This window comes from Haloarcula argentinensis DSM 12282, from assembly GCA_000336895.1.
Taxonomy (GTDB): domain Archaea; phylum Halobacteriota; class Halobacteria; order Halobacteriales; family Haloarculaceae; genus Haloarcula; species Haloarcula argentinensis.
Window position 1 is genome coordinate 1 of record AOLX01000017.1, and the last position, 109,933, is coordinate 109,933.

General features: G+C 62.5%; 119 protein-coding genes, 1 tRNA gene and 3 pseudogenes (1 of these 123 cut by a window edge). 65 read left to right on the forward strand and 58 right to left on the reverse strand.

Features of this window, described 5'->3' with window-relative positions; genetic code table 11:
* Positions 1–91: 91 nt before the first annotated feature.
* From C443_RS08930 to C443_RS08990, 13 genes are all read left to right on the forward strand, one after another.
* A complete protein-coding gene (locus C443_RS08930) occupies positions 92–637 on the forward strand; it encodes a DUF4040 domain-containing protein (protein ID WP_005535731.1) in 546 nt (181 codons plus the stop codon).
* The gene (locus C443_RS08935; RefSeq protein ID WP_005535732.1) at positions 634–1,107 is read left to right on the forward strand and encodes a Na(+)/H(+) antiporter subunit B; all 474 of its coding nucleotides are present in this window, start codon (positions 634–636) and stop codon (positions 1,105–1,107) included. Before C443_RS08930 ends, C443_RS08935 begins: the two co-directional genes overlap by 4 nt.
* Positions 1,107–1,463 (forward strand): cation:proton antiporter subunit C, encoded by a 357-nt coding sequence (locus tag C443_RS08940; RefSeq protein WP_004963545.1) that lies wholly within the window; start codon positions 1,107–1,109, stop codon positions 1,461–1,463. Before C443_RS08935 ends, C443_RS08940 begins: the two co-directional genes overlap by 1 nt.
* The gene (locus C443_RS08945) at positions 1,456–2,949 is read left to right on the forward strand and encodes a monovalent cation/H+ antiporter subunit D family protein (RefSeq protein WP_005535733.1); all 1,494 of its coding nucleotides are present in this window, start codon (positions 1,456–1,458) and stop codon (positions 2,947–2,949) included. The genes C443_RS08940 and C443_RS08945 overlap by 8 nt, the downstream gene beginning before the upstream one ends.
* A complete protein-coding gene (locus tag C443_RS08950; protein WP_005535734.1) occupies positions 2,946–4,631 on the forward strand; it encodes a cation:proton antiporter in 1,686 nt (561 codons plus the stop codon). The genes C443_RS08945 and C443_RS08950 overlap by 4 nt, the downstream gene beginning before the upstream one ends.
* Positions 4,631–6,412, forward strand: a complete 1,782-nt coding sequence (locus C443_RS08955; protein WP_005535735.1) for a Na(+)/H(+) antiporter subunit D — start codon at positions 4,631–4,633, stop codon at positions 6,410–6,412. Before C443_RS08950 ends, C443_RS08955 begins: the two co-directional genes overlap by 1 nt.
* A gap of 194 nt (positions 6,413–6,606) precedes the next feature.
* The gene (locus C443_RS08960) at positions 6,607–7,074 is read left to right on the forward strand and encodes a type IV pilin (protein WP_005535736.1); all 468 of its coding nucleotides are present in this window, start codon (positions 6,607–6,609) and stop codon (positions 7,072–7,074) included.
* A gap of 113 nt (positions 7,075–7,187) precedes the next feature.
* Positions 7,188–7,766: a DUF7344 domain-containing protein gene (locus C443_RS08965; protein ID WP_005535737.1), complete on the forward strand. Its 579-nt coding sequence runs from the start codon at positions 7,188–7,190 to the stop codon at positions 7,764–7,766.
* 265 nt (positions 7,767–8,031) lie between these two features.
* A complete protein-coding gene (locus C443_RS08970) occupies positions 8,032–8,508 on the forward strand; it encodes a type IV pilin (RefSeq protein WP_005535738.1) in 477 nt (158 codons plus the stop codon).
* A gap of 154 nt (positions 8,509–8,662) precedes the next feature.
* Positions 8,663–9,151 (forward strand): hypothetical protein, encoded by a 489-nt coding sequence (locus C443_RS08975; protein WP_005535740.1) that lies wholly within the window; start codon positions 8,663–8,665, stop codon positions 9,149–9,151.
* Entirely contained in the window at positions 9,148–11,052 is a 1,905-nt protein-coding gene (locus C443_RS08980; RefSeq protein ID WP_005535741.1) for a hypothetical protein, read from the forward strand. The genes C443_RS08975 and C443_RS08980 overlap by 4 nt, the downstream gene beginning before the upstream one ends.
* Before the next feature lie 44 nt (positions 11,053–11,096).
* On the forward strand, positions 11,097–11,666 hold the full coding sequence (hpt, locus tag C443_RS08985; RefSeq protein ID WP_004518711.1) for a hypoxanthine/guanine phosphoribosyltransferase: 570 nt from the start codon (positions 11,097–11,099) through the stop codon (positions 11,664–11,666).
* Between the two features lie 93 nt (positions 11,667–11,759).
* Entirely contained in the window at positions 11,760–12,230 is a 471-nt protein-coding gene (locus tag C443_RS08990; RefSeq protein ID WP_049943981.1) for a hypothetical protein, read from the forward strand.
* 293 nt (positions 12,231–12,523) lie between these two features.
* Here the strand turns inward: C443_RS08990 and C443_RS08995 are convergent.
* The 3 genes from C443_RS08995 to C443_RS09005 all read right to left on the reverse strand — a co-directional run bounded on the left by C443_RS08995 (position 12,524) and on the right by C443_RS09005 (position 13,922).
* A tRNA-Met gene (locus tag C443_RS08995) sits at positions 12,524–12,598 on the reverse strand.
* A gap of 74 nt (positions 12,599–12,672) precedes the next feature.
* Complete coding sequence (locus tag C443_RS09000; protein ID WP_049943982.1) at positions 12,673–13,155, reverse strand: GtrA family protein; 483 nt, start codon at positions 13,153–13,155, stop codon at positions 12,673–12,675.
* Positions 13,155–13,922, reverse strand: a complete 768-nt coding sequence (locus C443_RS09005) for a glycosyltransferase (RefSeq protein WP_049943983.1) — start codon at positions 13,920–13,922, stop codon at positions 13,155–13,157. The genes C443_RS09000 and C443_RS09005 overlap by 1 nt, the downstream gene beginning before the upstream one ends.
* Before the next feature lie 117 nt (positions 13,923–14,039).
* Here C443_RS09005 and C443_RS09010 point away from each other — a divergent pair, with 117 nt between their 5' ends.
* On the forward strand, positions 14,040–16,358 hold the full coding sequence (locus C443_RS09010) for a DUF2298 domain-containing protein (protein WP_005535752.1): 2,319 nt from the start codon (positions 14,040–14,042) through the stop codon (positions 16,356–16,358).
* A gap of 56 nt (positions 16,359–16,414) precedes the next feature.
* Here the strand turns inward: C443_RS09010 and C443_RS09015 are convergent, their stop codons facing one another.
* Positions 16,415–16,687 (reverse strand): HAH_0734 family protein, encoded by a 273-nt coding sequence (locus C443_RS09015; RefSeq protein WP_004963583.1) that lies wholly within the window; start codon positions 16,685–16,687, stop codon positions 16,415–16,417.
* 185 nt (positions 16,688–16,872) lie between these two features.
* Here C443_RS09015 and C443_RS09020 point away from each other — a divergent pair, with 185 nt between their 5' ends.
* The 7 genes from C443_RS09020 to C443_RS09050 all read left to right on the forward strand — a co-directional run bounded on the left by C443_RS09020 (position 16,873) and on the right by C443_RS09050 (position 20,275).
* Positions 16,873–17,136 (forward strand): hypothetical protein, encoded by a 264-nt coding sequence (locus C443_RS09020; protein ID WP_005535755.1) that lies wholly within the window; start codon positions 16,873–16,875, stop codon positions 17,134–17,136.
* A 139-nt stretch (positions 17,137–17,275) separates the two neighbouring features.
* The gene (locus C443_RS09025; RefSeq protein WP_004593654.1) at positions 17,276–17,554 is read left to right on the forward strand and encodes a 50S ribosomal protein L44e; all 279 of its coding nucleotides are present in this window, start codon (positions 17,276–17,278) and stop codon (positions 17,552–17,554) included.
* Between the two features lie 2 nt (positions 17,555–17,556).
* Positions 17,557–17,730 (forward strand): 30S ribosomal protein S27e, encoded by a 174-nt coding sequence (locus C443_RS09030; protein WP_004963588.1) that lies wholly within the window; start codon positions 17,557–17,559, stop codon positions 17,728–17,730.
* Position 17,731: 1 nt separating this feature from the next.
* Entirely contained in the window at positions 17,732–18,532 is an 801-nt protein-coding gene (locus tag C443_RS09035; protein WP_005535756.1) for a translation initiation factor IF-2 subunit alpha, read from the forward strand.
* Positions 18,533–18,562: 30 nt separating this feature from the next.
* A complete protein-coding gene (locus tag C443_RS09040) occupies positions 18,563–18,745 on the forward strand; it encodes an RNA-protein complex protein Nop10 (protein WP_005535757.1) in 183 nt (60 codons plus the stop codon).
* Between the two features lie 5 nt (positions 18,746–18,750).
* The gene (locus C443_RS09045; RefSeq protein ID WP_005535758.1) at positions 18,751–19,509 is read left to right on the forward strand and encodes a proteasome assembly chaperone family protein; all 759 of its coding nucleotides are present in this window, start codon (positions 18,751–18,753) and stop codon (positions 19,507–19,509) included.
* Between the two features lie 142 nt (positions 19,510–19,651).
* Positions 19,652–20,275: a J domain-containing protein gene (locus tag C443_RS09050; protein WP_005535760.1), complete on the forward strand. Its 624-nt coding sequence runs from the start codon at positions 19,652–19,654 to the stop codon at positions 20,273–20,275.
* Positions 20,276–20,293: 18 nt separating this feature from the next.
* Here the strand turns inward: C443_RS09050 and C443_RS09055 are convergent, their stop codons facing one another.
* Positions 20,294–21,184, reverse strand: coding sequence for a universal stress protein (locus tag C443_RS09055; RefSeq protein WP_005535761.1), 891 nt, complete (start codon positions 21,182–21,184; stop codon positions 20,294–20,296).
* A gap of 240 nt (positions 21,185–21,424) precedes the next feature.
* On the opposite strand from C443_RS09055, the gene C443_RS09060 reads away from it, so the two are divergent.
* Positions 21,425–21,844 (forward strand): universal stress protein, encoded by a 420-nt coding sequence (locus C443_RS09060; protein WP_005535763.1) that lies wholly within the window; start codon positions 21,425–21,427, stop codon positions 21,842–21,844.
* Positions 21,845–21,892: 48 nt separating this feature from the next.
* Here C443_RS09060 and C443_RS09065 read toward each other — a convergent pair whose 3' ends face one another.
* Together C443_RS09065 and C443_RS09070 are read right to left on the reverse strand one after the other, a co-directional pair.
* On the reverse strand, positions 21,893–22,906 hold the full coding sequence (locus tag C443_RS09065; protein ID WP_005535764.1) for an alcohol dehydrogenase catalytic domain-containing protein: 1,014 nt from the start codon (positions 22,904–22,906) through the stop codon (positions 21,893–21,895).
* A 105-nt stretch (positions 22,907–23,011) separates the two neighbouring features.
* Positions 23,012–24,184 (reverse strand): threonine synthase, encoded by a 1,173-nt coding sequence (locus tag C443_RS09070; protein ID WP_005535766.1) that lies wholly within the window; start codon positions 24,182–24,184, stop codon positions 23,012–23,014.
* An 83-nt stretch (positions 24,185–24,267) separates the two neighbouring features.
* Between C443_RS09070 and C443_RS09075 the strand changes: the two genes are divergently transcribed.
* Complete coding sequence (locus tag C443_RS09075) at positions 24,268–25,521, forward strand: NAD(P)/FAD-dependent oxidoreductase (protein ID WP_005535768.1); 1,254 nt, start codon at positions 24,268–24,270, stop codon at positions 25,519–25,521.
* 38 nt (positions 25,522–25,559) lie between these two features.
* Here C443_RS09075 and C443_RS21675 read toward each other — a convergent pair whose 3' ends face one another.
* Entirely contained in the window at positions 25,560–25,715 is a 156-nt protein-coding gene (locus C443_RS21675; RefSeq protein WP_004593663.1) for a hypothetical protein, read from the reverse strand.
* A 37-nt stretch (positions 25,716–25,752) separates the two neighbouring features.
* A complete protein-coding gene (locus tag C443_RS09080; protein ID WP_005535771.1) occupies positions 25,753–26,433 on the reverse strand; it encodes a metallophosphoesterase in 681 nt (226 codons plus the stop codon).
* 137 nt (positions 26,434–26,570) lie between these two features.
* On the opposite strand from C443_RS09080, the gene C443_RS09085 reads away from it, so the two are divergent.
* From C443_RS09085 to C443_RS09090, 3 genes are read left to right on the forward strand one after another with little or no spacing between them, the layout of a single operon-like run.
* Complete coding sequence (locus C443_RS09085) at positions 26,571–27,338, forward strand: DUF7839 domain-containing protein (RefSeq protein ID WP_005535772.1); 768 nt, start codon at positions 26,571–26,573, stop codon at positions 27,336–27,338.
* Positions 27,339–27,384: 46 nt separating this feature from the next.
* Entirely contained in the window at positions 27,385–27,540 is a 156-nt protein-coding gene (locus C443_RS21680; protein WP_005535773.1) for a hypothetical protein, read from the forward strand.
* Positions 27,541–27,595: 55 nt separating this feature from the next.
* Complete coding sequence (locus C443_RS09090) at positions 27,596–28,759, forward strand: thiolase family protein (protein ID WP_005535774.1); 1,164 nt, start codon at positions 27,596–27,598, stop codon at positions 28,757–28,759.
* Between the two features lie 148 nt (positions 28,760–28,907).
* Here the strand turns inward: C443_RS09090 and C443_RS09095 are convergent, their stop codons facing one another.
* The gene (locus C443_RS09095; RefSeq protein ID WP_311241273.1) at positions 28,908–30,524 is read right to left on the reverse strand and encodes a S8 family serine peptidase; all 1,617 of its coding nucleotides are present in this window, start codon (positions 30,522–30,524) and stop codon (positions 28,908–28,910) included.
* Positions 30,525–30,991: 467 nt separating this feature from the next.
* Between C443_RS09095 and C443_RS09100 the strand changes: the two genes are divergently transcribed.
* The 5 genes from C443_RS09100 to C443_RS09120 all read left to right on the forward strand — a co-directional run bounded on the left by C443_RS09100 (position 30,992) and on the right by C443_RS09120 (position 34,454).
* Positions 30,992–32,113: a pyridoxal phosphate-dependent aminotransferase gene (locus tag C443_RS09100; RefSeq protein ID WP_005535776.1), complete on the forward strand. Its 1,122-nt coding sequence runs from the start codon at positions 30,992–30,994 to the stop codon at positions 32,111–32,113.
* A gap of 202 nt (positions 32,114–32,315) precedes the next feature.
* Positions 32,316–32,594: an ArsR/SmtB family transcription factor gene (locus tag C443_RS09105; RefSeq protein WP_004593670.1), complete on the forward strand. Its 279-nt coding sequence runs from the start codon at positions 32,316–32,318 to the stop codon at positions 32,592–32,594.
* Positions 32,595–32,646: 52 nt separating this feature from the next.
* Positions 32,647–32,943, forward strand: coding sequence for a hypothetical protein (locus C443_RS09110; RefSeq protein ID WP_005535777.1), 297 nt, complete (start codon positions 32,647–32,649; stop codon positions 32,941–32,943).
* 115 nt (positions 32,944–33,058) lie between these two features.
* Positions 33,059–33,292, forward strand: a complete 234-nt coding sequence (locus tag C443_RS09115) for a DUF2249 domain-containing protein (RefSeq protein WP_005535778.1) — start codon at positions 33,059–33,061, stop codon at positions 33,290–33,292.
* Between the two features lies 1 nt (position 33,293).
* Positions 33,294–34,454: a hypothetical protein gene (locus C443_RS09120; RefSeq protein WP_005535779.1), complete on the forward strand. Its 1,161-nt coding sequence runs from the start codon at positions 33,294–33,296 to the stop codon at positions 34,452–34,454.
* A gap of 18 nt (positions 34,455–34,472) precedes the next feature.
* On the opposite strand, the gene C443_RS09125 is transcribed toward C443_RS09120, so the two are convergent.
* The 4 genes from C443_RS09125 to C443_RS09140 all read right to left on the reverse strand — a co-directional run bounded on the left by C443_RS09125 (position 34,473) and on the right by C443_RS09140 (position 37,092).
* Positions 34,473–35,120, reverse strand: coding sequence for a helix-turn-helix domain-containing protein (locus C443_RS09125; RefSeq protein WP_005535781.1), 648 nt, complete (start codon positions 35,118–35,120; stop codon positions 34,473–34,475).
* A 65-nt stretch (positions 35,121–35,185) separates the two neighbouring features.
* Positions 35,186–36,259 (reverse strand): radical SAM protein, encoded by a 1,074-nt coding sequence (locus C443_RS09130; RefSeq protein ID WP_005535783.1) that lies wholly within the window; start codon positions 36,257–36,259, stop codon positions 35,186–35,188.
* Positions 36,260–36,565: a CGCGG family putative rSAM-modified RiPP protein gene (locus tag C443_RS09135; RefSeq protein ID WP_005535784.1), complete on the reverse strand. Its 306-nt coding sequence runs from the start codon at positions 36,563–36,565 to the stop codon at positions 36,260–36,262. It abuts the gene before it with no gap.
* Between the two features lie 113 nt (positions 36,566–36,678).
* Positions 36,679–37,092: an SRPBCC family protein gene (locus tag C443_RS09140; RefSeq protein ID WP_188851752.1), complete on the reverse strand. Its 414-nt coding sequence runs from the start codon at positions 37,090–37,092 to the stop codon at positions 36,679–36,681.
* A gap of 193 nt (positions 37,093–37,285) precedes the next feature.
* On the opposite strand from C443_RS09140, the gene C443_RS09145 reads away from it, so the two are divergent.
* The 3 genes from C443_RS09145 to C443_RS09155 all read left to right on the forward strand — a co-directional run bounded on the left by C443_RS09145 (position 37,286) and on the right by C443_RS09155 (position 39,323).
* On the forward strand, positions 37,286–37,921 hold the full coding sequence (locus C443_RS09145; protein ID WP_005535787.1) for a helix-turn-helix domain-containing protein: 636 nt from the start codon (positions 37,286–37,288) through the stop codon (positions 37,919–37,921).
* Between the two features lie 47 nt (positions 37,922–37,968).
* Positions 37,969–38,532, forward strand: a complete 564-nt coding sequence (locus C443_RS09150; protein ID WP_005535789.1) for an NUDIX hydrolase — start codon at positions 37,969–37,971, stop codon at positions 38,530–38,532.
* Positions 38,533–38,624: 92 nt separating this feature from the next.
* On the forward strand, positions 38,625–39,323 hold the full coding sequence (locus C443_RS09155; protein ID WP_005535791.1) for an SDR family NAD(P)-dependent oxidoreductase: 699 nt from the start codon (positions 38,625–38,627) through the stop codon (positions 39,321–39,323).
* Positions 39,324–39,332: 9 nt separating this feature from the next.
* Here C443_RS09155 and C443_RS09160 read toward each other — a convergent pair whose 3' ends face one another.
* A complete protein-coding gene (locus C443_RS09160) occupies positions 39,333–41,072 on the reverse strand; it encodes a histidine kinase N-terminal 7TM domain-containing protein (RefSeq protein WP_049943984.1) in 1,740 nt (579 codons plus the stop codon).
* 42 nt (positions 41,073–41,114) lie between these two features.
* Complete coding sequence (locus tag C443_RS09165; RefSeq protein WP_005535796.1) at positions 41,115–41,435, reverse strand: hypothetical protein; 321 nt, start codon at positions 41,433–41,435, stop codon at positions 41,115–41,117.
* 405 nt (positions 41,436–41,840) lie between these two features.
* Between C443_RS09165 and C443_RS09170 the strand changes: the two genes are divergently transcribed.
* The 4 genes and pseudogenes from C443_RS09170 (at position 41,841) to C443_RS20780 (ending at position 45,018) form a co-directional block, all read left to right on the forward strand.
* Entirely contained in the window at positions 41,841–42,818 is a 978-nt protein-coding gene (locus C443_RS09170) for a molybdopterin-binding protein (RefSeq protein ID WP_005535798.1), read from the forward strand.
* A gap of 206 nt (positions 42,819–43,024) precedes the next feature.
* Positions 43,025–43,441: pseudogene (locus C443_RS09175) on the forward strand (hypothetical protein); the annotation flags it as partial.
* A 48-nt stretch (positions 43,442–43,489) separates the two neighbouring features.
* Positions 43,490–43,999, forward strand: a complete 510-nt coding sequence (locus C443_RS09180; RefSeq protein ID WP_005535801.1) for a hypothetical protein — start codon at positions 43,490–43,492, stop codon at positions 43,997–43,999.
* Positions 43,996–45,018 carry a tyrosine-type recombinase/integrase gene (locus tag C443_RS20780; protein ID WP_005535802.1) on the forward strand — a complete coding sequence of 341 codons (1,023 nt, stop codon included), beginning with the start codon at positions 43,996–43,998 and terminating at the stop codon, positions 45,016–45,018. Before C443_RS09180 ends, C443_RS20780 begins: the two co-directional genes overlap by 4 nt.
* A gap of 97 nt (positions 45,019–45,115) precedes the next feature.
* Here C443_RS20780 and C443_RS21190 read toward each other — a convergent pair whose 3' ends face one another.
* Entirely contained in the window at positions 45,116–45,538 is a 423-nt protein-coding gene (locus tag C443_RS21190; RefSeq protein ID WP_152423030.1) for a hypothetical protein, read from the reverse strand.
* Between the two features lie 631 nt (positions 45,539–46,169).
* On the opposite strand from C443_RS21190, the pseudogene C443_RS09185 reads away from it, so the two are divergent.
* Positions 46,170–46,745: pseudogene (locus tag C443_RS09185) on the forward strand (WD40/YVTN/BNR-like repeat-containing protein); the annotation flags it as partial.
* Positions 46,746–46,849: 104 nt separating this feature from the next.
* Here the strand turns inward: C443_RS09185 and C443_RS09190 are convergent.
* Positions 46,850–47,359 carry a hypothetical protein gene (locus C443_RS09190; RefSeq protein ID WP_005535805.1) on the reverse strand — a complete coding sequence of 170 codons (510 nt, stop codon included), beginning with the start codon at positions 47,357–47,359 and terminating at the stop codon, positions 46,850–46,852.
* 253 nt (positions 47,360–47,612) lie between these two features.
* On the opposite strand from C443_RS09190, the gene C443_RS09195 reads away from it, so the two are divergent.
* The gene (locus C443_RS09195; protein ID WP_005535807.1) at positions 47,613–48,437 is read left to right on the forward strand and encodes an aldo/keto reductase; all 825 of its coding nucleotides are present in this window, start codon (positions 47,613–47,615) and stop codon (positions 48,435–48,437) included.
* Between the two features lie 77 nt (positions 48,438–48,514).
* Positions 48,515–49,189 carry an MBL fold metallo-hydrolase gene (locus C443_RS09200; RefSeq protein ID WP_005535809.1) on the forward strand — a complete coding sequence of 225 codons (675 nt, stop codon included), beginning with the start codon at positions 48,515–48,517 and terminating at the stop codon, positions 49,187–49,189.
* A 27-nt stretch (positions 49,190–49,216) separates the two neighbouring features.
* On the opposite strand, the gene C443_RS09205 is transcribed toward C443_RS09200, so the two are convergent.
* The 6 genes from C443_RS09205 to C443_RS09225 form a co-directional block, all read right to left on the reverse strand.
* Positions 49,217–49,528 (reverse strand): DUF7126 family protein, encoded by a 312-nt coding sequence (locus C443_RS09205; RefSeq protein ID WP_005535810.1) that lies wholly within the window; start codon positions 49,526–49,528, stop codon positions 49,217–49,219.
* A complete protein-coding gene (guaA, locus tag C443_RS09210) occupies positions 49,525–50,442 on the reverse strand; it encodes a glutamine-hydrolyzing GMP synthase (RefSeq protein WP_005535811.1) in 918 nt (305 codons plus the stop codon). The genes C443_RS09205 and guaA overlap by 4 nt, the downstream gene beginning before the upstream one ends.
* The gene (locus C443_RS09215) at positions 50,442–52,103 is read right to left on the reverse strand and encodes a CTP synthase (protein WP_005535812.1); all 1,662 of its coding nucleotides are present in this window, start codon (positions 52,101–52,103) and stop codon (positions 50,442–50,444) included. The genes guaA and C443_RS09215 overlap by 1 nt, the downstream gene beginning before the upstream one ends.
* 77 nt (positions 52,104–52,180) lie before the next feature.
* Positions 52,181–52,372: a hypothetical protein gene (locus C443_RS09220; RefSeq protein ID WP_005535813.1), complete on the reverse strand. Its 192-nt coding sequence runs from the start codon at positions 52,370–52,372 to the stop codon at positions 52,181–52,183.
* A gap of 48 nt (positions 52,373–52,420) precedes the next feature.
* Positions 52,421–52,594 carry a hypothetical protein gene (locus C443_RS21685; protein WP_005535814.1) on the reverse strand — a complete coding sequence of 58 codons (174 nt, stop codon included), beginning with the start codon at positions 52,592–52,594 and terminating at the stop codon, positions 52,421–52,423.
* Positions 52,595–52,729: 135 nt separating this feature from the next.
* Positions 52,730–53,323, reverse strand: a complete 594-nt coding sequence (locus C443_RS09225; protein WP_005535815.1) for a dienelactone hydrolase family protein — start codon at positions 53,321–53,323, stop codon at positions 52,730–52,732.
* 60 nt (positions 53,324–53,383) lie between these two features.
* On the opposite strand from C443_RS09225, the gene C443_RS09230 reads away from it, so the two are divergent.
* Positions 53,384–54,226 (forward strand): PspA/IM30 family protein, encoded by an 843-nt coding sequence (locus tag C443_RS09230; RefSeq protein ID WP_004593696.1) that lies wholly within the window; start codon positions 53,384–53,386, stop codon positions 54,224–54,226.
* An 18-nt stretch (positions 54,227–54,244) separates the two neighbouring features.
* Here C443_RS09230 and C443_RS09235 read toward each other — a convergent pair whose 3' ends face one another.
* The 5 genes from C443_RS09235 to C443_RS09255 form a co-directional block, all read right to left on the reverse strand.
* On the reverse strand, positions 54,245–56,173 hold the full coding sequence (locus C443_RS09235; protein ID WP_005535816.1) for an SLC13 family permease: 1,929 nt from the start codon (positions 56,171–56,173) through the stop codon (positions 54,245–54,247).
* Positions 56,174–56,278: 105 nt separating this feature from the next.
* The gene (locus C443_RS09240) at positions 56,279–57,181 is read right to left on the reverse strand and encodes a diacylglycerol/lipid kinase family protein (RefSeq protein ID WP_005535817.1); all 903 of its coding nucleotides are present in this window, start codon (positions 57,179–57,181) and stop codon (positions 56,279–56,281) included.
* A gap of 48 nt (positions 57,182–57,229) precedes the next feature.
* Complete coding sequence (locus C443_RS09245) at positions 57,230–58,270, reverse strand: hypothetical protein (protein ID WP_005535818.1); 1,041 nt, start codon at positions 58,268–58,270, stop codon at positions 57,230–57,232.
* Between the two features lie 94 nt (positions 58,271–58,364).
* Entirely contained in the window at positions 58,365–60,293 is a 1,929-nt protein-coding gene (gene thrS / locus C443_RS09250) for a threonine--tRNA ligase (RefSeq protein WP_005535819.1), read from the reverse strand.
* Positions 60,294–60,351: 58 nt separating this feature from the next.
* Complete coding sequence (locus tag C443_RS09255) at positions 60,352–60,918, reverse strand: HTH domain-containing protein (RefSeq protein ID WP_005535821.1); 567 nt, start codon at positions 60,916–60,918, stop codon at positions 60,352–60,354.
* Positions 60,919–61,100: 182 nt separating this feature from the next.
* Here C443_RS09255 and C443_RS09260 point away from each other — a divergent pair, with 182 nt between their 5' ends.
* The 4 genes from C443_RS09260 to C443_RS09275 all read left to right on the forward strand — a co-directional run bounded on the left by C443_RS09260 (position 61,101) and on the right by C443_RS09275 (position 64,713).
* A complete protein-coding gene (locus C443_RS09260; RefSeq protein ID WP_005535823.1) occupies positions 61,101–61,532 on the forward strand; it encodes a universal stress protein in 432 nt (143 codons plus the stop codon).
* A 109-nt stretch (positions 61,533–61,641) separates the two neighbouring features.
* Positions 61,642–62,154, forward strand: coding sequence for a gamma carbonic anhydrase family protein (locus C443_RS09265; RefSeq protein ID WP_005535825.1), 513 nt, complete (start codon positions 61,642–61,644; stop codon positions 62,152–62,154).
* Positions 62,155–62,211: 57 nt separating this feature from the next.
* Complete coding sequence (locus C443_RS09270) at positions 62,212–64,158, forward strand: hypothetical protein (RefSeq protein WP_005535827.1); 1,947 nt, start codon at positions 62,212–62,214, stop codon at positions 64,156–64,158.
* An 81-nt stretch (positions 64,159–64,239) separates the two neighbouring features.
* The gene (locus tag C443_RS09275; protein WP_005535829.1) at positions 64,240–64,713 is read left to right on the forward strand and encodes a peroxiredoxin; all 474 of its coding nucleotides are present in this window, start codon (positions 64,240–64,242) and stop codon (positions 64,711–64,713) included.
* A gap of 43 nt (positions 64,714–64,756) precedes the next feature.
* Here C443_RS09275 and C443_RS09280 read toward each other — a convergent pair whose 3' ends face one another.
* From C443_RS09280 to C443_RS09300, 5 genes are all read right to left on the reverse strand, one after another.
* On the reverse strand, positions 64,757–65,794 hold the full coding sequence (locus C443_RS09280; RefSeq protein WP_005535830.1) for a dipeptide epimerase: 1,038 nt from the start codon (positions 65,792–65,794) through the stop codon (positions 64,757–64,759).
* Positions 65,791–66,801, reverse strand: coding sequence for a DUF1611 domain-containing protein (locus C443_RS09285; RefSeq protein ID WP_005535831.1), 1,011 nt, complete (start codon positions 66,799–66,801; stop codon positions 65,791–65,793). The genes C443_RS09280 and C443_RS09285 overlap by 4 nt, the downstream gene beginning before the upstream one ends.
* Positions 66,802–66,876: 75 nt before the next feature.
* Entirely contained in the window at positions 66,877–67,767 is an 891-nt protein-coding gene (locus tag C443_RS09290; protein WP_005535833.1) for a Vms1/Ankzf1 family peptidyl-tRNA hydrolase, read from the reverse strand.
* 71 nt (positions 67,768–67,838) lie between these two features.
* Positions 67,839–68,504 (reverse strand): helix-turn-helix domain-containing protein, encoded by a 666-nt coding sequence (locus C443_RS09295; protein WP_005535835.1) that lies wholly within the window; start codon positions 68,502–68,504, stop codon positions 67,839–67,841.
* Positions 68,505–69,012: 508 nt separating this feature from the next.
* Positions 69,013–69,378, reverse strand: a complete 366-nt coding sequence (locus C443_RS09300) for a DUF5802 family protein (protein WP_049944012.1) — start codon at positions 69,376–69,378, stop codon at positions 69,013–69,015.
* A 149-nt stretch (positions 69,379–69,527) separates the two neighbouring features.
* On the opposite strand from C443_RS09300, the gene C443_RS09305 reads away from it, so the two are divergent.
* From C443_RS09305 to C443_RS09315, 3 genes are all read left to right on the forward strand, one after another.
* Positions 69,528–70,190 (forward strand): DUF1405 domain-containing protein, encoded by a 663-nt coding sequence (locus C443_RS09305; RefSeq protein WP_005535839.1) that lies wholly within the window; start codon positions 69,528–69,530, stop codon positions 70,188–70,190.
* Between the two features lie 96 nt (positions 70,191–70,286).
* Complete coding sequence (locus tag C443_RS09310; RefSeq protein ID WP_005535841.1) at positions 70,287–71,495, forward strand: DUF7096 domain-containing protein; 1,209 nt, start codon at positions 70,287–70,289, stop codon at positions 71,493–71,495.
* 71 nt (positions 71,496–71,566) lie between these two features.
* The gene (locus C443_RS09315; protein WP_005535842.1) at positions 71,567–72,214 is read left to right on the forward strand and encodes an ArsR/SmtB family transcription factor; all 648 of its coding nucleotides are present in this window, start codon (positions 71,567–71,569) and stop codon (positions 72,212–72,214) included.
* Between the two features lie 32 nt (positions 72,215–72,246).
* On the opposite strand, the gene C443_RS09320 is transcribed toward C443_RS09315, so the two are convergent.
* From C443_RS09320 to C443_RS09330, 3 genes are all read right to left on the reverse strand, one after another.
* On the reverse strand, positions 72,247–73,812 hold the full coding sequence (locus C443_RS09320) for a Na+/H+ antiporter NhaC family protein (RefSeq protein WP_005535843.1): 1,566 nt from the start codon (positions 73,810–73,812) through the stop codon (positions 72,247–72,249).
* A 348-nt stretch (positions 73,813–74,160) separates the two neighbouring features.
* Entirely contained in the window at positions 74,161–74,670 is a 510-nt protein-coding gene (locus tag C443_RS09325) for a hypothetical protein (protein WP_005535844.1), read from the reverse strand.
* Positions 74,671–74,743: 73 nt separating this feature from the next.
* Positions 74,744–75,343 carry a DUF5789 family protein gene (locus tag C443_RS09330; protein ID WP_005535845.1) on the reverse strand — a complete coding sequence of 200 codons (600 nt, stop codon included), beginning with the start codon at positions 75,341–75,343 and terminating at the stop codon, positions 74,744–74,746.
* Between the two features lie 220 nt (positions 75,344–75,563).
* On the opposite strand from C443_RS09330, the gene gatD reads away from it, so the two are divergent.
* Both gatD and C443_RS09340 read left to right on the forward strand, forming a co-directional pair.
* On the forward strand, positions 75,564–76,811 hold the full coding sequence (gene gatD / locus C443_RS09335; protein WP_005535846.1) for a Glu-tRNA(Gln) amidotransferase subunit GatD: 1,248 nt from the start codon (positions 75,564–75,566) through the stop codon (positions 76,809–76,811).
* A gap of 93 nt (positions 76,812–76,904) precedes the next feature.
* Positions 76,905–77,801, forward strand: a complete 897-nt coding sequence (locus C443_RS09340) for a GNAT family N-acetyltransferase (RefSeq protein ID WP_005535847.1) — start codon at positions 76,905–76,907, stop codon at positions 77,799–77,801.
* Between the two features lie 254 nt (positions 77,802–78,055).
* Here C443_RS09340 and C443_RS21470 read toward each other — a convergent pair whose 3' ends face one another.
* The 4 genes from C443_RS21470 to C443_RS21475 form a co-directional block, all read right to left on the reverse strand.
* Positions 78,056–78,364 (reverse strand): VOC family protein, encoded by a 309-nt coding sequence (locus C443_RS21470; RefSeq protein WP_160163350.1) that lies wholly within the window; start codon positions 78,362–78,364, stop codon positions 78,056–78,058.
* A 221-nt stretch (positions 78,365–78,585) separates the two neighbouring features.
* Positions 78,586–78,873, reverse strand: coding sequence for a tyrosine-type recombinase/integrase (locus C443_RS22385; protein ID WP_394295051.1), 288 nt, complete (start codon positions 78,871–78,873; stop codon positions 78,586–78,588).
* 587 nt (positions 78,874–79,460) lie between these two features.
* Positions 79,461–80,609: a glycosyltransferase gene (locus C443_RS09350; RefSeq protein WP_005535849.1), complete on the reverse strand. Its 1,149-nt coding sequence runs from the start codon at positions 80,607–80,609 to the stop codon at positions 79,461–79,463.
* Positions 80,606–81,643 (reverse strand): hypothetical protein, encoded by a 1,038-nt coding sequence (locus C443_RS21475; protein ID WP_005535850.1) that lies wholly within the window; start codon positions 81,641–81,643, stop codon positions 80,606–80,608. Before C443_RS21475 ends, C443_RS09350 begins: the two co-directional genes overlap by 4 nt.
* A gap of 382 nt (positions 81,644–82,025) precedes the next feature.
* Between C443_RS21475 and C443_RS09360 the strand changes: the two genes are divergently transcribed.
* Positions 82,026–83,681, forward strand: a complete 1,656-nt coding sequence (locus tag C443_RS09360; protein WP_080505472.1) for a histidine kinase N-terminal 7TM domain-containing protein — start codon at positions 82,026–82,028, stop codon at positions 83,679–83,681.
* An 18-nt stretch (positions 83,682–83,699) separates the two neighbouring features.
* Here C443_RS09360 and C443_RS09365 read toward each other — a convergent pair whose 3' ends face one another.
* The 3 genes from C443_RS09365 to C443_RS09375 all read right to left on the reverse strand — a co-directional run bounded on the left by C443_RS09365 (position 83,700) and on the right by C443_RS09375 (position 87,167).
* A complete protein-coding gene (locus C443_RS09365; RefSeq protein ID WP_005535852.1) occupies positions 83,700–83,978 on the reverse strand; it encodes a ubiquitin-like small modifier protein 1 in 279 nt (92 codons plus the stop codon).
* A gap of 121 nt (positions 83,979–84,099) precedes the next feature.
* Entirely contained in the window at positions 84,100–85,890 is a 1,791-nt protein-coding gene (locus tag C443_RS09370) for a TrkA C-terminal domain-containing protein (protein ID WP_005535854.1), read from the reverse strand.
* Positions 85,887–87,167, reverse strand: coding sequence for a potassium channel family protein (locus C443_RS09375; protein WP_049943985.1), 1,281 nt, complete (start codon positions 87,165–87,167; stop codon positions 85,887–85,889). The genes C443_RS09370 and C443_RS09375 overlap by 4 nt, the downstream gene beginning before the upstream one ends.
* 29 nt (positions 87,168–87,196) lie before the next feature.
* Here C443_RS09375 and C443_RS09380 point away from each other — a divergent pair, with 29 nt between their 5' ends.
* Positions 87,197–88,405, forward strand: a complete 1,209-nt coding sequence (locus C443_RS09380; protein WP_005535858.1) for an NAD-binding protein — start codon at positions 87,197–87,199, stop codon at positions 88,403–88,405.
* Here the strand turns inward: C443_RS09380 and C443_RS09385 are convergent.
* The gene (locus C443_RS09385; protein WP_005535860.1) at positions 88,402–89,916 is read right to left on the reverse strand and encodes an HPP family protein; all 1,515 of its coding nucleotides are present in this window, start codon (positions 89,914–89,916) and stop codon (positions 88,402–88,404) included. The genes C443_RS09380 and C443_RS09385 overlap by 4 nt on opposite strands.
* Positions 89,917–90,031: 115 nt before the next feature.
* Positions 90,032–90,757, reverse strand: a complete 726-nt coding sequence (locus tag C443_RS09390; RefSeq protein ID WP_004518634.1) for a nucleoside phosphorylase — start codon at positions 90,755–90,757, stop codon at positions 90,032–90,034.
* Between the two features lie 86 nt (positions 90,758–90,843).
* Here C443_RS09390 and C443_RS09395 point away from each other — a divergent pair, with 86 nt between their 5' ends.
* Positions 90,844–91,065: a hypothetical protein gene (locus tag C443_RS09395; protein WP_005535862.1), complete on the forward strand. Its 222-nt coding sequence runs from the start codon at positions 90,844–90,846 to the stop codon at positions 91,063–91,065.
* A gap of 1 nt (position 91,066) precedes the next feature.
* Here the strand turns inward: C443_RS09395 and C443_RS09400 are convergent, their stop codons facing one another.
* Entirely contained in the window at positions 91,067–91,576 is a 510-nt protein-coding gene (locus C443_RS09400; protein WP_005535864.1) for a hypothetical protein, read from the reverse strand.
* Positions 91,577–91,821: 245 nt separating this feature from the next.
* On the opposite strand from C443_RS09400, the gene C443_RS09405 reads away from it, so the two are divergent.
* Positions 91,822–92,235, forward strand: coding sequence for a hypothetical protein (locus C443_RS09405; protein WP_005535866.1), 414 nt, complete (start codon positions 91,822–91,824; stop codon positions 92,233–92,235).
* A 6-nt stretch (positions 92,236–92,241) separates the two neighbouring features.
* On the opposite strand, the gene C443_RS09410 is transcribed toward C443_RS09405, so the two are convergent.
* Positions 92,242–93,078, reverse strand: coding sequence for a DUF63 family protein (locus C443_RS09410; RefSeq protein WP_005535867.1), 837 nt, complete (start codon positions 93,076–93,078; stop codon positions 92,242–92,244).
* Between the two features lie 153 nt (positions 93,079–93,231).
* Here C443_RS09410 and deoC point away from each other — a divergent pair, with 153 nt between their 5' ends.
* Both deoC and C443_RS09420 read left to right on the forward strand, forming a co-directional pair.
* Complete coding sequence (gene deoC, locus C443_RS09415; protein ID WP_005535869.1) at positions 93,232–93,927, forward strand: deoxyribose-phosphate aldolase; 696 nt, start codon at positions 93,232–93,234, stop codon at positions 93,925–93,927.
* Positions 93,928–93,977: 50 nt separating this feature from the next.
* On the forward strand, positions 93,978–95,261 hold the full coding sequence (locus tag C443_RS09420) for a tRNA (N(6)-L-threonylcarbamoyladenosine(37)-C(2))-methylthiotransferase (RefSeq protein WP_005535871.1): 1,284 nt from the start codon (positions 93,978–93,980) through the stop codon (positions 95,259–95,261).
* 41 nt (positions 95,262–95,302) lie between these two features.
* Here C443_RS09420 and C443_RS09425 read toward each other — a convergent pair whose 3' ends face one another.
* From C443_RS09425 to C443_RS09440, 4 genes are all read right to left on the reverse strand, one after another.
* Positions 95,303–95,689: a DoxX family protein gene (locus C443_RS09425; protein ID WP_005535873.1), complete on the reverse strand. Its 387-nt coding sequence runs from the start codon at positions 95,687–95,689 to the stop codon at positions 95,303–95,305.
* A 33-nt stretch (positions 95,690–95,722) separates the two neighbouring features.
* A complete protein-coding gene (locus C443_RS09430) occupies positions 95,723–96,637 on the reverse strand; it encodes a cation diffusion facilitator family transporter (RefSeq protein WP_005535875.1) in 915 nt (304 codons plus the stop codon).
* A 46-nt stretch (positions 96,638–96,683) separates the two neighbouring features.
* Positions 96,684–97,571 (reverse strand): Rieske 2Fe-2S domain-containing protein, encoded by an 888-nt coding sequence (locus tag C443_RS09435; RefSeq protein ID WP_005535876.1) that lies wholly within the window; start codon positions 97,569–97,571, stop codon positions 96,684–96,686.
* A gap of 130 nt (positions 97,572–97,701) precedes the next feature.
* A complete protein-coding gene (locus C443_RS09440) occupies positions 97,702–98,238 on the reverse strand; it encodes an HIT family protein (protein ID WP_005535877.1) in 537 nt (178 codons plus the stop codon).
* A gap of 243 nt (positions 98,239–98,481) precedes the next feature.
* Here C443_RS09440 and C443_RS22455 point away from each other — a divergent pair.
* Positions 98,482–98,790: pseudogene (locus C443_RS22455) on the forward strand (DUF7835 family putative zinc beta-ribbon protein).
* A 210-nt stretch (positions 98,791–99,000) separates the two neighbouring features.
* Here C443_RS22455 and map read toward each other — a convergent pair.
* Both map and C443_RS09455 read right to left on the reverse strand, forming a co-directional pair.
* Positions 99,001–99,897: a type II methionyl aminopeptidase gene (gene map, locus C443_RS09450; RefSeq protein ID WP_005535878.1), complete on the reverse strand. Its 897-nt coding sequence runs from the start codon at positions 99,895–99,897 to the stop codon at positions 99,001–99,003.
* Between the two features lie 43 nt (positions 99,898–99,940).
* Entirely contained in the window at positions 99,941–100,783 is an 843-nt protein-coding gene (locus C443_RS09455; protein ID WP_005535879.1) for an isoaspartyl peptidase/L-asparaginase, read from the reverse strand.
* Positions 100,784–100,933: 150 nt separating this feature from the next.
* Between C443_RS09455 and icd the strand changes: the two genes are divergently transcribed.
* The gene (gene icd / locus C443_RS09460) at positions 100,934–102,196 is read left to right on the forward strand and encodes an isocitrate dehydrogenase (NADP(+)) (protein ID WP_005535880.1); all 1,263 of its coding nucleotides are present in this window, start codon (positions 100,934–100,936) and stop codon (positions 102,194–102,196) included.
* Between the two features lie 203 nt (positions 102,197–102,399).
* Here the strand turns inward: icd and C443_RS09465 are convergent, their stop codons facing one another.
* Positions 102,400–102,627 carry a DUF7860 family protein gene (locus C443_RS09465; RefSeq protein ID WP_005535881.1) on the reverse strand — a complete coding sequence of 76 codons (228 nt, stop codon included), beginning with the start codon at positions 102,625–102,627 and terminating at the stop codon, positions 102,400–102,402.
* 81 nt (positions 102,628–102,708) lie between these two features.
* Here C443_RS09465 and C443_RS09470 point away from each other — a divergent pair, with 81 nt between their 5' ends.
* Positions 102,709–102,933 carry a hypothetical protein gene (locus C443_RS09470; RefSeq protein WP_005535883.1) on the forward strand — a complete coding sequence of 75 codons (225 nt, stop codon included), beginning with the start codon at positions 102,709–102,711 and terminating at the stop codon, positions 102,931–102,933.
* Between the two features lie 21 nt (positions 102,934–102,954).
* On the opposite strand, the gene C443_RS09475 is transcribed toward C443_RS09470, so the two are convergent.
* Entirely contained in the window at positions 102,955–103,752 is a 798-nt protein-coding gene (locus tag C443_RS09475; protein ID WP_005535884.1) for a hypothetical protein, read from the reverse strand.
* Positions 103,753–103,789: 37 nt separating this feature from the next.
* Positions 103,790–104,128, reverse strand: a complete 339-nt coding sequence (locus tag C443_RS09480) for a cupin domain-containing protein (RefSeq protein WP_005535886.1) — start codon at positions 104,126–104,128, stop codon at positions 103,790–103,792.
* A 92-nt stretch (positions 104,129–104,220) separates the two neighbouring features.
* On the opposite strand from C443_RS09480, the gene C443_RS09485 reads away from it, so the two are divergent.
* Together C443_RS09485 and C443_RS09490 are read left to right on the forward strand one after the other, a co-directional pair.
* Positions 104,221–104,745 (forward strand): DUF5817 domain-containing protein, encoded by a 525-nt coding sequence (locus C443_RS09485; RefSeq protein ID WP_005535888.1) that lies wholly within the window; start codon positions 104,221–104,223, stop codon positions 104,743–104,745.
* Entirely contained in the window at positions 104,742–105,095 is a 354-nt protein-coding gene (locus tag C443_RS09490) for a hypothetical protein (protein WP_005535890.1), read from the forward strand. The genes C443_RS09485 and C443_RS09490 overlap by 4 nt, the downstream gene beginning before the upstream one ends.
* Positions 105,096–105,116: 21 nt before the next feature.
* Here C443_RS09490 and hmgA read toward each other — a convergent pair whose 3' ends face one another.
* A complete protein-coding gene (gene hmgA / locus C443_RS09495) occupies positions 105,117–106,334 on the reverse strand; it encodes a hydroxymethylglutaryl-CoA reductase (NADPH) (protein WP_005535891.1) in 1,218 nt (405 codons plus the stop codon).
* Between the two features lie 81 nt (positions 106,335–106,415).
* Here hmgA and C443_RS09500 point away from each other — a divergent pair, with 81 nt between their 5' ends.
* The 3 genes from C443_RS09500 to C443_RS09510 form a co-directional block, all read left to right on the forward strand.
* Entirely contained in the window at positions 106,416–107,912 is a 1,497-nt protein-coding gene (locus C443_RS09500) for an amidohydrolase (RefSeq protein ID WP_005535893.1), read from the forward strand.
* A gap of 299 nt (positions 107,913–108,211) precedes the next feature.
* Positions 108,212–109,339: a quinolinate synthase NadA gene (gene nadA / locus C443_RS09505; RefSeq protein ID WP_188852164.1), complete on the forward strand. Its 1,128-nt coding sequence runs from the start codon at positions 108,212–108,214 to the stop codon at positions 109,337–109,339.
* A gap of 2 nt (positions 109,340–109,341) precedes the next feature.
* A protein-coding gene (locus C443_RS09510; protein WP_005535896.1) for an L-aspartate oxidase crosses the window boundary here: on the forward strand, positions 109,342–109,933 show its 5' end (the start). Its footprint extends 932 nt past the window's final position; 592 of the gene's 1,524 nt are visible here — the first part of the coding sequence; the start codon lies at positions 109,342–109,344; its stop codon lies beyond the right edge, outside the window.

Genomic DNA, 109,933 nt, shown 5'->3' on the forward strand with positions numbered 1-109,933 from the left:
GCCTTGCCAGCCCGCTCAGAGATGTGTATAAGAGACAGGCACAGGACCAGGGTATCGAGCCGTGGACTGCCGGCGATGAGGAGGGCGAGTCATGACGCTCTCGCTCATCGAGGGACTGTTGCTGGTGTTCGTGCTGGGCTGTGCTATCGGCGCGGCCGTACTCCGTGACGTGCTGGCGTCGCTCATGGCGTTTGCCGCCTACAGCCTCGGCATCTCCATCATCTGGGTGATGCTCGAAGCCCCTGACGTGGGGCTGACCGAGGCGGCTGTCGGGGCCGGCATCATGACGATCCTGTTCATCCTGGCGCTGGCAAACACCGTTCGCCCACAGGAGAACGGCCTGTTCGAGTCGCTCAGCGTTCGGACCGTCGTGCTGGTCGGTGCGTTCGTCGTCGTCATGGTTGCGACCGTTCCGTCGCTGCCCGCGATTGGGGCGGATGGCGCGGCAAACCCTGTCGTCAGCGGCGAAGTAACGCAGCACTACATCGACAATGCATACGCGGACACGGAGGTCAAGAATGCGGTGACGGCCGTGCTCGCAGCCTACCGTGGGTTCGACACGCTGGGTGAGGCGGTCGTGGTGTTCTCGGCCGGGGTCGCAGCACTGACCGTCCTCAGGCAGGAGGTGTTCGCATGAGTAGCGACGAGCGAACCGGACTCTACGTCGAGAGCACCATCATCATGACGACGGTCCGCGTCGTCGCGCCGTTCGTGCTCACCTTTGCCCTGTTCGTGATGTTCCACGGGGCGAACTCCCCCGGCGGGGGATTCCAGGGCGGGGTCATCGCCGGCTCAGTCGTGATGATGCTCGCCTTCGCCTACGGTATTGACGCGGCCCGGGAGTGGCTGGACGTCCGTGTCGTCGCCGCACTCGCTTCCGGTGGTGTGCTCACGTTCGCAGCCATCGGTCTGGGAACGATAGTTCTGGGGGGGAACTTCCTCGAATACCACCTGTACGAGCAGTTCATCTCCCATGTGGTCGCCTACGCCATCGAGCTCGTCGAACTGGCCATTGGTGGCATCGTCGCGAGCGTTGCCATCGGCCTCTTCTTCCTGCTTGCGGCCGGGTTCGGCCACGCCGTCGACGCACCGGAGGATGAGAGCTAATGTTTGAACTGCTGAACTCACACTACAACTACTTCGCGGTGATGCTGCTGCTGGGTATCGGCCTGTATATGCTCATCGAGTCCCGGAACCTCGTGAAGAAAGTCATCGGGATGAACATTTTCCAGACGGGCATCTTCCTGTTTTTCATCACGCTCGCGTTCCGGACTGGCGGGAACCCGCCGATCATCAAGGAGGGCGGGGGCCCCTACGTCAGCCCGCTGCCACACGTCCTCATCCTGACCGCTATCGTCGTCGGGGTGAGCCTGACCGCCGTGGCGCTGGCGCTTATTATCCGCATCTACACCGAGTACGGCACGCTGGACGAAGACAAACTCAAACAGCTCTACTATGATTGAACAGATCCCTGTGTTGTTGGTGGTCCTGCCGATCGTCGGCGGCGCGATACCGCTGGTCGCCAGTCTCGTCAGCGACCGTGCCGGGTGGCCCGTCGCGACACTGACGCTCGTCGGCCAGACCGGACTGGCCGGACTGCTCGCGTGGACCGTCAGCACGAGCGGGACCGTTTCCTACGCGGTCGGTGGTTTCGCCGCCCCGTACGGCATCGAACTCGTCGTCGACGGGCTCTCGGGGGCCGTCGCGCTGCTCGTCGCCGTCATCTCTCTCGGCGTGCTCGCGTACGCCCGGAAGGCCGGCCCGCACTCAGGCCCCTTCTACGGCCTGTACCTGCTGTTGGTCGCCGGTCTGACCGGCATGACAGTCACCGGCGACGTGTTCAACCTCTACGTGTTCCTCGAAATCACGGGGCTCGCGGCATACGGCCTCGTGGCCAGTGGTCGGGACGCCAGCGCTGCCGTCGCGGCACTGAAATACCTCATCATCGGGACCGTCGGAGCCTCGTTGTATCTGCTCGGCGTGGGCTACCTGCTCGCGGCGACAGGGACGCTCAACATGGCCGACCTGGCGACTAAAATCGGGGAGATGGCGGCCTACGACTCGACGCTCGTCCTGACCGCGTTCGGGCTGATGGTCGGCGGGCTGACGGTGAAAGTCGCTCTGTTCCCCTTGCACACCTGGCAGCCCGACGCCTACGCGAACGCCCCGGATACGGTGAGCGCGTTCATTTCTGCGCTCGTCTCGACGGTCTCGGCGTACGCGCTTGCTCGGCTGCTGTTTTCCGTGTTCACGGTGGAGTTCCTGACCGCTGTGCCTGTCGCGCGCTGGGCGCTGGTCGGTCTGGCGTGCGTGAGTATCGTCGCGGGAAGTGCGCTCGCCGTCTCGCAAGACAGTGTCCAGCGGATGCTCGCGTACTCCTCGGTGTCACAGTTCGGCCTCGTCGTCGCCGGATTCGCTATCGCAACCCCGCTGGCCGTCGTCGGCGCGACCGTCCACCTGCTCGGCCACGCAGTGATGAAAGGCGGGCTGTTCGCCGCAACGGGGGTCATCGAGCGCAAGACGGGCGCGACGACGGTGAACGGCTACGCCGGGATGGGGAGCCGCGTCCCGGTTTCGGCGTTTGCCTTCGCCGTACTCTCGCTGGCGATGGTCGGCGTTCCGCCGGCTGTCGGCTTCGTCGGCAAGTGGTACATCGTGCTTGGCGCGGTCAACGCCGAGAACTGGGCTGTCGTGGCCGTGTTGCTCGCGAGTACGCTGCTGACGCTCGCGTACTTCGCCCGCCTCGTCGAGCGGCTCTACTTCGCCGAGGCGACCATCCACTCGAAGCCTGACGAAGCTCCCGTAACAGACGGGAGCGGACAGGCGGTCTCGTTCGGGATGATCGCCGTCGTCGTCATCGCAGCCGCGCTCGCGGTCGCGCTGACCGCAGCCGTACCGGAGTTACAAGCAATGCTTGAGGACACGCTCCCACCCCTTCTAAACCAATGACTGAGTCGCTACGCCCAATCCTGGCAATCCTCGTCTCCACAGTGGCCATCCCCGTGATTCTCTCGCTCAAGCGCCGCCCGAACGTGCGGGAGGGGGTGACCCTGACTGTCGCGTTCGCAAAGTTCGCTATCATCGCGAGCATGGTCCCCGGCGTCCTATCAGGGACACAATACGAATTCGTTCTCGGGCAGTTCGCCACTGGGATCGAACTGGCATTCAACGTCGACCCACTCGGGCTGCTGTTTGGCCTGCTCGCGAGCCTGCTGTGGATCGTCACCAGTTTCTACAGTATCGGCTACATGCGCGGTCTGGACGAACACGCACAGACGCGCTATTTCGCCTCCTTCGCCGCCAGCCTCGCGTCGGCTGTCGGCGTCGCCTTCGCGTCGAACTTGCTGACGCTGTTCGTCTGTTACGAACTGCTGACAGTGTCGACGTATCCGCTCGTTACCCACGACGAGACTGACGAGGCCCGCGCAGCCGGCCGGAAGTACCTCGCGTACACCTTCGGCGGTGGGGTCGCCGTGCTAGGTGGCACAGTTCTGGTGTTCGTCCTCGCTGGGACGACCGCGTTTACCCCCGACGGGATCGAAGCGCTCGCGACGGCCGACCCGACGCTGGCACGAGCGGCGTTCGCCCTGCTTGCTGCCGGCTTCGGCGTCAAGGCCGCGCTGATGCCGATGCACTCCTGGCTTCCGGATGCCATGGTCGCGCCGACGCCGGTATCGGGCCTGCTGCACGCCGTCGCGGTCGTCAAAAGCGGCGTGTTCGGCATCGCAAGAGTTGTCCTCGACGTATACGGCCCTGTGACGATGAAGGAACTCGGCGTCGCCCTCCCGCTGGCCGCGATTGCGGCCTTCACCCTGCTGACCGCGAGTATCATTGCGCTCAGACAGGACAATCTCAAGCGGCGGTTGGCGTATTCGACGATAAGCCAACTCTCCTATATCGTGCTCGGGCTGGCACTGCTCAAAGAGAACGCTCTAACCGGCGGTCTGCTCCACATCCCCGCCCACGCGTTCATGAAACTCACCCTGTTCTTCTGTGCCGGCGCGATCCACGTCGAAACTCACACCGACGACATCAGCGACATGGCCGGCATCGGGAAACGGATGCCGCTGACGATGGCCGCCTTCGCCGTCGCCGCGGCCGGGATGGCCGGGATTCCGCTGGTCGCCGGGTTTGTCAGTAAGTGGTATCTCGTTATCGGCGCACTGAACCTCGAAAGCGGCGGGCTCGTATTCGCCGCCGCGTTGCTAGTCTCCGGCGTCCTCAACATTGCGTACTTCTGGCCTATCGTCTACCAGGCGTACTTCGAATCGCCAGAGGGCCACGACGAGAAACCACTCATTGAGGGGCCATTCGGCGGCCGGAGTGAATTGCGTGCTGACGGTGGTGACAGTGACGAGACACACGCCGCCAGCGACGAGGGCGAGGTGCCGGAGCCTGAGCACGTCGACCACCTCGGGAAACACGATGAGGAGCACGAGCACCACGGCGGCCCGCCCGCAGGAGGCTGGGACGACCGCGGCTGGCGCGGCGGCGAAAGCACGTGGTTCATGCTCGGGCCGATACTCACCGCGGCTACGCTGTCGCTCCTGCTAGGGACGGTGCCGTACACGGCCGTCTTCCTGCGTATCGTCGATACCATCGTCAGCAATCTCCCGGGGGTGATGGCCTGATGTCGACGCTAACGATGGTCCCGCCAGTCGTCGTACTGCTCGCGCTGGCAATCGTCGTCTCGCGGCTCCCGCGGCGTGCCGGACACGCGGTCGGTGTGCTCGTACCTGCTCTCGCGGTACCGTGGGCCGTCATGGTGCCCGAAGGCGCACATCTCCAGACCCAGTTCCTCGGGTTCGACGCCGTCCTGCTGAACGTCGACCCGTTCTCGCGACTGATGGGTATCATCTTCGGGCTCATCGCCGCGGTCGCCGTGCTCTATTCCTACGCCAGCGAGGCCGACACGACACAGACCGGATACGCTCTCTCATACGTCGCGACCAGCTTCGGGGCTGTGTTCGCCGGTGACTGGCTGACGCTCATCTTCTTCTGGGAGCTGATGGCCGTTACCAGCACGCTGCTTGTGTGGCACTACGGCGGCAAGGCGGTCCGGGCTGGCTTCCGGTACGCCCTGCTCCACGGACTGGGCGGCACGCTGTTGATGGCCGCCATCCTCCGGCACTACGTCGAGGTGGGAACGTTCCTGTTCTCGTCAGTTCCGGGCGGTCCGGAAACGGCTGGAATCACGCCCGGACTGGCCGCCGCCCTGGCCGCTATCGGAATCGGCGTCAACGTCGGCTTCATCGGCCTGCACGCGTGGCTGCCAGACACTTATCCGCGCCCACACATCGCAGCCAGCGTCTTCCTCTGTGTGTTCACGACCAAGACCGGGGTCTACGGGATGTACCGCGCATTCCCCAACGGTCACGAGGCCATCGCGTACATGGGCGGCGGGATGGCAGTCTTCGGCGCGCTGTTCGCGTTGTTCCAGAACGATATGCGGCGGCTCCTCTCCTATCACATCCAGTCACAGGTCGGGTACATGGTCGCCGGCGTCGGTATCGGGAGCGCCCTCTCACAGGCTGGCGCGTTCGCCCACGTGTTCAACCACATCCTCTACAAGGGCCTGCTGTTCATGACCGCCGGTGTCGTCATCTACCGGACTGGGACGGAGAGTCTGAAGAAACTCGGCGGTCTCTGGCGGGAGATGCCGATCACGGCGGGGGCGTTCTCCGTCGCTGCGCTGTCTATCGCCGGTTTCCCCGGCTTCAACGGGTTCGTCAGCAAGGGGATCATCATCTCCGGGAGCCACTATACCTTCGGCAAGGGGCCGCTCCCGCTGGGTGAGTTCTATACGCTCGAGTGGCTGCTGCTACTGGGCGGTGTCGGCACGTTCATGTCGTTCATCAAGTTCGGCTACTACGCGTTCTTCCACGGCGAGTACGACAGCAGTGTGCCGGACGCGAACCGTCTGCAGAGCGTGGCAATGGTGTCCGTAGCCGCGCTCTGTGTCATCTACGGTGTGTACGACACGGCGCTGTTCGCCATCCTTCCGTTCGACGTTACGAGCGAGGCTGTCGTCCACCACGTCTACAAGACCTACACCATCCCCCACCTCATCGAGGGAGTCGTCCTCGCCGTCCTCGGACTGATCGGCTTCGCGGTAACGAAGAAGCCCCTCTCGAAGCTCGGCCGCGTTCCCGACATCGATTCGGTGTACAACCCCGCTGTCTTCTATGGCTTCCGCGGGCTCGTTGTCGGTGTGACCGAACTGTACGCCGCCGTCGACCGCGCAGTGGTTCAGGCCACGGGCATCGTCACGCGGACGGTGACGTCCCCGAACGACGTGATTGCGCGGCTCCGCGACGACGACACCCTCGTACATCCGATGCGGGCCGGCATCGGACTCAGTATCCTCATCCTCGCGGTCTTCGTTACGGTAGCACTGCTGGCCCTTTCATGATGTTCTAAAAACATCTTCTGTGATAATCGCGGACCAGGTCGGCTAGATCTGGTTTCAAGCACCCCAGAATAGCTGTTAACAAATAGGGTGATTACAGGCTCTGATAATACAGGTGCAGACTTATATATCTCCATAGCCACGATTCGATAAGCACGGCATAACAGGGGGACCTGTTGATGCGTGCGGACACAACAATGGAACTCAAACGATTCTTCAACGACGACGATGCTGTGTCGCCGGTCATCGGGGTCATCCTGATGGTCGCAATCACGGTCATCCTCGCAGCCGTTATCGCAACATTCGTCCTCGGACTGGGCGATCAGGTCAGTAACACGGCTCCGCAGGCTAGCTTTAGCACAGACTATGATAGCACCGCAGGAGCAACTGGACAGGTGGCGGTCACCCATGATGGTGGCGACTCGATTAAGGCGAGCAATCTCTACTTCAGAGGGTCTGATCTTAATCTCGGTGATGGAGATATCGTCGCATCAGATCCAGTGTGGCCGAATTCTGAAGCCACCGGAAGCAACAGTAAGGTTGTCGCTGGCAACTCCGTAGATGTCGGAGTTGACGGGGGCAGCTTTACGTTAAACGTTGTCTTCCAGTCGGCCAATGGTGACACTTCCGCAACGCTCGCGACTGCATCCGGACCAGACGCGTAAAATCGCATACGTCTTGTTTTTTCCGACGGTAAAATCCGTGAGTTTATAACTGATGAACACCCTGATATCTGCTGTATTCCCTGCGATGGGTGGTGGGGATTGGAGAATATAATATGAGTAAGCAGGTAGAACGGTCGGACTCCACTACGGACGATGGCCTCTCAAAAGGCGAGATATTCGACGTTCTGCAGAACGAACGGCGTCGGTACACGCTGCAGTATCTACGGGAACACGACGGGCCAGTACAGCTCGGCGATCTCGCGTCACACGTCGCAGCACAGGAGTATGACTGCCCGAACACTGCAGTCACGAGCGCACAACGGAAGCGCGTCTACACCACGTTACAGCAGTCTCATCTCCCGCGCATGGATGAGACGGGTATCATCGACTACGATGACGAGAACGGGACGATTTCCAAGACTGCACACACAGAGGAACTCACTATCTATCTCGAAATCGTGCCGGGAAGCGAGTTCCCCTGGCGTGAGTACTACCTCTCGCTCGGTGCGGTCAGCCTGGCAATCGTGACCATCCTTTGGGTCGGCGTCTATCCGTTCACGGCGATTCCCCCGCTGGTCTGGGCCACGCTGATCGCGGTTGTACTCAGCGTCTCCGCGGGCTATCATACCTACGCCGGTCGTGAGATGACACTGACCGAGTATGTGGCGCAGGAAGCCGGCTCCGACGACTGAAGTACACAATTTGTTTCACGGCCTTGCGCTGTTTCGTTTGTCTCGTTTACCGTTGAACTATCCAAATACCGCTATATCGAATTCCGGCGGTACAGCCAGCCTTGAAGGCTTTCAAGGCGACATTGAACGTCTAAAACGTGCTGTGAGTATAAGTGGGCACATCCCATGTGGTTGAGTCAGCACACCCCGCGAGCCGGTAAGGAAGTCCTTCGACCTATAGGGGGTTCCTACTCGGGTCACACTCGCGGTGTGCGTCGAACAAACCATGGATATCAAACAACTCATCCACGACGACGATGCAGTGTCGCCGGTCATCGGGGTCATCCTGATGGTCGCAATCACGGTCATTCTGGCCGCAGTAATCGCCTCCTTTGTGCTCGGTCTCGGGGACCAGGCACAACAAGCAACGCCCCAGGCTAGCTTCAGTTTCGAATACAGTGAGTCAGCGAATACACTCGATATTACGCATGACGGTGGAGACTCTATCCAAGCAAATGAACTCCACGTCCGGGGATCAACTACATCCAATTCCGGTGACGGTATCGATGAAACTTGGGCAGCTGTGGCAGGCTCAAGCGTAGCGGGCACAAATGATGTGACTGCTGGCAACAGTATCACAATTGACAGTAGTACCTCAAGTGCTTCAGCTCCGAATGGTGAATACGACATCCGGGTCGTGTACGAGCCAATCGAAGGCGATACCTCTGCAACGCTCGCTCAGGACACTGGACCGGAAGCATAAGCGGAGTTCATTTTTTTTTTTCGTTTTTATGCAGTGAGCGGAAGCGTCATTATGTTGAAATATTTATCTTTTCCGCTATTTTTGTATGTTGCAGAATCAAACATGAGAAGTTGCCACGACACTTTTATTACCAGATATATACTGACTGGTAACAATGGAAAGAACGCGGGCCGTTACCACCAGTGTTATCGCCATCATACTCGGCGTCACACTGCTTTCTGGCCCGCTGTTCCCCGGCGTGACACTGGCAACGGAACCAGAGCCGGTTGCACTCGAAACGGGCAATGTCACAGTGTCCGCAGTCGAACTGTCGGAGGACGTAACGCTTGAGAAGGGGTCCTACGGCGCGGCGAGCTACTACCTCGATACACCGCCGGTCCGCGTACAGTTCGCGAATCGTACCGGGCGGCCGACGCTCGTCTACGAACTTACAATCGAGGAGTTGGGCTACACACGGACGACGAATCACTTTCTAGACGACTCAACCGGAGACGAGTACACGCTAACGCTGGCGTCCGATACGTTCACCGACGAGGAAATAGAGCGCAAGCAGTACAGCGGCACAGTGACGGTGAGCAAGCGCGACGGGTCGGGCCACGGCGTGGTGGCGACGCGCAACGTCACGATATCGGTGGTCGAATGACAGCGACGGAGTTCGTCGGGCGTCTCCGACGTCGGACGCCCGTACTGTCGAACACCCGTGAGACGGTGTACGCGGTGTTGTTTGGCGACCGGCTCGGCCTGACCGTGTTTCTCGCGACAGTCGTGCTGTTCGGGTTGCTGTGGCGGATGGCGTTCGTTCTCAACGATTCCTACACGCTGGCAAATGGGTTGTACAGCCTTTCGAACGGACAGCTGGCCATGACCGAGGCTGCCTACGGTCCCGGGTTAGAGACGCCGGGGGCGAGCAGGTATGGCGGCCAGTGGTACGCGCGCAACTACGGTGTCATTGTCCTCTCGCTGCCGCTCGTGTTCGTGCTTGACCTGCTCACCGCCGTTGTCGAACTCCGCATTGCACTGGTCGCGCTCTGGTCGTTGGCGCTGTTAGCGCTGGTGGTGGAGTGCGGTTACTACACCGACGGCGACTGGGTCCTCTATGGCGGTGCCGTCGCAGTCCTAGGGCTGTTCGGGCTGAATGTGACACTGGCACAGCCACTCGACGCCGGCCGAACCCATCTGTACGCGCTGCAGCTGACGCATCTCCTCATTGCGGCGTTTACCCCGGTGGTTCTCTATCGGCTCCTCAGTCGGGTGCACACACGTCGGCTAGGACTCCTGAGCGCTATTGTGCTCACAGCTGGGACACCGCTGGCTTTCTGGGCGACGGTGCCAAAGCGCCACGCTGTCACCGGGACGGTGGTCGTCTGCGTCGCGTACTGCCTCTATCGGAGCCGCAAGCCAGCAGACGGGGCAGTTGTCACGCACCGGACGACCTTCAGGGCACTCGCCTACGCGCTGGTGGGATTGTACGCGTGGGTACACGCTCCGGAAGCACTCCTGCTCTGTGTCGCCCTGGCACTCGTCGATATCCCGACGGCTCCGAACAACAGCCCACGGACGCTCGCTCGTATCGGCGTCGTCTTCGCCCTCTCCCTGCTGCCGTTCATTATCACTAATCTCGCCATCTCCGGCTCCCCGATTAAACCGCCGAGACTGGTTTCCGGCGGCGGCTCCCTCGGTAGCAATGCTGCGAGCAGTGCCGGGGGTAGTGGCGGTAGTGGCGGTGGTGGCGCGTCCGGAGGAGTGCTCACGTCGCTGGCACCTCTGCTCGGGACCATCAAGAGCGGAATGCAGCCACTGCTGCTGCTTGGCGGCGAACTCGTTGCGGGATTCAAAACACTCCAGCAGCAACCAAATGACGTGTATCACGCGTTCGTGCGGTCGGGAAGCGCGAGCGGTGCGCTCAATAACGCCGGTGAAGAATCCGTCAATCTCTCACTGCTCGAATCCGCGCCGGTTCTCGTCGGCATGGTCGGTGCACTCCCAATCATCCGACGATTACGGTTGCCATCGTCGATGGCTGACCGGACACTCAACGCCGACCGCGTCGTGGACGCGTTCGCCATAACGACTTTCGTCGGCGTTGTCCTGCTGTACAACAGCCGCTTGCCACTGCACGCACAGGTGACTGCCCGGTATCTGTTTCCGCTCTATCCGCTCGGCGTGTATCTGTTCGTGCGGCTCCCGGCGGTACGCAAGAGCCTCACGGATCACTGGCGCCTGTTCCTCTGGACAGTTGCGGGGACAGTGTTGATCGGCGGGCAAGTGACCGTGGTGCTCGTCGCGGTGACAGTAAACGGCATCGGCGAAGCGTTCCAGTTGCACGCGCTGCTCGCGCTTGGGAGCGCTGTTCCACTCGGCATCTGGGCACTGAGTGGGCGCTCCAAAGGCCGAGCCGGGCAGATCGGTACAGTGCTTCTCGGTGCTGCAACGGGCGTGGCGGCTGTGTTTCTGCTGCTGACGACCGTCGAGTACTACGCACTGGGTGATGCACACCTCCTGCCCATGATGCGAGCACTCGGTGAGTTGCTGACGCTCTACTGAGTCGGTGACGGAGAATTTTAGTACGGGCTTGTAGTACCGCCAGCATGGACCGACTCAAGAAGTCCCTACTCGAAGCACCAATTATCGAGAAGGAAGGCTATCACTACTTCGTTCACCCCATCAGCGACGGGGTCCCGATGCTTCGACCGGAACTTCTGCGCGAAATCGTCATCAAGATCATCCGGAAGGCAGAGCTCGACGACGTCGACAAGATCGTCACACCGGCGGCGATGGGGATCCATATTTCCACAGCCGTCTCGCTGATGACCGACATCCCGCTCGTCGTCGTCCGCAAACGCCAGTACGGGCTTGACGGGGAAGTGTCGCTGTCCCAAGTGACCGGCTACTCCGAGAGCGAGATGTACGTCAACGACGTGTACGAGGGCGACCAGGTGCTCGTCCTCGACGACGTGCTCTCGACCGGCGGGACGCTGGCCGGACTCACGGGCGCGCTCGAAGACATCGGCGCGGACATCCGCGACATCGTCTGTGTCATCAAGAAAGCCGACGGGACGAACAAGCTCGACGAAGCGGGGTACGACGCCAAGACGCTGATCAACGTTCAGGTCATCGACGGCGAGGTCACCATCGTCGACGAGCACGGCGACGATTAGAGCGGTTGTTGATACGGTTTCCGTAGCAATTCGAAAGCAGGCCGCCAGCAGTTACCAGTAGACTTACAAGATATTGAATCGACACTAACCGTTGTGTCTCCCTCCATTCGATCCCTTGCAGGGGATTTCGCCGCCGTGTTCAGTTCGCTTGTACTACTTGGGCCGCTGACGCTCGGGTTGCTCGTCGGCGCGAGCAAAATTGTCACCGGACTAACGGGGCTCGCGCTTCCGGACCCGCTCGGAACCGTCGGATTCAGTGTGGCCGCACTGCTGGCGCTCTGGCTGGCACTGGAAGGAGCGATGGTACAGCGATACGGCCTCGAGACGATGGACCGCGGCGGCCCATTTCAGCGTGTTGCCCGGTATCTGTTGGTCGCCGTTACGACCCTCGCCGGACTCATCGTCTCCGTTCGGTTTGTAGCGCTGTCGCTCCCGTGGGCATTCGAGACACAGAACACGCCTGCACAGGTCCTTGGCGTGTTGCTCGTTATTGCACTGGTTGCCACGCTGTACCGGATACTTACAGCGGCCAGAGAAGGGTACCTCCACAGCAATGAGCAATAGCGGTGAACAGGCTGAAAGCAGTCTACAACGCGAGAAATGTCCCAGAAGGTAGATTTGAAGCACGTTCACGTCGCTCTCTTTGATCGCTCGTGACCCCCTTCAAATATACTGGACTACTCCAGTCACTCACGAATTTGTGAGCAACAGAGTATAGCGGGAGGTAGATTTGAACAACGCGAACACCTCACTATCACTCGGTGTTCTCTCGTTCAAATCTTCTCAGCTATAATTGCCGAACTCAGCGTTGTTCGGCGGTGAAACGTCTCACTGGAAGAGTGAGTTCGGCAAAATGATAGCGGGAGGTAGATTTGAACTACCGATCTGCGGGTTATGAGCCCGCCGGAATCTCCTGGCTATCCCATCCCGCTACTATCTCGTAGTTCGGTCCCCTCATTAAGGGTTGTGATTCGAGTGCCGTCCGTGAGTTAGTAACGCGCTATGCTCACTCGTCCGCATGGACCTGCCAGGTAAAGATACTCTCGGCGACGTAGTTGACCAGCATCGCAACGCCAATGGCAAGTGGGCTCGCGGCAATGAACCACAGATCAGTTCCGGCGACGAGAAGCTCAACTGTCAACCACTGCGTGAGCAGCCAGTAGATAGCAAGCTGGACCGCGACGCCGCCGGACCGGACGAGGTGTGATTTCCCGAGTCGCTTGGCGAACGAACGGCGGCCGGTGGCACCCTGACCGGAGAACGTCCAATGTTCGTTGACCAGAAACATCACGAGAATCGCCGTTTCGACGCCGGCGGCTTTGGCCCACATATCGCTGACGCCGAAAGCGAGGCCAAGCACGGCGAGCACCGTGTTGTCGCTGATTGCGCCGACGACGCCGACGGAGACGAACTGGCCGAACCGGACGCCCGACACAAGTGACTCGAACCGGTCGGGAACGATGCGTCGAACCTGCTGTTCGATGTCCATCATCGGTCCTTCTCGATAAGGGCGGTTGGTTCGTCGAGGTGTTCAGCCAGAGCCGTATGAAGGCGATCGTCGCGCAGTTGCTTCGATCGGTGGCGAGCCGTCAGCAGCGCCTCGAGCAGGTCTATCGACGTTCGTATCGGCGACACCGTCGAGCCGGGCTTGTCCTCCCACTCGATGGGGACCTCCTCGATACGTAAGTCCAGTGCCGCAGTGATAGCGATCAGTTCGACGTCCCACGCGAAGCCGGGCTCGTACAGATGGTCACGGATGCGCTCCCAGGCGGCCGCGTCGATGGCTTTCGCACCGCATTGGTAGTCGTACAGTCGCGCGTCGAGCAACTGGCCGGCGAGCCACGCGAAACCGTCGCCGAGGAACCGCCGAGCGAACGTCTGATGGGTTGCGACCGTCGCGTCCGGGTGACGACGAGAACCCACGGCGAGGTCCGTTCGGCCCTCAGTTACCGGGTCCAGTATGCGTTCGAGCGAGCGGACCGGTGTCGACCCATCGGCATCGACAAACGCCAGCACGTCGGTCTCCAGCCGCTCGAACCCAGCGGTGATCGCTGCGCCTTTTCCGCGACGGTAGGGCACGGTGTGGACTTCGATTGGGAGCGAACGGAGCTGTACAGGGACGCCGTCTCGTGGCGCATCGAGCTCGACAACAATTGTCTGCGGGGCAAGGACATCGTCGATGGCGGCGATATAGGTCCCGAGCTGGTCCATGTCGGGACGGTAGGCTGGAAGGACAACCCCGACGGAACGCGACATTGCCGAATAGTGGGACAGGCGGAAGTAAAAACAGTTCGAAGCTACCGGTCCCTAGTCAGTTGATAACCGCGGGAGCAACGAAAAAGCGTATAGGCCAGCGAACCGGTCCCTTCAGTGATGGAATACGGGCTCCTCGCCATCTGGCTCGCCCTCTACCTTCTATTACTGTACGCTGGCGGGACCGTCGCCGGACTATTGTTCCCACGCTTTGCCGACCACGGACTCGCCTTTGGCGTTCCGGTCGCCGTCTCGATACTGTGGCTGGTCACCTATTTCGTCGGTCGCCTCTCGCTGACGCTCGGCATCTGGCTCGGTGTCGCCGTTCTCGCCGTGAGTACACTGGCTGTCTGGCGAAAGGACAGCGAACCGAATCCCCGAACGTATGCGGAGACGGCCGGCGTGTTCACAGTCGCGTTCCTGTTCGTCGTCGGTATCCGGGCACTCGACCCAGCAATTGTCCCAATCGGCGGCGAGAAGTTCCTCGATTTCGGGCTGTTGCAGTCGCTCGTACGGGCTGACAGCCTCCCGCTGGAGGACATGTGGTTCGCCGGCGAGCCGGTCGCGTACTACTACGGTGGGCATCTCATTGCGGCGATTCTCACCAGAATAACGGGCACCGCCGGACAGTTCGCGTACAATCTCGCGCTGGCGGGCTTTTATGCGACGCTGGTCACGGCGGCGTACGGACTGGCGGGCGCTGTCGCGAGCGATCGCGGCCTTCCACGGCGACTGGCCGCCGGCCTCACCGCGTTCTGTGTCGGCATCGCGAGCAATCTCTCGACGCCCGCGAAGTTCCTCGTCTGGCTCCTGCCGGGCGGGCTGAGCCAGAGCGTTGCCGAGCGGGCGGGTTACGAACTGAAGGGGCTTGCAGCGGGGCCGGATTCGTTCAGCTACTGGGACGCGAGCCGTGTCATTGAGGACAGCGCGGCCGATTTCGGCACGTACGAACCCGGAGCTGCGCTGGTCATCGACGAGTTCCCGCTGTTCGCTTGGCTCAACGGGGATATGCACGCCCACATGATGAGCACGGGCTTCCTGTTGCTTGCCGCCGCACTCTGTTTCAGCTACTACCAGACGCCGGCCGCCGAGCGTCGACGGCGGCTCGCACTGCTTTTCGGTGCGCTCCCGGCCGTCGCGGGCATCATGGCCGTAACGAACACGTGGTCCTTCCCGTCGATGGGCGGACTGGCCCTGTTGACGGTTACCGTTGCGCCGGCCGACCCGACGACGCTCCTCCCGGATGATATCGGACAGCGGCTCCGACTGAACGGACCGGGTCAAGAGGGCGTTCGGATTGGGATGGGGCTGGCCGTCGCTGGCAGCGTTCTTGCGCTGGGACTGCTCTGGTCGCTCCCATTCTGGCTTGGCCCGGCGAGCGGCCGCGAGATTGCGGTTCTGCCCGACCGGACCTCGCTACTTGAACTTCTGGCCGTCCACGGCCTGTTCGTCGCCCCGTTCTGGCTGTACCTGTACGCCCAGACCGGGCGTGCTGTCGGGCAGAGTACGGCCCGCATCGTCGGTCTCGTGACCGTCGGAACGGCGGCGCTCGCCGCGACGCTTGACATCGCAGCGGTCGGCTTGCTCGCCCCGCTACTGCTCGGCGCGTGGCTGTTCGCGCGCTCGCCGACACTTGACCGTACCGTCGACGCGGTTCCGGCGCTCGCTGACGGCGGCGACCGGCCCGTCGGCTTCGAAGCCGTGCTGATTCTCGCCGGCGCGGGCCTCGTTTTCGTCGTCGAATTCGTCTTCGTCAGGGAGAACATCGGCCGGATGAACACCGTGTTCAAGACGTATATGCAGGTGTGGGTGCTCTGGGGGGTCGCCGCCGGCCCCGTGCTGGCGTGGCTGCTCACCCGTTGGCGGCCGACCGGCGACCGCGCGCGAGCGTGGGCAACCATCGGCGTCCGCGCGTTCGTCGCCCTGCTGGTCTGTTCGGCGTCGCTGTACGGCGCGTTCGCGCTCTGGAATCACGCCGACGCCGCGGGAGAGCCCACACTAAACGGGCTGGCATACCTCGATGACGACCATCCAGAAGAAGCCGAAGCGATTCGATGGCTCGATGCGACAACGGAGGGCCGGCCAACCATTGTCACGGCCGCCCCCGCTGACTATGAGTGGGACGCCAACGAGGGCAAGGGCGCGAGCGCGCCGTCGAGTCTGACCGGACTGCCGACCGTCGCGGGCTGGACCCACGAGGCCCAGTACCGCAACGACACAGTGTACGACCGCCGCGTCGACGACGTGGAGACGATTTACACCGGCGACGCGACCGAGCAACGCCGCCTCCTCGAAGCATATGACGTGCGCTACGTCTACGTCGGCCCGGCCGAACGAGCCCGCTACGGCGACGTGACTGTCGACCAGCTACAGGGCGTGACCGTAGCGAAACGAGCCGGCGGCGTCACGATCTATCAGGTCCGACCGGAGTACTTCTAAAAAGGAGCGGGGTACTCTTGGCGAACAGCGAGTTTGCAGGGAACGATGCGGGCCGCTCAGGACTCGGCGTTCGGCGGGGCGCGCTCGCGGAGCACGGTGACGGCCTCAGCTTCGATGTCGTCCGTGTCCAGATGCATCGGAATGTATTCCTGAGTCTTGAACGTCTCTTCTTCGTCCTCCGAGCCGATAGTACACCAGAGCTGTGGCCGGTCCGGCCCGTGCCAGTCGCCCTGCCGCGAAACCGAGAACACCTCGTACTCCTCGTCCTCGTACTCGATGCGGCCGCCCTTTCGCAGCCCCGGGTCGCCGTGGATAATGAGCTTCTTCATGCCCGTTCCTTTGCCAACAGCGTACTTAGTGACTTCGAAGGCGAATGCGACACAGCACAGTAACCGACAGAGAGCGTCGAGGAATTACCTGTAACTAGAATGTCCTTATATTCTTACCGGTCGGGTCTAGATGCTTAACAGCCTGATAGCCGAGATTTATATATCCGGAATAGCGACAGTCATGTATGTTGAAACAACAGCAGCGGTCGTGCGAGCGGGTCTCAGTCGTCGTCAGCCCGATGGACGACGACGGACGGATGGAGCTCCGAGACGTCGAAGCCGACGAGACCTACGAAGTCGTTGACTACATCGACAGCGAACTGGCGACGAAGCTCCGGTCACTCTCTGCTGGTGAAGCGGTGAATCTTGAACTGCTTTCGGGTTCGGAGTCTGGTGTGTTCGGCGCAGTCCGAATCGAATCTAGTGGACCGTCAGCCCGGTTCCAGTAGCCGGAGCGGTGGTGGAACGCGGACGGACTGAGTATGGTGGTTAGTCACGCGGTAGGGACGGTACTGTGGGGCAGACAGCAGGTGCGAACCAAACGGGTTTTAAGCGGGCACGTCAAATCGCTCGGTAAGGCCGATATCTATGCAGATGCCACGACGATTCAATACGTACTGTCCGCACTGTAACGAGCACCAGGAACACGAGGTCGAGAAAGTCCGTAGCGGCCGTCAGACCGGCATGAAGTGGATCGACCGCCAGCGCGAGCGTAACTCCGGTATCGGGAACGACGGGAAGTTCTCGAAGGTCCCGGGTGGCGACAAGCCCACCAAGAAGACGGACCTCAAGTACCGCTGTGGCGAGTGTGGGAAGGCCCACCTCCGCGAAGGATGGCGCGCCGGCCGACTGGAGTTCCAGGAGTAACGATGGCAGGAAGCTTCATCACCGTCGAATGCCCCGACTGCGAGAACGAACAGAGTCTCTTCGAGAAGGCCGCGAGCGAAGTTTCGTGTGCCGTCTGTGGCCACACCATCGCCCGCCCGACGGGCGGCAAGGCCGATATCGAAGGCGAAGTGACCGCCGTCGTCGAGGCCCGATAGGATGAAATACAGCGGCTGGCCCGAACCGGGCGAACTCGTCGTCGGCAAGATCGACGAGATCGAAGACTTTGGCGTCTTCGTCGACCTCGACGAGTACGAGGGGAAGCGCGGCCTCTGTCACATCTCCGAGGTCGCCAGCGGATGGATCAAGAACGTCCGCGACCACGTCAACGAAGGGCAGACAGTCGTTGCCAAGGTACTTGACGTCGACGAGAGTGCCCAGCAGATCGACCTCTCAATCAAGGACGTCAACGACCACCAGCGAAAAGAGAAGATTCAGGAGTGGAAAAACGAGCAGAAGGCCGACAACTGGATGGAGCTGGCCTTCGGCGAGGATCTGGACGACGAGACGTACGCCGCCATCGCGAACGAGCTGTTGTCGGAGTTCGGCTCGATGTACGACGGGTTCGAGTCAGCGGCGATCCACGGCAAGGACGCCCTCGAAGACGTCGACCTCTCCGAAGAGGAGATCGACGCAATCGTCCAGACGGCCCGGAACAACGTCTCGGTGCCGTACGTGCAGGTCACCGGCTACGTCGACCTGTCCTGTCCCGAAAGCGACGGTGTCGACGTCATCAAGGAAGCGCTCCAGGCCGCGGAGGGCAACGGCGAGGTCCCCGACGAGATCGAACTCGAAGTGACCTACGTCGGCTCGCCCGAGTACCGCATTCAGGTGCAAGCGCCCGACTACAAGACCGCCGAAGACGCGCTCGAAGAGAGCGCTGACCGCGCCGCGAAGGTCGTCGAGCAACACGGTGGGTCTGGGCAGTTCCACCGCGAACGCAGCGAAGACGACGAATAAGCCGGTTGTCGCTCCAGTGATTCACCACCGATGAAATCGGATATCCACGTCTGTGCTGCCTGGGAGTCCGAACACGACCGGCCGGTGTACACGCTGGATGACACCTGTCCGGACTGCGGGGCCGAAGCGGTCAACAGCGCACCCGCACCGTTCTCTCCTGAAGACAGCTACGGCGAGTATCGACGTTCTCTTAAGCGCCGCCGCCGCGAATAAGCCGTATGGACGAATTCGACATCGAGCGCGTAGCGGACCCCGACCTCGACGAACCAGTGCTGGTCGAGGGGTTGCCCGGCGTCGGCCACGTCGGCAAACTCGCCGCAGAGCACCTGCTTGAGGAGCTCGAAAGCGAGCTCGTCCGCCGCGTCTACTCGACGCATTTCCCGCCACAGGTCAGCATCGACGACGGGCAGGCACAGCTCGCCTGTGCCGAGTTCCACGCCGTCACGCCCGAAGAGGGACAGGACCTGATCGTGCTCTCTGGAGACCACCAGGCCCAGAACAATCAGGGCCACTACGGCCTGACCGACACGTTCCTCGACATCGCCGACGAGTTTGGCGTCCAGCGGGTGTTCGCTCTCGGCGGTGTCCCGACCGGCGAACTCATTGAGGAGTACGACGTGCTCGGTGCGACGACGACCGAGGAGTTCAAGGAGACGCTGGAGGAGTCTGGCGTGGCCTTCCGCGAGGACGAGCCCGCGGGTGGCATTGTCGGCGTCTCCGGCCTACTGCTGGGCCTGAGCAAGCGACGGGACGTGCCGGCCAGTTGCCTCATGGGCGAAACGTCGGGCTATCTGGTCGACCCCAAGAGCGCACAGGCCGTCCTCGAAATCCTGCAGGACGTCATTGGGTTCGAGGTCGACTACAGTTCGCTGGAGGACCGTGCTGACGAGATGGAGGAAGTCGTCCGGAAGATCCAGGAGATGGAGCAGCAGAACTCCCCGTCGCCCGCCGACGAAGACCTCAGATACATCGGCTAAGACGGATTGTTATTCCTCGGTCGCAGTACTCGCTGACTACGGAGTTGTGTCAGCCAGAAGTGACAGACAGCAGTCCGCCCAGAGCAGTCACGTGTTACCGGAGAGCGGGAATTTCTTTACCACTGGGGCCTAACAGAGGGTCGTGCAGACACAACCGGGCGTCCTACCGGAGTGGCTGGTCCTTGGGCTCGTTTTAGGTGTCGTCGGGAGCCTCGTCGTCGCCGGTCTGTTCGTCCTCGCGAACCGTGTGTTTCCGGCCAAACGGCCGAACCGGCAGGCGACAGACGGCGGGGAGATGCGACGCCGGGCGGAACTCCGAGAGTATCTCACAGCCATCGACGAGCAGTTCGCCGAGAACCACTTCGTCGAGGGGCAACACGTCGCCTTCTATCTCCCCAAGCGGGACGTGGCAATCACGTTTGACGCCCGGGCGTACTACCGTATCGAGCGGTCGCCGACTATCCCCGTACTGGTCGAGCACGAGATGCCCGGCGTCTACCTCGGCGCGCGCCTGCCCTTCGAGACGCCCGAAGTCGACCTCGGCCCAGACCCTGAGGAGGAACCACACCCGACGGTGCAGGCGTTCAGCGAACTGGGCCTGACCCAGAGCGCGTCGCTGGACGACGTGAAATCGGCCTACCGAGAGCGCGTCAAGGAGGTCCACCCGGACCACGGTGGCAACGAGGACGAGTTCAAGCGTGTCCGGGAAGCGTACACCACTGCAAAACAGCACGCGTCTGGTGCGTCGAGACAGCGCGCATCGTAGGGAGAGACTGAACACCTGTCACTGCATCGGGACACAACAGACCGGGACAGCCGCATTACGAACAACTGTCTCGGTGACGCTTCCGGTCAGGTATCGCGTGAGGCCGGAGCGGCCGTGTGTTCCCATCGCGATGAGGTCGATATCGTGTTCCTCGCTGTAGGAGAGAATCGCGCGTGCAGCCGGGCCGCTTGCGATGTTGCCTGCGATACTGACGTCTGCGTCTCTGGCACGCTCATGGACCGTCTCGAGTGCCGCCTGGCCGGTTTGCTCAAGCGCGTCGTGAATCTCTGCTGACCCCTCAGCGCCGCCGAATCGACTCGTGTCGACAGAATAGACCGTGTGTATCGTTGCGTCAAACACCTCAGCTAGCGTGATTCCCCACTCGACCGCGAGTTCTGCCCCCTCGCTGCCGTCAGTCGGGAGGAGAATGTTCTCGTACAGGTGATCGCCGATTTCGACGATGTCCCCGTCCGGAGTTACCGTTACGATCGGGACATCGGCGGTGCGGAGCGTCTTTTCTGCAACACTCCCGAGGACTACCCGTTCGAACCCTGTCCGTCCTTGCGTCCCCATAACGATGAGATCGATGTCGCGAGCGTCGACGTAGTCGTTGATCGCTTGGAACGGGATCCCCGACTCGACGGCGGTCGTGATATGCCCAGAGAGATGTGCCCGGGCAAGTCTGGCGATGGAGTCCACCGCTCGTTCGGCCTCCGTTTCGAGGAGCCGCTCTCGCTCTGTCTGTCTATCAGCGTTCAGATCCGGCTCGATGTCACGGGCGTCAACCGCTGACAGTACGTGGAGGTCGGCACCGATTGTGGCAGCGAGGTTGATGCCTCGCCGGGCCCCTATCCGTGCCCCGTCACTGCCGTCGGTCGGCACGAGAATCGAGTTGATCGTTTGACTCATAGTCACGGTTTGACAGGCTATTGATTTAACACTACGTTCGATTCCCACCACACTGTTATAGAGTGAATTTGGGGCCCAGCCTGCGCTGCGTACGTGTACTGTATCTTGCATGCCTCGTTCAATGGCTGTCGTACCCGCCAGCAGCTGCCGGCGAGATAGAGAGTCGTTCACAGCCGATGGTAATAGGTTGTTGAAGCAAGCGCACCACCATTTTATCCACAGTCTGCCCGTAGTCGCGATATGATCGCACAGATTCTCGTTCCGATGGACGACTCGGAGATGGCCCAACAAGCGCTCAAGTACACCCTTGAAAACCATCCCGACGCGGAGATTACTGTCTTACACGTCGTGGGCGGACCCTCACCGTTGGGGGGAGCGGCCACCGCACTTGCTCTTGCAGATGACATCGAAGTGGCCGCCGAGGAGCGTGCGGAGAAGGTGTTCGACGACGCCCGCGAACTCGCTGCCGAGTACGATGCCGAAATAACCACCGAGGTGCAACTGGGACACCCCGCTCGGGCGATTTTGAACAGAGCCGGCGACTTCGATGCGGTCGTGCTCGGAACGCACGGTGGCTCGTTTGCCGATCGGCTGGTCGTCGGGAACGTCGCCCAGAAAGTGTTCCGTAACTCGCCTGTGCCAGTCATCATCGCACGGTGAGTGGCGGTCGCTGAGGGCAGGAAACACCCCTCGCGGGCTTAGGAGTGACTACGGCGTCACGACGAGCTTGCCGACGCTATCACGGTCCTGCATCGCCGCAAACGCCGCACCGGTCTCTTCGAGTGGGTACGTTGCATCGATTTCCGGGGAGAGTTCGCCGTCAGCGACGAGACCGACGAGCCGCTCTAGGTCGCCCTGTGTCCCCATCGTACTCCCGATGACGCGTTTGTGACCGAGGAACAGATCGGGAATATTGATCTCGGATGTGCCGCCGCCGGTCCGACCACAGACGGCCATCCGGCCACCGCGACGGAGAACATCCAGACCGACCTGCGTGTACTCACCACCGAGGTGATTAAGCACGCCATCGACCGTCCCAATATCGTCGACTGCCGCCCGAATCTCGTCCGGATCGGTGCTCTTGATAGCGTAGTCCAGACCGAGCGATTCGACGCGGTTTAGCTTCGCCGCTGAAGACGAGGTCCCGACGCTGTGAGCGCCGAGAACGGACGCGAGTTGCACGCCCGCGACACCGACGCCGCCGGTGACGCCCGGGATGAACACCAGATCACCCGGCCCGGCGTTGACTCGCCGGAGCATATGGAAGGCCGTCATGTAGGCCGTCGGAAGCGCGGCCGCGTCGACCGTCGCTACGCCGTCGGGGAGCCTGACGAGGCGGTCGGCCTGCACGCGGGCCGCCTCGGCGAGGCCACCGTGGTACAGCGAGAAGTTCTCACAGAGGTTCTCCGGTCCCTCGCGACAGTAGCGACACGTCCCGCAGGTTTCGTTCGGGCAGAGTACGACGCGGTCCCCGGGTTCGACACCTGTAACGCCATCGCCGACGGCGTCGACGGTCCCGGCAACGTCGAGGCCGCTGACAAACGGCAAGTCGTCCGTGTCGACCATCGCGGAATCCCCTTCGAGAACCCAGAGGTCGTGGCGGTTGATCGCACACGCTTCGACGGAGACCACCGCCTCGCCGCGTTCGGGTTCTGGGGTTGCTTGGTCAATAACCGAGACGCCGTCCGGGCCGGTGAGTTCGCTGAACGCTGCAACGCGCATTAGGTTCGTGAATGGGTCAGAGCCGTATAAACAACATCGAAGTGTGGGATACCTGCCTGATCGGCGGCAGTATCGGACCCGCTCTCGGGTCTGCCGCCCGAATTCTCAGATGCCCTGGCTCATGAGGTGGCTGCGCAGCAGGTCCGCCTCCTTGCTACCGGCGACAGGATTTACCAGGACGACGACATCGTCATCGTCGAGGGCCCCATCGTCAGCCAGCGCCCGCGCGCCGGCGATTGCCGTCCCACCGGTCGCACCGGTTTCCGGACCCATCTCGCAGCCGTCGACCGCGCCGGCCAGAATGTCCTTGTCAGAGACAGCGACGCCGTCGCCGCCCGAACGGTCGAGCGAGTCAAGTGCCGCAGCGCCAGCGGCAGGATCGGGGACTTCAAGCGGACCGACGATGGTGTCGGGGTGCTCGATAGTCGCCGGTTCGCTTGCGCCCTCGCTCGCGGCATCAGCGATGGCGGCCGTCGAGTCGGGCTGTGCGGCGTAGATTCGCGGCGTCGAGTCCGTGAGGCCGCTCTCGGCTGCCGCCCGGAAACCGTGTTCGAGACCGACGAGCGTCTCGCCGTGGCCGGTGGGGTGGACCACCGCGTCGGGGGCCGTCCAGTCGAGGTCGTCGGCCGTCTCGAACGCGACGGATTTGGCACCCTCGATGCGGAACGGGTGGCCGGGCGCGACCGAAACCCAGCCGTCGGACGCGTCGGCCAGTTCCTCGTCAGACACCGAGACGGCGTCGTCATACCGGCCCTCAACGACGCGCATGTCGCCGCCGTGGACGTTCACCATCGCCTTGTTGAGGAACGGACAGCGTGAGGGGACGAAGCCCTTCGAGTCGATGCCGGCGCGGGCCGCGTAGGCGGCGTTGGCCTGTGCGCCGTTCCCCGTCGACGGTGTCGCGACGCGCTCGGCTCCGCGCTGAGCGGCAGCGGTGACAGCGAGCGAAAGTTTGCGGTCGCCCAGCGAGGCCGTCGGATTGCGCCCCTCGTCTTTGACGTACACCGAGTCGACGCCGAGTTCGTCGGCCAGCTCCGGCACCGGAACCAGCGGTGTCGCCCCTTCGCTGAGTGTTACCGTTGCGTCACCCGAGAACGGCCGAAGCGGCTCGTACCGGCTCGGTCCCGTCGCATCGGGCAGTGCTGCGGGCGTCAGGTCCGGAACGTCGTAGTCACCGACGAGAACCGCGCCACAGTCGGGACAGCGGTCGGCCGTGCTGTCGGTTTCCGCGCCACACGCCGTGCAGATGAGGCCGCGAAACGCCGCAGTCGTCTCCATGTCTTTCTCTGTGGACGGGACAACCAAGTGTGGTCCGGTCCCGCTTCAGCACCCTCTTGTCCCGGGCGCTCGAATTGGAGAGTATGACAGACGTCGTCGTCGCCGGCGGGGGACTCGCCGGGCTGGTCGCCGCCCGCCACCTGGCGGAGTCGGGTCGGGACGTGACAGTGTTCGAGCAGCGCTCGGACGTGGGCGGTCGCGTCCGGACAGCCCACGAGGACGGCTACACGTTCGACCGCGGGTTTCAGGTCATGTTCACCGCCTATCCCGCGGCGAAGCGGGAACTCGACATCGAGGCGCTGGCTCCGCGGACGTTCACGCCGGGGGCCACCATCGCCAGCCCGAACCACCGCTCGGTGCTGTCGGACCCGCTCCGGAATCCCTCCGCCGCACCGCAGACGCTGCTCAATACCGACGTGCGCACAGCCGACAAGCTCCGGCTGTTCCGACTCCAGCGCGAACTGGCCGGCGTCGAACCGGTCGAACTGCTCTCTCGGGGTGGAACGACCATCCGGGAATACCTCGCTGACTACGGATTTTCAAAGCGGTTCGTCGAGCGGTTCGCCGCACCCTTTTACGGCGGCATCACGCTCGACCGCTCACTGGGCACGGATAGCAGCATCTTCGAGTACACCTACAAGATGCTGAGCGAAGGCGAGATATTCGTCCCCGCCGACGGGATGCAGGCGATGCCGCGACAGCTCGCCGACCGCGCTCGCTCGGCGGGCGCGACCATCGAAACCGACGCGCCCGTGACAGAGCTGGAGACCCACGAGGGAGAGGTTACTGCCGAGGTAGGCAGCGAAACAGTGACGGCCGAAAGTGCCGTCGTCGCGACGGACCCGCAAACGGCGGCGGAGCTGACGGATATCGATGCGATTCCGACCGAGCCCGTCGGCTGTGTCACCCAGTACTTCGCACTCCCGACGAACCGCGCCCCGACGACCGGACAGCGCATCATCCTCAACGCGGCGGACGACCGACCGAACACCGTCGCGCCGCTGTCGGCGGTCGCCAGCGAGTACGCGCCCGCTGGGATGGAGCTATACAGCGCCACGTTCCTCGGAACGCCCGAAGAAGACGACGTGGAACTGGCCGCTGAAGTCCGGGCGGCGCTGCAGTCGTGGTATCCGAGCGCGAGCTTCGAGGCGCTGGAGTTGCTCCGGACCGACCGCGTCCCGCTCTCGCAGTTCGCTCAGCCGCCGGGGTATCGGGACGCGCTCCCGGACCCGACAGCGCCAGAGGGCAACGCCGTCCTGGCGGGCGACTACACCCGCTGGTCGGCGATACAGGGTGCGCTGGAAAGCGGAAAGGTCGCCGCCGATCTGCTTGGATAAGAGAAACGCCGATACGACTCCAGAAGAGGACCGGCGGCCTATGCGGCCGGACCGCCGCTATTCGTGTTTCCCTCCTGTTCGTGCCCCTCTCCTTCGAGGACCTCAGAGACGTACTTTATCGTCGCGAAGTACAGCAGCAGTAGCGAGAGCAGCGTAATCGCGATGAGACCCAGCGCGATTTCTGTCTGAACCATATTCCAGCGTCCACCGTCGCGGGTCAAATACTTACCGTTATAGCATGCGGCGGAACTCACCCAGCGGCGGGAACGACAGCGTCTCGCGCCCGCTCTCGTCCCAGACCACCGGCTCCAGTCGGTCGGCGTCGGTGATCAGCGGGGACTGGAAGTCGCTGGCCCGCATCTCGTTGACCTCGACGCCGGCGTTCAGCCTGTTGAACGACGGGAGCATCACCACGTCGCTGCCGCGGTATTGACCGCTGCCGACGAGGTAGCAGGGTTGGCGTTGGCCCTCGATGCTGATCGTCGGATGGTCGTGTCCAACGACGTAGCGCTCAGCATCAACGTCGGGTGCCTCGTGGCCGTGGCAGACCACGGTATCGCCGGTCCGGTGTGTCGTCTCGGTCGGGCCGTCCCACACGCTATCGAGCATCGTGTCGTGGTTGCCCGGCGTCACAAGCAGGCGTGCCCCGGCCGCCTGACAGGCGCTTTTGAGCCCTGCCACGGTACTCTCGACCGACCGGGGAACCGTCTGGAACGAGTGGAGCAGGTCGCCGGCGACGACGACCTCCTCGGGGTCGTGGCGCTCGACGAGCGACTGGAACCGCTGGACCATGTCCGAACCGGACCCGACCGGGAGTTCGAGGTTCCCGCCGGTGCCCCGGCCGACGTGGAGATCCGCGACGACGAGTGTCTTCCCAAGCAGAAGCGCTCGGTCGTCGTAGCTGGCTGTCATCGCCGTTCAGTCGGCACCGGCGAGGCTTATATTGTCGGTCACGGCGGCGGGCCACGTCGCGGGCGGCCAGTCCACAGCCGATTATCTCGCCTGACAGTGTCGGTGGTATTTTTACCTGCGACTCCCGTGACTCCTGTATGGTCGACGTCCTGGAGAACAAGCGGGCCGCGACGCGGTTTCGGGTCCTCGTGGAGATTGCCGAGCGCCAGCCCGCAGTGAGTCAGGGCGAAATCGCCGACGCCGTCGGCGTGACGAGCCAGGCCGTCAGTGAGTACATCCGCGAACTCGTCGACGACGGCCTCGTCGAAAAAGAGGGGCGGTCGCGCTACCGCGTCACCAAGGAGGGCGTCGACTGGGTGTTCCAGTCCGCGACCGACGTCCGCCGGTTCGCCGACCACGTCACCGACGACGTGCTCGGGAGCGTGCAGGAGGACGCCGCTATCGCCACGGCAGATCTGGCGGAAGGCGAGACGGTGACGCTCTCGCTATCGGACGGACTGTTGCACGCCGACCCCGGCGGCGGCGACGCGACGGGCGTGACGACGACCAGCGCCGCGGAGGGCGAAGTCGTCGGCGTCACCGGCTTCGAGGGCGTCATCGACCTCGACCCCGGCCACGTCAGCGTGATACAGGTCCCGCCGGTCCGGTCGGGGCCGGTCGAGAATATCGACGACATCGCCGCGGCCTGTGCGGATGTCCCTATTGTTACCGCCGCGGGCGTCGAGTCCGTCGTTGCGCTCCGCGATGCCGGCATCGAACCGACGACACATTTCGCGGCGGGCGAGGTGGCCGCCGCCGCCGCATCGCGGGGACTCGATGCCGTCGTCGTCGCAACACAGGACACCGTCGGGCGCGTGACCGACGCGCTTCGCGACGCGAGCGTCGACTACGACGTGACGCAGTGACCCGCGAGTAGCGGGACTTTTCCGGTCGGCTGCCATCGGGATAGCCATGAGCGACCACGAGATGCATGACGCCATCGAGGCATTCCTAAACGAAGCCGACGACGCCTACGGCGAGTACGAGCAGGGCTACACCGACGCTGATGCGACGCTGCGGCGACTGGAAACGGCTATCGAGGAACTGCGGACGGCAGCCAAGGAGTAGGACGCCGTCCATCGTCGGGCGAACAGTATTGTAGGATTGGGTTCATGTAGCCCGTATGACGGATGTGGTTCTGGTCGACGGCGCACGCACCGCACACGGTGAACTGCTGGGCGGGCTCTCGGGGCGGACAGCGGTGGATCTGGGCAGGGCGACCGTGGAGGGACTGCTCAATCGGACCAGCGTCGACGAAGACAGTGTCGACTGGGTCGGCCTCGGAAACGCGGTACAGGCGGGCGTTGGCCAGGTCCCGGCCAGACAGGTCGTCGTCGAGTCACCACTTCCAGACGACGTCGCCGCGACGACGCTGAACGAGGCGTCGGGGTCGGGGCTGCGGGCGATCACGACCGCCGCCGACCGCATCGAAGCCGGGCAGGCGTCGGTGTGTCTCGCGGGTGGCATGGAGTCGATGTCGAACGCGCCGTATCTCGTTCCGGACATGCGTGGTGGTCGCCGGCACGGGAACAGCGAACTCGTCGACGCGATGATCTGGGACTCACTGTGGGACAAACACTACGACGCGCACATGGGCACGCTGACGGAGGAAATTGCCGCCGAACACGACATTAGCCGCGAGGCCCAAGACGAGTACGCTCGGCGGAGCAACCATCGGGCCGGCGAGGCCATCCAGTCTGGGAAGTTCACCGAGGAACTCGTCCCAGTGGAAACGGCTGACGGCCTCGTGACCGAGGACGAGGGACCGCGGCCGAATACGACAGTAGACCAGCTGGCGGCGCTCCCGCCGGCATTTGCGGACGGGGGCACGATCACCGCCGGCAACGCCTCGAAGCTCTCCGATGGCTCGGGAGCGGTGGTGCTGGCCGACGCCGAGACGGTCGAACGCGATGGACTGGGACCGATGGCCCATGTCGAGGACTACGCGGTTGCCTACCGCGACCCGTCGGAGTTCTCCATCGCGGTTCGGGACGTCGTCGCAAAGCTGCTGGAGCGCAACGACCTCGCCGTCGCCGACGTGGATCACTTCGAACTCAACGAAGCGTTCGCCGCACAGATGGTGTACGTCGCCGACGAACTCGACATCCCCGCCGAGAAACACAACCCACTCGGCGGCGCGGTGGCGCTCGGGCATCCTATCGGAGCCAGCGGCGGTATCCTCACGACCACGATGCTGTACGCGATGGAGCGAGCGGATCATCACCGCGGCATCGTGGGGATGAGCGTCGGCGGTGGCGGCGCGATTGCGATGTCCGTGGTCCGGTAAGCCCCGCCAGCGACGAGGCGAGTAAGCGTCGGCGGTGGCGGCGCGATTGCGATGTCCAGATAGCGTGAAATCCAGCTGAACTGAAAGTGGAAAGAGAGAGAGGGACGCTACGCACGGGATCAGTCGAAACGAGAGAATAGCAAGCAGATTACGAGCTTGTTTTTCCGATTTCTTCCAGGGTAAGTGTGTAGTCTCCGCGTCCGCTGTAGACATACACGAGTATGCCGATCTCGCTGATCTGTGAGAAACCGTCGATGATTATCTGTTCGTTACTGTCCTGCGTATAGGACGCGCGATCGTAGTCGTTCGGAGTGGGTGTGCGGCCGTCGAAGGAGACATACAGGTCGAAATCGGCGTCAGATGGGCCATCGAGACTGAGGATTAGCTGCATAGGCGACTCCGTCTTGAGGGAGTACGTCTGCTTGTCATAATCGAGCATCCCATCGAGTGACCCGGACAGCTCTTCGGTGAGACGGTCTTTCGATTCATCAGTGACGGAGACGCTGACTGACGTGGTTGTCTCAGCACCATCGTTGTCAGTCGCAGTGACGGTGACGGTGTAGTCGCCAGTGTCGGTGTACGTGTGGCTGACCTCCGTCGCGTCCGCACCCTCGATGGGGTCAGAGCCGTCGCCGAACTCCCAGCGGTAGTTCGTTATCGAGCCGTCGGGGTCACGGGAGCCACTGGCATCGAAGATGACCTCCTTATTGACAGTGACAGTTCGTGAGTCGTCGTTGAGCGTCACGATCGGCGGTTCGTTTTCCGTTCCACCACCGACAGTTACGAAGTTGTATGCATCCGCGAGGCCGAAACCGACGAACTGGCCGTCTGCGTCCAGTGGCTGGGCGGTGTCGAGAAGGTTCTGTCGGGTCTGGCTGGCGGGCCAATCGTGTCTGTCCAGTCCAAGCGCGGCAACGCCAGCGACAGCAGGACTCGCCATTGACGTTCCAGGGAACTGCGCGTAGTCTCCACCCGGAACAGATGAGAGTACGTCATTACCCGGTGCCGCAATGTCGACCTTCTCGCCGTAGTTCGAGAATTCGGTCGGGCTCTTGTTCTGATCGACGGCACCAACGGCAACACATTCTTCGTAGGCTGCTGGGTACGACACGTCCTGCTGGCTTGGGGGGTCACCGTCCTGATGGTTACCAGCTGCACAGATGAGGAGGACACCCTGATTCCACGCGTACGAGACGGCGTTTTTCATTGTCTGGTTGTAGCCGCCGCCACCGAGAGACATATTGATGATGTCCGCCCCTTGGTCGGTCGCCCACTCGACAGCGTTAGCGATATCGGCGGTTCGGCCCCCATTCGGGCCGAGTGCACGGCAACTCAGGAGCCGGGAGTTACTGACACCTGCAATTCCGGTTTCGTCGTTCGTTTCGCCGGCAGCAATGCCGGAGACGTGTGTCCCATGCTGAGCAGATTGTGGGGCGGGGTCGTTGTCGTCGTCGACGAAGTCACGTCCTTTCTGACTCCCGAACTGCCCGTCAAGGTCGGGATGGGTGTAATCTGTACCAGTGTCTATGACGGCGATGGTGACGTCTTCGCTTCCGAACGTAATATCCCATGCTTTCGGGGCATTGACCAGTTGTGGCGCGTACTGGCTGTCGAACTTCGGATCGTTCGGCACCGTGGCGATCGGTTCGCGAACGTGGTTGAATTCCGTATATTTGACGCCGTCAATCGTTTCGACTGTCGGAAGGATTTCGCTCTTGAATTTCTGCGGGACTGCTGAGCGAAGATACGAAAGTGACTCGTTCACGTCGAGGATATCGAGCTGTTCGAGGTCAGACCGTTCCTTTATTTTGTCATGAATATCAGAGGCGTTTTTATCATTCGATATACCGATCAGATATTCTTCTGTATCAGATTCCTGTGATGCGCTGACTTCTCCACCAAAAGCTGCGACGGTTACAACGGAACCGAGTGCCTTGATAACTGATCTTCTGGACGGTTTCGGCAGGGTATGTCGGGACATCCGACTCCCACTAAATATGGGTGGGTTATAAAATTAATATATAATTCCTCATGCAGCCCAGTGTCTAATAAACAAAATTATATATGTTGCTTTATAAATACGTGTTTATTTTGTTTTCTGATATGTAAAGTATCGGTTATAAACGGTATAAAAGTTTATTGCGGCTGGCAATAGCGACAGAACAGGCAGATGCCGCTAATGCTACCGAAGCACAAGGAAGAATTATCGGGCCGGCCGCCCCCAGACAGAATATGACTGGGTTTTCCCGACGGGTAGAGCAGGTATCGATCTCAGGCATCCGCGAAGTGTTCGAGGCGGCGGGCGAGGACGCGATCAACCTCGGACTCGGCCAGCCGGACTTCCCGACGCCGAAGCACGCCCGTCAAGCGGCAGTCGAGGCAATTCAGGCGGGGGAAGTCGACGCCTACACGTCGAACAAGGGAACCGAAGCACTCAGAGAAGCAATCGCCGCCAAGCACGAACGAGACAACGACCTTGATGTCGACCCCGGGGACATAATCGCCACCTCGGGTGGGAGTGAAGCGCTGCACATCGCGCTGGAAGCCCACGTCGATGCAGGGCAGGAAGTCATCTTCCCGGACCCAGGGTTCGTCTCTTATGACGCGCTGACACACCTCGCAGGCGGGACGCCGCGGCCGGTCCCGCTGCGCGAGGACCTCACGATGGCTCCCGAGACAGTTGAGGAGGCCATCACCGACGACACGGCGGCGTTTGTCGTGAACTCGCCCGCAAACCCGACCGGAGCGGTCCAGTCCCCGGAAGATATGCGGGAGTTCGCCCGTATCGCCGACGAGCACGACGTGCTGTGTATCTCCGACGAAGTGTACGAACATCAGGTGTTCGAGGGTGAGCACCGCTCGCCGGCGGAGTTCAGCGACACGGGCAACGTCGTCGTCGTCAACGCCTGCTCGAAGGCGTATTCGATGACAGGCTGGCGGCTCGGATGGGTTACCGGCGCGACAGACCGTATCGAGCGGATGCTACGGGTCCACCAGTACGCCCAGGCCTGTGCGTCCGCACCGGCCCAGTACGCCGCCGAGGCGGCCCTGACCGGCCCGCAGGACCAGGTGACGGAGATGCGCGAGGCGTTCCAGGAGCGCCGCGACGTACTGCTGGACGGCCTCGACGAGATGGGGCTGGACTGTCCGACACCCAAGGGCGCGTTCTACGCGATGCCGAAGGTCCCCGACGGGTGGGTGAACGAAGTCATCGACCGCGGTGTCGTCGTCGTCCCCGGCGACGCCTTCGGCGAACACGGCGCGGGCTACGCTCGCATCTCCTACGCGACGGACATGGAGACGCTGAAGGAAGCCATCGACATCATGGCCGACGCGACGGCGGCGGTCCGCTGAGCGCTCGCAGACGAGTGGGCCCGCGGACAGTCGTCCCGAAATTGGAACAGTCTCGGAAGAGAGTGCGAAGAAACGCTTTATTCGCCGCCCGTCTTGGCTCTCGTATTCCATCGTGGCACATGCATCCGAGTCCAGCGCGCTGGTTGGCGGGGAGAGACAGGACTATAGGACGGGCAGACACAGTTCCCAGGAGGACAGTGGGATGGAGAAAGCGCTCTGGTATCTGCTGACGGCGACGCGCGGCGGCGCCAACCGGGCGCGTATCATCGACGCTCTTTCGGACCGACCGATGAACGCCAACGAACTCGCCGACGAACTCGACGTGGGCTACAAGACGATCAGGCATCACATGGAACAGCTAGAGGACCACGACGTGGTCGAATCCGGCGACGAAGAGTACGCCAAACTCTACTTCCTGACCGACCGGTTCGACAACTACCGTGACACCTTCGAAGAAATCGTGGAGAAGATGGACGAATGAGGGGACAAACCACCATCCGGACCGCGGCCAGCCAACAGGAGCGGTGGTGCTGATGGCGATGGGACCGCTCATCACCGCCGCAGCCATCGTTGGCGGGCTTAACGTCCTATTGTTGCTCCCACTGCTGGGCGTCTGGGTCCGCAACTACGCGACGTTCCGGACGGGACTCGTCGCCGGCCTCATCGCTTTCGCCGTCGCGATGCTCGCCGAGAACGCCATCGCTGTCTACTTCTTCTTCTCGATGCAGAGCTTCTACGCCGGCGACCCACACGTCCAGCAAGCTGTACTGGTCCTGCGCTCGTTACAGTTCGTTGCGATTGCCGGACTGAGCTACACCACGCTTCGGTAGCGCGATACCATAGCAGTATGCTAGGGCTTTCAGCCTCCGATCACAGTGTTGTACCGCTACAGAGGCGAACACGTTCGGGACAAGCGCCTGACTGGCGGGGACCGTTATCTGACGTATGAGCACAGATCACCAAGAATCGGTACAGGAACTCGACGTCCGGGATGTCGACGGGGAACCGTTTGAACAGATCATGAACGCCCTCGATTCTGTCAGCGAAAGCGAGGCGCTCCGGCTGGTGAACAGCTTCGAACCGGTGCCGCTGTACGACGTCCTCTCGAAGGAAGGGTACCAGTACGACACGGAGCAGGTCGCCGACGAGGAGTGGCACGTCACGATCCGGCCGGAGTGAGATGCGTCCCGAGCGCGTCTCGCGGTGGTTCGTCACCGTCAGCGCGCTGTTTTTCCTCGGCTTCCACGCCGCAATGGCGGTCGCCGCGCCCCGTCGCGTCGTCGTTACGCTCGGTCTGTACGGGTTCGTCCTGCACGTCCTGTTCGGGAAGGCCTACGCGCTCGTTCCGTCGTACTTCGATCGGGACCTCGCGTGGGAACTGGGGCCGGCCGTCCAGTTCCCGCTGTCCGTCCTCGGCACAACAGGGCTGGCGCTTACACCGCTCGGTCCACCATGGCTCCGACCAGTCGGGACTGCGCTCTGGGCCGGCGGCGTCGCAGTGTTTCTCAGCACGCTAGGATGGACAATTCGCGACAACGTCACTGGCGTGGCAACAGGGACCGGCGGTCCAAACGCCCACAGGGAGCCGGTCGACCGGACTGCCAACGTCGCAGTCCCGATAGCGCTCGGCTACCTCGCACTTGCGGCCGGTGGTGCGCTCGTTACCGTCGCCGGCTTCGGGTCGGTACACCCCCAACAACTGTCGCACTTACTCGCTACGGGGACAGTCGCGCTGTTCGTCTTCGGCGTCGGTTTCCGGCTGTTTCCCCGGTTTCTGGTTGCCGAAGCGCCGCGACCGATCGTTACGGTAGTCATCGCTGCCGGCGCTGTCGGTCCCGCATTGCTCGGCTTCGGGCTGTTCGAACCCGGACTTCTCCTCGTCGGTGGCGTCATCGAAGCCATCGCAGTCGCAGGATTCACGCTGTCATATCTGGTCCTGTTCCTGCGGTCGGAGCGCCGTCAAGTCGGGTTCTACGCGGTGCTACTGGCAGTGGTGGTCGGGGTCGTCGGTATCGGACTCGGACTGACTATCGCCGCAACCGGTCGGGACCCGGCGCTGGTCAGCGCACACTATCGGGCGATGTTGGCGGGCTTTCTCGGACTCACTGTGGTCGGGGCGGCGTTCCAGTTCTATCCGCCGGCCGTCGGCGTCTGGCCCTACGCTGATGACCGGACTGCGCTGCTGTCGATAGGGCTGCTTGGTGGTGGACTCGGCATACAACTACTCGGTCTCATCGGTCGGTTCGGCTGGATGAGATCAGTCGGCACAGTGGCTGGCGTTGTCGGCGCACTCTGCTATACGTATCTCCTGTTAGCGGCGTTCGCTCGCCGATGGCAGTAGGATCTCCCCGTCACGATCCTACTCCGCGACAATGCTGTCGAGCAGTTTCGTCTGGGCGGCGGCGAGGTGTTCCGCGAACGTCGAGACGGAGATGTCCAGCTCCGACGCCACGTCGCCGGCGTTGGCCCCTTTCGGATACTGGAAGTACCCCATTTCGACGGCGGTTTCGAGCACCTCCTGCTGCCGGTCGGTGAGTTTACTTCGATCGACGAGAATCGAGTCCACCGGATCAACGTCGCCGTTTCGCCGCATCGACCGGAGCGAGACGCCGTCGTACAGTTCCTTCAGCCGTGTCACGATAGCGCGCACCCGGTCGACATCGGGAGCGTGGAAGGTCAGGTGGAGCTGTCCGCCCTCGGCGCGGATATCCGCGACCGGACAGTCGTATGTTTCGACCGCCTCGCAGACGCACTCAGTTCGCGACCGAGAGAACTGGTAGCGGGCCCCGCTGCCCGTCGCGAACACCTTGTCCATGTCCTCCCGGGCCTCGATTGCCCCCTCGTCAGTGCCCGTCGCGGTGAACTCTTCGATGACCTGCCCGTCTGCGTCCGGGCTGCTTCGGGCGACATCGGTCACGGCCGCGCCCGCCTCGTCCGAGACGCTCGCCACCGGACACGCTCCAGGGGTGTCGACCGACAGCTCCACTCTAATTCCGGAGTCGCTCATATGAGATACTGTGACACCACATTACAAAACGGGCGAGGCGCGTTCCCACGGAGTGAAAAACCCCCTCAATCTGCCGGGTGCTGGTCGGGAACCGACCCCTCGAACCCATCCGGCTGGTAGTCACAGAGAGGGTCCGCCGCCAGCGGGTACCCTGTCGTCGCATACGCTCGCGACCGGCTGCCGCCACAGACTGTTCGGTATCGACAGGCCCCGCATTTGCCCGTCAGCGCGTCGTCGTCCCTGAGTTGCTGGAACAGCGACGACTCCCGATAGATGTCCACGACGCTTTCCTCGCGGACATTGCCCGCCGATTTCGGCAAGAATCCGGAGGGGAACACCTCGCCGGTGTGACTCACGAAGGCGAACCCTTTGCCAGCGCGAATACCCATCCGGCGTTTGAGCCCGCTGGCCCCCTCGTCCTGCTTCTGCATCGCGACACGCCGGTAATGGGGCGCTTCGGTCGTCTTGAGGCCGAACGATGCCTCCTCGCTAACCTCGTGGAGCCACGATAGCACGCGCTCCGCTCGCTCGGGATCAATCGGTGTCAGCACTCGCCCGCGGCCGACCGGAACGAGGAAGAATACCGACCACAGCACCGCGTCGAGGTCCGCAACGAGGTCCCGGATAGCCGGCAGTTGCTCAACCGTCTCAGCACAGACGGTGGTGTTGATCTGCAATGGGATATCGAGGTCACGAGCCGCCTCGGCGGCCTCCATCGTCGCCTCAAAGCTCCCGGACTCTCCCCGGAAGGTATCATGAGACTCGCTATCGCCGCCGTCGATGGACAGGGCCAGCCGCCGGAGTCCGGCGTCGTCGAGTTCGACCAGCCGGTCTCGCGTGATGGAGTTCGTCCCGCTGGGCGTCAGCGTCATCCGAAGCCCCTGCTCGGTCCCGTAGTCGACGAGTTCCGGGAGATCCTCGCGAGCGAGTGGGTCCCCGCCCGAGAGGACGACTAGCTGGCCGTCGCCAAACTCGCGGGCCTCGTCTAACAGCGCCTTCCCCTCCGCCGTCGATAGCTCGTCGGGATGCCGGCGGGGTTGGGCATCGGCCCGGCAGTGTTTGCACGCCAGTTCACAGGCCTGGGTCACCTCCCAGATCAGCACTAGGGGCTGCTCGTCGAGGTCGAGTTTCCCGCGCATCTATGCCTCCCGGTGGACACGGGTGACGTGGCCCCCACAGCCACACTGCTGGACGTACTCCATTGAAATGGTCTCGCCGAAGGCGTCCGCCAGCGCGTCGAACAGGTAGGTGTCCGGGTGGCCGTGGTCGGCGTGGCTCACCAGATTGACGTGGTTCCCGGCCGTCGTCATCTCGACGGCGTCGATGGCCTGTTCGACGACCACGTCGGGGTCCTCGGCGTGCGCGGGCGTCTCCAAGTTCGCCGACCAGGAGTTGTCGTGAACCTCGGTTGTAACCGGCGGCAGGTCCTCGTGGGAATGGCTCATGTGTACAGGTTGACGGCGGGCGTCCCTCGGTCCTATCCCGAAGATGTTCGGGTGATTATACACAACGGATTGCGGAGAGGAATTCGTCCGAACAGCCCCAATCACACGTACCGCTACGTCACCTGTTCGACGAGCCAGTCGAACTGCTTGTTCAGTTCCTTCTTGCGCTGTCGCGAGATCACGGTCGAATCGATCATCTCGCCGAGCACCGGGAGATCGAGTGCGTTGTATTCCGTCGTCGCCGTGACTTCGGTTCCGCCATCGACGGCCTCGACCGTGTACTCTGTCATCATCGACTCGAAGATGCCCTGACGCTGCTCGTACCGCAGCACTGCATCGGTCTCGACGATTTCGAGGTCCAGTTCGATCTCGAACAGTCCGACGCGGTTCGTGATACCGAGGTCGTCCCCGTTGAGCGTCACCTCGTCGAACCCTGCCGCGCGCATGAACGGTGCCACGTCCGTTATCAGGGCGGTGACCATCTCCGGGTCAGCCGGGACCATCCGAGTCAGCGAGACGCGTTCCATACCGGACGGCCAGCGGCCGGCGGAATAAGCGTTCGCCATACCCGGAGATGTTCGGCTTTCTGGTTTTGTCCGGCCTGATTTCGTGTTGACAGCGCGGGGCACTACCCCCCAAGTTTCTTATTCCCATCGCGGCTGTACGAACATGTTCGGGATTACGGCCGCAGAGGTCGGACGAATATATTCGGATACACCAATGCCACACGCTGAACTCACGCTCACGATTCCGGATGAAATCTGGATCGGCGACATCTCGCGAGCGTACGACGACGCGACGTTTCGCATCCTGTCTGCGCTCCCAGGCGAGGACTCCGGTGTCGGGTTAGCGGAGATCACATCGGACGACCTCCCAGCGGTTCTCCGTGATATCGAAAATCGCGAGTCGGTCACGACTCTTGAGATACTCTCTCACCGGGACGACAGCGCGCTGGTACAGTTCGAGACCTCGATGCCGCTCCTGCTCTTCCCGGTCCAGGGCTCTGGCGTCCCGCTTGAAATGCCGTTTACGCTGTCCGACGGCGAGGCCGTCTGGGAGATATCGGCACCACAGGAGCGGCTCTCCGAACTCGGCGAGCAACTGGAGGAGTTCGGTATCGCCTTCAGCGTCGATCGCATCCAGCAACACCTCGAAACCGAGCAGGTACTCACCGAGAGCCAACTGGAACTGGTACAGGAGGCCATCGACGCGGGTTACTACGACACACCGCGGGAATGCTCGCTGACAGAACTGGCGGACCGCGTCGGTATCGCGAAGTCAACCTGCAGCGAGACGCTCCACCGTGCGGAGGAGCAGATCCTGAAACAGTTCGTCTCGGACCACCCGGCGCGGTGACGGGAAGTCGAAGCGCGTAATACGCGCCTCTGTGAGAGGTACGACATATGAGTTCCGACGCGGTCGACGAGACGCACGAAAACGCCCGACAGGAGGTCATCGCAGTGGACGCCGACGACAACGAGGAGGGGCTGGTCAATCGGCTCGATGCTCACACTGGCGATGGGGTTCGCCACCGCGCGTTCACTGCCCTGCTGTTCGATGAGGACGGCCGGATCCTGCTCGCCCAGCGCGCAGCGAACAAACGCCTCTGGGATACACACTGGGACGGGACTGTCGCCTCCCACCCCGTCGAAGGCCAGACACAGGTCGAGGCCACCGAGGAACGGCTCGAAGAGGAACTGGGCATCGACCCCTCGCAGTACCAGAACCTCCGCGTGACCGACCGGTTCGAGTACAAGCGCTACTACGAGAACGCCGGCCTCGAATGGGAAGTCTGTGCGGTCCTCCAGGCCACGCTCCACGACACCTCGCTGGAACCGAACCCAGAGGAAGTCGACGGCGTCATGTGGGTCCCCTACGAGCGACTCCGCGAACACCCCGAGTACTACCGCCAGCTCCGCCTCTGTCCCTGGTTCGAGATCGCGATGCGCCGGGACGAGGAACGCTAACGCCGACAGTCACTATCCCACTCGGCGGCAGGCATCGCAGTGACACCGCCCCCGACCCGTTTCCTTTTCGGCCCCGCCGCCTAACCCCGGGTATGGACGTTCCGCTGTACGACTCCCTCGACGGCCAGGTCGTGCTCGTCACCGGCGCTACGCGGGGCATCGGGAAGGAAATCGCCGACGGGCTGGTCGACCTCGACGCGACGGTGTACGCCGGCGCTCGCGATACCGGCGACATCGAGGCCACGGACCGACACGCTATCGAACTCGACGTGACCGACGACGACGGGATGGTCGCCGCGGTCGACCGCATCGAGCGCGAGCAAGGCCGGCTCGACGTGCTGGTCAACAACGCCGGCGTGATGGACTCCCGAGAGCCGCTCGATGAGATGCCGACCGACGTCATCGACCACACCCTCGACACGAACCTCCGGGGAGCGGTCCTCATGACGAAGTACGCCCTCCCGTTGTTGCTGGCCGAGGAGGGCGGCCGCGTCGTCACCATGTCTTCCGGGCTGGGGGCCATCACCGAGAGCCAGTCGGGCGGTACGCCGGCCTACCGCATCTCGAAGACCGGCGTCAACGGGCTGACGAAGTACCTCGACGGCGAGTACGCGGCCGACGGCCTCGTCGCCAACTCGGTGTGTCCAGGCTACGTCCAGACAGACATGACGGAGGGGAGCGCCCCCCGGACGCCCGAGGAGGGGGCCGAGACGCCGGTGTGGCTCGCTCGCTTCCGACCCGACGCGCCGAGCGGGCGATTCTGGCGAGACAAGGCCGAAATCGAGTGGTAGCTACCGGGATCAATCAGCGTTCTCGCTGTGGACCACCGCTGGCTCGTCCGTCGCGTGGGCTGGCTCAGCCGCCGGCAGTTGCAACTCCACAGTCGTTCCCGGCTCGTCCGTATCGGGGAACGACATTCGGCCGCCGAGGTTTCGGACGATCCAGTTGACGAGCCAGAGCCCGACGCCGGAGCCGTGTTTGAGCGGCGTTTCAGTCCCCGAGCGGATGACCTCGCGCTCGTGGTCGGTGATACCGGGACCGTTGTCGTGAACGGCCACACGGACGCCGGGCGTTCCGTCGGTCCGTGTCGCCGTAATCTCGACCACAACTGGCCTCTCGTCGGTCGCTTGATGTTCGACAGCGTTCTCGACCAGCTCCTCCAGCGCGATGAGGACCGACGGACCACCCCGGATCCAGATCTCGTCCTCACAGGTGAGCGTGATCGCCACGTCAGGGCGGCGATACCGAGCATCGCTCACGACCGATTCTAGCAGTTGCTGAAGCGCTGTCGGGCTGTGCTGCTCGGTCTCCAGGGCCTCGGTGACTCGGCCGATCTTGTTACTGCGGTCGACGATTTCGTCGACTGTACTGATAATGCGGTCGAGTCGCTCGCGTTCGTCGGCGTCGGCCGTGTCCCGGAGCAGGTCCGCGTTCCCTTTGACGACGTTCATCTCGTTCCGGATATCGTGACGGAGCAAGCGGTTGAGCACGTCCAGTCGCTGTTCACGCTGTCGACGGTCCGTGATATCCCGGAGGCTGATGAGATGGCCCGAGACGACGCCGTACGCGCGGTACAGCGGTATCACGCGCACGTCGTAGTACCGGACGCCGCCGCCACGTTCGAGGGCCATCTCAGTCTGCGTTCGTTCACCGGGGCCGGGAACCGTCTCCGCGAGTGTCGGAGACGTCTGCGGGAGCGAGCGGCCCAAAACCGCGTTCTGGTCGCCGTCAAACAGCGCCGTTGCGGTCGCGTTGATATCGACGATTCGGCGCTCATCGTCGACGATGATGACCATATCGTCCATTTCGGTGAAGATAGCTTCCCGGCCCAGTTCCCGGGTCACCGGTGCCACGTCGAGCAGTTGCCCGCGGAGGATGGCGACTGAGAGGACGGCCCCCGACGCGACGTACCCGAGACTCGTCGGGTTGAACGGAGTCGGTACCGCACCGAGCACGAACAGCGTCTGGACGACCGTCGGGACGGCGATGGCGAGCAACAATGCGACCCCCTGGCCCTGAAACACCTGGTTCGACCGGAACAGCATCCGCAACAGGAGGACACCGCCGGCGAGAATTAACAGCAGTATGTAGGACATGTGCCCCCAGTACATGACTTCGTATGCGGGAGCGAGGGCTACCGACGATGCAGAGACGGATTGTGTGCCGTGGCCGGACCAGATGAGTTCGTGGGCGTGATTCGACCACACGAGCGTGACAAACACCGCCGGTTCGACGAGCAATAGCGCTGTTCGGCGCTCCGTGAGCCAGTGGGGGTGTCCCGTGTACTCGATAATCGTTACGAGCCACGCGACAGGGATGATTACTGAGAGCGTCAGCTGTGCCTGAACGAGTCGCTCCATGGTAGACAACCCCGGCACAGCGAGCTCGATACCGTACGCCACGGCCCAGAGGCTCGCCGCGACAACGAACACTGCCAGCGGTCCCGCGCCCGGCCTGTCCCGGTGGAGCCACACCAGAAAAGCGACGCCCATACCGACGACACCCGACAATAAAACGACAGTAAGTGGCGACAGGACCATTCAGTAGCGTAGTAATGGCGTCCCTGATATAACTATTCTCGGTCACTTCGACTGCGAACGAACCGCAGACCACACGGCGAAGGCACCAAGTACGAACGCCGGAACGAGTGGGAGCGTGAGATAGGCGTCCCGGAGCGTGAGCCCGAAGCTACTGATAACGCTCTGGGCGGACGGCAAGAGCAAAATCGCGCCAGGAACGAAGAGGAACGCCACGCCGATCATTCCAACCAGAATCCAGCCGCTCGTTCCGAACTCGGGACCGTCGGCAGCTTCCGTGCCTGTCTCGCTGTCCGTACGAGGGGAGTCTGCGGACTGGGGCTCCGTGTCAGGACGGTGGACGTAGCCGGACTCGTCATCAGCCATCGACACGCCCCCCGTCGCGCCCGCTCGGACGGTGCGTCACGATGGGACGACCTTCAGTAATACCGACGGAACAACGTGGCTGCATATCTCGGAGTCAGGCAAGCGAGCGCAAAACGCTAACGGTCCCGCTACTGCGACAGACTAGGGGCTTCCTGGGTTGAGATGTCACGCAGACTCATCCGATGGCCGCTGTCGGAAGCGTGTGCGTCCCGCTGTCCCTCTGCGACTGACGAGTCTTCGTACAGTCCCTCAAACGCACACTCATGGCAGACGACGTGGTATCTCCCATCCATACATTTTTGTTCTTCTTGCTATATTTTAATACTGTCGATTTCAGATATTATACAGGTTGCGGTTACGCAAACCGTCATCAGGGTATTTATCCACTGCAACCGATGGAATAGTATGGTGGATTTCCAGTCCCGTGACACACGCCGAGGTCCGACTGACGGGGAAGACGACGAGACAGACGAAGGCGAGACGGGGGACGACGAGGAATCCGCGGCAGCCGATACTGATACCGAGGCCGTCAGTTCGGAGCCCACCGAAGCGACCGACAGAGCGGCGGAAAACGACGATATAGCAGCAGGTGAGACTGACAGCACAGAGACTCCTGCAACGGATGATACTGCGGAGGGCAGTGAGGGACACACATCAGAGTCCGAAACCGACGACTCTGTCGCACAACGAATCGACGAGGCGACGAACCAGAGTACAGACAGCCAGCCAGCGGATGAAACACAGAACACTGGGGGAGTTGATAAGTCGACACAGGAGCCTGATGAGGCCCCACACCAGGACCCCCTCTCTGAGCCACAGGCACCGACCGAATCGGCGGATACACCGCAGGAAGCAGCGGTTCAGACAACGGATGAAACGACAGCAGAGACAGTCGCGCAGGGCGACACGTCGCAAGAACAGTCGGTTGCCGCAGCCGTCGTCACGGTCGGGACGGCGACGGAGGAAGGAGACCCGACGGGCGAGGCGGTGGAGACAGCACTCGAAGCGACCGGCCAGACGGTCACGGCCCGCGAACGGCTTCGAGGGGACTACGATGGCATTCAGGAGGCCGTCGATAGACTGGTCCGGCGTGACGACGTGGAGGTCGTCGTCACCGCGGGAGGGCTCGGCGTCGCCCCGTCAGAGCAGACGCTCGAAGCGGTCCACCCGCTGTTCGAGAAGGCCCTGCCGGGATTTGAGGAGGTGTACCGGGGCCTCCTCTTCGAACAACAGGGGACCGGCGTCATCGCCGTCCGCGCAACGGCTGGCATCGCCAACGACACGCCGGTGTTCTGCCTGCCCGCGGACCCGGCGGCGGCCCGTGTCGCTATCGACGAGATCATTGCGGCGGAAGCCCCGTCTCTCGTCGCTGAACTGTTCTGACCCACCGCGGCGGGTTCGTGTTATCAGTCTTGTGTCCGTTTACCCGACTTAACGTGATATTTTGCCGGTTCGTTCCGGGCCGCCAATTTTCCCACGTCCTACGGGCTATTCCCCCAAATATCGGCCGTTTAAACGGTTAAATCGCCATGAAAGGTCGTTAACTGCGCCCCCCATTGAAGTGGCGGCAGTCCACAGGCTCGGGTGTCATGTCCGATCGAAACGCGACACGACGCGGCGTGCTCAAGGGTATCGGCGCGACAGCTGCAGCTGCACTGGGTGGGACGGCCCTCTCCGGGACGGTTGCGGCGGCCGGCCCCTGGGAGTCCGTCGAGTCCCCGACCGGGAACACCCTCCACGATGTCGAGTACACTGCGGCCGGTGCGTACGCCGTGGCAGGTGGCGGCATCGTACTTGAACGGACCAGCACGGGCTGGCAGAAGGTCATCGGCGGCGGTCCGACCGGCAACGGCAACAGCCTCTACGGGGCCGACGTGACCGACGACGGCAAGGCCCTCTGGTTCGTCGGAGCCTCTGGCGCTATCGGCGAGTACGACGTGGAGTCGGGCGTGCTCACCGACCACAGCGCCCCGATGGACGTCACCAACAACAACTCATCTATTGCGTATTAACAACGCAAACACTATACGGCCACCATGAGACGTTTCGAGTAGATGGCAGAGAATACTACTGTTGCCTTCCGAATTGATGAGTCGGTCAAAGAGGAATGGGAAGATGCCGCCGAAGGCCCGGAGTATGACAGTCTTAGCCACTTAATACGGCTTTCTGTTCAGCGAGAGATAGCAGATACAGATACGGCCCCACGCACCGCACAGGCCGACACAGGAACTGACGGGAACAGCGAAATGCTACAGTCTCTCAATCGGCTTGAGAAGGTCACAGGAGAGATTCAGGAGGAGGTAGAAGCCTTTAGTCGAGAAAGGGAGTCGGAGGAAATGTATAATCTAAAACAAGTACTTCTCGAAGTGCTACCCACCGCCCCCGGAACATATGTCCCCGGCCCTAACGAACCCTCTCCGGATAGTGTCGGTCAGAAACCCCGCGAAGTTGCGGGACGTATTGGAGCTGATACCAGCGATGTTTCCGACACTCTCGAAGATTTGGCTGACGGGGTTGGAATGGTTCGTTCTTCAAATGGTTACTACTGGAAGGCTGAGGAATGAACACAGATACCTTACTTAGCGAGTTTCGTAGCAGGCAGGAAACCAAGAAAGCAGATAGCTCTGCCCGCACATATGCCCATACAGCGAAAGTATGGGCCAAGTGGTTAGCAGAACCCGGTGAGAAAGATTTTGACCACAACAGTCGAGGGCGTCCCTCCAAGGACCTATGGGAAGCCACAACTGGCGATTTACAGGTATTCCTTCGGCAACAGTTACAGAGCGGTCTAACTGGCGGAACTGTACAGAGTCGGCGGTGGCATATCTCAATCTTGTATGATGAACTGAGAGAAATGAGACAAGAAGGGGGATACGGGATTCCCGACTTCGAGAATCCAGCAGAAGACCTTGATGTATCTGACTGGCAGACATTAAATGTTAAGCCAAGAAAACAACAGGAATCCAAAGAATTAGACTATTTAGAGCCAAAGGAAGTCAAAAATTTATATGAAAATGCGTCAACACCCACACTGCGAAACGAATTGATTATACGGCTACTCTATCAGACCGGTCTTCGACGTGGGGAACTGACAGAAACACGTTTAGAAGACGTAGATACCGATGAGCGGGCTATCAAGGTCCATGCTGAAAAAACACATCTGAATCGTACTGTGTTCTATCAATCATCTTTAGATACCCTCATGACACGGTGGGTAAACGTTGAACGCAAATCACTTTCAACAGCAGGAAGTGAATACCTGTTTCCGACCTACAAAACAGAACAAATAAGCCCAAAACAAATTGGGCGTGTTGTACGAAATGCGGCTGAATCAGCCGGGTTACAATCCGTTCTTTATACTGACGCCTCGGGTCAAGAACAGGTGAAAATAACAGCCCATATCCTCCGACACAGTTTCGCAGTTCAGAGTATCAAGAACGGAATGGACACTCGAAGGCTACAAATGCTGATGGGCCATGCAAATATTGACACGACGGAACGGTATCTGAAATTTGCTAATGAAGACCTCAAAGACGCCGTTCGGAAACACGGAGCCGGTTCAGAGTCGGTTCCTTCCTCCTAATCCTGGGGTAAACGTCGATAGATACCACTTCAACGTACTTCTTAGGAGGCGGCATTACGCACCGAATATATCAGGATATTATAATTTAAAGCTGGCTTCAATTCCGTCCTACACCAGGAATTGAGGATAATAGGTTAGATATACGTTCAAATCGCCTATTTTTTGCATCTTCAATTGCTTTATCAAAGTTCCGGTGGACAATACTGTCTGTTACTTCAATTTGATTTTCTTGCTCAGCTGTTAGTGGTTCAAATTGTTCATCCATATTTTCTGCCCACACTGCATACAGGAGAGGGTCGTCAGAGTATTTGAAATTCGAAAATCGGTTTTTTGTTACGGTGAGCATTGCTTGATAGGTATCTAATTCCTCTCGTAGACCGTCTTTTGAGAGTCCACATAGTCTCTCATATGCAAAGTGTTCTTCAATAAATTCAAGTCGTCGTTGTAGAAATTCATCAGCAGACTCATTTTCTGGTTCGTTAAGAAAGTGGGTTTCCTCTCTACTGTTCCCCTCTGTCATGATTCATCCATTGGGCAGAGTGACAGAAAAAGCTACCTCTGGATTCATATGTAATCAAGTAGCCGCTGTACCGATAGTTCCCCCAACGTTTTGCTCTCTCTATCCTATCCCCTGTAGTCCCCTTTCCTTTCTCTCTCTTTTTTAAAGTTCTCCCTCCGCAACGTAAGGAGAACACAGCAATTAGTATTGTATCCCCTTTCGGCAAGCTCCGACGCATTGACTCTCTGCACTCCCCCCTCTCAATGGGCTTCAACGACTTAGAGGGATTCTTACAGTCTCTGAGGTAGTTTCCTTGCTCCCCGTTTAATTATTCCTCAACAGCCTGAAAATCGTCGCATTAGCTCACATTGTGTGGACGCTCTTAGAACGGCGTGAGTGTGGTTAGAATCGGCTTGATTTTGAAACGTCCCACGGTACGTACAGCCCCATAGAATCTACTACCGTTCCCCTTAACCATCTTAAACCACCTGTTTGTAATGGAACTGTTCTCAAAACGAATCAATCGGTTAAATCCTGACTATATTTCACCAATCTGTGTGAGAAAGTCACCTATATGCGCACGGATGTAGGTATATCAATGTTCTAACCCCCCACCGTGCACTCTTGTTTGCGTTGTTCATACTCAACAACTGTGTTCAACAACTTCAACGACGTGTCCGTGACCGGCAGCGCCGGCGAGGCGAATGTCTACATCGCCGGCGACTCCGGGAAGATGTACTACAGCTTCGAGAACGGCGCGAGCGAGACGTGGGACTACACCACGCCCGGCTCCGGGTCGGCCATCAACGCCGTCGACTTCCACGACGTCCGCTCGGGCCACATCGTCGACGGCAACAAGAGCGTCTTCGTCACCGACGACGGCGCGACGTGGAACAAGATCGGCCTCGCCGACGCCAACGTCAACTTCTACGGCGTCGACTCCGACGGCCCGGACGACGTGTGGGTCTCCGGCGGTGGCGGCATGATATTCCACTGGGACGGCTCCGAGTGGACACCGACCGACACTGGCGACGCCGGCCTGCGTGACATCGAGGTCACCGACGACGACAGCACCGGCTACACGGTCGGTGGCGGCGGCAAGGTGTACGCCCTCGGCGGTGGCGACTGGACACAGGAGGAGACCCCCGCCGGCGAGAACCTGAAGGCCGTCGTCCGCGGCGGCACTGACATCGCAGTCGGTTCTGGCGGAACGATCCTAGAGAAGTAGGCACCGCCACAGGTCCCTGGCTGCTCGTACCTGCGCTGAAAAACGGCCCGCTGGCGTTTTGACAGTGTGACGGGCCTGATTGCTATCCGTTTATTTGAGGCGATTCACTCCCGCTGACGTTCGCACTCCGCGGCCCCATCCGCGGGGAGCCGCGCGTCCCGATACGTTCCCTGATGAAACGTCTCGGCCAGCCAGATTTTGTGTCCGTATTCGTTCCCGAGCCGCGCCGTCCCAGTCGAGACGAACTGTCGAGTCGAGGACTGTGAATGGAGATTGACGTGGCACTCCTCTAGCTCCCAAAAATCGTCGCCCGACGTCGTACGGTCCCCCTGTTTGCGGAGATAGACGTGCGTTATGTTCGGCAGGCAAATCGTCATCCGGTCGAGCTGATCGGCCGCGGTTCGCGGGTCCTTCCCGCCGTAGAAGTTTGCGTACTGTCCGAAAGAGTAGGTCACGACGCTCCCTTCCTCCCAGTCGTCGAAGTTTTCCACATTGAGTGCGAACTCGCGGCCGCCGACCGTGCCACAGACGCCGAGGTACACGTGATCGTCGGTTCCCTCGTGTCTGCCGGACCCGGTCGTCAACGAGACGAAGACGCCGGCCAGTTCACTCATCCGTGACGCCTCCCCTCCCGGGCTGTTCGTCCGCCGATACGGACCGCCGTCGTGGATACTGTTGGTTCATTGCCTCTCACCTGTCTCCGGCGAGACATCGCAGCTAGATCGGAAATGCGCTTAATACCTAGAAATTGTTCATGATATATATCGACGGTTCCCGCCAGTAGCCACGACATACCCCTGAACTCTCAGCCACATCGAGTCGTCAGAGCGACACCGACGTTTTACCGGTGTGACGCAAACGGAGAATATGGACGAGATTCAGATCCAGGGAACGTCGGTCCCCGCACTCGGCCTGGGAACGTGGCAGTTGACCGGCCCCTCCTGTACTGAGACTGTCGAGACGGCCCTAGAGATGGGCTATCGCCATATCGACACCGCACAGGCCTACGGCAACGAGCGGCAGGTCGGGCTAGGGATAGAGGCCGCCGCGGTCGACCGCGAAGACGTGTTCCTGACGACGAAACTCGACGGGTCCAACCGTGACGAGCGTAGTGTTCGGCGGTCGACGCGGGAGAGCCTGAACAAACTGGGAACGGACTATCTGGACCTTCTACTCATCCACTGGCCCAACACCCCGTGGATGGCGTCGCTGTCGGAGACGCTCGGGTCGATGAACGACCTGGTCGAGGAGGGGCTGGTCCGCCACATCGGCGTCAGCAACTTCTCACCGGCGCTGCTGGACGAGGCGCGGGACATCTCGTCGGCTCCGATCTTCACTGACCAAGTGCAGTACCACCCCTACTGGGACCAGCGGAAACTACTGGACTACTGTCGCATCCACGACGTACTCCTGACCGCCTACAGCCCGCTGGCCCGCGGCGGCGTCCTCGACGACCCCGCGCTCGTCCAGATCGGCAACAAGTACAGGAAGTCCCCGGCGCAGGTCGCGCTCCGGTGGCTCCTCGAGCAGGACGGCGTAGCCGCGATTCCGAAGGCGTCCAGCCGCGAGCATCTGGAAGCGAACCTCGCCGTCTTCGATTTCGAGCTAACGGACGCTGAGATGGAACAGATTCGGGACCCGTCGAAGGTCAAAACCGGCGTGCAGTTCGTCCGGTCGCAGTTACCGTTCTGAGTGTCACGGCCGACCGGATCTGTGGCCACGCAGCGTCGCGACCAAGGGTTTAGGAATCCCCACTCCAACCTCGCGCTATGGTAACGGCGCTCGCCGATGATATCTGGTGGTACGATCTCACGGGTGTCAACGCGACGCTCGTTGACGACGACGGCGCGCTCACACTCGTCGACACAGGGCTGCCCTGGCACGGCAACGGACTCATCGCCGGCCTGAGCGATGCCGGCTACGAACTCCGGGATCTTGACCGAATCCTCCTTACGCACTTCGATCTCGACCATGTCGGCGGACTGACGGCCTTCGACGGTATCGACGTGACCGTCTACATCGGGGAGCGGGACGCACCGCTGGTCACCGGTGAGCGGTCGCCGCCGCTGGGAAATCACAAGGGTGCGTTCCAGCGCCTCGTCTCGCCGTTCCTCCACGCGCCGGACAACGACGTCGTCCCCCTCAACGACGGCGACACAGTCGGCAGTTTCACGGCCTATCACACTCCCGGCCACACGCCGGGCCACGTCTGCTACGTCAGCGAGGAACTGTCGCTGGGACTGCTGGGTGACCTCGTCCGTGAGGACAGCGGCCGCTTCGAGCCCTCGCCGTGCCTTATGAGTTACGACACTGACGCCGTCACCCGGAGTATCAGTGAGTTCGTCGAGCGTGCGCCCGACTTCGAGGTCGCGGTCCCGGGCCACGGCGTCCCCTTCGAAAAAAACGGCTCGGAGCGACTGGACCGCCTCGTGGCGACGGTGTGAACAAGCGCCGGAAGACGCGGGACTGCGCTACAGTTCCTCGGCGACAGCGTCGGAACTGAGCAGGCCCGGATCGACAACGAGGTCCGTCTGTCGGCTGGCGAAGTCGGGCAGGGAGCCCTCTGCGTAGACGACGACCCGGAGGTCGGGGTTGAGGTCCTTGGCGACAGCGATCGAGGTAGCCTGTGACATCTCGGTCAGCAGGTACACGTCCGCTTCGTGGATGCCGGCCTCCTCCAGCCCGGGGCGGTTGCCCACGTCAGCGACCGTCACAGTGTGTCCTTCGGCTTCGAGCGCGTCCGTGAGTCCGTTGGGGTCCGTACCGACGAGAACGACGTTCATTCGTACTCGATTGTCGCCGGCGGTTTGTGGGTCACGTCGTAGACGACGCGGGCGACGTTCTCGTGCGCCCCGGTGATGCGCGACTGCATGCGCTGGAGCGTGTCCCAGTCGAGTTCCTGTGCGCGGGCGGTCATGCCGTCCCGGCTCTCGACGGAGCGAACGGCGACGACCCAGCCGTGGACACGGTTGTCGCCCTTGACGCCCGTGGCCTTGCCGATGACGGCGGCCAGCGCCTGCCACGGCTCGTACTCCTCCAGTTCCTCCTCGACGACGTGGTTGGCCTCGCGGGCCACCTCCAGTTTCTCCTCAGTGACCTCGCCGATGATACGGACGGCGAGTCCCGGGCCGGGGAACGGCATCCGCTCGGAGATGATCTCTTCGAGGTCAAGCGCGCGAGCGACCTCGCGGACCTCGTCCTTGTAGAGGTCCCGCATCGGCTCGACGATCCCGTCGAAGTCGATCCGCTCGGGGAGGCCACCGACGTTGTGGTGGGACTTGATCGTCCCCTCGCTCTCGATGCGGTCCGGGTAGATAGTCCCCTGCACGAGGTAGTCGGCGTCGACCTCGCGGGCGACTGTCTCGAACTCCCGGATGAACTGCTCGCCGATGATGTGGCGCTTCTCCTCGGGGTCGGTCTCGCCTTCGAGTTCGTCGAGGAAGCGGTCTTGCGCCTCAACGATGCGCAGGGAATCCATGTAGTCGAAGGTCTCGCGGATCTCGTCGGTCTCGCCCTTCCGCATCAGCCCAGTGTCGACGTAGACGGCAGTGAGCTGGTCGCCGATAGCCTCGTAGGCAAGCGCAGCGGCCGTCGAGGAGTCGACGCCACCGGAGAGCCCGATGACGGCGTGCTTGTCCCCGATCTCCTCGGCGATTTCGGCTTTCGCCTCCTCGATGAACTCGTCGACGTTCACCATCAGTGGCTCACCTCCTCAGTCGTCGCAGTGTGGGGGTCGTCGCCGAGGACTGCTTCGAGCAGGCCGACGAACGGCGGGCTGGCACGCGTCGGTCGGGAGCGGAACTCAGGATGGAACTGCGTTCCGATGAAGTACGGATGGTCCTCGGGGCCGAGTTCGAGTATCTCCATACGGTTCCCGGCGCGGCCGGAGAACTTCAGCCCGGCGGCTTCGAGGTCGTCGATGTACTCGGGGTTGACCTCGTACCGGTGGCGGTGCCGCTCCGTGCAGGACTCGCCGCCGTACAGCGTTGCGGCGAGCGTGTTCGCGTCGATTTCGGTTTCGTGGGCACCCAGCCGCATCGTCCCGCCCATGTCCTCGATCTCGTACTGCTCGGGCAGGATATCGATGACGGGGTGTGGTGTGTCCTCGTCCAGTTCCGCTGAATGAGCGCCGCCCAGGTCCAGCACGTTCCGGGCGTACTCGACGACAGCCATCTGGAAGCCAAGACACAGGCCGAGGAACGGAACGTCGTTCTCGCGGGCGTACCGAATCGCCTCGATTTTGCCCTCCGTACCGCGGGCACCGAAGCCGCCCGGCACGACGATGGCATCGGCCTCGCGCATCCGGTCGGCGTGGTGATCGCTCATCTTCTCGGAGTTGACCCACCGGACGTTCACGTCGACGTTTTTCTCCAGCCCGGCGTGTTTCAGCGCCTCGTGGACGGACATGTAGGCGTCTTCGAGGTCGTATTTGCCGACGAGAGCGACTTCGACCTCGCCTTCGGTCTGTTGCGTGACGAGGTCGCGCCAGCGGTTCTCCCGTTCGTCTTCGGGCAGCGCCTCCGAGGCGATGTCGAGTTCTTCCATCACGTACTGATCGAGGCCTTCCTCCTCGACCATCAGCGGGACGTGGTAGATGTCGTCGACGTCCGGGTTCGAGAAGACTGCTTCCGTCGGCACGTCACAGAACAGCGCGATCTTCTCTTTCGTGTCGATGTCGAGTTTGTCCGAACAGCGACCGACGAGAATGTCGGGCTGGAGACCGATGGAGCGCAGTTCCTTCACGGAGTGCTGGGTCGGTTTCGTCTTCTGCTCGCCGTTTTTCGAGTATGGGACGAGCGTGACGTGGGTAAAGAGAATATCGTCCTCGTCCTCCTCGTGGGCGAACTGCCGGAGCGCTTCGAGATATGGCATCCCCTCGATGTCCCCGACCGTGCCGCCGACTTCGATGATACAGACGTCGTTGCCCTCGGCGGCCTCGCGGATACGGCGCTTGATGTCGTCGGTGATATGCGGGATGATCTGAACCGTGCGACCGAGGTAGTCGCCGGACCGCTCCTTCTCGATGACGTGCTGGTAGGTCTTTCCCGTGGTGACGTTGTGGTCGAAGGTCATGTCGATGTCGAGGAACCGCTCGTAGTTCCCCAGGTCGAGGTCGACCTCCCCGCCGTCTTTGAGCACGTACACCTCGCCGTGCTGGAAGGGGTTCATCGTACCGGCGTCGACGTTCAAATACGGGTCAATTTTGACCGCTGTAACGTCGAACCCGGCGTTTTTGAGTAATCTACCTGTGCTGGCGGCGGTGATGCCTTTCCCCAGGCCAGACATCACGCCACCGGTGACGAAGATGAACTTCCGACCCAGTTCCGGGTCGTAGTCCGTTTCGGGTTCGGTCGGCATACCGACGGTGAACCCCGCGTAGTCTAAACGGTTTCGGAGCGCGCACTGTTCGCCACCCCGTCGCAGTGTCAACGCGGCTACAGTGAGGGCTGCGTGAGGACGCGCCACGCAGCCACGAGCGCGGCAAGTGACAGCGCCGAGAACACCGCATCACTTGGACTGGAGCCGATGGCGACAAACAGCAGGTAGCCGGCGACGAACCCGCCCAGAAACGAGACGACGCCGTGCCGTGTGGAGTGAGATACCGCACCCCTGCTTCGTGTTGCCATATATCATTATTTATCAGTATATAGTATAAATGTATCTTCGACCGGGAGTCAGGACTTGAGTACGCCGGACCGGATAGCGAAGTACGTCCCAATGGCACCAACCGAGGCGAGTATGAGCGCCCGTTCCGGCCCGCCTGCAACGATCGCCGTCTGCATCAGAACTAGCAGCGCCACCAGTGTGGCGATGAACGAAACGGCAGCGAACGCGAGCGGGCGGTTCATGATCAGAGATTGGGCCGACAGCGCCTCTGTCTTTCGATACTATCCAGCAGGCGTGGCACTTGCCCGCTGTTCTCACTGGATACTGGAGTGACGGCCCGAATCAAACACGAACCCTGAACGGTGTGCTCCTAGCAGCTACAGGAGGTCACGGAGAAATGGCCCGACAGTCTCACTGATACGGCCGCTCTGGCCGACAAAGTGGTGGTCGGCTGGCAGGCGCTCAACCGTCAGTCCCAGTTCGGTGGCCCGGTCGGCGACCGGACCCCAGTCCACTGTCTCGTCGCGCTCCCCGACCACGACCTGTACTGGACAGTCGATGGTCTCAAGCGTGGCAACAGCGTCGAGATGCTCGGTCAGTCCGGCCGGAGGCGCAAGCACTGACAGGGCCGCGAGGTCGGCCGCAGTGTCGTACTCAGCGGCCGCCCGCAACGCCACGGCTGCGCCGAAACTGTAGCCAAACAAGCCAACGGTGTCAGCATGCTCAGCGGCCCACGCGAGGGCGTTCTCGGCATCGGTCCGTTCGCCACGTCCCTCGTCCCACGGGCCGTAGTCGAAGCGGAGACAGCCGATGTCGGGGACCAGCGAGTCACTGACCGCTTTCAGGCGACTGTCAGATCGCTTGCCACCGTACTGTGGATGTGGCGGGCACGCGACGACGATAGCGTCAGACTCGGGTCGGTCGAGCGACGCGGTGACATCTCGTCCGCCCGGTATCCCGACGGTAGTCATACGTGTTCACTCACCAGCCCTCTGTAAGAAATTTAAGGTTGGAGAGACCAATGCGGATACATGGGAATCCTCTCGCGCGCGTCGTACGTCATCCGTTCGAAACTCAACGCCGTCCTGAACCGAGCGGAAGACCCGACAGAGACCCTCGACTACAGCTACGAGCAGTTGCGTGACGAACTGCAAGACGTCAAGCAGGGCATCGCGGACCTGACGACCCAGAAGAAGCGACTGGAAATTCAGAAGCGCCGCCTCGAAGAGAACGTCGAGAAGCACAACGAACAGGCGCGCCAGGCCGTCGAGCAGGACCGCGAGGACCTCGCTCGGCAGGCGCTGGAGAAGAAAAAGCAGAAGATGAGCCAGATCGAGGATCTGGAAGGCCAGATACAGGACTTACAGAACCAACAAGACCAGCTGGTCGAGCAGAAAGACGAACTCCAGAAACAGATCGAGCAGTTCCGGACGAAGAAGGAAACGATGAAGGCTCGCCACGAGGCCGCGAAGGCGTCGGCGCGCGTCAACGAGGCGATGACCGGCGCGGGCGACGAGATGCAGGATATCAATCAAGCTATCGAGCGGGCAGAGGAGCGCACCGAGGACATGGAGGCCCGCTCACAGGCGATGGACGAACTCCGCGAAGACGGCGTCCTCGAAAGCCAGATATCGGACGAGAGTTCGCTGGAGCGGGAGCTTGAGGAGGTCCGACAGAAAGGGTCAGTCGACGCCGAACTCGACACGCTGAAAGCCGAGATGGGGAAAGCCGAGGACGGCGACAGCGGGTCGAGCGACGCGGACGTCTCCGAAGCCGAACTTGAACAGGAACTCGCCGACGAGAGTACGCAGGTCGACGTCGACGAGAGCGAGGTCGAGTCGGAACTTGACGAACTGAAAGAGGACGAGCAGTAACGCGGCGACGCGGGACTTTTACAGCGGCCAGACGACCGACACCGAGAGCGTCGTCACGGCACACAGAAGCAGTTGTAGCGGTCCGCCGACGCGCGCGAAGTCGGTGAAGCGATAGCCGCCGGGGCCGTACACCATCAGGTTCGTCTGGTACCCGATGGGTGTCAGGAAGGCCGTCGCGACCGCGAACGTCACGACGACGAGGAACGGGAACCCGGAAACGCCGATCTCGGCGGCGGTGGCGACGGCAATCGGGATCATCAGCACGACCGTCGCGGCTGGGGTGATGGCACTGGCGAGAACAGCCGTCAGGAGGTACACCAGCGCCAGCAGCGCGAGCGGCGGGAGGACGCCGGCGGCGTCAACGAGGAGCGCGCCGACGAACGCGGCCCCGCCGGTGGCCTGCATCGCCTGCCCCAGCGGGAGCAGGCCGGCGAGCAGGAACACGACGTTCCAGCTCACCGCGTCGTAGGCCTTCGACGCGCTTAGCGTGCCGGTCGCCACCGTGGCGACGACGCCGCCCAGCGCGGCGATGTAGATCGGGAGGAGGTCCAGTGCCGCAAGCGCGATGACAGCGAGCAAGGTCACGAGTGGGACCGCTGCAGCGGCGTCGAGCGAGGGCTGGCCGCCGTCAAGCGCGTCGAAGAGCTCGGGAGGGCCCTCGGTCAGGGTCAGGTAGCCCTCGTCCTGAAGGTGTCCCACTTCGTCAAGGGGCGTCTGGAGCAAGAGTAGGTCGCCAGCGGACAGCTCGATAGCCGTGAGGTTCTCGTGGATGATCTCGTCGCCGCGGCGGACCGCGAGGACCGTCACGTCGAACCGACTGCGAAGTTGTACGTCGGCGAGCGTTCGGCTGCGGAGTCGCGACTCCCTGTCGATGACGGCCTCCGCGAGGACGCCCGGATGCCCGCTCTCCGCCAGCAGGTCCGCCGTAACGGACTCACGGGCGAGGTCCCGAAGGTCAAGCGTCTGAGCGAGTTGGTTGACGGCCTGGCGGTTGCCACGGACCGTCAACACGTCGCCGGGTTCGAGCGGCCGGTCGGTGGCCGTTGCGAAGAACGACTCGCCGTTGCGGTCGATCTGGAGCACGTCGACGTCGAGCGGGTCACTCACGGCGAGGACCTGTTCGACGGTGGCCTCGGTCGGCAGTGACTCCCCTGCGTCGACCGCGTCAACGACCGCCTCGACTGCGTCGTCGGGGACACTTCCCTCAAGCGCTTCCCGCACCGTCAGCCCGACCAGCGGTGACGCCTCGCGAACACGTAGCTGCGCCAGGTGGCGGTCCATCTCGAACTCCTCGGTGAAGTCGGCCGCGGGGTGGACCCGTTCGGGGACGAGCGCCCGACCCACCGTCAGCAGGTAGCCCACGCCGACAGCGAGGACGACGACGCCGACGGGCGTCAGCGTGAACATCGAGAACGGCCGGCCGAGCAACTGCGCCGAGAGGTCGCTCGCGAGCAGGTTCGTCGCAGTGCCGACCAGCGTGAGCGTCCCGCCGAGCATCGCGGCGAACGAGAGCGGCAGCAACAGGTTCGACGGCGAGATACCGTATCGCTCCGAGAGGCCGGTGACCAGCGGGATGAAGACGGCGACAACCGGCGTGTTGTTGACGAACCCCGCGCTAACGCCCGTCGTGCCGACGATGGCGGTCAGCAGCCGCCGTTCGTCGCCGCCCGTCAGCGCCGCGAGCCGTCCGGCCAGCCAGTCGACAACGCCGGCCGATTCGACACCGGCGCTGAGGATGTACATCGCAACGATGGTAACCACCGCCGGGCTGGCGAACCCTTCGATGGCTGTCCGCGCCGGGACGCCGGTGTACGGTTCCAGCACGACCAGCGCGACGAGGACAGCGATGGCCGTCATATCAGGCGGGAGCCACTCGGTGACGAACAGCGTCAGGGCGACAACGACGAGCGCGAAGACCACGAGCGCGCCCATCGAAAGCGAGGGCATACCAGTTCCCTCGACGGACGGCGATAAAAACGTCCGGGGCGCTGTCAGGGAATTACGCAAGCGGACGCGGCTCACTCACCACTGCCCGCCGGTCGCACCGTCTCGTCACGCCGGGTCTGGCTTGTAGCCCGGCCCGACTCGCAGCGTCAGTGTGGTCTCACGCACCGACAGCGACAGCGTCTCGTGCGTGCTGAGTTCGCCGTCGCGGCTGAACGTGAGTTCCTTGCCGTGCCCGGCGACGGTAATCTCCTCCGCTCGAACGTGGGTCACGCCGTCGGTATCAAGCGCCAGTAGTCGCTGGCCGATGGCCTCCGCGACGAGGTTCCCTGTTGGCATCTGTTCAACGATAGCCACGTCGAGCAGGCCGTCTTCCATGTTTGCTTGCCCACCTTCGGCGACGAACTTGCGGGCGTTGCCCACCAGCAGGCAGGTGGCCTCGCCGGACCAGGTGAACGGCCCGTCTTCGCCAACAGCCGCGATAGTGATGTCGAGCCCGTCGAAACGGAGCGCCTCCTGTGCGCCGGTGAGCAGAAACGCCAGCGTGCCGAACCGCTCTTTGAGGTCGCCCGGAGTCGAAACGCTGGCGTCTGCGGGGAGGCCAGCGATACAGGAGACCAGAAACGGTTCGTCGCCGGCGACACCCACGTCGACCGGCCGCGCCTCTCCGACATCGGCGATTTCGACGCCGTGTTCGATGTCCGTGACACCGATGTTCCCGGCCAGCAGGTTCGCCGTTCCGGCCGGAATAACACTCAGCGTCACCGAGTCGAGGTGGCCAGCGTCGTCGAGCCCACGGACGACCTCGTTCACCGTCCCGTCGCCGCCACAGACCGCGACCTCAGATGCCTCGGCCCTGCCGGCCTCGCTGCCGAGTTCGACAGCATCGCCTGCCGCTTCGGTTTCGTACACCTCGAACCCACGTGCTTCCATCAGCCGCGGCACGTAGTCTGCGTGTTCGCCGTCGCCGCTGACGGGGTTGAGGATACACCGACGCGAGCCAATTTGCATAGTATTAGCGAGTCCGGACCGGCACTTATACCGTGTGATGTGACGGCGTCACTCCCAGTCGACGTCGACACTCCGGTTCGTCTCGCGGAGGATGAACGGGCCGATTGCGAGCGTTCGTTTAGTTATGGTGACGATACGGAGGACGTACGATATCAGGACCGTGAATGGAAGCAGGGACCCTGTCACCGTCACCGCGAGGAGCCACAACGCGTCGGAAACGCCGGCCGTGACGCCGACGAAATCCTGCACATCGAGGAACAACAGCGAGGTGATTGCGACGGTAAGCGCCGGGATGGCGACGTACAGCAGCGTCCGGGAGAGGTCGGACAGTTCCCACTGGAAATACAGCGTCTTGAAGTGTTCCCGGGCTGGGCCGAACAGTTCGAGCGTCTCGACGAGTTCCGCAAGCGAGTCGTCGACCTCGTCGGTGAGTTCGTCGGCGTAGGCTTCCCGGATGCGGCGACCGGCGTACAGCTTCCAGGAGTAGTTGTAGTTCAATGCGGCCTTGACGACATCGAACTCGCCGAAGGTCCCGCCGTCGAGCTGGTCGGTAACCCTGTCGGCGTTGCTCGTCACGTCCGCCAGATAGTTCGACAGTAACGCCGACAGGTCGTCATCGAGCGCCGCCCCCTCGGCGGCGTTCTGGGCATTCTCGGCCCGTTCGGCGGTCCCGCGGACCAGCGACCGGAGGAACGCCGAGGGCTCTGCCGGACTGACTGGCGTGTCGATGGCGTCGGCCACGTCGGCGCGGAACTGCATCGATCCGTCCATCCGCTCGCGCTGATCGCCCACCGCACCGAGTTCCTGTGACAGGACGAGTTGATTCAGTGTCAGGACCAGGGTAACCGCGGTTATGGTCCCCGTAATCAGTGCCTGGAACAGCGTTTCGACCGGGTCGCCACGGGTCAGCAGCGTCATAGCCGGTGTGGGGTGCAAGTGTCCGGCTGCGAGAACCCCAAAAAATAGGACACCGGAGAGGAAGGCGGTAACGATCCAGCGGTCCGCATCGAGGAGGAACCAGAGGAGTCGCGTGTCCCCCGCAGCGCGCCCCCGCATGGTATCGCTCGACTCACCGCTGTCAGTGGTCATACAGGTCGGCTCGCCCGCCGGGGTTAAAAGCACGTGCCCGGCACATCCTGGGAGTCAGTACATCGGCAGCGAGAATCGGCCGAGCGAACAGCAGCTATCGGCCGGCAAGGAACGTCACCGCAGTGCGCTGTTGCTCGACTTCGGTTTCGAGGTGGTCGCGGAACTCGGCGATGTCGATGTCTTTCTCCTCGCGTTCCTTGCGGTCCCTGACCGAGATAGTCCCGGCTTCCTCCTCGTTGTCACCGATGACACACATGTATGGGACGCGGTCGTCGTGGGCCTGCTGGATCTTCTTGCCGACGGTCCAGGAACGGTCCTCGATAGTGACACGGAAGTCATCGAGTTCCTCCTGAATCTCCTCGCAGTAGGCGATGTTGTCGTCGCTGACCGGTAGCAGGCGGATCTGCTCGGGGGCGAGCCACGGCGGGAACTTCCCGTTGTAGTGCTCGGTCAGCACCATGAAGAACCGCTCGTAGGAGCCATACAGCGCGCGGTGGATCATCACCGGGCGGTGCTCCTCGTTGTCTTCGCCGGTGTAGGAGAGGTCGAACCGCTCGGGCATGTTGAAGTCCAGTTGGACGGTCGGGCCGTCCCAGTGGCGGCCGAGCGCGTCCTCGAAGGCGAAGTCGATCTTCGGGCCGTAGAAGGCGCCGTCGCCCTCTTCGACGACGTAGTCGATGTCCTGCTCGTCGAGGACGGCTTCGAGCTGCGACTCGGCTTTCTCCCAGATTTCGTCGCCGCCGACGGATTTCTCGGGCCGGGTGGCGAACTGGACGGTGTAGTCGAGGTTGAACGTGTCGAGCGTGTCGAGGATGATGTCGACCGTCGCCAGCACCTCCTCCTCGATCTGGTCCGGGCGGACGAACAGGTGGCCGTCGTCGATAGTGAACGCCCACGTCCGGGAGAGGCCAGACAGTTCGCCCCGCTGCTCTTTGCGGTAGACCTTCCCGTCTTCGAAGTACCGCACCGGCAGGTCACGGTAGCTCCAGGAGTTCTGCTCGAAGATAGTGGCGTGGCCCGGGCAGTTCATCGGCTTCAGGCCGTACTCCTCGTCGTTGACGTCGAGCAGGAACATGTCGTCAACGTAGTTCTCGTAGTGGCCCGACTTCTTCCACAGTTCAGTCCGGAAAACGTGGGGCGTCTCGACCTCATCGTAGCCGGCGTCGCGGTTGAGCCCGGCAACATAATCCGACAGTTCGTTGAGGATCTTCTTGCCGTTAGGCTCGTACAGCGGCAGACCCGGCCCTGTGGTCTCGTCGATGGAGAACAGGTCCATCTCCTGGCCGATCTTGCGGTGGTCGCGCTCCTCGGCCTTGCGGCGCTGTTCGAGGAACTCATCGAGCGCATCCTCCGTTGGGAAGGCGGTTCCGTACACGCGGGTCAGCGTCTCGTTGTCCTCTTCGCCACGCCAGAAGGCCGCCGAGATTTCGAGCAGCGCGAAGCCGCCGATTTCGCCGGTCGATTCGACGTGGGGGCCTTGACAGAGGTCCTCGAACTCACCCTGCGTGTAGAAAGAGACTTCCTCGTCGTCCGCGGCCTCGGTTTCGAGGATGTCCTGTTTGAACTGATTGTCCTCGTAGCGTTCGAAGGCGTCGTCGCGGTCGACGAGTTCGCGCTCGATATCGAGGTCCTCCTCGATGATCTCCTCGGCCTCAGCCTCGATAGCTTCGAGGTCGTCCTCGTCGATGTCGACGCCGGTGATGTCGTAGTAGAACCCGTTGTCGGTCCACGGCCCGATTGTGAGCTTGGCATCAGGGTAGAGTCGCTGCAGGGCCTGTGCGAAGACGTGGGCGGCGGAGTGCCGAAGCACGTCGAGATACTCGTCACTGCTCTCGGTGACGATTTCGAGCATGACGTCTTCTGTCAACGGCGCGTGTTTGTCGACAAGGTCGCCGTCGACGACGCCGGCGACCGTGTCGTCACCTAACCCTGGCCCGATTTCGTAGGCGACATCCTCGACCGTGCTGCCGCGTTCGACCTCTAGTGGGGTCCCGTCGGGCAGCGTGACCGTGACCGTACTCATACCCGAGGATACGACGGCGGCCGGGGATAAGTGTATTGAGACGCGGGCGACGCTGGCGTTACTCTGGTAACGGCGGGTCCGAATCCTCGTCGGCGGTGTCGGCCGCCGACAGCTCGGACTGGGCCGGCGGCCGTGCCGCGCTTGCCCGTTCCAGCGATGCGAACGTCGATTCTTCCTCGCCTTCGATCATGGTAAGCCGGTCCATGACAGTGACGGTCTCTCCATCGGTCGTGTGCGGCGTCACGCACCTGAGTTCCGACCCGGTGTACTCGGCTAATAGTTGGACCGGAAACACAAGTGCCCGGTACTGTTCTCCCGATATTTCGGAGTCAACCGACCGGACCTGAAACGCAGGTTCGAGTGAACATCCGTTGCGTTTTGCCCACTCCTGAAAGACGCTAACTCGGTTGAGTGCGAATAGCCCAAGTTCGGTCCGTGCCTCCGCTGGTGTGGACGGTATCTGCCGGCCAATAACCTGAACAGAGACATCTGATAGAGCATCAGTGTCCGACAGCCCCTGAAGTCGATCGATGACCGCAGCCTGTTGCTGCGTGTGCCCGTCGGGCAGTAGTGAACGAACGTACAGTTCTGCCCGTGTCCCGTCTGGCTGCGTGCTCCCCTGCATCGTATAGAAATTAATAGGTAGCTACTGGCAAAAGTATTCCTGTTGACAAATAATGGTTAGAACAGTTATACACTGAACGACGGAAACTGAATCAAACGGGTCCACCACTGGTTGGACAGTCACGGACCGTGTCAGTGTGATAGGGAGTACTATGTGGGCACAGTTCGCATGAGAAGCCGGATATGTACGATTCGGTGCTCGTAGCCACAGACGGCAGTTCGGGAACGACGGAGACGCTCGCACACGCCACCTCGATCGCGCGCGACAACGACGCGACCCTCCACGGGCTGTACGTCGTGGACAAACGGCTGTACGTCGCGGCCGACAAGGCCAATCAGGATGAGGTTCGGCAGTCGCTGGAGGAGGAGGGCGAAGTCGCGCTCGACGACATCGTGGTCGGGGGCGAGGAGGCCGGCGTCGAGGTCCTCACGACAATGGCAGAAGGGATTCCCCACAAGACGATCACCGACTACGCCGAAGAGGAGGACATCGACCTCATCGTGATGGGCACCCACGGCCGAACCGGACGGGACCGGGTCGCCAATCTCGGGAGCGTCACCGAGCGCGTCGTTCAGAGCGCACCCGTCCCCGTCCTCGTCGTCCACATCGAATAGCGCGGTGTCACTCCGGGTGCAGTGAGGACGGACGCGACAGCGGCTATACGACCGGTACCACCCCGTTCTGACCGGTATCTTTTCGAGCCGCCGACACGATGGTGGCAGTATGGACAGCCGAGAGTACGAGTTCGAGGGAGCCACACCTGACATCCACGGATACGCCCACGTCAGCCGCGAGGCGACACTGGTGGGTGATGTCACCGTCGGCCCGAACGCGAACGTCTGGCCCGGTGTCGTGTTGCGCGGCGACGTGGCCCCCGTCGAGGTGGGCCGCGAATCGGCGATCGGTGACGGGGCTATCGTCCACGCTTCGACCGTCGGCGAGAAGGTGATGGTCGGCCACGGAGCCGTCCTCAACGATGCAGCGGTCAAGGACGGGGCGCTCGTTGGGTTCAATTCGACGGTCAGCGATGCCACCATCGGCGAGGGCTCTATCGTCGCGATGGGAACGGTCGTCCCACCGGGATACGAGGTCCCCGCGGAGTCCTTTGTCCGCGGGAGTCCGGCCACAGTGACACCGTTGTCCGAGACCACTATCGATCCCAACGAAGTGTTCGAGGCGTTCAGCTCCGGCGATTACGCGAACCTCGCGGCCCGCCACGAAGACCTCTTCGAGTAACATCCCGTCGGACAACGACGGGTCACTTATAGTGGAAGAACCCACACAGTACCGAGCATGGACGATATCGTCGACCTGGTGACCCGGTCGCTCGCTGACGAGACTGCCGCGGCGTTCACTGAGCGGGTCGACGAACAGGCGATGCAGCTCCGGAAAGCCATCGATGCCGGGGAGTTCGACAACGAGGCGTTCTCCGTCGGTCTGGAGATCGAACTATACGCGATCAACGCCGAGCCGGACCCGCCCGAACCGGACGATGGGGAAGACAGCGAGGAAGCCACCGAGGAGGACCTGAACAACGACCTGAGCGGATCGGGAAGCGCGGCCTGGAGCGGGTCACTCGACGCGCCAGCGGAGCCAGAAGGCGGTGGTGGCGCATCACTGGAACCAAACGGCGACGGGGCGTCACTGGAGCCAGACGATAGTAATCCACTGGAACCCGGCGGCGATGCGCCTCCGGACCAGAATGCTGGCGAAACCGCTGACGAGCCCGAGGATTCTTTCGGTCCCGGAGAGGGACCGTCGCTCGACATCGACCCGGACAGTCCGCTGGCCGAGGACGAACCGGAGACGCCAGAGGAGGAAGAGGCCGAACCGGCCGTCGAGTCGTCAGTCGAGGAAGAAAGTGACGAGCCGTACATGGATCCCGAGGACTGGAAGGGGCGGCTGACCCCCTTACCCGACGTGGTGTTCGAGGGGGAGGCCAACAAGGAACTGGGCCTGCACAACGCCGAGGTCAACACCGAGCCGAACAGTTTCGGCGAGACCGGAATGGAAGTCCAGACGACGGCGGTGGAGATGCAGACGAAACAGGCCCGCCAGCAAGCGAGCAAGCACAACTGCGAACTCGTCCTCGACGCGATGTGGACCATCCCACCCGAGGAAGGCAGCGAGCAGTACCTCTCGGCGCACGAGACGAACGACGGCGTCGTCCTCGCGGACAACATGCGGCAGGCCCCCAGATACGTGGCGCTGGACAACGAGGCGCTGGACCACGCCGGCGGCAGCATCGACTTCGACGTGCCGGGGTACAGCGGGTCGTTCCCGACGATTCTGTTCGAGTCGCTGGCCACCTCGATCCAGCCCCACCTCCAGATTCCGGACGCCGAAGCGTTCCCCGAGTACTACAACGCCGCGATCCGGACGCTCGGGCCGCTGCTTGCGCTGTCGGTGAACTCGCCGTTCCTCCCCGCGGACATGTATGGCGATACCGACGGCGAGTGGCTCTGTGCGAACACCCACCACGAACTCCGAATCGCGGCCTTCGAGCAGTCGGTCAACACCAGCGAGAACCCGAAGGTTCGGGTCCCGCAGGACCTCGACGACACGACGGATGTTGTCGGCCGTGTCGTCGACGACGACCTGTTCGCGCCGTTCCTGCGGGAGTTCCTGCACGACGATGACCGGACCGGGTTCGAAGACGAGTTCTGGGAGTTCGACCACAAGCGCGGGACCTACTGGCGCTGGCTCCGCTGTGTCGCCGGCGGAACCCCGGTCGAGGGAGCAAGCACCGAGCGGTCGCTCCGCATCGAGTACCGCCCGCTCCCGACCCAGCCTCACGCCAAGGACATGATCGGGCTACAGGCGCTGACGGTCGGCCTCATCCGCGGGCTGGTCGTCGCCGACCACCCCGCCGCGGAACTGCCGTGGCAGGAGGCCAGGCGGAGCTTCTACAGCGCCGCACAGGACGGCTCCGACGCGGACCTCTCGTGGGTGACGGCCGAGGGCGAGCGGACGGTTGATCACGACGACATCTACGACGAGGTTTTCCAGTACGCCCGTCTGGGGCTATCCGAGCAGGGCGTGCCCGAGGCTCGCATCGACGAGTATCTCGACCCGATTGAAGCCCGCTACAAAGCCGGTATGACCCCGAGCGACTGGAAGATCGACCGCGTCCGCGAGTACATCGACGACGGCGATGACCTCTCGACAGCCATCGAGTCGATGCAACGGGACTACATTGCGGCGAGCCGCGAACACCATTCCTTCGAGGAGTGGCTGTAAGCAGCCTGCTCCTGCTAGCGCGCCGGGAATCCCCTGCCGGATGGCGGGTATTTATTCGGCTGACGCCGTTATATTCGGGTGATGGTATCCACAGGCGACACAGCGCCGGACATCTCGGCGACAATCGCGAACGGTGAGGTAGAGGACTTCGAACTGAGCGACCACCTGGGCGACGGACCGGTCGTGCTGGCCTTCTTCCCGGGCGCGTTCACACCGCCGTGCTCCAACGAGATGGTGGCCTTGCAGGAGCACCTCGGTGACTTCCACGACGCCGGCGCGACGGTCCTCGGCCTCAGCGCCGACTCGGCGTTCTCGCTGAACTCCTTCCGCGACGAGCACGGGCTGGAGTTCGACCTGCTCAGTGACATGGGCCGGTCGGCGATTCAGGACTACGACCTCGAAATTGACATCGAGGACCTCGGGCTGCTCGGTGTGTCAAACCGCGCCGTGTTCGTCGTCGACGACGACGGCGAGGTCGCCTACAGCTGGGTCGCCGACGACCCGACCAACGAGCCGGACTACGAAGAGCTGCTGGACGCCGTCAAGTCGGCGTAAGTAGTCACCGGGCGAACCTGATTTTTATTGTGCGACTTCGCAGCTACGCATCTCGCATCCGCCGGACCCCGGTGCCGGCCGACACTGCAGTGAGGTCGAACACATCGCTGTCGAGCGGCACGCCGGCGTAGGGGTCTGACGCCAGCAAGAGCGCTCCGTCGAGGTCGACGTAGTCGACTAACGGCGCGAGGTGGACCGCCGCGGCGATGCTGGCGTTTGATTCGACCATGCAGCCAAGCATCGAGTCGAGGCCATAGGCCGTGGCGGTGTTGAGCAGCCGTATTGCGGGCCGGAGGCCGCCGCATTTGACGAGCTTGGCGTTGGCGATATCACAGGCGTCAGCAACCCGCGGAACATCCGACGCAGTCACGCAGGACTCGTCAGCGGCAACGGGAATCTCAGTTGCGTCGGTCACGCGGCGGAGGCCGTCGATGTCGTCGGCCGCAACCGGCTGTTCGAGCATCGTGACGCCAGCGTCGGCAAGCCAGTCCGCATTGTCGATAGCTTCCTGTGCAGTCCAGGCGGCGTTGGCGTCGACCCGTATCTCGGCGTCGGAAACAGCGTCCCGGACCGCGTCCAGTCGCGCCTGGTCGTCCCCAGTCCCGAGTTTGACCTTCAGATGGCCGAAGCCGCTGTCGGCCGCCTCTCTCGCTTTCTCGGCCATCCGCTCGGGCGAGTCGATGCCGACCGTGTAGGTGGTCGGCGGAACCGCGTCGGGGTCGAGCCCCCACTGGCGGTACAGCGGCAGGTCCAGTTGCCGAGCGGCGAGGTCGTGGACGGCGATAGAGAGTGCCATCCGAGCGGCGGGCTGGTCCGGCGCTTGCTCGGCGAGTTCCCGTTCGATGCGTTGCTGGGCGTGTGGGTCGCCGATGCGGTCGACGGTCTCACAGAGCGCAGGGAGCGTTTCAGCCACCGACTGGGCGCTCTCGTCGTAGTACGCCGACGGCGTGACAGCCCCGATACCAGTGGTTCCCTCGTGTGTAACCTCGACCATGACAGTCTCGCTCGTCTCGCTGGTCTCTCGCGAGATGCCGAACGGGTTCGACAGCGGCAGGTCGTGACGATCGACGCGCCAGTTCATAGGATGGCGTCCAGTACCTCGTCGGGGACGCCGTGGCGGACGGGGTCAGTTGCCGGCGCGTCCAGAGCGTCGCTGTATCCTGCGACGGCATCCGCGGCCTCGCTGTCGTCAAGGTGGCGCGTATTCAACATGCCCGCGACGACGGACGCGTCCGAGATAGGCGCGGCCAGTCGCTCGTAGATGTCGACGTACTCGGGGAGCGGTGGAATATCGAACGACTCGTAGCCGTGGATGACTTCGCGGCCGGCTTCGTGGCACATGACGAGCGCATCCGGGACCGATCCGTGGAGGATGCTCGTCGTCACACCCGAATAGGCCGGATGTGCCAGCGCACCCTGCCCTTCGACGACGAGGAGGTCCGCCGCCTGCGCTTCTTCGACCAGCCGCTCGACGGCGCCGGCGGCATAGTCAGCGATGACGCGGTCGATGACGATACCCCAGCCGGTGATGGCGATGCCGGTCTGGCCGGTCGGGACGACAGCGGCATCGAGGCCTCGCTCCCGGGCGGCGTCACGGATCTCGAACGAGGCAGTCATTTTCCCCGTCGAGCAGTCGGTCCCGACGGTCGTGACGACCGTCGCGTCCACGTCGCCGGCCGTTCCCGCTGCCACGGTCAGATCCTCGGGCGGCTTGCGGAGGTCGTGGAGTTCGGCGTCGTGTTCCTCGGCGAGGCGGGCGAACTCCTCGTCGTCAGCCAGGAAGTCGTGCAGTCCAGAATACACGTCACACCCGCGTTCGAGCGCCGTTCGCACGTCTTTGCGCCAGGACTCGTTGAACTCGCCGCCGATGGGCGAGATGCCGATGACGAGCGCGTCGACGTCGGGTGCATCGGCCATCGACGCGACAATCGGGGCGTCCTGCACGTCCGGCAGCGAGTCGTGGACGCGCTGGCCGGCCCGCTCGCGGTCGACAAGTGCTTCCACCGTTCGGTCACCGTACCGCAACAGCCCGACTGCCGTCTTGGCTCGGTCGTGGAAGGCGTCGTGTGTTAAGATGGCTACGGCCATGGCCGGACAGAATCACCGCCCCGCGAAAAAGCTACGGAACCGGCACCGAGGGTGCTGGAATGAACAGGGCCCAAACTACGGCACCCGAAGCCGAACGGTCCACAGCGACCGGACGGCGTCGTCGAGCGCCGCGTCCGGCTCCCCGGTCGCGTCGACCGGCTTCGTCGTCGCGAGGTCCTCGAACTCGTGGATGACCGATCCCTCGCCGACGACGTACAGCCGGTCGGGCGACACCTCCTCGATGGCGGCCCGACAGCGGTCGAGGTGAGAGTCGATCTGCTGGTCCCGGAGCCGTTCGAACCGACTCTGTGAGAAGCCGCCCTTGGAGTGCTGGCTTTTCAGCTCCGAATCGAACCCGTGGAACGCAGTTTGCTCCCGGCCGTCGTACTCGCCCATGGCGAACAGGTCCGAGCGAACCAGCGCGACGACATGCTCGCCGGTCGGTTCGAACCACGACCGCTCCAGTTGAACAGTGTCGGCCCACCCGGTGAACGGCGACGGCGGCGCGGGGACGGACAGACACGCCGACAGGATGCCGGCGTCGTCGGTGACTGCGAGACACGGCGCGGCGCTGGCGACCAGCGATGCGCGGTCACCGAAGGCGTCCCGGACTGGACCCGGCAGGGAGCGCTCCGCATCGACGTAGGCGGTAAAGACGCCTTCCGGTTCCGTCTCGACGGATTGCAGCCGGTCGAGGACCTCACTCAGGCGCGCCCGACTGAGCGTCTCCTCGGCCCGAAACGTCGATTCACCCTCCTCGTCTTGCAGGCGTTCGACTCGGTCCTGAAGTTCGGCGACGCGGTCCTCCAGCCGATTGACCTCGGTCTCGGCCCGCTGGCGTTCGGTCGCTGCGTCGGCGCGGCGCTCCTTTTCGGCGTCGAGCTGTCGTTCGAGGTGGTGGTTCTCCTCTTCGAGTTCGGCCACCCGCTCTTTCAGCGACGCTCGTCCCAGCAACCGGTCAAGCATCGACTGGATGGCAGACGGGGACGGGCTTAAAAGTGACTTCCCGGACCGCTACCACACCGGAGCGTTACCGATCAATCCGGCGGTTCGCCGTCATCTCGCAGCGAGGAGATGATGAGCCGCTTGATGCCGCGTCGAAGGAGACCACCGGCCGCAGGCTGAGAGATCTCCAGATCGGCGGCGACATCGCCGAGGGTCGCGTTCCGTGGTTCCTCGAAATACCCCCTTTCGAGTGCGACGAGGAGCGCCTCGCGCTGGCTGTCGGTCAGCCCTGCGTCCGTGTTCCCCAGACTAGCGTACTCGTTCACGCGCAGCAGATCGATGTCGATGTCGTTCGCTTGCGCGTAGTCCCAGAGACGAGCAAGAGCCGTCCGTTCGGGCATCCAGGTCGTCAGTATCCACGCGCTCCCGTCGTTTGCCATGTCGAGGATAACCCCGTTCACGTCGGAGATTACGGGGGAGAGGATCTTCGCTTTGTCCGTGTACTCGAAGCTGTAGATGGCCTCGTCGTCTCTGGTTTCGATGACGCGTTCGAATTTGCCGATGGTGCTGTCGTTCCGTAATCCGTCCTCGAACTGCTGGAAGTCGGACGATTCGATGTGGTAGAAGAACTTGCCCGATGTCGGGTCCGTGCCCGCCTCTGACACGGACCTGACTTTCGAACCCGGCGCGTGAGTCACGGTCGCTGTGAGTACGATGTCAGGGTGCTCGACCCGGACGACTGCCTTGATATCAGTCATGTTGTAGAGTAGCGTGCGTGCGCCAGAGCGTGCGATTGCGATGGTTGGCCGAGACGCCCGGCAGGAATCTATCTCGATTTCCTGTTACTGGGTAAGGGTAGTCGTGCGGTAGCTTAACTGAGTCGGTCGTTGTTTCCGACCGCGCGAGGGCTGTTCCGACGTTCGTGTTTCGTCTGAGCTGGTGCGTCTGCGAGAGAGTCTCGTCATTGGTCAGCGGGTTCCCGCGCAGCGATGTCGCCGATTCAGACGCGATAGTTGAACAGCATGGCCCACAGACGCTCGGACCAACTGGTTCCTGATGATGGGGTAACCCCGGCGGGAAGGTAGAATTTGGATTCAGCAGCGCTATCCCGAACCTCAGCGTGGTTTTGCTGTGACATACAGGTGAATAGAGGGTCCCGAACCGCATTGGTCTGTAGCTTAAGCGTATAACCTACTTATACCACGTTTCGAGAGCTCCGACCCGCTCGGGGACGGTGAGAATGCAATAAAGCGGAGTTTCTGCGCCTCAGACCGCCGTATCAGGTAATGTCGGCGTCCCCTCGGAGATAGAGAGCAGTTGTGCGGCGTGGTCCGCTTTCGCCAGAAATACTTCTTCGAGGCTGGGCGGGTTCCGGACGTTGGCGTCTTCGAGCATCGCTTCGGGAACGACGAGTGTGTCCGCCGGGACCTGCTCGTCCCCGTGGACAGCGAAGTGTTGGGAGCCGAGTTTCATTACGAGCGGATAGTCTGTGCGCTCGACCCCGTCCCCGGAGGCGTACAACTGTTCGTTCACTCGCTCGTGCTGCTGGCGACACATCGCGGCCGCCGCGTCGTCTCTCGGTTCGACGTAGAGGCGGCCGAGGTAGTATCCGCGCGAAAACTGTTCGAACATCGGTGCAGCTGAATGTGTGTCATTGACATACATAAGTGTTCGCCGGCAACCTTTTGACGTCGTGCAAACGGCGCGGATTCGGGGGGCCGGTGAGCCGATGCCGACTCCCGTCCGACAGGGCTTTGCCACGGCCGGCCCCGAGTCGACCTATGAGCGAGCAGCGGGGGCCGTTGCCACGTCGGTACGCGCGGTATTACCTGGAACAGACGCCGAGTCTCGTGTGGCTACTGGTCGTCAACGCCGTCGCGATGCTCGTCGGTGTCCGGTTCTACGTCGAGACGATGCCGGGCCAGAAACAGCTTGCAGATGTGTCGACGTTTCTCTGGCCACTGTTCGCTGATTCGCCAGCGGCGCTGTTCCTGATGACGCTGTCGGTAGCTACTCTCCTGCCGTTCCTCGGCAAGTCACTCGACGAGGTCCCGCTGACGGTGCCACTGGCGTACCTCCACACGATTGCGCTGGTCTGGCTTGTCAAGATGGGGCTGTGGACCGTCGTGGCGTTAAACATCGGCTTCGACGCCTACTTCCCCGCCCCGTGGGCGTATTTTGGCATCATCATCACCCACCTCGGCTTCGTCGCCGAGGGGCTGTTAGTCCCGCACTACGCTCGAACAACGAAGGGTGCGCTCGTGACCGCGCTGGTGCTGGCACTCGGTAACGACGTGCTCGATTACGGCTTCGGATATCATCCGCCGTTGCGGTACGACCCGGGCCTCGTGTTACCGCTCGCCACTGTCGCACTCTCGGTGCTGTCGGTTGGAATCGCCTGGCGACTGCTGCCGGTGGAGAAGTCGGTACAAAAGACATCTTAAACACTCTTGGACTATCTGAGGTAGTTTCAATCGTCTGTAAACGACACGAACGAAGGCGTTTCTTTTTGATGTGGGAGGGCAGAAGTAGGGATAGGAATGAGCCCACGCCAGGCCACGCTCCTCACAGTGCTGGTCATCGTCGGGACTGTGGCTGTCGGCCTCCCGGCTGTGACAGCACAGGAGACCGCGACGGAGACAGTGGCCACGCAGAACGACTCTGCCAACGGGATGGGAACGCAACTCACTGCGTTCTTGCAGTCGAACTCCGCTGCCGCGAACGATACGGTCGAGAACGGGATGTGGCAGTCGGCATACAACCAATCGAATGGAACCGAACGAGCCGAACTGGTTACAGACAGAGCCAGCTCGCTCGAACGCCGACTCGAACGCCTACAGGAGCGCAACGCTACACTCAAACAGCGATACGAGAACGGCACCATCAGTGAGCAGGCTTACGTAGCTCAACAGAGCCGACTCACTGCGGAGATCGCAGGCCTACAGACCGCAATCAACGACACCGACACGGCCGCCGAACAGACCGGCGTGGACGACACCGCACTGGAGCGACTGAAACAGAACGCAAGCAAGCTTTCCGGTCAGCAGGTCGCAGCGGTCGCTCGCGGCATCGCCGGACCGCCAGAGACTGCTGGCCCGGGTGAGCAGGGACCACCGGACAACGCTGGCGTCAACCAGAGTGAGACAGGGCCGCCCGACGACATCGGAGTCAACCGGAGTGAGCAGGGTCCACCAGCAAACGCGTCCGGGGAGCGTGCCAACGAAAGCGAGCGGGGACCGCCCCCTGATGCCCCGGGACAGCAGCGTAACGAGAGCGAGCAAGGGCCACCGGACGATGGACCTGACGACGGTGAAAACGAAACCGACGAGTCCGACGAAACAACGCAGGGAAACGGGGCTGAAGAGGGAAGCGACAGGGGTAACAGCGGCGGGGCCGGGGATGAACGCGACAACGGCGACGATACCGCGGAAGGCAGCAATGACTCGGGGGAGAGTTCTGACGGCGACGGAACAGACAATTCAGCCGATTCGTCGAATTCGGACGACAATTCTGACGGTGACGATACCAGCGATTCTGGCGATAGTTCCGACGGTGACGGTGCCGACGGCTCCGACGACAGTTCTAGCGGAGGCAATGACGATGCTGACGGTGGCAACGACAATGCGAATAACGAAGGAGATGGTGGCGGGCAAGGGAACAGTGGCGGACAGAGCGGTGATGGCGGAAGCGGTCAGGGGAGCGGGAACAGCGGCTCACAGAGCGAGTCGTGGATGGGCCAGCTAACGTAGCCGGGCGACACACCAGCAAACCGCCCGACGAGAGTCATGCTTTTGAACCGTGACCCGCTACCTACGTATCGATGGACTCCGCCGAGTTACTCAATCTCCTTGGAAACGCCAACCGCCGGCGGATTCTCAAACTACTCGCACACAAGCCCTGCTACGTCACCGAAATCAGCGAATACATCGGCGTCAGCCCGAAAGCCGTCATCGACCACCTCCAGAAGCTCGAAGACGCCGGGCTCGTCGACTCTCGGACGGACGACCAACGCCGAAAGTACTTTTCTATCGCCCGGAACCTCCGTCTGGAGGTCCGTGTCTCTCCCTACGAGTTCGGTACCAAGAGCGCCTATCCGGCGAACCCCGAGTTCGAGATGCCCTCCTGCCGCCACCTCTCGATAGACGTGGGGGAGGAGGATGCCGGGAATTTTCACGACCTGGCACGCGAACTAGAGCATCTCCAGCAGCTAGAGAACGAACTGTCGCTAGCCCAGCGGTGGGTACAGGCCCGTCTGACCGACGTGCGGGACCGCATCGACTCCGGCTTCGAGAACGGCGACGGCCGGCTGTACGCAGAACTGGTCAGCGGACTCGCAAACGGTATCGATACCGTCCCGGCGCTGGCCCGAGAAATAGAGGCCCCGCCGGAGATCGTCGAGGAAGCGCTTCATCGGCTCGAAGACGACGAGGTGGTTGAGCAGACCGACGACGGGTGGGAAATCGTTTAGACGGTGAAACAGCGCTTCGGGACGGGACAGTCTCAGTCCGCCTTCGATCCGTACGAACTCGGGACCTCGACCGAAAGCTGTTCCGAGAGCAGGTACGTCACTGACCCGACAGCGGCCAGTCCGATCGGAAGCGCAATGTACGCCGGAACGCCGTAGCCGGCCATCAGGAACAGTCCGGTTGCGACGATGCCGGCCAGCACTGCGTAGGGAATCTGGGTGTTCACGTGGTCGACGTGGTCGCTCGCGGCGAACATGCTCGACATCACCGTGGTGTCCGAGATGGGGGAACAGTGGTCGCCGAACAGCGCGCCAGTCAGAATTGCCGCGATAGCCGGTGCCAGCGGCGCGCCGAGCGCGTGTCCAAGCGGGATCGCGACCGGGAACAGGATACCCATCGTCCCCCAAGACGTGCCGATGCTGAAGCTGATTATAACGGCGCTGAGGAAAATGATGGCAGGCAGCATCCCAGCCGTAATAATCCCCTCACTGATAGCGACGACGTAGGGACCGACGCCGAGTGCCTGGCTCACAGCACCGATGGACCATGCGAGCGAGAGCACCGCAACGGGGAACATCACCATTTTGAACCCCTCGAAGATAGCGTCGCTCACTTCGTCGACCGCGATCCGTGCGTGGCCGACCAGAATCGTCAGGATGACCAGACAGGCCGAGAACGAGGCCCAGACGATGGCATCCGCAGTGGCCGCGTTCGACAGCGCCTCGGTGAGGCCCCGTCCGGCGAACCCACCGCCGGAGTAATACAGTGAAAACCCGGTCACCCCGACGAGTGTGGCGATTGGCGCGGCGAAGTACCACCACCGCGGCTCGACATGGTCCGGCGTCACGATATCATCCTCCTGCGTTTCCATGAGGGGATCAGCGTTGTCGCCGAGGACTTTGCCCTCTTCTCTGGCTCTGCGTTCGGCTTTCGCCATCGGGCCGAAGTCAAGATCCGCGATGACGACAATGAAAACCATTGCAAGTGCGAGCAAGCTGTAGAACCGATAGGGAATCGATTCGAGGAACAGCAGGAACGCGCTACGATCGACCCCAATTGTACTCAGTTGCTCGGCGATGAGTCCGACCTCGAATCCGAGCCACGTCGAGACGACCGATATCGACGCGGTTGGTGCAGTGGTGGAATCGAGAATGTACGCCAGCTTCTCGCGACTGATGTCGAACTTATCGGTGATCGGCCGCATGACCGACCCGGTAATCATCGTCGAGGCGTACGAGTCGACGAAGATAGTCATCCCCAGTAGCGACGTGCCAAGCGCCGCCTGGCGACGAGTCCGAATACGCTTGACCATCTGTGATGCCAGCGCATTCATCCCGTCAGAGAGGAAGATCATCCCCAACATTGCCCCGATGAGGAACGTGAACAGGAGGAGTTTGACATTGAACGACTCTGTCACGTTATCTACGACAAACTGGAGGCTCCGAGCAGCGCCGGCGGCTGGGTTCCAACCGACGAGCACTGTCGCGCCGATCCAGATACCTGCAAACAGCGAGAGCAGTACTTGGCGAGTGAACAACGTCAGTACAATGGCGAGCATCGCCGGAAACAGGCTGATAAGCCCGTACGTTTCTGGTGCCATGCGTTCTGTTCCGGGGTTTACATACGAGAGTTATAAGCATTGCCAACTCAATATACTATGACCTAGATACATGAAAGTGTATCAGATGGTCAGATACAGCCCAATATTCTGGATATATGGGTTATTTTACTACCAGATGACAAGACCGAGACAATCGATATTACGCAACATGAAGTCCGTTCACGTCGACACTGCTATCGGGGGACTCTTTCGCAGGCAGGCTATCGGCAGGACACTTCGAGATCGTTTGGCCGACTGATGTGCGGCATATTAGACGACAGGATTATCAAGTACAGTAAGTCCAGAAAGGGCGGTCGCGCCACTGGCCAGAATGTACCGTCGGGAGAACTACAGGTCTTTCGTCAGTCCGCTACGGAGGTCACGCCCGAAGTAGTGCCCGACGAGCGCAAGCACGAGGCCGACGCCGCCGGCGATGGCGAACAGTTTGGTTCCGTTCAGCCCAGCGGCGAGCTGTGGGAGGAGAGACAGCACAGCCGTCGCACCGCCGCTGACACCGCCCGCCAGCCCCAGTTCGACGTATCGGCGCTCGCTGGCGAGCAGTCCGTAAACGAAGCCGCCAAGCAGGATACCGACCAGTTCGGTGAACGGCACGAGCGGTATCAGCCCGCCGAGCACCATTCCGCCGCCGACCGCCCCGAAAGCGAACAGCAGCGCCCGCAGTGAGAAGTAGCTCCCGCTGTCTTTCGTAGACGTTTCGGTGACAGACGGCTCCGCTCCGCCCGATTCCCCGACAGCAACATCCGTCTCGACCGACTCGGTTGTGCCAACATCGACGCCGAGGTCACTGCCCGAGTTCGCGTTCGCGTCGCGGGTCCGTTCCTCGGTTCGTTCGGCCATACAGAGTGTGGGACCGCGAGTAGTATGGTCCTTGTGGGGTCTGCCGGCAGTCAGGGGACCAGTGGTGTGTCGCTCAGATACCGAGCCACTCGTCGTTGCGAACCGAGTAGCCGTTCGACCGGCAGAACTTCGCCGCCTGTCGGCGGACGTCGCGGGACCCGGGAAGCGTCTCCTTCTCGTGGATGCGCTCGATAATCCAGTCGGCGACAACCCGGATGCCCTCGTCGTCGTCATCCGCGTCGATAGCCCGCAGTTCCCGGAACGTCCGCTCGTAGCCGTCGCGCTGTGAGGCCCCAAAGGACGCGCTCTGGTGCTCGGCGGCGGCCTCCACGACGCGTTTCATCGCCCCCGCTACCGTTGGCCGCTGGACTCGCGTCCGGACCTCGGCTGGCGATTCGAAGGACTCGACCTCCGCATCGGGCAGGAGGTCCGCGACAGTGTACGTCCCATCGACCGACTCGATTTCCCGATTGCCGACCGCAGCGACCACGTCAGCCGCTGTCGCCGGGAATTCGAGCGATTCGAGTTCTGTCTCGAAGTACGCGAGTTCCGCCGGATCGACCGGCGGCTCGGGTTCGTCCGCGCGCTCAAGCTCCTCGGCGATAGCGCGCTTCCGCTGGCGGCGCTCCTCGTTTTGGGCCTGGGCTTCGCGGCCGTTCTTGTTGTCTGCCATACTTGTTAGATGACTGTCTAGTGGGATAACGCTGTGGGACGACACCATCCGTGGTTTGCAGCTGCAACGCTTTTTTCTCAGGGTTGCCAGACAAGGGGCGAGTGTCACAGGGAAGGGTAGCGGCGGTTGCAGTGATGCACGGCGACAGTACGGGCCGAGACTCACCGCGGTGCACACCGAAACGAGTGGGTTCAAGTCCCACCGGCGGAAAGTGCCGCGCATGAACGCAGGCGACCGGGTCCGCGTCGAGCGCGCGGCCCAGACCTACGAGGGCGTGTTGCTCCCCTCCAGCACCCCAGAGCATCTCGTCGTCAAGCTTGACGGCGGGTACAACGTCGGCATCGACCGCGAGGACGCATCCGTCGACGTGCTGGAGTCGGATGTCTACGACGTCGAGAGCGCACAGGACGAACAGAGCCAGTCAGCAATAGAGTTCGACGACGACCTCCCGACGGTGTCGCTGATCTCCACTGGCGGAACCATCGCCTCGACGGTCGACTACCGCACCGGCGCGGTGACGGCCCAGTTCGACGCCGAGGACGTACTACGAGCGGTCCCGGATCTGGCCGGGATGGCGAACTACCGCGGCCGCGTCGTCGCCAACATCCTCTCAGAGAACATGACCCCGGCAGTCTGGCAGGACCTCGCGCAGGCGGTCCACGAGGAAATCGAGGCCGGCGCGGACGGCATCGTCGTCATGCACGGCACCGACACGATGCAGTACTCCGCGTCGGCGCTGTCGTTCATGCTCGACACGCCGGTCCCAATCGTCTTCACCGGCAGCCAGCGGTCGGCTGACCGCCCGTCCTCCGATAACGTGATGAACGCCGTCTCGGCGGTCGAGGCCGCGACGAGCGACTGCGCGGAGGTCTTGGTCTGTATGCACGCCGACGAGTCCGACGACCGCTGTGCGCTCCACCGCGGCACTCGCGTCCGGAAGAACCACACCTCGCGCCGGGATGCCTTCGAGACGGTCGGTGCGAAGCCGCTTGGCGAGGTCGACTACGACATCGACGGCGAGAGCACGGTCACGTTCCACCGTGAATACGCCGAACGGGACGCCGTCGACTTGGCGCTGCACGACGATATCGAAACCGACGTGGAACTCCTGAAGTTCTCACCGGGGATGGACCCGTCGCTGCTCGAAGCTGCCGCCGAGGACAGCGAGGGCATCGTCATTGAGGGGACAGGACTAGGCCACGTCAACACCGACTGGATCGGGACCATCGAGGAACTGGACATCCCGCTGGTTATGACCAGCCAGTGCCTCGAAGGGCGTGTCTGTGACCGCGTCTACGACACCGGCCGGGACCTGCTTGACGCCGGCGTCATCGAGGGCGAGGACATGCTCCCCGGCACAGCGAAGGTCAAACTCATGTGGACGCTGGCAAACAGCGACGACGTTGCCGATACGATGCAGGAGCCCCTTGCCGGCGAGATTCAGCAGCGCTCGACACCCTGGTTGTAGCACCGGGGCCGGCGCAGTGATGCGGTCGTGGTGCGAACAGCGACTCCGACACCGGAGCGTCTCTTTTTTGTTGTCGCGGGCGAGTCTCCCGGTATGTCGCCGACTGTCCGGACGGCTCGCCACGACGACTATGACGATATTGTCGACCTGACCAGCGATGTCTGGGCCGACCGTGCGATGGCCGATTACATCCCCGACGTGTTCCGTGAGTGGGTCAACGACGACGGCGCGGACCGGAAAACCCTCGTCGCAGACGTCGACGGCCACGCCGTCGGCATCGCGCAGGCCGTCATACTCACCGAGACCGAGGCATGGTTTCAGGGGATGCGTGTCGACTCGGACCACCGGGGGAAGGGGATCGGGTCGCTGCTGACTGACCACCTCATTGAATGGGCGGCCGACGCCGGCGCGTCAGTCGGTCGAAGCATGGTGTTTTCCTGGAACGAGGCCGGCCTCGGCCAGTCGCTGGCTGCTGGCTTCGAAGCGGTCACGTCGTTCCGCTGGGCGCACCCCGATCCGGCGGACGAGACGCCCGAAATGACTGTCGGAAACGACCCCGCGGCAGCGTGGCGCTACTGGCAGGAGAGCGACGGCCGAGGTGTCCTGTCCGGGCTTGCACTCGACAGCGGGGAGAGCTGGGCGCTCTCGACGCTGACGCGGGAAACGCTCGACCAGCTGGCGACTGACCAAGCGGTCCTGACCGTCGGGGATAAACCACAAGGAATGGCCTGTCGGGTCCGGACGGCAGAAGCTGACGGCGAGCAACTCGCAGAGTACGCGGTCGGGGTGTGGAGCGATACCGACGCTGCACGGGCCTTGTTCACGGCGATAGCCGCCGACGCAGCGAGCCTTGGCGTTGACGGGACGCGGGTCCTCATCCCCGAGACACCGCGCCACGTCGCCCAGGCCGCGTACGCCAGCGGGAACATCGATGAGTGCCCGGACTTCGTGTTCGAGATAGACGGTCTCGAAGGGTTCAGCGTGTCATAGAAACAGCCACAGCCGACTTACTGTGCCGCAGTTCGGGATAGAAAATGTTGCGGTGGAGATAGTTACAGAAAGTAGTGCAAGATATAGAGGATATATGCAGCACAGCTTCACCATTTGTTTCAGCTGGTGAGTACTTGATTTGGCTCTGTCCGCAAATATCTCAAGTATCCTTAACTGAAAAAGCCACTGTCACCCAGCTATTGTTGATATTCGCTCACGCAGAAGCCGTTTCCTTCTGGATCTTCCATTACTGTTCAGGTTGAAGTGTGCGTTTCGTACGCTTCGGTCTTGGTTTCACGGACGGTTCCCCCGAGTTGACGGAGTTGTTCAACTGTCTCCTCACGATTCTCGGTTGCCAAGTCAAGATGGATGGGGAGGTCTCGCTCCGTTCCTTTCGGTTGTTCTTTGAACAGCAGATCTGGGCTACCGCTAGGACGCTCAACAAGTTCTGGATCAAGCGATGCCGGAAGGTCCTGCCGTTCACCATCGAGGGCTGCCGCCCAGAACTCCGCCAGCCGTTCCGCATCATTACAAGCAATAGTAATAAATTGTATCTTTGCCATGCCCAAGAGTTATTTTTCAGGGGAAAACACCTGTTGGCAACGGTGATTATTACCTAGATTGACAGAAAAAGATCTACTTGTAAGTTGTAACCAACAGAGATAGGGGTTAACAATGCTTTCAGAATATTGTACACACTATTCTGTGTTGACTCGTCTTCTGTAATCAATATGCGCGTTCTATTCAGCAGTCGCATTGAGAAATGATAGATGTGTGATTACCGTTATTGGTGGTGAACCTGCCGGAGCGCGTCGGCTGTTGCCCTGCCTGAAATGCGGATATAGTTCTGTGCCGTTGCCAGATCGTGCCAGCCCATCAGTGCTTGGAGTGGAACCGGTACGACCCCCTGATACGCGTGATAGCTGGCTGCAGTCGCTCGGAGACAATGCCGATATACCTGACCGTTGATGTCTGCATCTTCGGCAGCGGCCGTCACTCGCCTGTTCACAGCACTGCGTGACCCCGGAAACGAATCATATTGGCCGGTGAACCGTACCAGACACAGTTCCAACCGAAGCGAGAGGTCGATTGGGGTAGATCGCGCGGAGGCGACTGTCTTGGGATGTCACCTCGCGTCCATCGCTTCCTCGTGTGTAAGATCCTCATTATGCGTCGTCTCTTGTGTTGCTTGCCGCCGACAGTACCCACACTCGCAGGATTGTGTTGTGGAATGCGAGGAAGCATCCGATCCCAATCGAGCCACTCTGCGTGGAAGTGAGAGGTCGCACCAGCGCGAAGTCCAAGCCGACCAGATGCCAAGCACACGAACCGTGTTTGGAGATCCTGCGGCTCGGGGAGTGAACTGCATGCTCTAACAGTAATTCGAACTCTCGATCGGTGAGGACATCCTCGTGGGTATGGCGCGTTGTCAACGACTCTCGATGCTGTTTGGCCCATTCGCTCGATTGCTGATAATCGTCTGTCATCCACAGTCATAACGGTAATCCAGCGGTGTGAAATGCAGCATATCCCTAACCAATCAACTCAGCGACTGCTGAATTTAGGGGGTCAAGTTCAGTATCTAATGGTCAGAATTGCATAATGGGAGCGACGACGAAGCGATAGTTCTGGAAATTTGATACTTATGGGCTAAGGCTCTTATCTTCGTCGAGCCTGTCCAACCCTTACGGGCGAAGAGGATGGGGTTTTGCTGGGTTTTCCAGTATCCTTCTCTGTTCCTTCCCAGATTTTGGGCGCGCCGGAAAGCTGTAGATAGAGCGCGTGTAGTTGAATGAGCCAGGTCAACGGGATCCAGAGATACGCGTGGAAGATTAGTTCCAGGATGGTGAGTGGACTCGCTCGAACTGGTATTTCCGGATCACGGAGAGCAGCATACCCGAATATCGTGACCCTTGCGGGAAAGACGATAATCGCGAGACTCGCCACTAGCCAGATTGGAACCGTCGGAGCCAGTCCGAGCAACCAGACGACGATGAGTGCGGGGAAGACAGTGTAAAGCGGTGCATTGACCGCCATGAACAGCAACCAAATCAATCCCACGCTTCGGGTCCAGCCCAGTCGTCGACCGTTGCGGAGGATAACGACGCCATACGTCGCGAGTGCATCGACCCATCCGCGTGCCCACCGGCGACGTTGCCGTACGAGCGCCAGGACAGATTTAGGGTTGAGTGCCTGTGCAACCATCCCAGGCACGTATCGAACACGCCAGTCAGTGTCGAGATACAGGCGCAGTGTGAGATCTATGTCCTCGGTAAGCGTCTCGTCCGACCAACCATCAACAGCCAACGGTACTTCGTGGCGCAACAGCGCTGCAGACCCAGCGAAGTGACTCGCCCCAAACACGTCGTGCATAAAGGGGTGATCTATCCACGTGCTGTGTCGACGCTCGATGGTCACGAATCGTGCCAACCAGCTATCGTACGGATGGCGCTCGACTTTTCGACCTTGGACGATACCGACAGATGGAAAATCCTCCAGAACGGCCAGTCCTCGGGCAACAAAGCCTGCATTGACGGTCTCGTCTGCGTCGAGAAGCAGCACATAGGGGGTATCGATGTGCTCCCAAGCAAGGTTGAGATCGCCTGCTTTCGAACCGGTCGTTCCTTCGATGACGCGGACGCGATCTGGATACCGTTCCCGATACTCCTCCACGATTGCCACCGTCCGGTCCGTAGATTTCTCTGCCGGGACCAGCAGTACCGAGAGTTCATCGAGCACATCGAGGTTGCTGTCGAGACTCGCTGGAAGGACATCAGCCTCGTCGAACGCGGTGACAACCAGCGTCACAGGAGGGTATTCAGTGAGTGGAACGCATGGTCTGAGGAGCGTTCGGGACGGTTGCGAAGAGCGTGTGCGACCATTCCGTACTCGATCATAACCCCGACGATGAGGAGCGTGAGATATCCACCCAGAATCCACGGAAATGCTGATGGAATCACGAACAGCAACGCGATGACTAGCGCGTTCAATATGATGAGTGTCATCACGGCGTGTTGGGTAATCGTCGAAATTGGACCGGTGAGTCCCCTCAATAGTTTGACCGGAACAGCTGGTGGGACGAGCGTGGCAACCGCGATTATGGCGGCGCTAGCGGCGATGATGGAGGCTATTCTGGCCTGCGATATTCCCGGGGCAAGGTCGATCGAGACGTTGCCCCTGAGGGTGATACTGGCGATTGCGATGCTAACCAGACCGACAATTAATGCAACGATCAGCACCTGCTCCCAGTAGCGATGGACTGTGAAGGGTCTCGGAGGAACTACTGAATCAGCGTGTTGACCGAGCCAGAAGGTGTGCAGCGCGAGTGCTGAAAACCCCGTCGCATAGATCAGTGCCACTGCGTAGGTCACCACCCACGGGACTCCGAACAGGAGGACGCCAACGATCAAAACTGACCCGGCAAACAGCAAGAGGTGACCTGCGGCAGGGACAACCACCCGTTCGACAAATGGTATTCCAGTAACACGAACAGCGGCGGCGAGAAATAGCGCCTGCGCACCGGTGACAAGAACCGCTACCCGTGCCCAGAACGGAATGTCACCCCATGGGATCCCGATAGCAGCAAAGAGTGCGACGTAACTGAGAAGTGCGGCAGTCACGAGTACGTACATCCCACCGAGAGGCCAAGCAACGCGGGCCTGTGTAGTCTGAAACGCAGACCGAATCGCAAGGGCGGTGAGTACGCTACCACCGGCAGCAACTAGCCACCATCCATCAAGAGTGGATCGGACCCCAAGCGCGACGACGCCGATGATTGCGACGATGACGGCAGTGACCCACAGCGTTGCGTAGACTCTGCTATTCATGAAGTAGATACGCATTATATGGTATATAACCTCATCTTAATATTTGCCAAGTGTACTCTATGTGCGATTCAGTAGAATGTATATTGCATTATAATACGCAAAGAACTACCACGACGTTCTAAGCCCCACTGAGACAACAAGTGGTAATTTCTCATCGATCACTAGGACGAGACAAAAATGTGTACCGACAACTGTGATACAAAGTCTGTATTAAACGATTCGTCCACCACTATCTGAATAACTACTTGTGCAAGATACGCACCTTGTATCTTGTACGCGAGTCTTGACAGACTTTGGATAGACGGAGCAATTGATGGTTTATATGACATGCTAAGAGTTATCATAACCGATAACGCGGTCACAACACTCATTGAAATACTTGCCATACCATCGGTAGATGAATCTGCTCGGGAGCCCGCCGGCATTTCTCGCATATGTTGCGGCGTACGGCCTCGCGGCAGTCGGATGTGGTGTCGGGCTCTACAGAGCGACTCGCATGGAAGACCCCGATACCCGCCGCGGGATGGTCGGACTCCTTCTCTGTAGCGGCGGCTGGGCGGCGCTGGAACTCGGCTTCCTGATCACGCCTGGGACGCTTGGATACGCGTTCTACCTCGGTAGCCTCATCGTCGGGCTTGCGACGGTCGGCGCGTGGCTGTACTTCTGTTCGGCGTACACCGGGCGGGCATTCCACCGGAACCGACTGTACCGTGCGGTCGCTGTGGGCACGTATCTCGGTATCGTCATGATAAAGCTGACAAACCCATTTCACGGCCTCTACTTCGCCACGCAGTTCATTGCTGACCCGTTCCCGCATCTGGCGATCACACACGGCGTGTTTCACTGGGTGGTGACGGGGCTCTCCTACGCACTCGTCACTGTCGGCTTTTTTATGCTGTTCGAGTTGTTCCTCGAAGCGGACTACGACACCCGTCCGCTCGGCGTTCTCGTCGGGATCACGGCAGTCCCAGCAGTCCTTGATATCGTCGGGTACGTTAGCGAGATCCTGCTCGACATCAACCACGAGCCGCTCGGCGTCGCACTGTTCGCGTTTGGCGTCCTCTACGTGTACGACGAGGCGTTTCTCGCCGTGCAGTTGACCGACGGCGTCGACGAGGCTGTCGTGTATCTCGACGACGGGCACCACATCAAGGAGTCCAACGGTAAAGCACAGCGGCTCTTCCCGGCACTGGCCGGAAGCCGGGGGCAGCAGCTTGAGACGGTGTTACCGGCCGTTTCAGAGGTCCTGCAAACGGACGAACAGATTCTCGAACGGAACCGGGACGACGGGACAGAGTACTACCTCGTCAGCAACACCTCGTTTTCGCTGGGACAGGTCGATATCGGTCGGATGCTCGTCTTCACCGACGTGACCGAAAGCGAGCGGCGTCGCCGTGAACTCGATCGACAGAACGAGCAGTTAGAGGGGTTCGCAACTGCAATCAGACACGAACTCCTGAACACGCTCCAGATAATCACCGGCCGCGTCTCCGCCGCCGGTGACGCGCTGGACCGCGGGAACGTCGACTTAGCGAAAGAATCCCTCCAGTCGACGTCCGAGACGGCCGACCGCATGTCCGAAATCGTCGACGGACTCGCGACGCTGGCTCGACATGGACAGACAATCGACGAAACGATGCCTGTCGACCTCCAGCCCGTCATCGAAGGAGCCTGGGACCGTGCCGACACTGACGGTCTCACCATGGTGGCCGACGTGAAGGGACAGGTCATCGCCGACCCGACACGCTTGCGGGACCTCTTCGAGAGCGGGTTCACGTTCGCGGCACACAACGACGCGTCGACGGTCGCGGTGTCCCGGGAGGCCGACGAGATCGTCATCACTGACGACGGGACCCCGCCGGGCGAGACGGCGGCGGAGGCCTTTTTCGAGTACGGCGGCGCGATGCCGGACGCCGAAGCCGGGATGACGCTCCCGAACCTGCGGATGCTCGCCCGGACCCACGGGTGGGACGTGGTGCTCGATACCGAATATCAGGACGGCGTTCGTATCATCATCTCGAACGTGACGGTGGCAGGACCGCTGGAGAACTGATCCGGCCACCAGTCCGTATTACCCGCCGCTGACCGGCGGGAACAACGCGAGTTCCGTCTCCTCGTCAACTGCTGTCGCCAGCCCATCGGCGGCGGCGAACGGGTCCTCGCCGTTGACGAGCACCCGGATGTGGTCAGCCAACTCCTCGTTCTCGTCGAGCACCTCCTCGGCGAGCGCCGGTCGAGAGGCGAGCAACGCATCGAGTGCCGTCTCGACCGTGGCGTCCTCCTCGATATCGACGCTGACCGACTGGCCGTCGGCCGCGTCCCGGAGGTGTGCGAACAGTTTCCACTCCATAGCTGTACTCCGGGCGTCCGGCAAAAGAGGGTTCCGGACGATAGCGTGACCGGTCCGTTCAGACGAACGGGAGAAGGGCAGCCCGCGACGGCGTGTATCTGGCAGTAACGAGACCTGCCTGTCAGTTTGATTTCTCCGAACCGTCACCAGTGTCCGGTTCGTCGTCTGCGCCGTCTCCGTCCCCGCTCGGCGCTTCGGAGTCTGTCGAGCCGCTATCGTCGGCGTCGTTGTCGGCAGACTCGTCGTCAGTCCCGCTGATTCGCTCTTCCGGGTCCCACACCTCGACGGTGTCGTCGCCGTTGTCCGACGGCAGGTCGTCGAACGCTTCATCAGCCGTCAGATCGTCGCTTGCGCCCTCTACGTCGGCATTCCGGAGTGCCTCCAGCGGGTCGTCATCGGGAGGCTCGTCACCGGCCTCGGTTGTCCTATCGTCAGCGCCAACGTCAGCGAGGTCAGTATCAGCCACTTCATCCTCGACAGTGGTGTCTGCTGGCTCGTCGGCAGTGGCGGTGTCAGCCGTGGTTGTGTCCGTGTCGGCGTCGGTCGTGTCATCGGCAGCAGTCTCGGCTCCGTCGACGTTCGTAGCACCGTCGTCGGTCGCGTCGGACGCTGTCGGTTCCGGTCCGTCAGTCTGTTCGCTCCGGTCAGCAGCGTCAGACGCGCCTGGCTGAGCGTCCGAGTCATCAGTATCGTCTCCCCGCTCGTCTGTCACAGCCGCCGTGGAAGTCGGTTCGCCTGTCCCTTCCGTGGCTTCCTCCAGCCGCCGCAACGCGTCCGGGGTAGCGATTGCGTAGATTGTGTCTCCAACTGCGAGGACGCGCTCGCGGGAGGGGATTGTCTCCGGCGCTGTGTCGTCGTGGGTAATCGCGACCACCGAGACTGCCAGACTGCCGACCGGCGCGCCGTCAAGCGTGCTCCCCGGTTCGACAGTGGCGGTGCCCATCGTCTCGTCGGCCGCACGGAGCAGCGAAGCGAACTCCCGGTCGGAGCGGTCCTGCACCGGGAGCGTGACGAGCTTGTACTGCGTTTGCGGGTCGAGTTTCGGCGTGTCGGCGGCGTCGATAGCGACCGTTACCACGTCGTCGGCGACGCCCCGGAGTTCGCCGGTGAGCACGCGTTTCGACGACGCTTGCTCCCAGACCTGAACCAGATCGCCAGCGCTCGCGGCATGGGCCGGGTCGGCCTGGATGGCAACGGCGTTCGTCGAGGGCGGCAGCGTCGGGCCAATACCGGCCGCCCGCGAGCCGATGGCGAGATACTCGACGGTGCCGTCGTCGGCCAGTTCGACGTCGACGTGGCCGACGCCGTAGTCGGTCTTGAGCCGGCCAACTAGCCGGTCGCGGAGTTCGTCTTTCGTCAGCCGCCGAGGGAAGAGAAAGCGGCGGTCAGCGAGCGTTTCTTTCGTCTCCTCAGGCATCGGATCGTAGCCGATGATGTCGTCGATGTCTTCCGGGAGGCGAACAGACGTGACGCGGCCGACGGTCTGGACGATCTCGCTCACGTCGGCGTCGATGTTTCGGCCCCCGGTTGCGGCAAAGAGGTCGACGCCCAGTCGGTCCCCGACCCGCAGTCCGCCGTAGGCCCCGACGCCGCCGGCGAGGAACGCAGCGAGATTCAACAGGACCGCACTGGCCGCCAGCACGTCGTCGTCGCCGAGGATGACCTCACTGAGCGCGGTCGTCGCGCCGATAACGAGGACGACCGCAGTCAGTCCAAACAGGAGCGCCAGCCCGGTCTGAATGCGTTCACGGACGTACCAGCGGTAGAAGACGGCGATCGCGCCCGCGGGCGTCGCGGCGAGGATCGTAATAGCGAGGAGCCGGACAACGCCCTCGACAAGCGTCCGTGGCACCGTCCCCAGTTGCAGGTTTGCACCGATCTGTGCAAGCAGCGTCGGGCCGAGCGGCGTCATGCGACCGCCTCCACGAAGGCATCGAGGTCGGTGGGGCGGCCAATCGCGTACAGTTCGTCGCCGGCTTCGACGGCTGCGTCGCCGCGGGGCGCGACCTGCCAGCCGTCCGGCGTCCGGATAGCGACGATGGCAACATCGTAGGCCTCCCGGACGTGGGCGTCCCGGAGCGTCGTCCCGTCGAGCGGGCCGTCGGCGCGAACCGTGAGACGGCGAAACCGGCTCCCGGCCCGCCGGAGGAGGGAGACCAGTTCGTACTCCCGGTGTGTCCCGCGGGGTTCGACCACGACCTTTGGCCGGGCTGACCGAAGGAGTGGTTGGACATCCGTCCGAGTCACGGCGACGGTAAGTCGGCCCTCACCGCCGTCGGTCGTCGGTGCCTGGACCGGCGTTGGGGGTGCCTCGGCGTCCGCGATATCCGGTTCCGTTGGCGTCTCGGCCGGCGTCTCATCTGCCACCGGGTCCGACCGGGCACTGACGACAGTCCCCCGAACCTGTGCGTCCTCAGTCAGTACTGTCACCTCGTCGTTGCGGGCCAGCCCGGTCGGCAACAGCGCCTCGACCGAAACAGCGTGGCGATTGTCGCCTACGCGCTTGGACAGGCCCGAAAACGGCGGCGCGGCGACGACCGTCGCTTGCCCCTGTTCGTCTATCGAGACAGCGGCATCGCCGAGGTCGAACGCCGATTTCAGCCGCTCCTCCATCCGGCGTTCGAGTTCGCCGATACGGAGGTCGGCCGGGAACCGCCACTCCTCGTTGCGGATCTCGGCCCGGAGCGGTTCGGAGAGCGGCGGATACCCCTCCATGTCGGCCACGTCGCCGACGATGCGAATACGGACCTCGTCGCGGCCGCCGACGAACTCGACCACGTCGGCGGAGAGTTTCTTGTCACGTAACCCCTGTAAGGAGAGCCGCTTCGGGAAGTTCGCGCCGAGTTGGTCACCCTTGCTATGTGCGTACAGCGACACCATCCCGACGAGGATGATTGCAGTAATGATTCGCTCGGCGTTGGGGGCCTGCGTAATCGATTTGTCCGCCAGTGCCATGAGGCCGCCGCTAACGCCGGCAAGTGCGATTGCCAGTACGACAACACCGAACCCTGGCACGGTAATACCAGTAAAGTACTTGAAAGTAAACCCTAGCGCCCACGACACGAGCGCCGGTATCACTCCCACCAACAACCCCAGATAGATCCCCATCAACACCTCGACCGGGAGCGAAGCCATGTCCACATCCTGCATGGCCGGTAGTAAATCGCTTCCGGCCCGCGGACAGTACATTTACACCGACCGCTGTAATCTGGATGGGTATGGACAGGCCGCGGAACTGGTTGGGGGCACGAACGACGATCATCCTGCCAGTGCTGGTGGCGGTGCTTTCGTTCGTCACTGGTGTGGTCAACATCAGTGCCGTATCGATCAGCGGACCGCTCGGAGACCTCATTCCGCGAAGCATCCAGCGCACCGCCGGATTTACTGGTGCGCTCACCGGATTCACGCTACTCGTCAGCGTCGTCGGACTCCGACGCCGCCTGCGAATCGCGTGGTACGCGACCATCGTCTTACTGCCCGTGGCGGCGATTCAGGGGCTGGTACAGAGCTCCGAGGTGTCGATTCCGTTCGTCGGTACAGTGCCGAGTTCAGCGCTGTCGATACCACTCGTCGTGTTCTCGCTGCTCTCGCTCCCGGCGATGTTACTGAACCGGCGGCGGTTCGACCGGGCGGTCGACCTCTCGACAGCGCAACTGGCCGCGGGCGCGGCACTCCTCGGTTCGCTTATGTACGGAACGGCGGGGTCGTACGCGCTCCGGGACGAGTTCACCAATCTGTCGACGGCGACCGATGCGTTCTACTACACGCTGGTCACGGCCAGTACCGTCGGGTACGGTGACGTGACCCCACAGAGCCAGCAGGCGAAACTGTTCGGGATGTCGGTAGTCGTCCTCGGAACGGCCAGTTTCGCCATCGCGCTTGGGTCACTGCTGGGCCCGGCAATCGAGAAGCGGCTTTCGGAGGCACTCGGAAACATGACTGACGCACAACTGGACTTGCTCGAGAACCACGTACTGGTGCTCGGCCACGGCGACCTGACGGAACCGATTATCGAAGAACTGACCGGCGCAATCGATTTCGTGGTCATCACGCCGGACACGGAGACGGCCACGCGGCTCCAACAACAGGACATCGCCGTTCTGACCGCGGACCCGAGCGACGAAGAGCCGATGCAACGGGCCGGTATCGAGGAAGCCGCGGCGGTCGTCGCAGCGACGAACGACGACGCACAGGACGCGCTGGCGGTACTGACGGCACAGACGCTTAATCCGGAGGTAAACATCGTCGCCGGGGCAACCGACCGCGAGAACATCGAGAAGCTCCGCCGAGCGGGCGCGGACACAGTCATCAGCCCGGCAGTGCTCGGTGGCCACCTCATCGTTCAGTCGGCACTGGGTCGGAAGGGGATGGAGAACATTGCCGACCACCTGCTCGACGTGAACGACGAGGACGACGCAGATATCTAGGGCCGGCCACGGTCGACGATAGCGATGTCCGTCTCCACGTCCTCCAGCCGTTCGAACGTCGGCGGGGAGATGAACCGCGACGCCTTGCTCCGGTCACGGCTTGCTCCGATCATGACGAGGTCGTATTGCGATGCAGTATCGGATAGGAACGTCTGGATGCTTGTCCGTGGAACCCTCGTCTCGAACGCGCCCTCGTACGGTTCGATGAGGTCCGCAAGCATCTCTTCAGCCCGGCGGCGGTCCCCACGGGAGCCGATACAGGTCGCGACAGCGACCCGCCCGCTTCGGCCGGCCAGTCGCGTGGCGAAGTCGACCATGTTGTGGGCCACGTCGCTGACAGACCGCACCGGGACGATGACCTGTTTCCAGCGGGTCCGGTCGCTCCGGGACCGATGGACGACGATGTCGCTCTGACTGCGAAACAGCCGCTGTAGATACGGCGTCAGCGCCCCATGTTGGCTCTCGTAGGGTGCGACGATGAGGTCGCAGTTGGTTTCGGCCGCGGTTTGCAGCGTCGTCTTGGCCGGCGAGCCATCGTCGCTCGCAACGACGACCTGACAGGAGACGCCCGTTCGCGTCTCGATCCGGTCGGCGTGGGTCTCCAGCCAGTCGACTTCCGCTTCGAGGTCGGTCTTGTCGGGCGACATCCCCGCAGTGGCCGGGTCACCGCCATCCCCGACGAGGCGGGTCCGGGCCGATGGTGAGTCTGACCCGCTCTCCGACCGGATGTCCATTTGTATGGTGTCCCGCGTGAGGGCTTGCCGGGCCGTGGCGGTATCGCTGTCCGAAACCACGTCCAGCAGGACGACTTTGCCGGCCTCGTGGGCGGCCGCGAGTCGTGCGCCCAGCATCGCTGTCTGGCCCGCTGAGTCGCCGCGCATCGGGACGAGAACGTGGTCGTCACCGGACATCGACTCGTACAGGTACGTCGCTCGCTGCTCGTAGAACTGCTCGCGCCAGATGACAAAGAGGACTGCCACGAGTGTACTGGCGAGGAAGATGCTGGCAACGAACGTCGCCCGCTGGTTCGGTTCGACCAGCAGCGCCAGCAGGGCGGTAGAGTACGACGACGGCTCCTCGATGTCCAGCGGCCAGGTGACAACACCAGTCGCGAAAACGGCGAGGCCAGCACCGAGCGCGTTGACGCCGAACTGTCCGCCCGCGGCTGTGAGATAGCTGTTCGAGACAGCAAGCGCCCCCAGCCCACAGACCGCGCCGATAGTGAGTCCCGCGACGAACCGCTTCGGGTCAGAGTACTTGCTCGTCGGGTCGACGAACAGCGTGTACGACCCCGCAGCGAGCGGCGGAAACAGCAGGAAACTCAGTTGTGGGACGGCGTTCGCGAGCGTCGTCACCAGCACGATGGCGAGCGGGACGAACACCAGCATAGAGAGGTGGACGAGGTTTTTGGTCACCTCGGCCCAGCGTCTGAAGTCCTGTAGTTCACGGCGCTCAACCCGCCGGAGCCGTCTGACCGCCGCGCGGAGGCGTTTCCGGAACTGGTCGAGCATACAGTTTCCCACGGGAGAACGTCTGTTAAGCCCTCCGCCGGGAAGCGGCGCGGCCGGCCGCTCATGCGGGTCCGATAGCCCAGACGGCGCTCGCAGAATCCAGCAGTTCCGACGCCTACAGCGACGTGGTCGCCGTCAGGCTGATCTCGATGGCGCGCTCGACGTTGTTCTTGGCTTTTTCCGGGAGTTCCTCGTCCTCGGTTTCGCCCTTCTGTGTCCCTTCGACGAGGTTCCCGTCGACGGTACAGATAGCGCCCGAGCGCAGGCCCTTACGTCGACACAGGGAGAACAGTGCGGCGGCCTCCATCTCGACGGCCAGCAGGCCGGCGGCCTCCCAGTCGTTGATGTACTCGTCCGTCTCGGCGTAGAAGGCGTCGTCCGTGGCGATGGGGCCGACGTGAACGTCTTCGTCGTTCGCCTCGGCGGCGTCGACCAGCGACGAGAGCACATCGTAGTCGGGGACGGCCGGGACGGACTTGGATTCGTAGCGCTGGGACGTTCCCTCGTCCTTGGCAGCGCCGTTGGCGACGACCATGTCCCCGATTTCGATGCCTTCCTGAAGCGCACCGGTCGTTCCGACGCGGATGAGCGTCTCGACGCCGACCGCCTCCAGTTCCTCGACGGCGATGGCCGTCGACGGCGACCCGATACCGGTCGAACAGATCGTCAGTTCGCGGCCGTCGTAGGTCGCGTTGACGAGTTTGTACTCGCGGTTCTCCGCGACGACCTCGTGGTCGTCACAGAGACCGGCGATGCGGTCGACGCGGCCGGGGTCGCCCGGCACGAGCGCGATGTCTGTCAGGTCACCCGGTTCGACGAGTAGATGCGGTTGTTTCGCCATACAGGCCAGTCGCACGGAACTATTTAGTAGTCAGTGGATTCCCGTCGGTCACAACAGTGAGGTAGGACGGCCGCGAGGGAGGACGTATGGCAGACGATATCTCGCTGTTCGACAGGCGGATGCGAGGGCCGGCGGGTATCGCTCTCGCCGCCGGAGTCGTCCTCGGACTGTTGACCGGCTACACCGTCGGCGCGGGAACGCCGGACGGCCCCTCGTGGACCCTCGTCGTCCCGTTCGCACTGCTCGCCAGCGTCTTCCTGTATCTCGGGGCCTACAGAAACCTCTCGAAGCGGGTCGAGGATACGTAGCTCACAGCCAGGTGACGAGCACCGGGACGAACAGCGCGAGCGCCGTCCCGAAGATGAACGCCGTGAGTGCCCACTGTCGGATGATCTCGTCAGCGTCGGCCCGGACGCTACCGCCGAAGCGAGGCATGGCGATCCGAGCGAAGAAGTAGTAGATGAACGCGGAGATGCCTGCAATACCGACGATATGGGGTATCAGCGGGACACCGTTGAGCGAGACCGCCGTCGGGAGCACAAACGAAAGGCCAGCGACGACCGCGCTGTACAGCAGCGCCGCGACGAGGGCGGTGCCGTGATGGACAGCGACGGCGAGGGGGCGGCTCACTGCGGCCGGGTCGGCACGAGTGAGGCCGGCCGCGGCGACGTGTGCCGGCAGATACCCCTGATCCTGTGTCACCATCGGGATATTCAACAGCAGACCGACGACCGCACCGGCGACGACACAGACGAACGCCCACTGCGCGATGGGGTAGTCAAGCACGTATCGTCCCTCGTTCGCAGTGCCAATGAGCATTGTGTCATGAGACCAGCGCGGCGCAGCGACGGCAGCTCAGGACAGGGGGTCCGGGGCCAAGACGGCCTGCCGTCAGCATATTTGTTCCGCATGTACCACCGAGTGCCAGCAGGCCTGTTTCAGCGTCCGCAACTGTGGCGTCTCAATATAACCAGATACAGCCGCCCTCAGCAGTCGATTCACTCAATATAGTACACCACGATGATATATATGTAGTCGTGTAGAAAAGTGACACAAGTTATATCATGACACAGCAGCGCTACCAGAACGGAAAGCAGGTGATCAAACGCTGGGACGATGTTTTCAAGGCCGTTACGGCCGAACCGCGGCGACAGCTCATTCTCTCGTTGTCGGACGCCCACCCCGACGAGACAGTCCCACTCCCCGAAAGTGCGGTAAACCCCAACGTCCCGCGCGACCCGGCGGTCCTTCGGCAGAAACTGTACCACTGTCACCTGCCGATGCTGTCCGACCACGAGTTCATTACGTGGGATACAGAGCCACTGGTCGCCGGTCGCGGACCACGGTTCGAAGAGGTGGCCATCGTGTTCGAATCGCTACAGTCCAGCGCGACGGACGTTCCGGATTCGCTCGTGTTCGGGTGTCAGCGACTCGAACAGGAACGGCAGGATGGATTCGACGATCCGGTTGCAGAGTAGCCGTCTTCAGACCGGGCTAAACAGGAACAGGACAATATTGTTCGTGGCCGGACCGATTCCGACAGCGGTCACGAGCGCGAGCAGCAGGCTGGCTTCTGCGGGATCTTCTTCGAGGTAGTCGTCCAGCAGAAAGACGACCGCAACCGCCACGAGCAGTTTGACAAACACGAACAGCCAGCCTTTGCCAAGATACGAAGCCGTCGGGAGCGTCCCGGCAAACTCCATAATTCGGGCCGGGATCGGTGTCCGCTCCGTGATGCCGATGACATCAGCGCCAACCGCCGTCGAGACGCCGTCGAGCATATGCGCGAACACGACCGTCGGGGCCGCATAGCGCATTCGAACCACGACTGGCGTCCGCCACAGCGCGACCGCAAGCACCGTCACCGCCGTGACGACAGCTGCGACAACGACAGCGACGGTGGGCCAGATGAGCCCCAGTAGGCCGGATTCCAGTGCCATCACGACGGCGATAACGAGCAACACGGTCAGGAGTCCGATGCCGATGTACCCCAGATTGCGCGATATCGTCTCGCTGTGGCCGCGCCGGACACTGAACAGCGTCAGCGTGATCCAGACGACACCCAGCGTGACGAACGTCGTCAGGTACACCGCCGGTGCGCCGAACAGCGGTGCGACCACGGGCCTGTACGCTGCAATCGGCGGCTGGTGGAACGCGTGGAGCGCGCCGCCAAGTGCCATCCACGGCGTCAAGGCGACCACGGTCCGCTGGTCGATCGGTGGTTCGAGGGCGTACAACAGCGCCGTCACCACGAGTGTGCCCGCAAGCAGCGCCACAGTGTACTCAAGCGGCGGGAGCGCTAACCCCGAAGGCAGTACCATGTCCCTCACGCCGACGCCTACGAGGGAAAACCTTCCGAACGAGACCGAGGGAGGGCACATCGGCACGAGCGACGACCGTCGGACAGGGAGATAGTAGCCCCCACCGTTTGCCGCCCGCCGTCTTTACGTAGGCACCGCGTGTCACCCCGCGGTATGGACGACATACCAGACCGCATCGAACATACGGTCCTCGGACCGACGACGACACCGGACGACGTACGAGCCTGCCTCGACGAGGCGCTGCAGTACGGGATGCGGGCGTGCATTCCACCGTGTTACCTCCCGCTGGCGACGGAGTACGCGAACGTCCCGCTCACGGCGGTCATCGACTTTCCCCACGGCCAGGGGCAGACCGACAGCGTCTGCCAGGCGGCTAAGCTGGCCTGGGACGCCGGAGCCGACGAACTGGATATGGTGTGCAACGTGGGCTTGCTCAAAGCCGGCGAGGACGACGCCGTCCGGGACCACATCACTGAAGTCGTCGCCAGCGTCCCAGTTCCCGTGAAGGTCATCGTCGAAGCGCCGCTGCTCTCCGACGACGAACTCGAACGGGTCGGACAGATCGTCGCAGACGCCGACGCCGCGTACCTCAAGACGGCGACGGGGTTCAGCGAGGGCGGCGCAACGGTCCACGACGTGGAGATCCTCAGCAAGTACCTCCCGGTGAAAGCCAGCGGCGGTGTCGGGTCGTGGGCCGACGCCGAGGCGATGTTCGAGGCTGGAGCCGAGCGGATCGGTGCGTCGAGCGGCGATACCATCGTTCGGGAGTGGCAGGCCGCGACGGAAGGCGAGACTCCAACCGAACCGGAGACAGATCGGGACGACGCGGATACAGATAACGGCTACTGACCGGTCCAATCCGTCGCCCTTTTGCCGTCCTGGCGATAGTATCTGAATGAATGGCCCGGTATCACATCGAGACGTACGGGTGCACCTCGAACAGAGGTGAAACCCAGCAGATCGAGCAGGCGCTCCGGGAGGGCGGGCACCACCCCGCCGACGGCCCGGAGTCCGCCGACGTGGCGATACTCAACACCTGCACGGTGCTTGAGAAGACCGAACGCAACATGCTCGCACGGGCCAAAGAACTCGACAACGAAACGCCGGCCGACCTCGTCATCACGGGCTGTATGGCGCTCGCACAGGGCGAGGAGTTCCAGAGCGCCGACATCGACGCCGAGGTGCTTCACTGGGACGACGTCCCGCAGTACGTCCTCAACGGCGAGTGCCCGACGATCACGCCGGACACCGAAACGGTGCTCAACGGCGTCATCGGCATCCTCCCCATCGCCCGGGGCTGTATGTCAGACTGCTCCTACTGCATCACCAAGCAGGCGACCGGGCGGATCGAATCACCCTCAGTCGAGGAAAACGTCGAGAAGGCTCGCGCGCTCGTCCACGCCGGCGCAAAAGAAATCCGCATCACCGGCCAGGACACCGGCGTCTACGGCTGGGACACGAACCAGGGGACGAGCCTCCTGCCGGAGCTACTCGACCGCATCTGCTCCGACATCGACGGCGACTTCCGTGTGCGTGTCGGCATGGCGAACCCGAAGGGCCTCCACGGCGTTCGCGAGGAACTCGCGGCGGTGTTCGCCGAGCACGACGAACTGTACAACTTCATCCACGCGCCGGTCCAGTCCGGCAGCGACGACGTGCTGGCCGACATGCGCCGGCAACACGCCGTCTCTGAGTATCTGGAGGTCGTCGAGACGCTGGACGACCACCTAGACTACTGGACGCTATCGACGGACTTCATCGTCGGCTTCCCGACCGAGGAGCCGGCCGATCACGAGCAATCGATGGCGCTGCTGCGCGAGACCCGCCCCGAGAAGATCAACGTCACGCGCTTCTCGAAGCGACCCGGTACCGACGCCGCTGACATGAAGGGACTGGGCGGCCAGACGAAGAAGGACCGCTCGAAGGAGATGAGCGAGGCGAAGATGGAACTGATGGCCGAGGCTTACGAGGAGATGGTGGGCCGCACGTCTTCGGTCCTGCTCGTCGAGGACGGCACCGACGAGTCGCTGGTGGGCTACGACGAGGCCTACCGGCAGGTCGTCATCGCCGACGCACAGGAGCGCGGCCTCGAAATCGGCGACACGGTCGAGGTGGCGATCACGAGCCACAACACCGTGTACGCCTTTGGCGAGCCGGTCGAGCGAGCGCAGGTAGCGGACTGACGGGTCGTCAGCTCACATTTTCAGTCAGAACGACCGGCCCCTCAGTCGCCGCTGTAGGCTTCGCGAAGGAACGTGACCGCTGCGCCGAACATCGCGAGGTTCCCGAAGAAAGCCAGGCGTTCGCCGCCCCGGTTGTCCGGGTCGGCGTTCCAGAAGTCGTGCATCGTCGGCGTGACGACGGCCAGAAACGTGGCGACCGCACCGGTCGAAATCCGGGGGAGCCGCCAGAACGCCGTCCCCAGCCCACCGACCAGCATCATTCCCGAGGCCAGCGGGGCCAGCAGGTCCGGCGCGGGGACGCCCGCGGACTCGGCGTACTCGATGGCGTCTTCCATGTCGCGGAAGTCCTCGGTGGCCTGCAGAGCCAGACCGAGACCGAACAACAGTCGTCCAAGCGCGAGCCAGCTACGTGATGAGTCGTCACCCATATGCTACGGCATGGCACGGAAGCTACTAAAACGTCACTCCAGATCGGCAAGCCGCTCTACTTCTTCGTCGTCTTTCCACTCCCCCAGTTCCTTCGGGTCGACGTGGATGAACGCGTCGTCGACCTCCGGAAGTTCCTCGATAGATTTGATGACCGCCGTCTCGATGTCGTGGGCCTCAAACAGCGTCAGGTCACCTTCAACCTCGATGTGGAGGCTCACGTCGATTTCGGGACCGACGTAGTGGGCGATGACATCGTGTGCGCCGCTGACCTTCGGGTGGTCAAGCGCACGGCGGAGAATCTCGCGGCGGAGGTCTTCCGGTGGTGCGCCGCCGACGAGATACGTGACGTTTTCTTGGACGACCTCAATGCCGGTGTAGATGATGCCGATGGCGACGACGAGTGCGGCCAGCGGGTCGGCGATGGGATAGCCGGCCATTGCACCGGCGACACCGACCAGCGCCGCGCCGGCGGTGAGGATGTCGTTGCGGTTGTCCTTCGCCGTCGCAATGAGCGCCGGGGAGTTCCGGTCCGTGCCCGCGCGGAGACAGTAGCGGTAGAGGGCGTACTTCGCGACGGCCGAGAACACGAGTACGAGTACAGCGGCTGGCCCCTGTGTCACCGAAATGTCTCCGGTCAATAGGGCAGTCCCGGCGTTCCAGAGGACGAACCCGCCAGCGGCGAAGATACCTGCGGCGACGAACAGCGAGACGAACGGCTCGATGCGTTCGTGGCCGTGAGGGTGCTCGAAGTCCGGCGGGCGGGTCGTCAGATACAGCCCGGCGACGATGACCAGCGAGTAGGCGGTGTCGGCGGCGCTGTTGACCGCCTCAGACTGGACGGCGAAGCTTCCAGTGGTGAGCCAGACGCCGGCTTTCAGCAGCACGAGGAGAAGGTTGACGCCGAGAACGAGCAGGCCGACCCGCCTGAGCGTCGCGCGGCGTGACATTGCTCCCCCGTTGTCGGGCCGCCGTCAAAGCCGCTTCGACACTGACCTATCCCTGTGGCCGAGGCCGGGACGCGAAGGTTGCCTTCGTTGGTGAGAACGGATCATACACCGACTGGTGGCAGTTACAGTACACCTTGTCGGCGGCTTCGAACTTCGCGCTTCCAGGCGTCTTTTTGTACCCGGGATTACAGCAGAGGTGCGTACAGCGGTTCACCCATGCGATGAAATCCTCGGCAGTGGCCGCGTCTATGAATTCACGTATCTCACCGGTGAGGTCGGTGTACTCGTCTTCACCGGCGGCCATCTTCGAAACGGCGGGTGTCCGGAGTACCTGAATCTGAATCTCCTTGACGTCCTCGCCCTGTGAGCGCCAGGTCGCGACCGCTGGCTTGCCGAGACCGTCGCTACCGATGTCGTTTCCCCACGACTCGTAGTCCTCGAAGTGCTCGACACGGAGTTTATCGCCGTCGTTCAACTGTGATTGCCAGTCATACGTCGCCTTCGACCTGAGGAACCCATCTCGCTCGGGGTCTGGTTCGAGTCCCGCAGCGACTTCGAGCCCACAGTACTGGAACCACTGCTGGGAGTACGTCAGACCGCCCAGTTCGCCCTTGGCGATACGGAAGGTATCACCGCCCGCTGTCTCTTCTGAGACGGACGGCCAGATGCCGCGGAGCGCGCCATCGGATATCTCCAGCGGGACGATCGGCATCGGTCGGTTCGCCGGGCCAGCGATGTTCCGGATGCCGACATAGGACACGGTACCGCCACCGACGCCGCCTTGGTCGGTCGTTGCGTCGACTGCGAGGCCACCGACGGTTGTCACCCCCGACAGCGCACTGGCGCCGACCAGTCCTTTGACGAAGCGGCGGCGACCGGATGGAGCCGGGTACTTGTCACGCTGGCCGTGATTTGGAGGGCCTTCTTGGGTCATGGGACCATACGACGGTTTGACGGCCACTGAAAAAGGCCCACCCGATGCTTTTCAGCTACCGGAAATCAGCTGTTTCACCACAGTTCCACCGGCGAAGACCGTAGCTTAGCTGGATGCCAGGACAGCCGATCTACTCGACTCGGACAGCCCCATCCGCAGGATCGGTCGTCCCGTCCTGTGACGCGAACGCAGCGTAGAGCCGGTCGTACGTCTCTTCGACGGCCTCGACGATGACTTTCGTATCACTGATGACCGGCATGAAGTTGGTGTCGCCGTTCCACCGCGGCACAATGTGGGTGTGGAGGTGGTCATCGATGGAACCGCCGGCCGCGGAGCCGCCGAGATTCAGCCCGGCGTTGAACGCGTCCGGGGAGAGTGCAGTTTCGAGAGCGTCGAAGGTCCGCTGTTTCAGTCGAGCGTGGTCGAGCAGGACCTCGTCGTCAAGGTCACCGTACTCGCCGGTGTGGGTGTGGGGAATGACCATCGCGTGGCCGGGGTTGTACGGGTAGTTGTTCAGGAGGACAAAGGCGTGGTCGCTTCGCGCCACGAGATTGTTCGCCCGGTCATCGTCCTGTGCCTGAAACGCACAGAACACGCAATCGACATCTGGGTTCGCCTCCTCGCGTTCGACCCACTCGATGCGCCACGGCGCAAACACCTTGTCCATACCGCCAGTTGTCGACCCATCAGCAAAAACGACGTGGCTGATGTCGGGAAAGGAGTATATAAAAGCATTGGCCGTTCACGCAATCTGACCGGGTTCTGTGGCCTCAGAATGCTTTTTAAACATTCTCGTCGAATATACGATTGTAATCGACTGAAATCGGTCGCTGTCTTGCGATAAACAGTGCTGAACGGACCAGAACTGAAGGTGGTTTTTATACTCTCTACCGGGTTTGTATCAGACGGGATGGCAGCGATAAACGACGGCGTTGACATGGCCGAACACTGTTCGACGTGTGACCGTGAGACACCGCACGCTGTGCGTGTCCAGATACAGACAGAGTCCGATAAACGCGAAAACGCGGCGTTTTCCCGAGAGCCGTATCGGGTTAGCGAGTGTCAAATCTGTGGGACAACCACGTCGACGCGGATGAACAACGCCTAACCATCCCGCACACCCCACCCCNAAAACGCGGCGTTTTCCCGAGAGCCGTATCGGGTTAGCGAGTGTCAAATCTGTGGGACAACCACGTCGACGCGGATGAACAACGCCTAACCATCCCGCACACCCCACCCCACCCTTTCCGTACGCCACGCGGTCTCTGACTGCGTGGCCACACACCCCCCACCCACCCGTTTCAATACGCCACACGGTCTCTGACTGTGTGGCCACACACCCCACCCTTTCCACGCCTTCCGAGCGATAGCGTTGCTACTCGAAAACAGTAGTCCGAGATCACCCGACGGGTTCGAAACCGGTGTCGCGCTACCGCGAGCGCGTCGTCACTTCACAGCCGTCTTCAGTGATGATGACGGTGTGTTCCTTCTGGCTGACGTACGCGCCGTCCTGCTCTTTGAGCACTGGGTAGCCGTGGACGATGTCCTGCTGTTTCAGGCGGCGAAGCGCCATCTCCGCTCGCGGCGAGTCGAGCCAGCGGGCGGCAAACGGTAGCGTGCGGTACTCCTCGGTGATCTGTTCGAGGACCTGCCGGGCCTGCCGGTTCCGCACCGACCCTTCCCGTTCGAGGGCGAAAATCTCCTCGTCGGCCCCTTCCTGCACCTTGCCACGGCCGTCGGTTGCGAACGGCTCGATAGCGACCACGTCGCCCACGTCGAGCGTCGCGCCCTGTGCCACTTCACGGTTCGGGATGTTCGGCGACGTGTGCTGCTCCCAGTGACCGAGTCCGTGGCCGGTGAGGTTCACGACGGGGTTGTAGCCGTACCCTTCGATGACCTCCTCGACGGCTGCGCCGATCTGGCCCACGTCGACACCGGGGCCGGCGACGTCCAGCGCGGCGTCCAAGGCCTCGGCGGGCGCTTCGGCGAGTTCGTCCTGCCCGGAGAGGTCGACCGTCACGGCGGTGTCGGCGAGCCACCCGTCGACGTGGACGCCGATGTCGAGGTTCACCATCTCCTCGCCGAAAGTGGCGTCGTCGTCGCGCTCGGGCGTGGCGTGAGCTGCCTCCTCGTCGATGGAGATGTTCACCGGGAACGCCGGCTTCCCGCCCAGCTCCCGGATCTTGTCCTCTGCCCACTGCGCGACTTCGAGGTGGGAGACGCCCACCTCAACGCGTTCGGCCGCCTCGTCGCGCACCTGTGCCAGAATCTCGCCCGCTTCGCGGCATTTCTCGTACTCCTCGGAATCGAAGTCCACGTCAGTCATGCACGCCGGTTAGTCGGTGGCGGGCAAAGGGGTTTCCCTCTGGCTATCTCGTCGCGGTCTGCATTGCGGCAGTGTTCCGTTCGGCTCCGGTGTGGCCAGCGTGGTCGAGAAGGATTACGCCAGCACGCCCGCCGGTCGCGTCCTCGAACTCGGCGATCGCTTCTTCCGCGGCCTGTTTCGGGCCGTACGTGTCTAAGAGTTCGACGGCGCGGCGAGCCAACCCAAACCGGGCGATGGCTTCCCCCTCACCGGTCGCGCTCGCGCCGCCGCGGTCGTCTGCGTAGAAGCCAGCACCGATCTGGGGTACGTCACCGACCCGACCAGCCAGCGCGTACCAGCGCCCGGCGGTCGAAGTCGCCGCGGCGAGCCGGTCCCCGTCGGTCGCAACCGCGCCGACGGTGTCAGTACCGCTGAAATGCTCACGGACCCAGTCGAGATGGTCGGCAGGACCCCCATCAGGTGGGTCAGCGGCCTCGTATCGCTGTCGGGTCTCTGCAGTCGTAAGGTCGCGACCGGTTTCGACGCCGGAACTCGCCGCGAACTCAACGGCTTCGTCGCCGGCAAGGAGGACGTGTGGCGTCTCAGTTGCCACAGTATAGGCTACGTCCGCAGCGTGTACAACGCCAGACATTGCACACGCCGCGCCGGTCTGGCCATCGTGGGTCATCACTCCGGCGTCAGTCCGGACTTCGCCGTCACTCTGGACAGCGCCACCGACGCCAGCGTTGAACGCCGGGTCGGATTCGAGGGGCCGAAGCGCGGCCAGCACCGCCTCCATCGGACCCTCCGCCTCCGTTGCCTGTTCAGCGGCGTCTGTGAGCGTTTCCTGCCGAGTAGCCGGTGACTCCGGTGGACTGCCCGCGCCGCCGTGGACGATGACGTGCATACAGCCCCGTTGACACACGAAAGGCATATCACCTCCGGCAGTTGCGATAATGACGTGCCGGCGTGCGGTCGTGGCCTTTCTTTACGCACTGTGTTACCACGTCTGAGGCAAAGCGGCACGCCTTTAGGGGCGACTATCAATTGGCGGAATATGGGCTACGATTACGACAAAGTGGAGGTTCCCGACGAGGGACAGCAGATTCAGGTCACGGAGGACGACGAACTTGACGTTCCGGAAAACCCGATCATCCCCATCATCCACGGGGACGGTATCGGAACGGACGTCGGACCGGCCGCACAGAAGGTGCTCGAAGCTGCCGCGAACGCGACCGGTCGTGACATCTCCTGGATGCGCGTCTACGCCGGCCAGTCCGCCCGGGACAAGTACGACGAGAATCTCCCTGATGACACCGTCGAAGCCATCAAGGAGTTCAACGTCGCTATCAAGGGCCCGCTGACGACACCGGTCGGCGCTGGTTTCCGCTCGCTGAACGTCGCGCTCCGCAAGACGCTCGACCTCTACGCGAACGTCCGCCCGACCTACCACATCGAGGGCGTCCCGTCACCGGTCAAAGACCCCGAGGAGATGGACATGGTTACCTTCCGGGAGAACACCGAGGACGTCTACGCCGGCATCGAATGGGAGGCCGGCACTGACGAAGTCGAGGAAGTCAAGGAGTTCGTTGAGGACGAGATGAACTTCGACGAGACCATCCACGACGGCCCGGTCGGCATCGGTGTCAAGCCGATCACCGAGTTCGGGACCAAGCGCCTCGTCCGCGAGGCCATCGACTACGCCCTCGAAGAGGACCGCGACAGCGTCACGCTGGTCCACAAGGGCAACATCATGAAGTTCACCGAGGGTGCCTTCCGTGACTGGGGCTACGAGGTCGCAGAAGAGGAGTACGGCGAGCACGTCATCACCGAGGACGAGCTGTGGGACGAGTACGACGGCGAAGCGCCCGAGGACGCACTCGTTGTCAACGACCGCATCGCCGACAACATGCTCCAGCAGCTCCTGACCCGGACCGACGAGTACGACGTCATCGCGACGATGAACCTCAACGGGGACTACATGTCCGACGCCGCCGGCGCACAGATCGGCGGGCTCGGCATCGCCCCCGGTGCGAACTTCGGCTCGGCCCGCTGTCTCGCAGAGCCGGTCCACGGCTCCGCACCGAAGTACGCCGGCGAGGACAAGGTCAACCCGACCGCGATGATCCTCTCCGGCCGCCTCATGCTCGAATACATGGGCTGGAAGGACGCCGGCGAGCTCGTTCGTGACGCCGTCGAGGAGACTATCTCCTCAGGCAACGTCACCTACGACCTCGAACGCCAGATCGAGGGCGGCACGAAGCTCGCCACCAGCGAGTTCGCAGAGAAGGTCGTCGAGAACATAGAGAAGCTGGCCTGAAGCCAACTTCTCTGGCTCGCACGGTTACACCGTGCGAATATCGAGAAACTCGCATAAGCGAGTCGCGCTGACTACAGAGACGCTCCATTTTTATCGTACATTACAGCTCGAGAGCGACAAGACAGGCGCGGGGTCTGTCAATAGAACAGCGCTATCACTCGTCGGTTTCCTTTGTCGACGGAGCGTACCCGGTCCGAGAAGCGTTACTCGGTCAGCGGCATAACCACGCCGAACACGAGCGGCGAGAGGAGTCCGAGCAGAATACCAAGCATTTCTATGTCGACCAGCAGCGTGTCGCCCCAGGCAGGCAGCGTCCCGAGAACGGCGCTCCCGGCAACTTCGCCCGCGATGCCGAAGAGGAACAGCCCTGCCCCGAGCGTGAACCCGCGCTTTGCGAGTGTCGCGTAGTCCGCGTTCCAGTTTTGACTCATACAGGTCTGTTCTCGTAGGCCTACTAAGCTTTCTCGGATCGAAAGAGCTACAAGCGTATTCGTAGTGATATCTGTGCATACATGGTTTCAGAATCGATTCCGGAGCTATTCGAACTCCTGCTCTCAACGCTGCTCGCGACCGGGCTAACTGTGGGGGGAGCACTCACCGAACAGGCCGCTCTTACGGACCTGTCCGGCGGCATCTCCGCGTTCGCTACCTGGGAGGTGTACATGGGGCTGGTCCTCCTGTACGCCGGCTATATGCTCGCCTCACGCCGGGTCCTGCCCGCACTCGGTAGCGCCTGATTGTTCTCTGCAGGCGGACTATTAGTCCTGAAGCGACCGCTGGGTCGTATTTGCGACCCACTCCGGCTGTTCCACTGTCGTCGACCCAATATGTCGTAGCCGCATCTCTTGTGTGACACGAACCTGCTGGTCGCTTCGTTCAGCATCGAAGGCGAGCCGAAGCGCCGAAACGGTGCCGTCGTGGTTGATACGGAGGCGGACGGAGACGTTGTGAGGATCGCTCACGAACAGCGGTGTGTTGAGTCTGTCAGGGTTCCGAAAGCGGGTGCCGACGAGGACGACGCCGCCATCACTCCGTTCGGCAACGGAGAGGTCGACAGCTTCCCCGATCCCACGGATCGTCCGGCGCTCCGAGAGATCCGAGACCGGGCCGTCGTCGCGGACAGCCCACTTGACCTGGCTGCGGCGGTTCACTCGCTCATCGTACCGGGCCGCGACGATGGAACCGTTGGTCCAGTAGTCGATGCGGGTGGTGAACGCGTTCAGTTCGGTGCCGTTCTGGCGGAACTGCCCTGCGTACGTCGTCTTGTTCGCTGCGACGTAGCGCGTGTGGTTTGACCGCCGGAGTACCGTCCCGTTTCGGTCCGTGACTCGCTGGCGAGTGACCACCGTGTAGTTCGTCGTCGCAAGCGTCCGTGCGTGAGCGCTGGCCAGCGTTGACGGAATCACTGCGTCGTCGCTCACGCCCGGCGGATACCCGACCCCATCAGTCGGCACCGCTGCCGGCGTGACCGTCTCTGGACTGTCCTGCTGGACGAACCCGGAACAGCCAGCGAGGACCAGCGCGAGCGTCACGATAGCAGCCACTGCTCGCGTCATTGGTTACCATACGGCTGGAGGACTCAAACAGTTGTGGTTAGTCCTGCCAGTCCGGGTTTGCTCTGGGCGGACTGAACACGTCGATACCACGGACTGGCTCCTCGCCGTCGTTGCGCGCCTCGTGCGGTTCCTCGCTCGGGACCACGTAGGAGTCTCCGGGGCCGATGACATACTCCTCGCCGTTGACATGGAAGGTGAAGGTTCCTTTCACCACATAGCCGACCTGTTCGTGGCGGTGGCTGTGTTCCGGGACGGCCGCACCGGGTTCGATATGGAACTGCTGGACACTCATCTGCTCTCCGACGGCCATCTGTGTCAGGTGCACGCCGTCGACTGCTTCGACTGTTTCGCAGGCCGCCTGTGGTACTTCTTCCATGCGCGGTGCTGTCGCGCCCACTCCACCTAAGCGTTCGTCCCCCGGCACCAGACGTCGGTGGATTCAGTACCATCCGGCCCTGACGGAAGGGTATGTACGCGGTCGTCGGGTGTAGTGAGTGTAGCGCGCTGTGGGTCACCGAGGGACGACCGAAGACGACGCAGTGCCCGCGGTGTGGCACGCGCCGCAAACACGAGAAGCGCCGGAAGTTCGTCGAGACGGACGACGAGGCCCACGCCCGCGAGGTTCGGGCATCGATGCTGGCCAACCGCCAGGGAGAGGGCGACGCCTTCGCTGAGTTGGACTCCTACGCCGAGATGGAGCGGCAGGTCGACGACGCAGGGGTAGACGACGAGACGTACCTCGAAGATTCGGGGGTGGATACCGACGCCGTGTCAGCGGCTGCCGATCGCGCCGAGCAGGGCGCGACGGGCGGGTCGAGCCGCAAGGAAACGGTAACGAACGCGCTACGGAAGATGGACGAGCCAACCGAGAATGATATCGTGGGCTACGCCGAGGAACGCGGTGTGCCGGCGTCGTACACCCGGAAGGCACTGCAGAAACTGGTTCGTGCCGGCAAGGCATCGGAAAGCCGGGGGCACTACCGGCTGCTATGACCGCGACACTGGATTTCGAGCCCGGACCGGTTGCGGTCGGGACGCTCGTCGGTCTCTCGGGACTGCTGTTCTTGCTCACGCCGGTCGTCGAACCCGTCGCAGTCGGCTCGTTGCAGGTGAGCACCGTCGCGCTCTCGGCGGTCGTCCTCACGCTCGGGTTCGCACTGGGAACGGTCGTGTTCGCTCGCCGGGGCCGGCGGCTGTTCGCCATTGCCCACGGCGTCTTCGCCGTCGCGTGGGCGCTGCTCGTGCTTGGCCCGCTGCTCGGGCGGGAAGCGCTCCTGCTCGCTGGGGTCGTCGTGCTCGTCGCGGGGGCCGGCTTTCTGGTGAGCCAGAGCCGGGAGCGATAGCGCACCGCCCCGAAGCCGAGACTACCGCCCGAGGTCGGCGTGCGCCGAGGAGAGGTGGCGCGACGACAGTGCTGCAAGCAAAGAGAGTTCCCCAGCCAGTGCGCCGGCAGCGATGACCTCGGCGAGCGCGTCGGCGTTGCTCCCGGCGGGGTCGCCGCCGCCGCTGTACCCCAGCACGTCCAGTGCTTCGGACTGTGTCGGCAGGCCCGTGCCGCCGCCGACGGTACCGACCTCCAGCGATGCGATGGTGACGGAGGCGTACAGACCGTCCTCGCGGGTGTCGACCGTCGTGATAGCGTTGCTCCCTTCGACGACCTGTGCCATATCCTGCCCGAGCGCGAGGAACGCGGCGGCGACGACGTTGGCGGCGTGAGCGTTAAATCCCAGTGCGCCGGCCTTTGCGGAGCCAACGAGGTTCTTTCGAGTGTTTGCCTCGACAATTGCGTCGGAGGTCGTATCGAGTCGGTCCTCGACCTGCTCATGGGGAATCAACACGTCCGCGGCGACGGTGCGGCCCCGGCCCTCGACAGCGTTGATGGCAGCGGGCTTCTTATCCGAACAGAGGTTGCCCGACAGCGCTACGAGGTCGGCCGGCGTCTCGGTCTCGACGACATCGCAGGCCGCCTCTGTTGCGATGGTCGCCATGTTCATCCCCATCGCGTCCTTGGTATCGTAGGAAAAGCGCAGGAAGACGCTGTCGCCGACGACGTAGGGTGTCACGTCCTGCAGTTCGCCGTGGCTCGTCGTCGACTCGGCGGCATCGGCCAGCGTGTCGACGTGTTCGCGGACCCAGGCCGACACCTCGCCCGCCTCGGCCACGTCCTCGACGCGGAACACCGGCGCGCGGGTCATCCCGGATTTGAGGACGCGAGCGGTCGCGCCGCCGGCGTTGCGGATGGTCGAAATGCCGCGGTTGACTGAGGCTAGCAGCGCGCCCTCGCTGGTCGCCAGCGGGAGGTGGTGGTCACCCTCGGCGGCCCCGCCGTCGACAGGCAACGGGCCGACGACGCCCATCGGGACCTGCGCCGCACCGACCATGTTCTCGATGTTGCTCTCGGCGTCGGCGGCGTCGAAGGTGTAGTCGCCGACCGCAGAGAGGTCCGTGTCGGTCTCCTCGGCCAGCAGGTGTCTGCGGGCCGCTGCTGCGGTGTCGGGGTCAGCGTGGTCTTCCAGTTCGTAGAGCCGCAACTCACCGTCACGAACGCGCTCTGCGAGCGCGACGACGTCGGAGTCGGTCATACTGACCGGTGTGGCTTCGGGACTCCTAACAGTTGCTCTTGGCAGGCCAAGGGTTTTCCAGTCGCCGCGCCCGGAGTCTGTATGGTCGACCGCGTATTCACGAACTGTGAGGTGCGACCACTGACCGGCGACGACCCGGCATCCGCGGTTGCAGTAACAAACGGCATGGTTACCGCTGTCGGTGATCCGGACGAACTCTCGACCGCGGGTGCCGAGACCGTCGACTGTCGCGGTGGCGTTCTGTTGCCCGGCTTCGTCGACGCCCACACGCACCTAGACATCGTCGGCCGGCGTGCGGTCGAAGCAGACCTCGCTGGGGCAGATGGCTCGGACGACTGCATCGACCGGCTGCTGGCGGCCGACGACGGCGAGGGCTGGGTTCTGGGCTTCGGCTACGACGAGAGCGACTGGGACGGCGACCTGCTGCAGGCGGCGACACTGGACCGGGTAAGCACTGAGCGTCCGGTCGCGGCCGCGCGGGAGGACATCCACACGGTATCGGTGAACCACGCCGCGCTGGACGTGCTGGATCTACCCGACGACGGCGTTCGGACGGAGGACGGAGCGCCGACCGGCGTACTCGTCGAGGAAGCCGCCGAAGCTGTCTTCGACGCTATCGCGCCCGACTACACACAGACCCGGGAGTACCTGCTGGCCGCACAGGAGATGGCCCTCTCGGAGGGAATCACCGCTGTTCACGACATGGTGCGGCAGTCGCACGCGCCGCGAGTGTACCGGGATTTGGACAACGAGGACGCCCTCTCCCTGCGGGTGCGGCTCAACTACTGGGTGGACCACCTCGATGCGGTCCGGGAACTCGGACTGGTGACAAACCACGGGAGCGACCGCGTCCGGACGGGCGCGATCAAGACGTACATCGATGGGTCGCTCGGGGCTGGAACCGCGCGGCTCCGAGACACATACGCCGACAGCGACAGCGTCGGCGAGTGGCGGACGGACCCGGACGCCCTCCGGGAACTGGTATCGGCGGTCGACGACGCCGGCCTCCAGTTCGCCGCCCACGCCATCGGCGACGCGGCTATCGACTCGCTGCTCTCAGCCATCGAGTCCGTCGACGCCGCGGACGAGCGCCATCGTGTCGAACACGCCGAGGTCCTCACCGGCGACCTAGTGGAGCGACTGGCAGCGTCGCCGCTGGTCGTTTCGGCCCAGCCGAACTTCCACCGCTGGGCAGCGCCGGGCGGCCTGTACGACGAGCGCCTCGGCGAGCGCCGCGAGCTGACCAACCGCTTCCGCGACCTCGTGGATGCCGGCGCACAACTGGCCTTCGGGAGCGACTGTATGCCGCTCTCACCGCTGTATGGTATCCAGCAGGCCGTCACTGCGCCGGAACCGAGCCAGCGACTGACAGTCGACGAAGCGCTCCGGGCGTACACCAGCGGTGCTGCGTATGCGGGCTTCGACGAGGACCGGATGGGCACGATTACGGCAGGTTCGGTCGCGGATTTCACCGTGCTATCCACCTCCCCGTGGGCGGTGCCTAGCGATGAAATTTCCGACATCGCAGTCGCGTTGACCGTCAGCGACGGCGACGTAGTGTTCGACGCCAGCGACTGAATCAAACAGGCCGAGGTATCGAATTGTTCCGTTTTCCGTCATTCGATAACAAACAACATGATTCGACAATACGGAATATAGAAGCGAATTGATCGCCAAACCCGGATATAAAAATCCATACACCACCAATTCCAGAAACGGAATTATAGTTGCTACCAATTCCTTTAACAGAACTGATTCGGCCACCATTACTATATATACAATCTTCTCCGCCACCAACCAACCTCTTTGAAGATAAAATCTTTTCACGGAGTAGTTCCGAAGTTCGAGCACCCACAGGTGGATACAACGTGCCCGAAATGGAAACCGCCGCGTTCGAGACGGATCTGAGCCTCTTCAAGTATGACAACCTCGAGCAACTCCCGCCGGCGTACCGGGACCTTGAGACAGACGAGCGGACCGAGCGCATCGAGAGCGCGCTCGCCGAGCTTGGCGACGACGTGGTCATCCTCGGCCACAACTACCAGCGGCAGGAGATTGTCGAACACGCCGATTTCATCGGCGACTCCTATCAGCTCTCGAAGGAAGCCGCGCAGTCCGACGCCGATTACGTGATTTTCGGCGGCGTGACGTTCATGGCCGAATCCGCGGACATCATCACAGACGACGACCAGTCCGTGATTCTCCCGTCGATGGAGGCGTCCTGCCCGATGGCCGGCATGGCCGAGGCGCTGCAGGTCGACGCCGCGTGGGCGGAACTGACCGCGGCGCTCGACGACGACGAGGAGATCATCCCAATAACGTACATGAACAGCTACGCTGACCTGAAGGCCTTCTGCGCCGAGCAGGGCGGTCTGGTCTGTACGTCCTCGAATGCCCACAAGGCCTTCGAGTACGCTTTCGAGAAGGGCGACAAGGTGCTGTTCCTGCCCGACAAGCACCTTGGGGAGAACACGGCCCACCGGCTCGACATGGCCGACGAGACGGTCGAATGGGACCCCTGGGACGCCGAGGGCACCGACGCCGCCGACGCCGTCGAAAACGACGTCATCCTCTGGGAGGGGTACTGCCAGGTTCACGAGCGCTTCCGCGAGCACCACATCGAGTCCATCCGTGAGGACTACCCCGACGCAAACGTCATCGTCCACCCCGAGTGCCGACGAGAGGTCGTCGAGGCCGCCGACGTGGCCGGCTCGACGTCGACGATCTGTGAGTCCGTCGCCGAGGCCGACCCCGGCGAAACGTGGGCAATCGGCACGGAGATTCACCTCACGCACCATCTCCAGCGGTGGCATCCCGACGTGAACGTCGTCCCGCTGTGTGGCGACGCCTGCATGGACTGCAACGCCATGCGCCAGATCGACCCGAACTATCTCGCGTGGGTGCTAGAGGAACTGGTCGAGGGTCGCGAGCGTAACGTCATCGAGGTCGCGCCCGAAGAGAAGGAACTGGCACAGGTCGCGATGGACCGAATGCTGGAGATCTAACCATGACGGACGATCCGATTACGTCGGACGTACTGGTCATCGGCTCCGGTATCGCCGGACTGGCGGCGGCGCTCGCCGCGGCCCGCGAAGGTGACGACGTGACGCTTGCCACGAAGGCGACCCGCCCGGAAGGCTCCTCTTCCTGGTGGGCTCAGGGCGGCATCGCCGTCTCTCGGGACACGCCCGAAGAATTCAAAGACGACATCATGGCCGCCTCCGACGGCACCGCCGACTCCGAGGCCGTCGACGTGCTGGTCGAGAACGCCAACGAAGCTGTCGAGGACGTGCTGCTGGAGACGCTCGACGTCGGCTTCGACCAGAACAGTTCGGGCCACGACTTCACCCGCGAGGCCGCACACAGCGAGGACCGCATTCTCCACGTGGACGCCTCGACGGGCAAGCATATTCACGTCCCGTTCTTGAACTACATCGACGACCACGACGGCGTGGAGATTCTGGACGACACCGCCGCGCTCGAACTCATCCGCCACGAGGGCCGAGTCCACGGCGCGATGCTCGAATCCGATGGTGAGGTCGACCCGTACTTCGCCGGCAGCGTCGTGCTGGCGACCGGCGGCATCGGCGACCTCTACC

What these genes read in the sequence shown, in the direction of transcription:
- C443_RS09430 (WP_005535875.1), bottom strand. Translation starts at nt 96,637, where the DNA reads ATGTCACGCCGCGCGACGCTCAGGCGGGTCGGCCTGCTCGTTCTCGGC.
- C443_RS09245 (WP_005535818.1), bottom strand. Translation starts at nt 58,270, where the DNA reads ATGACCACTGACAGCGGTGAGTCGAGCGATACCATGCGGGGGCGCGCT.
- C443_RS09365 (WP_005535852.1), bottom strand. Translation starts at nt 83,978, where the DNA reads ATGGAGTGGAAACTGTTCGCACACCTCCGGGACGCGGCCGACGGCCAG.
- C443_RS09190 (WP_005535805.1), bottom strand. Translation starts at nt 47,359, where the DNA reads ATGAGTGAACTGGCCGGCGTCTTCGTCTCGTTGACGACCGGGTCCGGC.
- C443_RS21475 (WP_005535850.1), bottom strand. Translation starts at nt 81,643, where the DNA reads ATGCGTATCTACTTCATGAATAGCAGAGTCTACGCAACGCTGTGGGTC.
- C443_RS09255 (WP_005535821.1), bottom strand. Translation starts at nt 60,918, where the DNA reads ATGCAGGGGAGCACGCAGCCAGACGGGACACGGGCAGAACTGTACGTT.
- C443_RS09325 (WP_005535844.1), bottom strand. Translation starts at nt 74,670, where the DNA reads ATGGCCGAACGAACCGAGGAACGGACCCGCGACGCGAACGCGAACTCG.
- C443_RS09120 (WP_005535779.1), top strand. Translation starts at nt 33,294, where the DNA reads ATGCGTCCCGAGCGCGTCTCGCGGTGGTTCGTCACCGTCAGCGCGCTG.
- C443_RS09340 (WP_005535847.1), top strand. Translation starts at nt 76,905, where the DNA reads ATGTCGCCGACTGTCCGGACGGCTCGCCACGACGACTATGACGATATT.
- C443_RS09040 (WP_005535757.1), top strand. Translation starts at nt 18,563, where the DNA reads ATGAAATCGGATATCCACGTCTGTGCTGCCTGGGAGTCCGAACACGAC.
- C443_RS09490 (WP_005535890.1), top strand. Translation starts at nt 104,742, where the DNA reads ATGACCGCGACACTGGATTTCGAGCCCGGACCGGTTGCGGTCGGGACG.
- hmgA (WP_005535891.1), bottom strand. Translation starts at nt 106,334, where the DNA reads ATGACCGACTCCGACGTCGTCGCGCTCGCAGAGCGCGTTCGTGACGGT.
- C443_RS09230 (WP_004593696.1), top strand. Translation starts at nt 53,384, where the DNA reads ATGGGAATCCTCTCGCGCGCGTCGTACGTCATCCGTTCGAAACTCAAC.
- C443_RS09290 (WP_005535833.1), bottom strand. Translation starts at nt 67,767, where the DNA reads ATGCTTGACCGGTTGCTGGGACGAGCGTCGCTGAAAGAGCGGGTGGCC.
- C443_RS09030 (WP_004963588.1), top strand. Translation starts at nt 17,557, where the DNA reads ATGGCAGGAAGCTTCATCACCGTCGAATGCCCCGACTGCGAGAACGAA.
- C443_RS09005 (WP_049943983.1), bottom strand. Translation starts at nt 13,922, where the DNA reads ATGTCGCGTTCCGTCGGGGTTGTCCTTCCAGCCTACCGTCCCGACATG.
- C443_RS08945 (WP_005535733.1), top strand. Translation starts at nt 1,456, where the DNA reads ATGATTGAACAGATCCCTGTGTTGTTGGTGGTCCTGCCGATCGTCGGC.
- C443_RS09010 (WP_005535752.1), top strand. Translation starts at nt 14,040, where the DNA reads ATGGAATACGGGCTCCTCGCCATCTGGCTCGCCCTCTACCTTCTATTA.
- C443_RS09100 (WP_005535776.1), top strand. Translation starts at nt 30,992, where the DNA reads ATGACTGGGTTTTCCCGACGGGTAGAGCAGGTATCGATCTCAGGCATC.
- C443_RS08930 (WP_005535731.1), top strand. Translation starts at nt 92, where the DNA reads ATGACGCTCTCGCTCATCGAGGGACTGTTGCTGGTGTTCGTGCTGGGC.
- icd (WP_005535880.1), top strand. Translation starts at nt 100,934, where the DNA reads ATGGGCTACGATTACGACAAAGTGGAGGTTCCCGACGAGGGACAGCAG.
- nadA (WP_188852164.1), top strand. Translation starts at nt 108,212, where the DNA reads ATGGAAACCGCCGCGTTCGAGACGGATCTGAGCCTCTTCAAGTATGAC.
- C443_RS08975 (WP_005535740.1), top strand. Translation starts at nt 8,663, where the DNA reads ATGGAAAGAACGCGGGCCGTTACCACCAGTGTTATCGCCATCATACTC.
- C443_RS09140 (WP_188851752.1), bottom strand. Translation starts at nt 37,092, where the DNA reads ATGGAACGCGTCTCGCTGACTCGGATGGTCCCGGCTGACCCGGAGATG.
- C443_RS09035 (WP_005535756.1), top strand. Translation starts at nt 17,732, where the DNA reads ATGAAATACAGCGGCTGGCCCGAACCGGGCGAACTCGTCGTCGGCAAG.
- C443_RS09270 (WP_005535827.1), top strand. Translation starts at nt 62,212, where the DNA reads ATGGACGATATCGTCGACCTGGTGACCCGGTCGCTCGCTGACGAGACT.
- C443_RS09105 (WP_004593670.1), top strand. Translation starts at nt 32,316, where the DNA reads ATGGAGAAAGCGCTCTGGTATCTGCTGACGGCGACGCGCGGCGGCGCC.
- C443_RS09115 (WP_005535778.1), top strand. Translation starts at nt 33,059, where the DNA reads ATGAGCACAGATCACCAAGAATCGGTACAGGAACTCGACGTCCGGGAT.
- C443_RS09395 (WP_005535862.1), top strand. Translation starts at nt 90,844, where the DNA reads ATGGCAGACGATATCTCGCTGTTCGACAGGCGGATGCGAGGGCCGGCG.
- C443_RS09130 (WP_005535783.1), bottom strand. Translation starts at nt 36,259, where the DNA reads ATGCGCGGGAAACTCGACCTCGACGAGCAGCCCCTAGTGCTGATCTGG.
- C443_RS09085 (WP_005535772.1), top strand. Translation starts at nt 26,571, where the DNA reads ATGGTCGACGTCCTGGAGAACAAGCGGGCCGCGACGCGGTTTCGGGTC.
- C443_RS20780 (WP_005535802.1), top strand. Translation starts at nt 43,996, where the DNA reads ATGAACACAGATACCTTACTTAGCGAGTTTCGTAGCAGGCAGGAAACC.
- C443_RS09465 (WP_005535881.1), bottom strand. Translation starts at nt 102,627, where the DNA reads ATGAGTCAAAACTGGAACGCGGACTACGCGACACTCGCAAAGCGCGGG.
- C443_RS09470 (WP_005535883.1), top strand. Translation starts at nt 102,709, where the DNA reads ATGGTTTCAGAATCGATTCCGGAGCTATTCGAACTCCTGCTCTCAACG.
- C443_RS09150 (WP_005535789.1), top strand. Translation starts at nt 37,969, where the DNA reads ATGAGTTCCGACGCGGTCGACGAGACGCACGAAAACGCCCGACAGGAG.
- C443_RS09065 (WP_005535764.1), bottom strand. Translation starts at nt 22,906, where the DNA reads ATGCGCGTTGCAGCGTTCAGCGAACTCACCGGCCCGGACGGCGTCTCG.
- gatD (WP_005535846.1), top strand. Translation starts at nt 75,564, where the DNA reads ATGAACGCAGGCGACCGGGTCCGCGTCGAGCGCGCGGCCCAGACCTAC.
- C443_RS09155 (WP_005535791.1), top strand. Translation starts at nt 38,625, where the DNA reads ATGGACGTTCCGCTGTACGACTCCCTCGACGGCCAGGTCGTGCTCGTC.
- C443_RS09180 (WP_005535801.1), top strand. Translation starts at nt 43,490, where the DNA reads ATGGCAGAGAATACTACTGTTGCCTTCCGAATTGATGAGTCGGTCAAA.
- C443_RS09020 (WP_005535755.1), top strand. Translation starts at nt 16,873, where the DNA reads ATGTTGAAACAACAGCAGCGGTCGTGCGAGCGGGTCTCAGTCGTCGTC.
- C443_RS21470 (WP_160163350.1), bottom strand. Translation starts at nt 78,364, where the DNA reads ATGGCAAAGATACAATTTATTACTATTGCTTGTAATGATGCGGAACGG.
- C443_RS09275 (WP_005535829.1), top strand. Translation starts at nt 64,240, where the DNA reads ATGGTATCCACAGGCGACACAGCGCCGGACATCTCGGCGACAATCGCG.
- C443_RS09375 (WP_049943985.1), bottom strand. Translation starts at nt 87,167, where the DNA reads ATGTACTGTCCGCGGGCCGGAAGCGATTTACTACCGGCCATGCAGGAT.
- deoC (WP_005535869.1), top strand. Translation starts at nt 93,232, where the DNA reads ATGGACGACATACCAGACCGCATCGAACATACGGTCCTCGGACCGACG.
- C443_RS09075 (WP_005535768.1), top strand. Translation starts at nt 24,268, where the DNA reads ATGACAGACGTCGTCGTCGCCGGCGGGGGACTCGCCGGGCTGGTCGCC.
- C443_RS21685 (WP_005535814.1), bottom strand. Translation starts at nt 52,594, where the DNA reads ATGAACCGCCCGCTCGCGTTCGCTGCCGTTTCGTTCATCGCCACACTG.
- hpt (WP_004518711.1), top strand. Translation starts at nt 11,097, where the DNA reads ATGGACCGACTCAAGAAGTCCCTACTCGAAGCACCAATTATCGAGAAG.
- C443_RS21675 (WP_004593663.1), bottom strand. Translation starts at nt 25,715, where the DNA reads ATGGTTCAGACAGAAATCGCGCTGGGTCTCATCGCGATTACGCTGCTC.
- C443_RS21680 (WP_005535773.1), top strand. Translation starts at nt 27,385, where the DNA reads ATGAGCGACCACGAGATGCATGACGCCATCGAGGCATTCCTAAACGAA.
- thrS (WP_005535819.1), bottom strand. Translation starts at nt 60,293, where the DNA reads ATGAGTACGGTCACGGTCACGCTGCCCGACGGGACCCCACTAGAGGTC.
- C443_RS09285 (WP_005535831.1), bottom strand. Translation starts at nt 66,801, where the DNA reads ATGGCCGTAGCCATCTTAACACACGACGCCTTCCACGACCGAGCCAAG.
- C443_RS09070 (WP_005535766.1), bottom strand. Translation starts at nt 24,184, where the DNA reads ATGGAGACGACTGCGGCGTTTCGCGGCCTCATCTGCACGGCGTGTGGC.
- C443_RS09330 (WP_005535845.1), bottom strand. Translation starts at nt 75,343, where the DNA reads ATGGCAGACAACAAGAACGGCCGCGAAGCCCAGGCCCAAAACGAGGAG.
- C443_RS09235 (WP_005535816.1), bottom strand. Translation starts at nt 56,173, where the DNA reads ATGCCCTCGCTTTCGATGGGCGCGCTCGTGGTCTTCGCGCTCGTCGTT.
- C443_RS08935 (WP_005535732.1), top strand. Translation starts at nt 634, where the DNA reads ATGAGTAGCGACGAGCGAACCGGACTCTACGTCGAGAGCACCATCATC.
- map (WP_005535878.1), bottom strand. Translation starts at nt 99,897, where the DNA reads ATGACTGACGTGGACTTCGATTCCGAGGAGTACGAGAAATGCCGCGAA.
- C443_RS09405 (WP_005535866.1), top strand. Translation starts at nt 91,822, where the DNA reads ATGACACAGCAGCGCTACCAGAACGGAAAGCAGGTGATCAAACGCTGG.
- C443_RS09360 (WP_080505472.1), top strand. Translation starts at nt 82,026, where the DNA reads ATGAATCTGCTCGGGAGCCCGCCGGCATTTCTCGCATATGTTGCGGCG.
- guaA (WP_005535811.1), bottom strand. Translation starts at nt 50,442, where the DNA reads ATGGTGAACGTCGACGAGTTCATCGAGGAGGCGAAAGCCGAAATCGCC.
- C443_RS09295 (WP_005535835.1), bottom strand. Translation starts at nt 68,504, where the DNA reads ATGACTGATATCAAGGCAGTCGTCCGGGTCGAGCACCCTGACATCGTA.
- C443_RS09390 (WP_004518634.1), bottom strand. Translation starts at nt 90,757, where the DNA reads ATGGCGAAACAACCGCATCTACTCGTCGAACCGGGTGACCTGACAGAC.
- C443_RS09280 (WP_005535830.1), bottom strand. Translation starts at nt 65,794, where the DNA reads ATGAACTGGCGCGTCGATCGTCACGACCTGCCGCTGTCGAACCCGTTC.
- C443_RS08970 (WP_005535738.1), top strand. Translation starts at nt 8,032, where the DNA reads ATGGATATCAAACAACTCATCCACGACGACGATGCAGTGTCGCCGGTC.
- C443_RS09170 (WP_005535798.1), top strand. Translation starts at nt 41,841, where the DNA reads ATGGTGGATTTCCAGTCCCGTGACACACGCCGAGGTCCGACTGACGGG.
- C443_RS09060 (WP_005535763.1), top strand. Translation starts at nt 21,425, where the DNA reads ATGATCGCACAGATTCTCGTTCCGATGGACGACTCGGAGATGGCCCAA.
- C443_RS09015 (WP_004963583.1), bottom strand. Translation starts at nt 16,687, where the DNA reads ATGAAGAAGCTCATTATCCACGGCGACCCGGGGCTGCGAAAGGGCGGC.
- C443_RS09200 (WP_005535809.1), top strand. Translation starts at nt 48,515, where the DNA reads ATGGTAACGGCGCTCGCCGATGATATCTGGTGGTACGATCTCACGGGT.
- C443_RS08950 (WP_005535734.1), top strand. Translation starts at nt 2,946, where the DNA reads ATGACTGAGTCGCTACGCCCAATCCTGGCAATCCTCGTCTCCACAGTG.
- C443_RS09135 (WP_005535784.1), bottom strand. Translation starts at nt 36,565, where the DNA reads ATGAGCCATTCCCACGAGGACCTGCCGCCGGTTACAACCGAGGTTCAC.
- C443_RS09000 (WP_049943982.1), bottom strand. Translation starts at nt 13,155, where the DNA reads ATGGACATCGAACAGCAGGTTCGACGCATCGTTCCCGACCGGTTCGAG.
- C443_RS09165 (WP_005535796.1), bottom strand. Translation starts at nt 41,435, where the DNA reads ATGGCTGATGACGAGTCCGGCTACGTCCACCGTCCTGACACGGAGCCC.
- C443_RS09110 (WP_005535777.1), top strand. Translation starts at nt 32,647, where the DNA reads ATGGCGATGGGACCGCTCATCACCGCCGCAGCCATCGTTGGCGGGCTT.
- C443_RS09400 (WP_005535864.1), bottom strand. Translation starts at nt 91,576, where the DNA reads ATGCTCATTGGCACTGCGAACGAGGGACGATACGTGCTTGACTACCCC.
- C443_RS09485 (WP_005535888.1), top strand. Translation starts at nt 104,221, where the DNA reads ATGTACGCGGTCGTCGGGTGTAGTGAGTGTAGCGCGCTGTGGGTCACC.
- C443_RS09500 (WP_005535893.1), top strand. Translation starts at nt 106,416, where the DNA reads ATGGTCGACCGCGTATTCACGAACTGTGAGGTGCGACCACTGACCGGC.
- C443_RS09480 (WP_005535886.1), bottom strand. Translation starts at nt 104,128, where the DNA reads ATGGAAGAAGTACCACAGGCGGCCTGCGAAACAGTCGAAGCAGTCGAC.
- C443_RS09265 (WP_005535825.1), top strand. Translation starts at nt 61,642, where the DNA reads ATGGACAGCCGAGAGTACGAGTTCGAGGGAGCCACACCTGACATCCAC.
- C443_RS09380 (WP_005535858.1), top strand. Translation starts at nt 87,197, where the DNA reads ATGGACAGGCCGCGGAACTGGTTGGGGGCACGAACGACGATCATCCTG.
- C443_RS09195 (WP_005535807.1), top strand. Translation starts at nt 47,613, where the DNA reads ATGGACGAGATTCAGATCCAGGGAACGTCGGTCCCCGCACTCGGCCTG.
- C443_RS09440 (WP_005535877.1), bottom strand. Translation starts at nt 98,238, where the DNA reads ATGGACAAGGTGTTTGCGCCGTGGCGCATCGAGTGGGTCGAACGCGAG.
- C443_RS09320 (WP_005535843.1), bottom strand. Translation starts at nt 73,812, where the DNA reads ATGGCACCAGAAACGTACGGGCTTATCAGCCTGTTTCCGGCGATGCTC.
- C443_RS09475 (WP_005535884.1), bottom strand. Translation starts at nt 103,752, where the DNA reads ATGACGCGAGCAGTGGCTGCTATCGTGACGCTCGCGCTGGTCCTCGCT.
- C443_RS09240 (WP_005535817.1), bottom strand. Translation starts at nt 57,181, where the DNA reads ATGCAAATTGGCTCGCGTCGGTGTATCCTCAACCCCGTCAGCGGCGAC.
- C443_RS09145 (WP_005535787.1), top strand. Translation starts at nt 37,286, where the DNA reads ATGCCACACGCTGAACTCACGCTCACGATTCCGGATGAAATCTGGATC.
- C443_RS09215 (WP_005535812.1), bottom strand. Translation starts at nt 52,103, where the DNA reads ATGCCGACCGAACCCGAAACGGACTACGACCCGGAACTGGGTCGGAAG.
- C443_RS09305 (WP_005535839.1), top strand. Translation starts at nt 69,528, where the DNA reads ATGAGCGAGCAGCGGGGGCCGTTGCCACGTCGGTACGCGCGGTATTAC.
- C443_RS09310 (WP_005535841.1), top strand. Translation starts at nt 70,287, where the DNA reads ATGAGCCCACGCCAGGCCACGCTCCTCACAGTGCTGGTCATCGTCGGG.
- C443_RS09080 (WP_005535771.1), bottom strand. Translation starts at nt 26,433, where the DNA reads ATGACAGCCAGCTACGACGACCGAGCGCTTCTGCTTGGGAAGACACTC.
- C443_RS09435 (WP_005535876.1), bottom strand. Translation starts at nt 97,571, where the DNA reads ATGACCCAAGAAGGCCCTCCAAATCACGGCCAGCGTGACAAGTACCCG.
- C443_RS09300 (WP_049944012.1), bottom strand. Translation starts at nt 69,378, where the DNA reads ATGTTCGAACAGTTTTCGCGCGGATACTACCTCGGCCGCCTCTACGTC.
- C443_RS09160 (WP_049943984.1), bottom strand. Translation starts at nt 41,072, where the DNA reads ATGGTCCTGTCGCCACTTACTGTCGTTTTATTGTCGGGTGTCGTCGGT.
- C443_RS09370 (WP_005535854.1), bottom strand. Translation starts at nt 85,890, where the DNA reads ATGACGCCGCTCGGCCCGACGCTGCTTGCACAGATCGGTGCAAACCTG.
- C443_RS08980 (WP_005535741.1), top strand. Translation starts at nt 9,148, where the DNA reads ATGACAGCGACGGAGTTCGTCGGGCGTCTCCGACGTCGGACGCCCGTA.
- C443_RS09225 (WP_005535815.1), bottom strand. Translation starts at nt 53,323, where the DNA reads ATGACTACCGTCGGGATACCGGGCGGACGAGATGTCACCGCGTCGCTC.
- C443_RS09205 (WP_005535810.1), bottom strand. Translation starts at nt 49,528, where the DNA reads ATGAACGTCGTTCTCGTCGGTACGGACCCCAACGGACTCACGGACGCG.
- C443_RS09420 (WP_005535871.1), top strand. Translation starts at nt 93,978, where the DNA reads ATGGCCCGGTATCACATCGAGACGTACGGGTGCACCTCGAACAGAGGT.
- C443_RS09090 (WP_005535774.1), top strand. Translation starts at nt 27,596, where the DNA reads ATGACGGATGTGGTTCTGGTCGACGGCGCACGCACCGCACACGGTGAA.
- C443_RS09025 (WP_004593654.1), top strand. Translation starts at nt 17,276, where the DNA reads ATGCAGATGCCACGACGATTCAATACGTACTGTCCGCACTGTAACGAG.
- C443_RS09385 (WP_005535860.1), bottom strand. Translation starts at nt 89,916, where the DNA reads ATGCTCGACCAGTTCCGGAAACGCCTCCGCGCGGCGGTCAGACGGCTC.
- C443_RS08960 (WP_005535736.1), top strand. Translation starts at nt 6,607, where the DNA reads ATGGAACTCAAACGATTCTTCAACGACGACGATGCTGTGTCGCCGGTC.
- C443_RS08940 (WP_004963545.1), top strand. Translation starts at nt 1,107, where the DNA reads ATGTTTGAACTGCTGAACTCACACTACAACTACTTCGCGGTGATGCTG.
- C443_RS09315 (WP_005535842.1), top strand. Translation starts at nt 71,567, where the DNA reads ATGGACTCCGCCGAGTTACTCAATCTCCTTGGAAACGCCAACCGCCGG.
- C443_RS09455 (WP_005535879.1), bottom strand. Translation starts at nt 100,783, where the DNA reads ATGCACGTCATCGTCCACGGCGGCGCGGGCAGTCCACCGGAGTCACCG.
- C443_RS09410 (WP_005535867.1), bottom strand. Translation starts at nt 93,078, where the DNA reads ATGGTACTGCCTTCGGGGTTAGCGCTCCCGCCGCTTGAGTACACTGTG.
- C443_RS09260 (WP_005535823.1), top strand. Translation starts at nt 61,101, where the DNA reads ATGTACGATTCGGTGCTCGTAGCCACAGACGGCAGTTCGGGAACGACG.
- C443_RS08955 (WP_005535735.1), top strand. Translation starts at nt 4,631, where the DNA reads ATGTCGACGCTAACGATGGTCCCGCCAGTCGTCGTACTGCTCGCGCTG.
- C443_RS09125 (WP_005535781.1), bottom strand. Translation starts at nt 35,120, where the DNA reads ATGAGCGACTCCGGAATTAGAGTGGAGCTGTCGGTCGACACCCCTGGA.
- C443_RS09045 (WP_005535758.1), top strand. Translation starts at nt 18,751, where the DNA reads ATGGACGAATTCGACATCGAGCGCGTAGCGGACCCCGACCTCGACGAA.
- C443_RS09220 (WP_005535813.1), bottom strand. Translation starts at nt 52,372, where the DNA reads ATGGCAACACGAAGCAGGGGTGCGGTATCTCACTCCACACGGCACGGC.
- C443_RS09425 (WP_005535873.1), bottom strand. Translation starts at nt 95,689, where the DNA reads ATGGGTGACGACTCATCACGTAGCTGGCTCGCGCTTGGACGACTGTTG.
- C443_RS08965 (WP_005535737.1), top strand. Translation starts at nt 7,188, where the DNA reads ATGAGTAAGCAGGTAGAACGGTCGGACTCCACTACGGACGATGGCCTC.
- C443_RS09055 (WP_005535761.1), bottom strand. Translation starts at nt 21,184, where the DNA reads ATGAGTCAAACGATCAACTCGATTCTCGTGCCGACCGACGGCAGTGAC.
- C443_RS21190 (WP_152423030.1), bottom strand. Translation starts at nt 45,538, where the DNA reads ATGACAGAGGGGAACAGTAGAGAGGAAACCCACTTTCTTAACGAACCA.